The organism is Pedobacter foliorum (assembly GCF_013266735.1).
Lineage (GTDB): Bacteria > Bacteroidota > Bacteroidia > Sphingobacteriales > Sphingobacteriaceae > Pedobacter > Pedobacter foliorum.
On sequence record NZ_JABSNU010000004.1, the window covers coordinates 345,858 to 461,200 of the forward strand.

The 115,343-nt window shown below is 38.2% G+C and carries 73 protein-coding genes and 2 tRNA genes (2 of these 75 cut by a window edge); 45 read left to right on the top strand and 30 right to left on the bottom strand.

Going from position 1 to position 115,343, the window contains the following annotated elements; translation table 11 throughout:
- The 6 genes from HQN83_RS11290 to HQN83_RS11315 all read right to left on the bottom strand — a co-directional run.
- Window positions 1–642 carry the start of a CotH kinase family protein gene (locus HQN83_RS11290; protein ID WP_173090439.1) on the bottom strand. Its footprint begins 906 nt before the window's first position, so the window shows 642 of its 1,548 coding nt (coding positions 1–642); the start codon lies at window positions 640–642; its stop codon lies off the left edge, out of view.
- A gap of 113 nt (window positions 643–755) precedes the next feature.
- The gene (locus tag HQN83_RS11295; protein ID WP_173090440.1) at window positions 756–2,624 is read right to left on the bottom strand and encodes an alkaline phosphatase; all 1,869 of its coding nucleotides are present in this window, start codon (window positions 2,622–2,624) and stop codon (window positions 756–758) included.
- A gap of 197 nt (window positions 2,625–2,821) precedes the next feature.
- Window positions 2,822–4,414 carry a RagB/SusD family nutrient uptake outer membrane protein gene (locus tag HQN83_RS11300; protein WP_173090441.1) on the bottom strand — a complete coding sequence of 531 codons (1,593 nt, stop codon included), beginning with the start codon at window positions 4,412–4,414 and terminating at the stop codon, window positions 2,822–2,824.
- Between the two features lie 16 nt (window positions 4,415–4,430).
- Window positions 4,431–7,775: a SusC/RagA family TonB-linked outer membrane protein gene (locus tag HQN83_RS11305; protein WP_246254456.1), complete on the bottom strand. Its 3,345-nt coding sequence runs from the start codon at window positions 7,773–7,775 to the stop codon at window positions 4,431–4,433.
- Window positions 7,776–8,017: 242 nt separating this feature from the next.
- Window positions 8,018–9,016 carry a FecR family protein gene (locus HQN83_RS11310; RefSeq protein ID WP_173090442.1) on the bottom strand — a complete coding sequence of 333 codons (999 nt, stop codon included), beginning with the start codon at window positions 9,014–9,016 and terminating at the stop codon, window positions 8,018–8,020.
- A gap of 107 nt (window positions 9,017–9,123) precedes the next feature.
- Window positions 9,124–9,708: an RNA polymerase sigma-70 factor gene (locus HQN83_RS11315; protein WP_173090443.1), complete on the bottom strand. Its 585-nt coding sequence runs from the start codon at window positions 9,706–9,708 to the stop codon at window positions 9,124–9,126.
- A gap of 246 nt (window positions 9,709–9,954) precedes the next feature.
- On the opposite strand from HQN83_RS11315, the gene HQN83_RS11320 reads away from it, so the two are divergent.
- Both HQN83_RS11320 and HQN83_RS11325 read left to right on the top strand, forming a co-directional pair.
- Window positions 9,955–10,932 carry a GlxA family transcriptional regulator gene (locus HQN83_RS11320; RefSeq protein ID WP_173090444.1) on the top strand — a complete coding sequence of 326 codons (978 nt, stop codon included), beginning with the start codon at window positions 9,955–9,957 and terminating at the stop codon, window positions 10,930–10,932.
- A 142-nt stretch (window positions 10,933–11,074) separates the two neighbouring features.
- A complete protein-coding gene (locus HQN83_RS11325; protein ID WP_246254458.1) occupies window positions 11,075–13,555 on the top strand; it encodes an ATP-binding protein in 2,481 nt (826 codons plus the stop codon).
- Here the strand turns inward: HQN83_RS11325 and HQN83_RS11330 are convergent.
- Window positions 13,540–14,868, bottom strand: coding sequence for a sigma-54-dependent transcriptional regulator (locus tag HQN83_RS11330; protein WP_173090446.1), 1,329 nt, complete (start codon window positions 14,866–14,868; stop codon window positions 13,540–13,542). The two genes, HQN83_RS11325 and HQN83_RS11330, sit on opposite strands and share 16 nt — an antisense overlap.
- A gap of 212 nt (window positions 14,869–15,080) precedes the next feature.
- Between HQN83_RS11330 and HQN83_RS11335 the strand changes: the two genes are divergently transcribed.
- From HQN83_RS11335 to HQN83_RS11345, 3 genes are all read left to right on the top strand, one after another.
- A complete protein-coding gene (locus HQN83_RS11335) occupies window positions 15,081–15,587 on the top strand; it encodes a GbsR/MarR family transcriptional regulator (protein ID WP_173090447.1) in 507 nt (168 codons plus the stop codon).
- Window positions 15,588–15,889: 302 nt separating this feature from the next.
- Entirely contained in the window at window positions 15,890–16,327 is a 438-nt protein-coding gene (locus HQN83_RS11340; RefSeq protein ID WP_048903680.1) for an RrF2 family transcriptional regulator, read from the top strand.
- A 189-nt stretch (window positions 16,328–16,516) separates the two neighbouring features.
- Window positions 16,517–18,112, top strand: a complete 1,596-nt coding sequence (locus HQN83_RS11345) for a S8 family peptidase (protein ID WP_173090448.1) — start codon at window positions 16,517–16,519, stop codon at window positions 18,110–18,112.
- Window positions 18,113–18,133: 21 nt separating this feature from the next.
- Here the strand turns inward: HQN83_RS11345 and HQN83_RS11350 are convergent, their stop codons facing one another.
- On the bottom strand, window positions 18,134–20,665 hold the full coding sequence (locus tag HQN83_RS11350) for an NACHT domain-containing protein (RefSeq protein WP_173090449.1): 2,532 nt from the start codon (window positions 20,663–20,665) through the stop codon (window positions 18,134–18,136).
- Between the two features lie 298 nt (window positions 20,666–20,963).
- Between HQN83_RS11350 and HQN83_RS11355 the strand changes: the two genes are divergently transcribed.
- The 7 genes from HQN83_RS11355 to HQN83_RS25390 all read left to right on the top strand — a co-directional run bounded on the left by HQN83_RS11355 (window position 20,964) and on the right by HQN83_RS25390 (window position 46,775).
- Window positions 20,964–40,346: an Ig-like domain-containing protein gene (locus HQN83_RS11355; protein ID WP_173090450.1), complete on the top strand. Its 19,383-nt coding sequence runs from the start codon at window positions 20,964–20,966 to the stop codon at window positions 40,344–40,346.
- A gap of 33 nt (window positions 40,347–40,379) precedes the next feature.
- Window positions 40,380–41,375 (top strand): PorP/SprF family type IX secretion system membrane protein, encoded by a 996-nt coding sequence (locus HQN83_RS11360; protein WP_173090451.1) that lies wholly within the window; start codon window positions 40,380–40,382, stop codon window positions 41,373–41,375.
- A 68-nt stretch (window positions 41,376–41,443) separates the two neighbouring features.
- Window positions 41,444–43,438, top strand: a complete 1,995-nt coding sequence (locus tag HQN83_RS11365; RefSeq protein ID WP_173090452.1) for an OmpA family protein — start codon at window positions 41,444–41,446, stop codon at window positions 43,436–43,438.
- 198 nt (window positions 43,439–43,636) lie between these two features.
- The gene (locus HQN83_RS11370; RefSeq protein ID WP_173090453.1) at window positions 43,637–44,422 is read left to right on the top strand and encodes a carbon-nitrogen hydrolase family protein; all 786 of its coding nucleotides are present in this window, start codon (window positions 43,637–43,639) and stop codon (window positions 44,420–44,422) included.
- 17 nt (window positions 44,423–44,439) lie between these two features.
- Window positions 44,440–45,636, top strand: coding sequence for an aminotransferase class V-fold PLP-dependent enzyme (locus HQN83_RS11375; RefSeq protein WP_173090454.1), 1,197 nt, complete (start codon window positions 44,440–44,442; stop codon window positions 45,634–45,636).
- A gap of 321 nt (window positions 45,637–45,957) precedes the next feature.
- On the top strand, window positions 45,958–46,464 hold the full coding sequence (locus tag HQN83_RS11380; RefSeq protein WP_173090455.1) for a GAF domain-containing protein: 507 nt from the start codon (window positions 45,958–45,960) through the stop codon (window positions 46,462–46,464).
- Window positions 46,465–46,646: 182 nt separating this feature from the next.
- Window positions 46,647–46,775: a PID-CTERM protein-sorting domain-containing protein gene (locus tag HQN83_RS25390; RefSeq protein ID WP_262890052.1), complete on the top strand. Its 129-nt coding sequence runs from the start codon at window positions 46,647–46,649 to the stop codon at window positions 46,773–46,775.
- Here HQN83_RS25390 and HQN83_RS11385 read toward each other — a convergent pair.
- Genes HQN83_RS11385 through HQN83_RS11400 form a run of 4 tightly spaced genes read right to left on the bottom strand, consistent with a single transcriptional unit; the run spans window position 46,765 to window position 53,169 of the window.
- On the bottom strand, window positions 46,765–47,619 hold the full coding sequence (locus tag HQN83_RS11385) for an N-acetylglucosamine kinase (protein ID WP_173090456.1): 855 nt from the start codon (window positions 47,617–47,619) through the stop codon (window positions 46,765–46,767). The genes HQN83_RS25390 and HQN83_RS11385 overlap by 11 nt on opposite strands.
- An 18-nt stretch (window positions 47,620–47,637) precedes the next feature.
- Window positions 47,638–48,948: a TolC family protein gene (locus HQN83_RS11390; protein ID WP_173090457.1), complete on the bottom strand. Its 1,311-nt coding sequence runs from the start codon at window positions 48,946–48,948 to the stop codon at window positions 47,638–47,640.
- A gap of 21 nt (window positions 48,949–48,969) precedes the next feature.
- The gene (locus HQN83_RS11395; protein ID WP_173090458.1) at window positions 48,970–52,074 is read right to left on the bottom strand and encodes an efflux RND transporter permease subunit; all 3,105 of its coding nucleotides are present in this window, start codon (window positions 52,072–52,074) and stop codon (window positions 48,970–48,972) included.
- A gap of 9 nt (window positions 52,075–52,083) precedes the next feature.
- On the bottom strand, window positions 52,084–53,169 hold the full coding sequence (locus HQN83_RS11400) for an efflux RND transporter periplasmic adaptor subunit (RefSeq protein WP_173090459.1): 1,086 nt from the start codon (window positions 53,167–53,169) through the stop codon (window positions 52,084–52,086).
- A gap of 251 nt (window positions 53,170–53,420) precedes the next feature.
- On the opposite strand from HQN83_RS11400, the gene HQN83_RS11405 reads away from it, so the two are divergent.
- The 3 genes from HQN83_RS11405 (at window position 53,421) to HQN83_RS11415 (ending at window position 57,549) form a co-directional block, all read left to right on the top strand.
- Window positions 53,421–55,214: a M61 family metallopeptidase gene (locus tag HQN83_RS11405; RefSeq protein WP_246254460.1), complete on the top strand. Its 1,794-nt coding sequence runs from the start codon at window positions 53,421–53,423 to the stop codon at window positions 55,212–55,214.
- A gap of 416 nt (window positions 55,215–55,630) precedes the next feature.
- Window positions 55,631–57,334, top strand: coding sequence for a TlpA family protein disulfide reductase (locus HQN83_RS11410; RefSeq protein ID WP_173090460.1), 1,704 nt, complete (start codon window positions 55,631–55,633; stop codon window positions 57,332–57,334).
- A gap of 26 nt (window positions 57,335–57,360) precedes the next feature.
- On the top strand, window positions 57,361–57,549 hold the full coding sequence (locus tag HQN83_RS11415) for a hypothetical protein (RefSeq protein WP_173090461.1): 189 nt from the start codon (window positions 57,361–57,363) through the stop codon (window positions 57,547–57,549).
- 190 nt (window positions 57,550–57,739) lie between these two features.
- Here HQN83_RS11415 and HQN83_RS11420 read toward each other — a convergent pair whose 3' ends face one another.
- Complete coding sequence (locus HQN83_RS11420; protein WP_173090462.1) at window positions 57,740–58,207, bottom strand: hypothetical protein; 468 nt, start codon at window positions 58,205–58,207, stop codon at window positions 57,740–57,742.
- A gap of 679 nt (window positions 58,208–58,886) precedes the next feature.
- Between HQN83_RS11420 and HQN83_RS11425 the strand changes: the two genes are divergently transcribed.
- The 3 genes from HQN83_RS11425 (at window position 58,887) to HQN83_RS11435 (ending at window position 60,825) form a co-directional block, all read left to right on the top strand.
- Window positions 58,887–59,078, top strand: a complete 192-nt coding sequence (locus tag HQN83_RS11425) for a hypothetical protein (protein WP_173090463.1) — start codon at window positions 58,887–58,889, stop codon at window positions 59,076–59,078.
- 126 nt (window positions 59,079–59,204) lie between these two features.
- Window positions 59,205–59,801 (top strand): DUF6624 domain-containing protein, encoded by a 597-nt coding sequence (locus tag HQN83_RS11430; protein ID WP_173090464.1) that lies wholly within the window; start codon window positions 59,205–59,207, stop codon window positions 59,799–59,801.
- A 385-nt stretch (window positions 59,802–60,186) separates the two neighbouring features.
- A complete protein-coding gene (locus HQN83_RS11435; protein ID WP_173090465.1) occupies window positions 60,187–60,825 on the top strand; it encodes a DUF6266 family protein in 639 nt (212 codons plus the stop codon).
- Window positions 60,826–60,919: 94 nt separating this feature from the next.
- Here HQN83_RS11435 and HQN83_RS11440 read toward each other — a convergent pair whose 3' ends face one another.
- Window positions 60,920–61,699 (bottom strand): hypothetical protein, encoded by a 780-nt coding sequence (locus tag HQN83_RS11440; protein WP_173090466.1) that lies wholly within the window; start codon window positions 61,697–61,699, stop codon window positions 60,920–60,922.
- 310 nt (window positions 61,700–62,009) lie between these two features.
- On the opposite strand from HQN83_RS11440, the gene HQN83_RS11445 reads away from it, so the two are divergent.
- From HQN83_RS11445 to HQN83_RS11510, 14 genes are all read left to right on the top strand, one after another.
- The gene (locus HQN83_RS11445) at window positions 62,010–62,282 is read left to right on the top strand and encodes a hypothetical protein (protein ID WP_173090467.1); all 273 of its coding nucleotides are present in this window, start codon (window positions 62,010–62,012) and stop codon (window positions 62,280–62,282) included.
- A 180-nt stretch (window positions 62,283–62,462) separates the two neighbouring features.
- Window positions 62,463–62,876: a hypothetical protein gene (locus HQN83_RS11450; protein ID WP_173090468.1), complete on the top strand. Its 414-nt coding sequence runs from the start codon at window positions 62,463–62,465 to the stop codon at window positions 62,874–62,876.
- Window positions 62,877–63,358: 482 nt separating this feature from the next.
- Window positions 63,359–64,147, top strand: a complete 789-nt coding sequence (locus tag HQN83_RS11455) for a hypothetical protein (protein ID WP_173090469.1) — start codon at window positions 63,359–63,361, stop codon at window positions 64,145–64,147.
- A 359-nt stretch (window positions 64,148–64,506) separates the two neighbouring features.
- Entirely contained in the window at window positions 64,507–64,704 is a 198-nt protein-coding gene (locus tag HQN83_RS11460) for a hypothetical protein (RefSeq protein WP_173090470.1), read from the top strand.
- A gap of 677 nt (window positions 64,705–65,381) precedes the next feature.
- Window positions 65,382–65,918 (top strand): hypothetical protein, encoded by a 537-nt coding sequence (locus HQN83_RS11465; RefSeq protein WP_173090471.1) that lies wholly within the window; start codon window positions 65,382–65,384, stop codon window positions 65,916–65,918.
- 293 nt (window positions 65,919–66,211) lie between these two features.
- Window positions 66,212–68,011, top strand: coding sequence for an AMP-dependent synthetase/ligase (locus HQN83_RS11470; protein WP_173090472.1), 1,800 nt, complete (start codon window positions 66,212–66,214; stop codon window positions 68,009–68,011).
- Window positions 67,977–69,695: a gamma-glutamyltransferase gene (ggt, locus tag HQN83_RS11475; protein WP_173090473.1), complete on the top strand. Its 1,719-nt coding sequence runs from the start codon at window positions 67,977–67,979 to the stop codon at window positions 69,693–69,695. Before HQN83_RS11470 ends, ggt begins: the two co-directional genes overlap by 35 nt.
- A gap of 131 nt (window positions 69,696–69,826) precedes the next feature.
- Window positions 69,827–71,164, top strand: a complete 1,338-nt coding sequence (locus tag HQN83_RS11480; RefSeq protein WP_173090474.1) for a DUF6089 family protein — start codon at window positions 69,827–69,829, stop codon at window positions 71,162–71,164.
- A 131-nt stretch (window positions 71,165–71,295) separates the two neighbouring features.
- Window positions 71,296–71,751 (top strand): MarR family winged helix-turn-helix transcriptional regulator, encoded by a 456-nt coding sequence (locus HQN83_RS11485; protein WP_173090475.1) that lies wholly within the window; start codon window positions 71,296–71,298, stop codon window positions 71,749–71,751.
- A gap of 44 nt (window positions 71,752–71,795) precedes the next feature.
- Window positions 71,796–74,159, top strand: a complete 2,364-nt coding sequence (locus HQN83_RS11490; RefSeq protein ID WP_173090553.1) for a 3-hydroxyacyl-CoA dehydrogenase/enoyl-CoA hydratase family protein — start codon at window positions 71,796–71,798, stop codon at window positions 74,157–74,159.
- A gap of 20 nt (window positions 74,160–74,179) precedes the next feature.
- Window positions 74,180–75,358 (top strand): acetyl-CoA C-acyltransferase, encoded by a 1,179-nt coding sequence (locus tag HQN83_RS11495; RefSeq protein WP_173090476.1) that lies wholly within the window; start codon window positions 74,180–74,182, stop codon window positions 75,356–75,358.
- Window positions 75,359–75,370: 12 nt separating this feature from the next.
- Window positions 75,371–77,161 carry an acyl-CoA dehydrogenase family protein gene (locus HQN83_RS11500; protein ID WP_173090477.1) on the top strand — a complete coding sequence of 597 codons (1,791 nt, stop codon included), beginning with the start codon at window positions 75,371–75,373 and terminating at the stop codon, window positions 77,159–77,161.
- 422 nt (window positions 77,162–77,583) lie between these two features.
- Window positions 77,584–78,081: an FKBP-type peptidyl-prolyl cis-trans isomerase gene (locus HQN83_RS11505; protein WP_173090478.1), complete on the top strand. Its 498-nt coding sequence runs from the start codon at window positions 77,584–77,586 to the stop codon at window positions 78,079–78,081.
- Window position 78,082: 1 nt separating this feature from the next.
- Window positions 78,083–79,027: an FKBP-type peptidyl-prolyl cis-trans isomerase gene (locus tag HQN83_RS11510; RefSeq protein ID WP_173090479.1), complete on the top strand. Its 945-nt coding sequence runs from the start codon at window positions 78,083–78,085 to the stop codon at window positions 79,025–79,027.
- 24 nt (window positions 79,028–79,051) lie between these two features.
- Here the strand turns inward: HQN83_RS11510 and HQN83_RS11515 are convergent, their stop codons facing one another.
- Both HQN83_RS11515 and HQN83_RS11520 read right to left on the bottom strand, forming a co-directional pair.
- Window positions 79,052–80,356 carry a cryptochrome/photolyase family protein gene (locus tag HQN83_RS11515; protein WP_173090480.1) on the bottom strand — a complete coding sequence of 435 codons (1,305 nt, stop codon included), beginning with the start codon at window positions 80,354–80,356 and terminating at the stop codon, window positions 79,052–79,054.
- The gene (locus tag HQN83_RS11520) at window positions 80,356–81,261 is read right to left on the bottom strand and encodes a TIGR01777 family oxidoreductase (RefSeq protein ID WP_173090481.1); all 906 of its coding nucleotides are present in this window, start codon (window positions 81,259–81,261) and stop codon (window positions 80,356–80,358) included. The genes HQN83_RS11515 and HQN83_RS11520 overlap by 1 nt, the downstream gene beginning before the upstream one ends.
- Window positions 81,262–81,416: 155 nt before the next feature.
- Between HQN83_RS11520 and HQN83_RS11525 the strand changes: the two genes are divergently transcribed.
- From HQN83_RS11525 to odhB, 4 genes are all read left to right on the top strand, one after another.
- Window positions 81,417–82,709 (top strand): DASH family cryptochrome, encoded by a 1,293-nt coding sequence (locus HQN83_RS11525; protein ID WP_173090482.1) that lies wholly within the window; start codon window positions 81,417–81,419, stop codon window positions 82,707–82,709.
- Window positions 82,710–82,814: 105 nt separating this feature from the next.
- A complete protein-coding gene (locus HQN83_RS11530; RefSeq protein ID WP_317172503.1) occupies window positions 82,815–83,693 on the top strand; it encodes a MerR family transcriptional regulator in 879 nt (292 codons plus the stop codon).
- 66 nt (window positions 83,694–83,759) lie between these two features.
- On the top strand, window positions 83,760–86,555 hold the full coding sequence (locus HQN83_RS11535; RefSeq protein WP_173090483.1) for a 2-oxoglutarate dehydrogenase E1 component: 2,796 nt from the start codon (window positions 83,760–83,762) through the stop codon (window positions 86,553–86,555).
- Window positions 86,556–86,573: 18 nt separating this feature from the next.
- Window positions 86,574–87,800, top strand: a complete 1,227-nt coding sequence (gene odhB / locus HQN83_RS11540; RefSeq protein ID WP_173090484.1) for a 2-oxoglutarate dehydrogenase complex dihydrolipoyllysine-residue succinyltransferase — start codon at window positions 86,574–86,576, stop codon at window positions 87,798–87,800.
- 183 nt (window positions 87,801–87,983) lie between these two features.
- On the opposite strand, the gene HQN83_RS11545 is transcribed toward odhB, so the two are convergent.
- From HQN83_RS11545 to HQN83_RS11555, 3 genes are all read right to left on the bottom strand, one after another.
- Window positions 87,984–88,673 carry a head GIN domain-containing protein gene (locus HQN83_RS11545; RefSeq protein ID WP_173090485.1) on the bottom strand — a complete coding sequence of 230 codons (690 nt, stop codon included), beginning with the start codon at window positions 88,671–88,673 and terminating at the stop codon, window positions 87,984–87,986.
- 63 nt (window positions 88,674–88,736) lie between these two features.
- Window positions 88,737–90,392, bottom strand: coding sequence for a M1 family metallopeptidase (locus HQN83_RS11550; RefSeq protein ID WP_173090486.1), 1,656 nt, complete (start codon window positions 90,390–90,392; stop codon window positions 88,737–88,739).
- 4 nt (window positions 90,393–90,396) lie between these two features.
- On the bottom strand, window positions 90,397–92,274 hold the full coding sequence (locus HQN83_RS11555) for a CocE/NonD family hydrolase (RefSeq protein ID WP_173090487.1): 1,878 nt from the start codon (window positions 92,272–92,274) through the stop codon (window positions 90,397–90,399).
- Between the two features lie 113 nt (window positions 92,275–92,387).
- Between HQN83_RS11555 and lpdA the strand changes: the two genes are divergently transcribed.
- On the top strand, window positions 92,388–93,794 hold the full coding sequence (gene lpdA / locus HQN83_RS11560; protein WP_173090488.1) for a dihydrolipoyl dehydrogenase: 1,407 nt from the start codon (window positions 92,388–92,390) through the stop codon (window positions 93,792–93,794).
- Window positions 93,795–93,828: 34 nt separating this feature from the next.
- On the opposite strand, the gene HQN83_RS11565 is transcribed toward lpdA, so the two are convergent.
- From HQN83_RS11565 to HQN83_RS11590, 6 genes are all read right to left on the bottom strand, one after another.
- A complete protein-coding gene (locus HQN83_RS11565; RefSeq protein ID WP_173090489.1) occupies window positions 93,829–94,650 on the bottom strand; it encodes a hypothetical protein in 822 nt (273 codons plus the stop codon).
- Window positions 94,651–94,881: 231 nt separating this feature from the next.
- Window positions 94,882–98,070: an efflux RND transporter permease subunit gene (locus tag HQN83_RS11570; protein WP_173090490.1), complete on the bottom strand. Its 3,189-nt coding sequence runs from the start codon at window positions 98,068–98,070 to the stop codon at window positions 94,882–94,884.
- Between the two features lie 61 nt (window positions 98,071–98,131).
- The gene (locus HQN83_RS11575) at window positions 98,132–99,199 is read right to left on the bottom strand and encodes an efflux RND transporter periplasmic adaptor subunit (RefSeq protein ID WP_173090491.1); all 1,068 of its coding nucleotides are present in this window, start codon (window positions 99,197–99,199) and stop codon (window positions 98,132–98,134) included.
- Between the two features lie 2 nt (window positions 99,200–99,201).
- On the bottom strand, window positions 99,202–100,545 hold the full coding sequence (locus HQN83_RS11580; RefSeq protein WP_173090492.1) for a TolC family protein: 1,344 nt from the start codon (window positions 100,543–100,545) through the stop codon (window positions 99,202–99,204).
- A 21-nt stretch (window positions 100,546–100,566) separates the two neighbouring features.
- A complete protein-coding gene (locus HQN83_RS11585; protein WP_173090493.1) occupies window positions 100,567–101,172 on the bottom strand; it encodes a TetR/AcrR family transcriptional regulator in 606 nt (201 codons plus the stop codon).
- 195 nt (window positions 101,173–101,367) lie between these two features.
- Entirely contained in the window at window positions 101,368–102,027 is a 660-nt protein-coding gene (locus HQN83_RS11590; protein WP_317172504.1) for a TetR/AcrR family transcriptional regulator, read from the bottom strand.
- A 130-nt stretch (window positions 102,028–102,157) separates the two neighbouring features.
- On the opposite strand from HQN83_RS11590, the gene murB reads away from it, so the two are divergent.
- Together murB and HQN83_RS11600 are read left to right on the top strand one after the other, a co-directional pair.
- The gene (gene murB / locus HQN83_RS11595; RefSeq protein ID WP_173090494.1) at window positions 102,158–103,174 is read left to right on the top strand and encodes a UDP-N-acetylmuramate dehydrogenase; all 1,017 of its coding nucleotides are present in this window, start codon (window positions 102,158–102,160) and stop codon (window positions 103,172–103,174) included.
- Window positions 103,175–103,343: 169 nt separating this feature from the next.
- A complete protein-coding gene (locus tag HQN83_RS11600) occupies window positions 103,344–103,874 on the top strand; it encodes an RNA polymerase sigma factor (protein WP_173090495.1) in 531 nt (176 codons plus the stop codon).
- Between the two features lie 57 nt (window positions 103,875–103,931).
- Here the strand turns inward: HQN83_RS11600 and HQN83_RS11605 are convergent, their stop codons facing one another.
- Window positions 103,932–104,462 carry an SRPBCC family protein gene (locus HQN83_RS11605; protein ID WP_173090496.1) on the bottom strand — a complete coding sequence of 177 codons (531 nt, stop codon included), beginning with the start codon at window positions 104,460–104,462 and terminating at the stop codon, window positions 103,932–103,934.
- Between the two features lie 128 nt (window positions 104,463–104,590).
- On the opposite strand from HQN83_RS11605, the gene HQN83_RS11610 reads away from it, so the two are divergent.
- Both HQN83_RS11610 and HQN83_RS11615 read left to right on the top strand, forming a co-directional pair.
- Window positions 104,591–105,268 (top strand): lycopene cyclase domain-containing protein, encoded by a 678-nt coding sequence (locus tag HQN83_RS11610; protein ID WP_173090497.1) that lies wholly within the window; start codon window positions 104,591–104,593, stop codon window positions 105,266–105,268.
- Window positions 105,268–105,516: a cytochrome b5 domain-containing protein gene (locus HQN83_RS11615; RefSeq protein ID WP_173090498.1), complete on the top strand. Its 249-nt coding sequence runs from the start codon at window positions 105,268–105,270 to the stop codon at window positions 105,514–105,516. Before HQN83_RS11610 ends, HQN83_RS11615 begins: the two co-directional genes overlap by 1 nt.
- A 142-nt stretch (window positions 105,517–105,658) precedes the next feature.
- On the opposite strand, the gene HQN83_RS11620 is transcribed toward HQN83_RS11615, so the two are convergent.
- Complete coding sequence (locus tag HQN83_RS11620; RefSeq protein WP_173090499.1) at window positions 105,659–106,579, bottom strand: PfkB family carbohydrate kinase; 921 nt, start codon at window positions 106,577–106,579, stop codon at window positions 105,659–105,661.
- Window positions 106,580–106,719: 140 nt separating this feature from the next.
- Here HQN83_RS11620 and HQN83_RS11625 point away from each other — a divergent pair.
- A tRNA-Asn gene (locus HQN83_RS11625) sits at window positions 106,720–106,793 on the top strand.
- Window positions 106,794–106,875: 82 nt separating this feature from the next.
- Here the strand turns inward: HQN83_RS11625 and HQN83_RS11630 are convergent.
- Window positions 106,876–107,106 carry a hypothetical protein gene (locus HQN83_RS11630; RefSeq protein WP_173090500.1) on the bottom strand — a complete coding sequence of 77 codons (231 nt, stop codon included), beginning with the start codon at window positions 107,104–107,106 and terminating at the stop codon, window positions 106,876–106,878.
- Between the two features lie 147 nt (window positions 107,107–107,253).
- On the opposite strand from HQN83_RS11630, the gene HQN83_RS11635 reads away from it, so the two are divergent.
- Complete coding sequence (locus HQN83_RS11635; protein ID WP_173090501.1) at window positions 107,254–107,685, top strand: hypothetical protein; 432 nt, start codon at window positions 107,254–107,256, stop codon at window positions 107,683–107,685.
- Window positions 107,686–107,815: 130 nt separating this feature from the next.
- Window positions 107,816–107,889: transfer RNA gene (locus HQN83_RS11640), tRNA-Asn, on the top strand.
- A gap of 277 nt (window positions 107,890–108,166) precedes the next feature.
- Here the strand turns inward: HQN83_RS11640 and HQN83_RS11645 are convergent.
- Entirely contained in the window at window positions 108,167–110,530 is a 2,364-nt protein-coding gene (locus HQN83_RS11645; protein WP_173090502.1) for an outer membrane beta-barrel family protein, read from the bottom strand.
- A gap of 369 nt (window positions 110,531–110,899) precedes the next feature.
- Here HQN83_RS11645 and HQN83_RS11650 point away from each other — a divergent pair, with 369 nt between their 5' ends.
- Window positions 110,900–113,170 carry a M60 family metallopeptidase gene (locus HQN83_RS11650; RefSeq protein ID WP_173090503.1) on the top strand — a complete coding sequence of 757 codons (2,271 nt, stop codon included), beginning with the start codon at window positions 110,900–110,902 and terminating at the stop codon, window positions 113,168–113,170.
- A gap of 1 nt (window position 113,171) precedes the next feature.
- Here HQN83_RS11650 and HQN83_RS11655 read toward each other — a convergent pair whose 3' ends face one another.
- Window positions 113,172–115,343 carry the 3' portion of a hypothetical protein gene (locus HQN83_RS11655; protein WP_173090504.1) on the bottom strand. 654 nt of this gene lie beyond the right edge of the window, so only the last 2,172 of its 2,826 coding nucleotides appear in the window; its start codon lies off the right edge, out of view; the stop codon is at window positions 113,172–113,174.

Below are 115,343 nucleotides of genomic sequence, written 5' to 3' on the forward strand. Positions count from 1 at the left end.
ATTTGCCAATAGTACCCAGTTTTTAGCTGTCTCCATACCTAAAATGGGGGATTTAGTATTGAGTTTTAAGCGGTATGGTTTTTTAGGCTTATCCCAGGTACTATTTCCACGCCCTTTTACTTGTAATGGGATGTTTAGTTTTTCGGGATTATCAAGATTATTAGGATCTACAATCAAATTTCCGGTAACATAAACATCTTTTGATGTAACAGAGTCAACGGTATTCAGATATAGGATTGGAATACCCGTAAAGTACTTGATGTTAAATTTATATATTTTTGTAGTACCCTTAGGAGAGGTTAATTTGTATTTAACAGATTTGCTGAAATCCGTTAAAGTTACTCCACTGACTTGTACTGTGTCATTAACAGTAATACTTGCATTTTTTGTCGCAAATGTCGTGATGAACTTCTTATTTTTAAGTAGTTCGGGAACAAGTAGGTTTATCTCATCTCCGGAAATCACACCATAAATGTCGCCGTTAACTTTCCCCAGGTTTTTACTCTTTTCTATTTTAACAAAAGAAAGTGCAACGGTGTCTTTTTCGACGACAACTTCCTTTACATCGGTAACTACTTTATCTTTTTTGCAACCATAAGCTGCCACTGTTAAAAGCAAATAAATAAAAAACTTTCTGTTCATGCTAACCCCTTATTTTATCTAAAATAGCTAAAATAAGTTATGCTTTGTTTTTAATTGTTAGCATGTCAGTGGTTTATGTGTTTTTTATTTATTTGCTGTGTTAATTGAAGAGATTATTTCTGAATATATTTTAACAGTCTTTTAAATATTTCTGTGTTTGAGTAGACGCCTTTGAAATCATCTGAGTGAGGGCCATAGGCAAAAACAGGGACAGGAACAGCAGTATGGTCATTTGTAGAAAATTCGCCCAATACATAGCCCGATTGAATATCGCCATCAAGTAAGGTAAGTCCCCCTGTTTCATGATCAGCAGTAACTACTATTAGCGTTTCTCCATTACTATCTGCAAATTCAAGTGCTTTGCCAATAACTTTATCAAAATCAAGGTTTTCGGTGATTACCTGTGAAAGGTTATTTCTGTGGCCACCATGATCGATTTGTGCGCCTTCTAACATCATAAATAGACCTTTAGGGGCTTTAGAAAATTGTTGAGTTGCCTTTAAAAAAGCCTCAGTCAAAAATTCTCCTCTACCTTCAATTTTAGGTCTTGTTTCATTATCAGTAACAATTCCAACAAGTTTATCGGCATTGCTTTTTTTGAAATCTTCAAAAGAGTAAGCAACTGTATAGCCTTTCTTTTCTAACAATTCAACTGCAGTTGTGCCATTTAAATTCTTCTTGAAGTTGGAAATACCAGAGCCCAAGAGCATGTTGATCCCTGAAGTATGCATGTCTTGTGCAATCTGAGGTTCCATTGAACGGTCTGGCTGATGTGCATAAAATGCTGCCGGGGTAGCATCAGCAAGATCTCCAACAGATATAATAGCAGTCTTTTTACCTTCTTCTGCTGCGTAAACGGCTAGTGATTTCAGGGGTTTTTCTGTTGAATCCACTCCAATGGCACGGTTATTCGTTTTCTTGCCACCTGCCATTGCTGTTCCGCCAGCTGCTGAGTCTGTGATGTAAGTGTCAGCAGCATTAGTAACAGAAAGACCAACATTGCGCATCTGAAATAGATTAAGCTGGCCCTGATTTGCTGTAAATGCAGAATATATTTGAGTAAGCCCCATTCCATCACCAATCAGCAGGATGACATTTTTTATTTTACCATTTTTGCCATCTGATTGATAAGTGGGATGGTAAGCTTTGTGAATTTCTTTATTAGTATAGATGTTTTTAGGGAGGTCTTTTATGAAGTTTCCGAATGATTCGATAACATCTGTTCCGATTAAATCTACGTGAAGATTCATTAAGGCTAACCAGGTGCTTTTTGTATCAGGAGTTGCCCAAAAACGGATCTTTTTACCTTCTGCATGAACACTATCAATAAGGTTTTTGACTCTTGTGTAATCCGCATGATCTAATCTTCCTTTCCCGTTCCATTTGCTATAATTAGTGAATGGAAAGCTGACTAAGTCTACATGTTTAGACTCTTCAGGGGTATGCTGTAGGGGCCATTCTCCATCGAAGTAAATGTAATCAGGGTAGTTTTTGTAGTCAGCAGGTTTTGGTCTGGATCCACTTATTGTAATGGTTAGCTGACCGGCATGAGTACTTGTTTTAAGTATCTCTTTGTGCGGCTCTAACTGCTTAACTAATGTTGCTAAAGCGACAGGATAGTTCTCTTTAATGTCGATTAGTAGGTGTAGTTTGCGATTTGGATCTTTCTGTAAAGCCGCTATAGCCGGTTTTAGGTAAGTGCCATATAAGGTAATGGAAGGATTGAGCTGATCTTTGCTGTGTGCAACCAGTAATTCGTTATTTACAGGAAAGATATCTGCTTCAATAGAACCAAATCCTTTTTGGAAAGCTCTTTGAAAGGGAATGTCATTTTCATAGTCGTTGTGAGAATGAGCGTTCGATAAGGAATACTTTGATTCTTTAGTGTTTTCCTGAGCTTGTGAATAGGTAGCGTTTACGGTGAATAATAGCGCAAAGAGGCTTGTTGTAATGATTTTTTGGATCGGTTTTTCTGTTTTCATTCTAATCTGTTGTTGTTTGCAATATGGTTGGTATTGCATTTATATACGCTTAGGATTGCTGTGATCTATTGTATTGGATCTTACCGCAGATCAGTGATGTAAATCTAGCAAATGGTTTGATTAGGTGGTTGATGGTTTTAATAAAAGCAAAAGGGTGCCCGTTTAATTTTCGGACACCCTTTTTTTATACTGATTTATTACCAGCCCGGTGTTTGTTTGTAAGCACCGTTACTTCTTGTAACTTCATCTGGGCTCATTGGCCATGCAAGTTTTTTAGCGGTGAAAGTTCGCGCAGGCCATACTTCCTTAACTACAAAAGGAGAGTTAGGGTTTGTTTTGTCTGTATGATCACGACCATGAAGTGGGGCGTTGATTTTAGCGAAATCTCCCCATCTTTTTAAATCCTGTAGCCTATCTGTCCACTCACAAGCAAGTTCTACACGACGTTCATGCTTCAAATCATCCATAGTAGGGGAACTTATAGAAGGTAAACCTACTCTTGTTCTTAGTTCATTTAATGGTGCAGCAGCCTCTCCATTTTTACCTTGCTCAATTAGTGCTTCAGCTTTAAATAAAAGAATCTCTGCATAGCGCATTAATGATAGGTTAAGCATTGTGGTAGGATAATCTCCACTCGGATTAATTTTATCGTTTGTGGATGCATTGCCATTAGAACCATAACCAAAAGGTTCCATGTATTTGTTGATTTGGAAGCCTGAAAGACTATTAGTTGAATAGTACGATCTTTCCTGCCCAAAAAATTTGAATTTATCTCCGAACTTTAAAATTGTAACTTCGCGTCTAGGATCGGTTGCTTCATACTCGTTATAAAGTTCCAGTGTTGGCTGGAAGTATCCCCAACCATTGAAGATTCCCCATCCTTTATTTTCAAGGCTTACACCTGGGAATTCAGAACCCCCTTCTACTCCTGATGTTACAGACCAAATGTATTCAGAACTCCAGTTGTTAGCAATCGTAAATACGCTTTGGTAGTTTTCTTTGCCATTCGTTTTACCTGTAATCAGCGCACGGTGCCCTTCATTCTTTATTTTATCACAAAGTGCAGGAACCTGTTGCCATTTGCTCTTGTCGTACTGAGCCCAATAAGCATAGGTTTTTACCATATATCCCCAGGCTGCTGCTTTATGAGCTCTTCCGCGATCAGAACCGCCATAGCTTTCAAATAAGGGAAGTAAGTCTGCTGCCTTTTCTAGATCGGATATAATTTGCGCATAGTTATCAGTTACTGATTTTAGTTGCGGCGGTATTCTTTTACCATATTCCGGGTTTTCAACGGCATCAAATGGTACACCTTGATCCTTATGACCCCAGATATATGCAATCCAGAAATGAGCGAAGCCACGTACGAAATAAGCTTCTCCTAAAGATCGGTTACGAATGGCTTCACTAGCTTTGCTCGCATTGGGTATTTCTTTAATGGCATCATTTGCTTTGCTTAGCATCCAGTATAAGTCATTCCATCCACCAGTTAAATAACCTTCTCTACCACTTGGAATAAAGTTTTTGATATTCTCACCATCTGCTTTTGTTCTCCCCACGATAAGGTCATCACTTGCATTTTGTACCCAGAATAAATCTCTTCCCCAGGTTGATTCATAACGCATTGGAACATATAAGGCGGCTACACCTTTTGTTAGTTCTGCGTCAGTACGCCAGAAAAATGCTGTTGATGGTGTTCCGAATGGCTTGTTATCTACCCAGCTTTTTTTACAGGCACTTACCGATAAAAGGAGTAAGGCCGCTAATATATAGTTAAGTTTATTTTTCATGATTGAATTACTTTGATCAAAGTTTAAGTTTTAGTCCAAATGAATAGATACGAGATAGTGGGAACTGGCCACCATCAAGTCCAATGCCGCCTACCTCTGGATCCATTCCAGTGTATTTGGTAAAGGTTACAAGATTGTCTGCACCTACGAATATTCTTAAGTTTGACTTAAAAGGCATGTTTTTGAATGTGTAACCTATAATAATGCTCTTGATACGTAAGTAATCGCCACTTTCAAGGTACCAATCTGATACAGTTTGGAAATTCTTATTCTTGTCGCTTGCTGAAATTCGTGGAATGTCAGTGTTAGTGTTTTCTGGTGTCCAGGCGTCAAGGATTTTATTCCATCTGTTGTATCCTTGTTCTGATCCATTTAGCGTAGATTGTTTGAATGCATGGAAAAGTTTTGCACCACTTACTCCTTGTAAAAACATACTGAAGTCAAAGTTATTCCAAGCCAGATTGGTTGTAAAGCCATAGGTTAATTTTGGAGCCGCACTTCCCATATAAGAACGGTCGCCATCATCAATTTTTCCATCATTATTTAGGTCTCTGAATTTAAAATCGCCGGCTTTTGCGTCTGGTTGGATTTTCTTTCCATCCTTTACATAAGCATTTGCTTCAGCATCTGATTGGAAAATACCTTCCTGTTTAACAAGCCAATAAGAATAGTAAGGTTGGCCTACGACTGAACGGAAGGGGTTTAATACGGATCTCCAGTTGTCTGTGTGTAAAAAGAAGGAATTAGGGTTTTGGTCTATATAATCAACTCTATTTTTTAAAGTCGCAATATTGGCGCCGAAATCATAGCTTAGTGATCCTGCATTATCTTTCCAGGATGCTGCAAGCTCATACCCTGTGTTGCGAATTTTTCCTTGATTAATTAGAGGTGCACCTAGACCGTAAGTGTTTGTCCATTCTGTATCTTGGGTTTTGATTAGATCATAGGTTAGCTTATTAAAATAATCACCGGTGATTGATAATCTTTGTTTTAATAATGATAAGTCAAACCCTATGTCACTTTGCTGAGAGGTTTCCCATGATAATAACGGATTAAATAAACTTCCTAAAGAAAGCGAATTGCTTCTTGGAGCACCATCGCCTACCTGATAAGTATAATCGGCATTTAATCTTGGATATCCGTATGCTTTGTCCTCTATAGAGGCAATATTTCCAATTCTACCCCAACTAGCACGAATTTTAAAAAGATCTATACCTTCAATATTGAAAAAAGGCTCAGAACTTAATTTCCAGGCAGCAGTAACCCCAGGGAAGGTTTTGCCGCGATGCCCTATTGTTAAGCGGCCTGCTACATCATAACGGTAACTACCGGTTACAAAATAGCGATCTGCCCAACTATAGGAAATTCTTCCTACGTAAGATAAGTTCCTATCATACTCTTGTAGATCTTCAGGGATATTCTGGTCAAATATTGTGGCATTGTTGAAGAATTGTGCCCAGTTTTCTTCAAGCTCAAATCCCTTAGCTCCTGTTTTAAAAAAGCGTCTACCACTCTCTTGAGCAGTGGTTGAAATCATAGCGCCAATACTGTGTCTATTGAACGTACGATTGTAATTCGCAGTACTTTCCCAAATCCAGTGATACCCATTGTTTGATTCATAAGTTAGCTGATTCTGAGTATTTGGTTTTCCAGGTTCAGTTCTGATTGGTTCGAAATTTTTAAATAGAGAGTTAGTTTTGCGGTATGAGAAACGCGAGAAAACTGTTAATCCGTTAATAATATCAGAAACAGAGAGCTCTGTCGTAGATTGTAAGTCGTTGCCTTTATTGAAAGGTTTATACCTTAATAGCGTAGCTACCGGATTAATAGCGTCACCATGAATACCTAAATATTTAGAGTCCCTTGGTCCAACACCTCCGAAAGTTCCATCTTCATAATAGGGGGTAGCTGAACTTGGCATATAAATAGCAGAAAGAATTGTGCCGCTATAACCGCTTTCGGTTGAAGTCCCTCTCTTGTCATTATTGTTCCAAAACAATTCCTGACGTAGTTTTATTTTTTTGTTAAACTGATAATTAGAGTTAAAACGCAGAGATAGGTTTTGGTTATAGGTATTAAGCAGTGTTCCTTCTTCTTTTTCATAACGTCCTTGTATCAGGTTAGAGAACTTCTCAGTCCCTGCATTGATACTTACATTATGTCTTTGTACTAAGCCGGTTCTAAAAATTTCGTCAACCCAATCAGTACGTGTTACTTGAGCATATGGGTTTTTTGTTGCGTCCCAGCCATCAAGAGGGCTTTGCCCTGCATTTGTATTAGCAAGGTTTGATACTTTAGCTTCTTCTTCTGCAGTAAGCGCATGTGGTAATCGCCAGGCACTTTTTAGTCCTGCAAAGCTATTGTATTCTACACTTGGAGCGCCTTGTTTAGCTTGACGAGTGGTGATTAAGATTACCCCAGCAGAACCAGAGAAAGCACCATAGATTGCTGCAGATGCTGCATCTTTCAATATAGTAATTGATTCTACATCGGAAGGATTATAAGGGGCATTAGGAACACCATCTACAACATATAATGCACTTTCGTCTTTTCTGGAGCCTATACCGCGGATAGTTATTTTTGGGGTCTGGTCAGGATGGCCGCCGTTGTTTACTACCGTTACGCCAGCTACTTTACCTTGAATCATAGCTTCAACATTCAAAACCGGACGATCTTTAATTTTGTCCATATCTGGAACCGTTGCCACAGCAGCAGAAAGATCTTGTTTTCTAGCAGTTCCATAGCCAATTACTACAATTTCATTTAGAGATTGTCTATCGGTTTTAAGGGTTACATTTAAGCTAGCAGAGCTTCCTACGGTGATTTCTTGGGCAACATAACCCAGATAACTAAATACAAGAACAGACTGGTCATTGTCAACAGCAATACTGTACTTGCCATCTAATGTTGTAGCCGTTCTTTTGTTTGTTCCCTTTAGCTGAACGGTAACACCCGGTAAAGGGCCGTCAATGTCATCGGCGGTTACGGTACCTGTTACAATTCGCTCAACAGCTGGTGTTGTGGGCTTAGGTGGAGCAGGCTTTTCATCAATGATGAGGTTATTACCAATTTGTATGCAACGTAGATTGGTTTCATCTAGAATCAGTTTTAAAGCTGTTTCCATTGAAATCTGACGTGCAGTGATGCTGGTCTTTTTCTCATTTCTTTTAACTAACGCTTCTCCAAAAGAGAACTTTATGCCAGTTTGTTTCTGTAAGGTTTGGAAACATTCTTTTAAACCTGCATTTTTCAATTTTAGGTTTAACTGTATCTTGTTCAAATCCTGACTATTGGCGCTGTTTGCAAACAACATCCCTGTTAAGGTAAGTTGTACAATTAATGTGATTGCAGATATCTTCATAATAAATCTGATACATGGGTGGAGGTACAATCCTTTTTGCATATTTTTGTTTGTTTAGTAGGTTTTTTCCCAAAGAAAATGGGGTAATAAATCTGTTAGCCTTCTGAGTTCTTTAACTCGGAAGTGAATCCTTGAAGTCTTGAGGCCTCGTAAACCAATGACTAAATGGATTTCTAGTGAATTCGCCCTGTTTAACAGGGCGTTTTTTTTAGGTAGCTTTTCTCTTTACATAGTTTAATTTTTTAGTTTGAAATTATGATTTGATTGCGCTCTAGTTTGTACTTAAAACGACCTGCTTTGCCCATTACAGACATAATTTTATCTATCGATTCGTTTAAAGAACAGGTAGTATTGATTCGGTAATTGGATAGATCGTTTGATAATATTTTGATGTTTACATTATAGCATCGTTCTAATACTGCTACAACATCTCCTAACCGTTGATTGTTAAAGGTTAGGTTCCCATCTTTCCATAGTTCCAATTCTCGAGTTGAGACTTCATTTAAAGTTGCTTTTTCTGACTTCTCATCCCAATTCACAAGATGACCAGGTGTGAGGACTGCAACAGATGTTAAATGTTTATTAGAATTATTAGCTTGCCTGTCTACCCTAACCTTTCCAGTTGCCACACTTACCTCGATCGGACTTCCTTTAAATGCTTCAATCTTGAAAGATGTACCAAGTACCTTAGTTTGAATTTTATTGGTGTGGATAATAAATGGACGAGAAGTATCTCTTTTTACCTGAAAAAATGCTTCACCAACTAGTTCCATTTCCCGAATGTTTGCGAATGTTTTAGGATATCGTATTTTACTGTTTGAGCCAAGATAGACTATCGTGCCGTCTGATAAGGTGACTTTTGAACGTTGACCTTTTGGATTGTATGCTTCTAAGAGGGCAACTTTAACAGAGTCTTCTTTGCTGCTTTTTGAGAATTGATATATACCAAACATCAGTGGAAGAAGTAGAATTGCAGCATATTTAAACCATCTTTTTGGCCATAGTCTGGTTGTTTCCTGACTGCTTTCAGTTTCGTTTTGAAAGCTCTGCATTAATTGCTGGCGATAACTAGCCATTGCTTGAAGATCGAGCTCCGGATCTTCCATTTCCTGCCAGGCCTCATCGAGAACTTCACGAAATAGACCTGCCGATTCCGGCTGCTGCAGAAATTGCTTTACCTGCTCCAGTTCTTGATCACTGCAGGTATTGTTTAAATACTTTTTTAGTAATACTTTGTTCAATTTGGTTTGGCATTTGGGCCTTCATAATAGAATACGTAAAAAAGGAAGAATACCCTGAATGCTAAATGCTATAAAAATTGAATTTTATTTAATTAGTTGATTTTCAGTTATAAAAAGTGGATGGTGATCATGAAAATGATAAGATTAATATGGCTTCTCATTTTTTTTCTGAGGAAGAGAAGAGCTGCTGAAACGTGGCTTTCAACTGTTTTTACAGATAGGTTTAGATTGTCTGCAATCTGTCTGTAGCTGAGGTTCTCGTGTCTGCTCATTTCAAATACAAGCTTTCTCTGAGGACTTAACTGGTTGAGGTTGGCAAGATAAATTTTTTGAAGCTCATTGTAAGAAACAGCCTCGTTGGTGGTATCTTGAGTGAAAGTATCCGCCATTAACTCACAAATCGGAGTTGTTGAAAGCTCTTTTTTGCGGAAATGATCAATCATTGAATTTTTGAGCGCTTTAAAAAGATATGGGCCTAAAGAGCCCTCTTCCTGAAAATTGTCCTTTTTCTCCCAAACCTTTAACATTAAATCCATTATCAGTTCTTCTGTTATGGATTGTTGTCGGATGTATTTTAATGCGAAAAGATTTAATCTATTGAAGTATCTTTCAAATAGCAGATCAAATGCGCGAGTGTTCCCTTCCCGGCACCTTTGTAACAATTCATGATCTGGTAATTTTCTATTCGCCATTACGCAACAAAATTAGCTACTTCCTTGATTTGCTTTTATTATATTTTGGTTAATTCAAGTTAACATTTATTTAACATAGCCTATCCTTGAGGTAATTTTATTACTCAAGCAATAAACGTTAGTGCAGAAACCCCTATTTCTCTGCTGCTAAACTGTTTTTGGTGTTTATAAATGGTTTTGTTAAGGTACATATTTGTCTGATTTTCACGAATTTTTTTAAATGATTTTTATGGTTAATTTTAATTTATGAAACATATATCTATCCTGGTTCCTAAAGGGGCTATTTTAGGGAGTCTTGAAGGTTCCCGACAATTATTTAGTCAGGTGAATGAGTTTTTTAAGGCAAAAGGTCAGCCACCTCTATTTTCAGTTCAATTGGTAGGTTTAACAAAGGAGACGCCGATAAGTGGTGGGCTGTTTACCGCAAATACAGACTTGTTGATTGGGGATGTAGAAAAAACAGACCTTATCATTATACCAGCTATTGATGGAGAGATAAGTGGAGCGATAGAACAGAATAAGGATTTTGTTCCTTGGATTGTAAAACAGTATAATGGGGGAGCTGAGATAGCAAGTTTATGTCTTGGTGCTTTTTTATTGGCTTCAACAGGTCTGCTAAAAGGAAAAAAATGTGCCACTCATTGGTTGGCTGAAAATGACTTTAGGAGAATGTTTCCTGATGTAAGCTTGGTTACAGAGAAAATTATTACTGATGAGAACGGAATATATTCGAGTGGAGGTGCTTTTTCTTATCTGAATCTAATCTTATATCTGATAGAAAAATATGCAGGTAGGGAAATAGCTGTTCTATCAGCAAAAGTATTTGCTATTGAACTTGACCGGGAAAATCAATTGTCATTCACAATATTTCAGGGACAAAAGGAGCATGAAGATGAATCAGTAAAGAAAATTCAGGAGTTTATTGAGAATAATTTTCAGGAGAAAATAACTATCGATCAGTTGGCTTCTATGCAGGCGATAGGAAGAAGAAATCTTGAACGTAGGTTTAAAAAAGCAACATCTAATACCATAGTAGAGTACATTCAAAGAGTAAAAATGGAGGCTGCTAAAATTAGTTTAGAGTCTTCTCGCGAAAACATTAATGAAGTAATGTATAAGGTAGGGTATACTGATAATAAAGCTTTTCGTACAACTTTTAAAAGGATTACAGGTTTGTCACCTATTCAATATCGTAGCAAGTATAATCGCGAATTGGCCGTGTAACCTAGATCTTTAATGACCATAGTGAAGTCTCAATGTTATTAATCTTGCTGATTTAGGTTAAGTGGAACAATACTTGTTGATTATTCGTTGAGTAAAGAGCTACTCTTGTATTAAAATGAGTAATATTTCCAAGAAAGGTTTCATGAAATCAATAAAAGGTAAGGTTATTATAGCCTTGCTATTGGCGTGTTTTGCTCTTTTTTTGGCATGGGGAGTTAGTAGAGTAGCATTTAAAGAAATGCTAAATACTGTCGAAAATATTTCAGCTCCTAGTGAACGATTGAGGATTGTTAATGTTATTTCAAGAAAGATTGGAAGCTTGGATCAGTCGCAGAAGAAGCAGGCTTTTAATGACCCTGGAAATTATCAACAACTTTTTAAGGAGTCGCGACAACTAAGATCTGTTTTGGATAGCTTGGGCTTTTTGTATGCAAATGACTCTCTTCAGCTAGCCAGAATTGCAACTATAAAAAGGCTACTAGGGGAGCGAGATAAGCAATTTGTTGATTATTTAAAGGTAAGAGAGCGTCTGGTAAATAATAAGTCATTTTCCGAACAGGTTAAGAATATTAATGATATTGTTTCTAAGAGTGCGGAGCAAGCAGATAGTACTATTCTTGCTACTGAAGAGAAGACATCAACAACAACGATTTACCCTAATGAAGATAAGCGCCGGAGTTTTTTTGGGAAGATTTTTGGGAAAAAGAAAAGTGAAAATGATAATCCAATACGAATTGTAAGTGAAGAAAAGGTAAAAAGGGATACTATTGCACTGTCGGCTGAGGAGAAAATGGCTAGTGATTTAAAGAAATCTCTAAAAATTATCGAGAACGATCAGAGGCAAAAAAATGCTAGTTTTCTAAATAGAGAAGCAGTTCTGGCCAACGCTAATAGCTTGTTGGTTAGTCAAATGTTAGATGTTTTAAGGAAAGTAGAAAGTGAGGTTGTAAGTCAGATAGAAGTAAATGGGATTCAAGCAAAAAAGGTTGTAAATACAGGAATCAATACGATTTCATTAATTATGCTTGTCTTTTTGGTATTGACGGGCGTATTGCTATATCTTATTTTAACAGATATTACCAGAAGTGGGAGATATAGAAATGAACTTGAGCTGGCAAAAGATGAGGCCGAGTATCATGGTACGGCAAAGCAGCGCTTTCTTTCAAACATGAGTCACGAGATTAGGACACCTCTACAATCTATAATTGGTTATGCAGAACTGATTAAGCAACAAGAATATCCACAGGCTAAAGATATTGATGCTATTTATCACTCATCTGAGCATCTGCTACAAATTGTTAATGAAGTACTGGATTATAATAGGATCATATCTGGCAAGTTTACCTTCTCTTATAAAATATTTGATGTAAAGCAGCTTTTAGATGAAGTTATCTCCGTAATGAGACCACAGGCTGAGGCCAAATCATTGAAAATGATTGTTGATTTTGATCTGAAAGGGCTTAAATATATTTATGGTGATCCGTTTAGATTGAAGCAGATTCTCTATAATTTATTGGGCAATGCAGTGAAATTTACTCAGGTAGGAGACATCATACTTTCTGCATTTTATAAGAGGCAAGGTGAAAACATACATTTTACTTTTATTGTAAAAGACACAGGTATTGGCCTTTCTGAAGAAGAGAGCAAATTAATTTTTAACGAATTTGAACAAGTTAATGCTATCGAGCATGATGCGGTTAATAGCACAGGGACTGGGTTGGGCCTGACAATTGTAAAGTCGCTTATTGAGAATCAGGGTGGAAGAATTTATGTAAAAAGTAAGGTAAATGAGGGGAGTGCTTTTACGGTTTACTTAACCTTTGCATTTGCAAAAGAACTAGAGGCTGTTGATGCCCAGGTATCAAATTATAAACAATTGTCGAGTTATAAAGTATGGATAGTAGACGATGATCAACTAATACTGGATTTATGTGAGATCATTTTTGAAAAGAATGGGATTAGTTATAAAAGCTTTAACTCTCCATCTAAGTTACTAAATGCTGATTGGGATAGTTCCGTGAATTATGTGCTGATGGATATGAGGATGCCTGAAATGGATGGGGTAAAACTTTGCAGACTATTGAGAGAGAAGGTAGTTAATAATGTACGAATTTATGCGATTACTGCTCAGGTTTTGCCTGACGAGCGTACTTTTTTCTTAGAAAATGGTTTCGACGGAATAATAATGAAACCATTTAGAGAAGCAGAACTTTTGGCTGCTTTTTTTGAAATTTCTAATAATGATAGTCTAGTTTTTCAAGATGTTGAATTAGATCTTTCCTCTTTAAGGAAGATGACATATGATGATAAAGAACAGTTGAATAAAATTCTACTGAGATTTAAGGAAGACTGTTTGAATGACAGTCATGAAATTGAATTGGCAATTGCTGATAATGATTTAATAGTTTTAAGATTGTTGACACATAGGTTGGCAGGTAGGATAGCCCAAATTGGCGCTAAAGGTCTGGCTGCGGCTTACAGGGAATGTGAATTAAAATTAAACGACACAGGACTTTTGAATGACCATTTAAAGGCTGAAATAGGCTCATTACTTGACCGATTAAAAGAACTTTTGGTAAAAGTAGAAGAAGAAATGAAAAAAACGGACTATTCTATCTCATAGCGTTCCATTTTGCTATACAAAGTTTTTCTATCTATGTTGAGTAATTTAGCGGCTTTTGATTTATTATATTTCACTTTTACCAATGTTTCCAGAATAAGTGCTTTTTCATTCACCTCATTAATTGCTTTAAGATCTGATCCGCTAGGTTTGGGTGCTTGATTAATAGCTACAATCATTTCTTCAGGTAAAGAATCTACTTCGGCCGTTTCGTTAGGTGTTAGCAACACCATACGCTTAATTACATTTTTTAATTCTCTTAGATTTCCAGGCCAGTCGTATTGAAGTAGAAGTTCTTTGGCGGGGCTAGATATATTCAATACATTCCGCTGCAGTTCGGTATTTGATAGCTTGATGAAGTGATTAATGAAAAGTTCGAGATCCTTTCCGCGATCTCTTAATGCTGGGAGATGTATTTTAAATTCGTTAAGACGATGGTACAAATCTTCTCTAAATGTTCCATTGCTAACGCTCGCTTTTAGGTCATCATTTGTTGCGGTAATTATACGGACATCAACTTTGATCGTTTTAGTGCTTCCAACAGGCTGTATTGTCCTCTCCTGAAGAGCTCTTAGCAGCTTTACCTGAACCTCATAACTAAGATTTCCTACTTCATCTAGAAAGAGGGTTCCGCCATTAGCTATTTCAAATTGTCCCTTTTTATCATTTAGTGCTCCAGTAAATGCCCCTTTAGCATGACCAAAGAGCTCACTGGCTGCCAGATCTTTGGAAAGTGCGCCACAATCTATTGCTATAAATGATTTGTCTTTGCGTTTACTTTGCATATGCAAAGCCCTTGCTGCATACTCTTTACCAGTTCCACTTTCTCCCTGAATAATTACGGACATATCAGTTGGCGCAACAAGATTTATATGCTCATATAGCTTGTCGGCAATTGCACTTTTCCCCTTTATTGCATCCGCATGTTCCACAGAGTCGATTGTGTTTTCGGATTCCTTTTTACCTAAAGCATTATTGATAATCATTAACAACTCGTCAGGATTAACAGGCTTTGTAATGTAATCGAATGCACTTAACTGAATAGACTTTACTGCCGTTCTTACATCATTAAAACTTGTCATGATGATGATTGGTTGTAAAGACCCCTTTTCACGAAGATGTGTCAAAATATCGAGACCATTTCCATCGGGTAAACGATAGTCCACCAAAAGCAAATCGAAAGTTTGTTTTTCAAGTATCTGAAAGCTTTTTTTTACTTCATTTATAGCGAGTGGCTCATGCCCATGCTTTTTTAAAAAGCCCTCTAATATCTGAGAGAAAGTTAAATCGTCTTCAATAATTAGTATTTTCGCCATAGGGATTAAGCAGGTAAATATTAGCAAAAATACAAAAGACTAGCGGAATTTGGCTTTTATTCGATGCAAATTCTTAAACACGGCTTTTTATAATGTCTAATTCAAGTTAAATTTATTTGTTGATACTCTTTAAATGTAAACGGCTATTTTTAATTATTGTTTTAACTTTCAGTAATTTTTGAACTTTTGATAATTAATTTTATTTTTGTTTTATGGAATTATCTGAAGGAAGATTGAAATTTATTGAAGCTTGGGGAAAGCTTGGCTCTGAATGGGGTATTAATAGGACGATGGCTCAGATCCATGCCTTGCTTCTTATTTCACCTGAGGCGTTGACTACTGAAGAGATAATGGAAGAGTTAACCATCTCAAGGGGCAATGCGAATATGAATTTAAGAGATTTAATAGGGTGGGGGCTTGTTGAGAAACAACATAGATCGGGTGAACGCAAGGAGTATTTTTATGCAGATAAGGATACATGGAATATTGCTAGACAAGTTGCTAAGGAAAGAAAGAAGCGTGAGCTTGATCCGATAATAAAGCTTTTGAACGAATTGTCGGAGGTGAGGGGGGATGATAAGGATAGAAACTATAAAACATTTAGAAGTTCTGTAAAGGATATAAATAAACTGGCTAAAAATGTAAATAAGACTTTGGAGACTATGTTGAAAGCTGAAGAGAGTTGGTTTTGGAGTTCAATTTTTAAAATATTTAAATAATGTTTCTTTATTTTCAATTTGTATTGGAAGTTTAATTGTTTATTTATATTGTAGGTTTTTAGCTTTTTGATGATGAAATTTTTGATTTATTATAGGAAATGAATTTGAGTGGTCTGATTGTCTTCTATTCTTTTAAAGAGGGTGCTAAATTTTACTTGTAAAGGGTAGTCAGTAGGATGAACTTGAAATAATGTTTGGCGAAAAGCTGAGATAATATAGAAAAAACACAATTTGTTAACTATTTAGGTAAATTATCTTTGACGAAGCTTTACTATACTTATATCTTTTCTTAGCTTTGTTATATGCTGTCTAAGAAAACGAAATATGCAATAAAAGCACTGGTTGCTCTTGGTAAGAACACGGGTAATCCCCCAATGCAAATAGTGAGATTAGCTGAACAGGAAATGATCCCCAGAAAGTTTTTGGAACAAATCCTGTTAGATATGCGTAATGCAGGATACCTTTACAGTAAAAAAGGTGCCGGGGGTGGTTACAGTTTAAATAAGGATCCACAAGATATATTTCTTGCTGATATCCTGCGTATTACCGATGGGCCAATTGCAATGGTACCCTGTGCTAGCTTAAAGTTTTATCGTAAATGTGATGAATGCCATGATGAAGTAACCTGTGGCATTAGAAAGACTTTTATAGATGTGAGAAATGCGACTTTAAACGTATTGGCGCAGACATCAATAGCCGACGTAATAGCTCGAGAGACTGACGAAAACATAGTTTCTTAATCGGATAAGCCAGTTCTACGAGAGAGTTCTTCAAGTACAGTCTTATTTGAAGATTGGAATACATTTTGCTGTTATTATGAAAACCAGATATTTTATATCTGGTTTTCTCGTTGTATAGGGTGATAATCACACATTTGTTATTAACATCTTGAACTTTTATTTAATTAACTTTGATTTAAAACTTTATATATGACAGAAAAGAACATGAGTAAATTTTCTAGTAGAATACTTGGGATCTCTTTATTGATGGTTATTCCATTTATGACGTTCGCTCAAAAACCCAATTGGCAAAATCTAGATTTAAAAGCAGATTCTACATTTGGAATCAGTACCGAAAGAGCTTATAATGAGCTACTAAAAGGTAAGAAATCCACGAAGGTAATTGTCGCTGTTTTAGATGGAGGGGTTGATGTTAATCATGAAGATCTAAAATCTGTAATCTGGATAAACAAAAAAGAAAAACCAGGTAATGGTAAGGATGATGATAAGAACGGCTATATCGACGATATAAATGGATGGAACTTCTTGGGATCGAGCAAAGGATCAATTAATTATGAGACATTAGAGCTAACCAGGTTAGTACGCCGTGATAATGCAAAATTTGATAAATTGGACGCATCCTCTGTGTCGGCAAATGATCTTGTGGCCTTCGAGGTTTATCAAAAAAATAAAACTGAATTTGAGAAGGAACTTGCAGAAGCAAAAGCAGGGCTAGATAATTATTCTGCAATCAAATCAGCAATTGATGATGTTGTAAAAAAAATCGGGAAAGACAATCCTTCATCAGATGATATTCAAGCATTCCAGCCGTCTTCTGATATTGAAACAAATATTCAGAGAATACTACTGCAACAAGTAAAAAACACAACTTTTGAGGACTTCTATAAAACTCAAATATTGGATGGTTATGAGCACTTTAAATCCCAGGTTGATTATAATCTAAATCTTGACTATGATCCTCGTTCTATTGTGGGAGACGATCCGAATAATAGCAAAGAGAGGTTTTATGGGAACAATGATGTTACTGGTCCAGATGCTAGGCATGGCTCACATGTCGCAGGGATAATTGGGGCAGTAAGAAACAATGGATTGGGGATTAATGGTGTTGCTAACAATGTAGAAATTATGGCTGTTCGCAGTACGCCAAATGGAGATGAAAGGGATAAAGATGTTGCTAACTCAATCCGGTATGCTGCAGATAACGGTGCAAAAGTTATTAATATGAGTTTTGGCAAATCTTATTCATGGGATAAAGCTATTGTTGATGATGCTGTAAAATATGCGGTTTCAAAAGACGTTTTAATTGTACATGCCGCAGGGAATGATAATGAAAACCTGGAAGTCGCTAAAAATTTTCCAAGTCCTAACTATGACGATGGGGGAGTTGCCGCTTCATGGATCACAGTAGGAGCCTCAGGGCCGGCAAATGATGAAACTGTAAAAGCTAGCTTTTCTAATTATGGAAAAACCACTGTGGATGTTTTTGCTCCCGGCGTAAATATAAACTCTACAATTCCCGGATCTAAATATGAAAAACTAGATGGAACTAGCATGGCTTCACCTGTCGTGGCAGGTTTGGCCGGATTAATCCGTTCATATTATCCTAAATTAACTGCGATTGAAGTAAAGGATATCATTTTGAAATCTGTTGTTAAAGTAGATCAAAATGTGATGATCAAAGATGATGAGTCTACTAAGACAGTTCCCTTTTCAGATCTTTGTGTTACAGGAGGCATAGTTAATGCTTATAATGCATTAAAGCTTGCATCTGAATATAAAAAATAGCTTTAAGGGGCTCTTTGCCCCTTAAAATTTCTTTGTTTCGTTTGGTAATGAAAATAGACGATTGGATATATTATTATCTTCCATAAAACAAAGGCGTTCGTATTTAAACTCGTTTACTTTTATGGGATCTTTCATAGCAGTAAAAACTTCTATAATTAAATTATAAACGCTAAGACAATCTAGGTTTAGATGATTTCTCTTAAATAAATCAAGACACTCATTACTATAGTTATAAGCCATAGTGTACTCTTTTTTATTTTTTGATTGATAGGCTTGAATTAATTTAATAATTGATTCAGTATATTTTGTGATTTTAAATCTTGATTTGTTGTCCGCTAAGGAAACAAGAATCTTTTCTAGTCTTTCTGTTTTATTATCTGGATCTGTCTTAGAACTGATAAGTGTAAAAATACTCATTAAAAAAACTGATAGCGGAGCTCGTTTTGAAAGAGCTTTTGCATGATGAGCGGAAATTGAATTAATAAGATTTAATGCGCTTCTTTTGTCCTCTGAGAATTGATTTAATATAATGATAAGAAAATAAGAGATAGCCTGCTGAGGAGTAATATCACTAGGGTCTTGCGTTAATATTAGTGCCTCAATATCATTAAATATCAATTCCTCGTCTGAATGTATATTCAAGATTTTAGAATGAATCAATGAGATGATTTGATCTGGTGCTACTAGCCATTTTGTACTTTTAAATTGTGCTAGTATTTCAATTCTCTCCTTAATTAGTGCTGTATCTAGACTTAAAATATCGAAAAAGGCTAAGAGTGAATGATAAATCAATAGATTTTCATTCGTATCAGTTACTTTAATAAGTACTGTTATGGCTTCTTTATAGCAAGAATCTATGAAGTCGAAATTAATTAATTCTTTAATTATGGCATCATGGAGTTTATGCTCCCTTAATAATTTAATTGTTTCAGGACTGTATTTATTACGGTATTCTAAATTCTCTGCGATAAAAAGAATCAAGTAATTTTTTTCGTAATTATTTAATTCAAGATTGAATATGTTATTTAAAGATTTAAAATCACCAATTCTTATAATAAATCTAATTGTCCACTGTAAGAGTTGGAATTTAGCATTAGTGTTCTTGTATTCTTCTTTGATGTAATCAAAGAAAGAGCTATCTACTTTTAGATGGAATTTTTCTAAAAGTTCAATGAACAAGAAATATTCAAAAATATGGGGGTGAATGAAACGAACAAACTCACGAGGGTGAAATTCCTGCTGGCTTTTCTCCTCCATAAGTATTCCTTCAGATAGAAGCTCCATATATGCATTTTTAAATGCCGATAATTCACTAATAAGGTCGTCTTTTGGTACTGAATTGCCCTTTTTTCCATAATTAGTTAGCTGAATTATCTTCTTTAGGAATAGGATTTTTTCAGTGTAATAATTGGATCTATATATCTTGTCCTGAATGAAACGAGATATTAGCTCATAGAAGGTAATGTTAGTAGAATAATTAAAATGAGGGTCTTCTTCTTTTAGCTGATAATACAGCTGTATATGAAATGGGAATTTTAATTGAGCTTTAAGTTTTGCGTTTATTGCATTCGATTCAATTTTATTGATTTTTGCTAGAATTAAATCGACTTCTTTTTCTGTAAGTGGAGGAACATTGGATACGTCATTGGCATTAAAGTAATTTCCTGGAAACCACTTAGTTTTCAAAAACGCAGAATGTCTTATTCGGTCATAAAATTTGATCCAGGTTGTGGATCTCATACTCATTACCAATTTAATCGATTCACTATCTTCAATATTACATATGAAGTTTATAATGCTTTCGAACAGTTGTTTTTTAAGATCACCTTTTACAATTAATTCCGAAAAACCATCAAGAAAGATAATGAATTTACCTCCTGATGTATTATAATTTTGCTTTATATAGTTAATTAAACTATCCTTAGGGTGGATACCTAATTGAAGCTTCAATTGATCCTCAAAATTTAGTATTGAATTGTCTTTATTGAAGAAACTATAAGCTGTAATGAATAGGAGCGTAGAGTCTTTGTATTCTGGTGTATTACTATTAAGAAATTTTTCTGCCAAATGGCTAAGTAGAATAGTTCTGCCGTAGCCAGGTTGAGAAATAAAACAGGTGAAGCTATAATTATTCTTGAAGAAATCCTCAAAATCATGTTCGGCAAATTTTCTGCCTATAGTCAGTTCATATGGCATTCCCGAACGATTCCTCACACTTTTTAGTGTGAAGTCAGTTACTTTAGATGCTTTATCATGAATCTCCTTCCAGCTACGAAGAGAAGTTTGCTTGCTTAGGTTTACTTGAATACTTCCGTTTTCAGGATATTCTTCATTAACATATTCTGATAATGTGGTTAACGTAAACTTAGAAAAGTTATGCTTAACCATAGCGAAGCCAAATAATCTCTTGATCGTTGTTTCACTAACATTCTTGTTCAATGTCTTACTGATCTCAATCGAAATTCTTTTGCAATCTGCAGGTGTGATGGTTCGAATTCCTGTTTTGGATAGAATTAAGCTTTTGAGTTCGTTTAAGATAAATGTTTCATCCATACATTGTAATTGAGCGTCAAATTCTTGAACGTAACGAATATAATGCTTTATGTAGGAACAATGAATATTTCGTGTGTGGATAAAAAATGAACGTTAATGAATTAATTTCTTAATGTGTTGTTTTTCAGTTAATTGCGATTCATGTTGATTGTTGAGCCGTTTTTTTTATTCAAAAATGAACAAAATGAACGATTAATGAGGGTTTTTATGTTCTAAATGAACAATTCGAACGCGGCTTACGATCTAATCTATGATTAAAATTGTACCACGTTAATTAGATAATCTCAATCCCTCTCCTATGAAATGGACATCTACCCTACCAGGAAATCTTAAAAAGTCTATTCTTGTTCTTATAAGTATTATAACTATAACGTTATTAAATACTAAATCGTATGCTCAAACGAAAAGCTATGCAACTACAGCTCCATCAAGTGGCCTAGTATCTTATGGTACATTACTTGGTGGCGGGTTTGGAGCTGGTAATACAAATCCAGGTTCCGGAGCCGGGTCAGTAACTGACCCAGGTAATGCTGCAATTGGAGATAATAGTTTCGCAACACTTTCTGCAAAGTATTTCAATTTACTATTAGTAGGTAGTGAAGGAGAGGCTTGGTTGCAGTTGAAGAATCCAACACCAATAGCTGCAGGTAAAACTACATATATACGCTTTGATCAACCCACGGTTACAGGCATAAGTTTAGATCTTCTTAATTTAGTTGGAGATTTAACAGGATTGTTTAAAAATGAATTAGTTCAGCTTGATGTTTATTCTGGTGCATCAAGTGGTAATAATGGTAATTTAGTTAACGCTTCAAATGTAAAAAGTACAGTAGTACGCGATGTCTCTGGTAATAATTATTTTGCTGTTACATCAACTGAGGCTTATAATTCAGTTAGGATTAGATTAAGGTTCAAAGGGAAACTGTTAGGCCTCGCTCTTGGTGCTGCTATTAACATGAAAGTGTATAATGGTTTTACTGTCGCTTCAGAAAATTGTGCTCCATCAATATTTACCAATATCGGAGAATCTACAGGATTAAATGTTTCTTTAACACAATTGGTGATTAGTCCGGAAAAAGCAATAGATGGAAGTACATCTACTTTTTCTACATTGCAATCAGGCTTAGTAGGTTTAGGCTCTTCTGTTTCTCAAACTATATATTTAAATGGTTTATCAGGGGCTAATGATTACGCGAAAGTTCTGTTATCAACACCGGGGAGTGTACTAACTGTAAACTTAGCAAAGACAATCACAGTACAAGCTTATAATGGTAATGTTGCAATTGGAACACCTACTTCAATAAGTAATTTATTATCTCTTGATCTTCTTGGCTTATTATCAAATACTACTCCAACTCCAGTATTCTTTAAACCTGGTGCTTCTTTTGACCGTGTAAAAATAAGTATAGATAATGCACTTGCTGTAGGGGGGAATATTCTTTCAGGTGGATTGAATATTCATGAAGCATATCAAACTGTAGAGAAACCACTATTCGCAGGACTTACCAATGGCGCTGCCAGCGTATGTGGTAATCAAGTCGCTCTTTCAGTAACAAGTCCTAATGGAGGTTATACCTATAATTGGTATAGATCTAACCCTGGATCTAATAATAAGGTTCTGTTAGCCGGAGCAAGTGGGGCAACTTATTCTGAGTCTAATTTAGCCGCTGGAACTTATACTTACTATCTATCGGCACAAAAAGCTGGATGTGCTGGTGAGTCCGATTTAGATAGTGCAAAAATAACAGTTACAGCTATTCCTGCTTTACCAACAGTTGCAACAGTTGCGCCTATTTGTTCAGGTTTAACTGCAACACTTAATGTAAGTAATCCTGTAACTGGAGTTATTTATAAATGGTATTCAACGGAAACAGGAGGAACTGCACTTGCTACTGGTAACAGTTACACAACTGTAGCTTTAGCAGCAAATGCAACCTATTATGTAGAGGCCGTTTCTGGTACTTGTGTTAGTACAACAAGAACTCAAATAGCGGTTACTATTGTTCCGCCACCTTCACTTGCTACTGTAACAACAAATAATGAAATTATTAGTGCAGGTCAATCAACCATACTTCGTGCTACAGCTGATGCTGGTAATATCATTAAATGGTATGCAGCTTCCTCAGGTGGTGTGGCATTGGCAACGGGAGCAAACTATACTACCCCTGTATTAACAGCTACCACTATATATTATGTAGAAACAGTAAATGCATCAGGATGTCTAAGTTCATCAAGGGTTCCTGTTACTGTTACAGTAGTACCAGTATCTACGGGACTTGCTTGTAATGCAGCAATAGCACAGCAAAGTGGAATAGATGGACTTTGTTTATTGTGCGGAATTTCCGATCCTGAAGCTTCCACTGATGCAAATCTTACCAATTCAACAGGTATTAACCTGGCTGTTGGCGTAGGTGCAACAGGATATCAGCGTTTAATTTTCGCGAACAAAGGAGTTGCTACAGATAGCATCCGGTTAGATCTTGGTATTCCAGGTGGTTTGGCAGATGTAGGGTTGCTTAGTTCAGCTACTGTTACTGTTTTTGATGGTACTGATGTAGTGAGCACTTATCCATTAAACTCATCATTGTTAAACTTGGTGTTATTAAGTGGAAACAGAGTTAACGTAACGGTTCCTGCCGGTGGTGTTTACGACCGTGTCGAGATTCGTTTCGGTGGTGTGCTGACTGCGTTAACTACTTATAATGTTTACGGTGCAACCATCATTTATCCAAATCCAACTGTAGCCGCAACAGGTCAGGCAATTTGTTCAGGTAGTACCACTACTTTAACTGCTACTGCCAATGGAGGTACTACTTTGAAATGGTATGCTTCTGCAGCTAGTGGTACAGCTTTAGCTACAGGAAATACTTTTACAACTCCGGCATTAACAGCCAATGCTACTTATTATATAGAGGTAGCAAAAGGAACTTGTGCAAATGCACAACGTGTTCCTGTATTGGTTACTGTAAATCCTGCCATCACTTTTGCAACAACTACATTAGCTAATGCAGCTGTAAATTCGGTTTATTCGAAACAGATCACTGCAGCAACAGGAGGTACTCCGGCATTTACTTATGCAGTTGCTTCTGGCAGTACCCTTCCGGCAGGTCTGAGTTTATCGGCAACAGGAGCAATCAGCGGAACACCAACAGCTACCGGTGATTTCACTTTCTCTATTATTGCTACTGATAGCAAAGGCTGTAATGCAACTGCTGCTTATACTTTAAAAGTAACTGCTGCTTTAGCGTTGGCAGATGCAACACTTCCAAACGGAACGGTTGGTACAACTTACCCTCCGCAAACTATTCCGGCTGCAACAGGTGGTACTGGTCCTTATGTTTATACGGCTACTAATCTGCCTCCGGGATTAACCTTTAATCCTGCAACACATGTTATTTCAGGCACACCTACTCAAGCAGGAACTTTCACTGTTCCTGTTGTCGTAACCGATGCAACCGGAAATACCGTAACAAAAGATTATACTATTATTGTAAGAGACCCACTGGTATTACCGACAGCTGTTTTGGCTGATGGTACAGTAGGTACATTATATCCAACACAAATTATTCCATCTGCTACCGGTGGTCAGGGTCCTTATACCTATGCGGCAACAGGTTTGCCAGCAGGATTAACCTTTGATCCGGCTACCCGTCAGATCACAGGTACGCCTACAACTTCAGGAACTTCTACTGTTCCAGTAACTGTAACCGATGCAGACGGTAAAACCACAACAACTAACTATACGATTAAAGTAGTTGATCCATTGGCATTGGCACCAAAAGTACTTGCTGATGGTACAGCAGGTGTAGTGTATGCTACTCAAACTATTCCTGCCGCAACAGGCGGAACAGGACCTTATACTTACACTGCAACTAATCTACCTGCAGGATTGACTTTTGATATCGCTACCCGTGAAATCAAAGGCACTCCGACAGCTTCAGGAACAAGTAGTGTAAATGTAACCGCTAAAGATGCCGCCGGTAAAACAGTAACCCAGACTTATTCAATTAAAGTAAACGGGATATTGGTACTTCCAGGTGCAACTTTACCAAACGGATTGGTGGGTACAGTTTATACAGAACAGACCTTGCCAGCAGTAAGCGGTGGTACATCACCATACACTTATGCAGCAACAGGTGTTCCTGCAGGATTGAGCTTTGATCCAATAACCCGTAAAATAAGTGGTACTCCAACCTTAGGAGGAAGCTTTACTATAAGATTAACAGCTACAGACAATGCCGGTATTTCAACCAGTACCGATTATGCCTTATTGGTAAATGTAGGACAGCCAGTAGTTGCAGGTGTTACTACTTGTAATGGAACAACTGCAACTTTAACCGTAAGCAACACCTTACCAGGTGTTACTTATAACTGGTATGCAGCAACTGGAAATACTTCAATTGCTTCGGGTTCAAGCTTCACTACTCCGGCATTAACCGCCACTACTACTTATTATGTAGAAGCCGTTTCGGGAACAGCAGTAAGCAACCGGACAGCAGTTACAGTAACTATTAACCCTGCTCCAGCTTTAGCTTCGATCTTGACTGCTAATGAAAATATCAGTTCGGGACAAACAGCAACACTTCGTGCAAGCACAACTGAAGCTGGCAGTACCATTAAATGGTATGCAGCTGCAACAGGTGGTGCGGCACTTGCAACTGGAGCAAACTATACTACTCCTGTATTAACAGCTACCACTACTTATTATGTAGGAACAGAAAGCGCGCAAGGATGTGCAAGCACAAGTAGAGTTCCGGTTACTGTTACAGTAACTCCAATATCTACAGGGATTTCTTGTAATGCTGCAACTAGTCAGCAAAGTGGAATAGATGGACTTTGTTTACTATGTGGAGTTTCTGACGCAGCAGCTTCTACAGATACAAATCCAAATAACTTTACTGGGATTAACCTTGCTGTTGGCGTAGGTGCAACAGGATATCAGCGTTTAATTTTCGCAAACAAGGGAGTTGCTACAGATAGTATTCGTTTAGATCTTGGCATTCCAACTGGTCTGGCAGATGTAGGGGTGTTAAGTTCAACTACAGTTACAGTATTTAACGGTACCACTGTAGTGAGCACTTATCCATTAAACTCATCGTTGTTAAACCTTGTATTGTTAAGTGGAAGCAGGGTTAATGTAACGGTTCCGGCAGGTGGTGTTTATGACCGTGTCGAGATCCGTTTTGGAGCTTTAATTTCAGCCTTAACTACTTATAATGTTTATGGTGCAACAATCATTTATCCAAACCCAACTGTAGCTGCAACTGGCCAGGCAATTTGTTCAGGTAGTACTACTACTTTAACTGCAACTGCTAATGGAGGTACTACTTTGAAATGGTATGCTTCGGCAACTAGTGGTACAGCTTTAGCTACAGGAAATACTTTTACAACTCCGGCATTAACAGCCAATACTACTTATTATATAGAGGTAGCTAAAGGAACTTGTGCAAATGCACAACGTGTTCCTGTATTGGTTACCGTAAATCCAGCCATTACTTTTGCAACAACTACATTAGCTAATGCAGCTGTAAATTCAGTTTATTCGAAACAGATCACTGCAGCAACTGGAGGTACTCCAGCATTTACTTATGCAGTTGCTTCTGGCAGTACACTTCCGGCAGGTCTGAGTTTATCGGCAACAGGAGCAATCAGCGGAACCCCAACAGCTTTGGGTGATTTCACTTTCTCTATTATTGCTACTGATAGCAAAGGCTGTAATGCAACTGCTGCTTATACTTTAAAAGTAACGGCTGCTTTAGCATTGGCGGATGCAATACTTCCAAACGGAACGGTTGGTACAGTTTATCCTCCGCAAACTATTCCGGCTGCAACAGGTGGTACCGGTCCTTATGTTTATGTGGCTACTAACTTGCCTCCGGGATTAACCTTTAATCCTGGAACGCGTGTTATTTCAGGCACACCTACTCAAGCAGGAACTTTCACTGTTCCAGTTAAAGTAACCGATGCAATCGGAAATACCGTAACAAAAGATTATACCATTATTGTAAGAGACCCATTGGTATTACCGACAGCTGTTTTGGCTGATGGTACAGTAGGTACATTATATCCAACACAAATTATTCCATCTGCTACCGGTGGTCAGGGACCTTATACCTATGCGGCAACAGGTTTGCCAGCGGGATTAACCTTTGACCCAGCTACAAACAAGATTGATGGAACCCCAACTACTTCAGGAACTTTCACTATTCCAGTGACAGTAACTGATGCAGATGGCAAAAAAGTAACAACTAACTATACGATTAAGGTCGTTGATCCATTGGCATTGGCACCAAAAGTACTTGCTGATGGTAACGTAGGTGTTGTTTATGCAACACAGACTATTCCTGCTGCAACAGGCGGAACAGGACCTTATACTTATACTGCAACTAACCTGCCTGCAGGATTAACTTTTGATGCAGCTACCCGCGAAATCAAAGGCACTCCGACAGCTTCAGGAATGAAAAATGTAAGTGTAACCGCTAAAGATGCTGCGGGAAAAACAGTAACCCAGACTTATTCAATTAAAGTAAACGGGATATTGGTACTTCCAGGTGCAACTTTACCAAACGGATTGGTGGGTACAGCTTATCCGGAACAGACCTTGCCAGCAGTAAGCGGTGGTACATCACCATACACTTATGCAGCAACAGGTGTTCCTGCAGGATTGACCTTTGATCCAATAACCCGTAAAATCAGTGGTACTCCAACCTTAGGAGGAAGCTTTACTATAAAATTAACAGCTACAGACAATGCCGGTATTTCAACCAGCACTGATTATGCCTTATTGGTAAATGTGGGTCAGCCAGTAGTTGCAGGTGTTACTACTTGTAATGGAACGACTGGAACCTTAACAGTTAGCAATACCCTTCCAGGTGTTACTTATAACTGGTATGCCGCAACCGGAAACACTTCAATTGCTTCAGGTTCAAGCTTCACTACTCCGGCATTAACCGCCACTACTACTTATTATGTAGAAGCAGTTTCAGGAACAGCAGTAAGCAGCCGTACAGCAGTTACAGTAACTATTAATCCTGCTCCGGCTCTAGCTTCGATCTTGACTGCCAATGAAAATATCAGTTCAGGACAAACAGCAACTCTTCGTGCAAGCACAACTGAAGCGGGCAGTACCATTAAATGGTATGCAGCTGCAACAGGTGGTGCGGCACTTGCAACAGGAGCAAACTATACTACTCCTGTATTAACAGCTACCACTACTTATTATGTAGGAACAGAAAGCGCACAAGGATGTGCAAGCACAAGCAGAGTTCTGGTTACTGTTACAGTAACAAGCGGACCAGTGAATCCAAACTGTAATGCTGCAACAACTCAGCAAAGTGGAATTGATGGAATTTGTTTATTGTGCGGAATCTCGGACGCAGGAGCTTCTACAGATGCAAACGCAAATAACTTTACAGGCATTAATCTGGCTGTTGGAGTAGGTGCATCAGGATATCAACGCTTAATTTTTGCTAATCAAGGATCAGCAGCAGATAGCATCCGTTTAGACCTTGGTATTCCAACTGGTCTGGCAGATGTAGGGGTATTAAGTTCAACTACAGTTACTGTATTTAACGGTACTAATGTTGTGAGCACTTATCCATTAAATTCATCGTTGTTAAACCTGGTATTATTAAGTGGAAGCAGAGTTAATGTAACGGTTCCTGCAGGTGGTGTTTATGATCGTGTCGAGATTCGTTTCGGTGGAGTCGTGACGGCATTAACTACCTATAACGTTTATGGAGCAACCGTTATTTATCCAAATCCAACTGTAGCTACAACAGGCCAGGCAGTTTGTTCAGGTAGTACCACTACTTTAACTGCTACTGCTAATGGAGGCACTACCTTGAGATGGTATGCTTCTGCGACTAGTAGTACAGCTTTGGCTACAGGAAATACTTTTACAACTCCGGCATTAACAGCCAACACTACTTATTATATAGAAGTAGCCAAAGGAACTTGTGCAAATGCACAACGTGTTCCTGTATTGGTTACCGTAAATCCTGCTATCACTTTCGCAACAACTACATTAGCTAATGCAGCTGTAAATTCAGCTTATTCAAAACAGATCACTGCAGCAACAGGAGGTACTCCGGCATTTACTTATGCAGTTGCTTCTGGCAGTACCCTTCCGGCAGGTCTGAGTTTATCAGCAACAGGAGCAATCAGCGGAACACCAACAGCTTTGGGTGATTTCACTTTCTCTATTATTGCTACTGATAGCAAAGGCTGTAATGCAACTGCTGCGTATACTTTAAAAGTAACTGCTGCTTTAGCGTTGGCAGATGCAATACTTCCAAACGGAACGGTTGGTACAGTTTATCCTCCGCAAACTATTCCGGCTGCAACAGGTGGTACCGGCCCTTATGTTTATGTGGCTACTAACCTTCCTCCGGGATTAACCTTTACTCCTGGAACGCGTGTTATTTCAGGTACGCCGACTAAATCGGGTACTTTCACTGTTCCAGTTACAGTAACTGATGCAAACGGAAATACTGTAACAAATGATTACACCATTATTGTAAGAGATCCACTGGTATTACCGACAGCTGTTTTGGCTGATGGTACAGTAGGTACATTATATCCAACACAAATTATTCCATCTGCTACAGGTGGGCAAGGTCCTTATACCTATGCGGCAACTGGTGTTCCTGCAGGGTTAAACTTTGATCCGGCTACCCGTCAGATTACAGGTACACCTACAGCTTCAGGAACTTTCACTATTCCAGTGACAGTAACTGATGCAGATGGCAAAAAAGTAACAACTAACTATACGATTAAAGTAGTTGATCCATTGGCATTGGCACCAAAAGTACTTGCTGATGGTAACGTAGGTGTTGTTTATGCAACACAGACTATTCCTGCTGCAACAGGTGGAACAGGACCTTATACTTATACTGCAACTAACCTGCCTGCAGGATTAACTTTTGATGCAGCTACCCGCGAAATCAAAGGCACTCCGACAGCTTCAGGAACAAGTAGTGTAAGTGTAACTGCTAAAGATGCTGCGGGAAGAACAGTAACCCAGACTTATTCAATTAAAGTAAACGGGATATTGGTACTTCCAGGTGCAACTTTACCAAACGGATTGGTGGGTACAGCTTATCCGGAACAGACCTTGCCAGCAGTAAGCGGTGGTACATCACCATACACTTATGCAGCAACAGGTGTTCCTGCAGGATTGACCTTTGATCCAATAACCCGTAAAATCAGTGGTACTCCAACATTAGGAGGAAGCTTTACTATAAAATTAACTGCTACAGACAATGCCGGTATTTCAACCAGCACTGATTATGCCTTATTGGTAAATGTAGGTCAGCCAGTAGTTGCAGGTGTTACTACTTGTAATGGAACAACTGCAACCTTAACAGTAAGCAACACCCTTCCAGGTGTAACTTATAATTGGTATGCCGCAACCGGAAACACTTCAATTGCTTCAGGTTCAAGCTTCACTACTCCGGCATTAACCGCCACTACTACTTATTATGTAGAAGCAGTTTCAGGAACAGCAGTAAGCAGCCGTACAGCAGTTACAGTAACTATTAATCCTGCTCCGGCTCTAGCTTCGATCTTGACTGCCAATGAAAATATCAGTTCAGGACAAACATCAACTCTTCGTGCAAGCACAACTGAAGCGGGCAGTACCATTAAATGGTATGCCGCTGCAACAGGTGGTGCGGCATTGGCAACAGGAGCAAACTTTACTACTCCTGTATTAACGGCTACCACTACTTATTATGTAGAAACAGAAAGTGCACAGGGATGTGCAAGTACAAGCAGAGTTCCGGTTACTGTTACCGTAACAAGCGGACCAGTGAATCCAAACTGTAATGCTGCAACAACTCAGCAAAGTGGAATTGATGGACTTTGTTTATTGTGCGGAATCTCTGACGCAGGAGCTTCTACAGATGCAAACGCAAATAACTTTACAGGTATTCATTTAGCTGTTGGAGTAGGTGCTCAAGGTTACCAGAAATTGATCTTTGGTAAAACTGGATCTGCAACAGATAGTATCCGTTTAGATCTTGGTATTCCAACAGGCTTGGCAGATGTAGGCGTATTGGCAGGTACTACTGTAACCGTACTTAACGGAAGCAGTGTAGTAAGCACATATCCATTAAACTCATCGTTGTTAAACCTGGTATTGTTAACTGGAAGTAGAGTTAACGTAACCGTTCCGGCCGGTGGTGTTTACGACCGTGTCGAGATCCGTTTTGGAGCTTTAATCACAGCATTAACTACTTATAATGTTTATGGTGCAACTATCATTTATCCAAATCCAACTGTAGCTGCAACGGGTCAAACAATCTGTTCAGGTAGTACTACTACTTTAACTGCTACTGCTAATGGAGGCACTACCTTGAAATGGTATGCTTCTGCAACTAGCGGAACAGTATTAGCTACAGGAAATACTTTCACAACTACGGCATTAACAGCTACCACTACTTATTATATTGAAGTGAGTAAAGATGGTTGTGCAAATGTTGAACGCATCCCGGTAACTGTAACAGTGACCACTACTCCATCAAATCCTACAGTAGCTACGGTTGCTCCGATTTGTTCAGGATCAGCGGCTGTACTTGCAGTTACTGCACCAGTAAACGGTATAACTTATAAATGGTATGCTGCCGCAAATGGTGGAGCATCATTATTTACAGGCTCAAGCTTTACTACCCCTGTATTGACTGCTTCAACTACTTATTATGTAGAGGCATCAGCAGGTAATTGTACAAGTGTAACACGTACTGCAGTTGCAGCAACGGTAAATACTTTGCCAGCTCTTGCGACAGTTACAACTAATAATTCAACAATTAGCGCAGGACAAACTGCAACATTGGCGGCAACTGCTCCAGCAGGTATAACTATCAAATGGTATAGTGCGCCTACAGGTGGAGTGGCATTGGCTCAGGGTACATCATATACAACTGCACCGTTATCTGCTACCACTACTTACTATGTGGAAACATCTAATGCTTCAGGTTGTGTAAGTGCAACTAGAGTTCCTGTTACTGTAACGGTATTGGGCGGACCAGTTAACCCTAATTGTAATGCTGCAAATAGTCAGCAAAGTGGAATTGAAGGCATTTGCGTATTATGTACAATTCAGAATGCTGGTAATTCAATTGATAACAACTTTACAAACTTCACCACAATCTCTCTACCTGTAGGAGTTGGTGGTTCAGGATATCAACGTCTAATTTTTGGTAGCCCGGGTGTGGCTACTGATAGCATCCGTCTGGATCTTGAAACCCCAGGTGGTCTTGCTGATGTAACGCTATTGGGTGGCATCAAAGTAACAGTAATGAACGGAGCGTCTGTGGTTAAAACTTATAACCTTCAGTCAGCATTACTTAATTTAACATTATTGAGTGGTAAACGCTTTACTGCAACTTTACCTGCAGGAGGTGTTTATGATAGGGTAGAAGTTAGAGCCGAAGGTCTTGCTAATGTTTTAGTAAACCTTAATATCTACGGTGCTACAATTGTTTACCCTAATCCAACAGTTTCAGCCGCAGGTCAAACGATCTGTTCTGGAAGCGCAACTGTACTTTCTGCTGCTGCAAACGGTGGTACAACTTTAAGATGGTACAGCGCAGCTACCAATGGAACATTATTACATACAGGTGAGAACTTTACTACACCAGTATTAACAGCAACAACAACTTATTATATAGAAGTAAGTAAAGGAAGTTGTGCTAATGTTATCCGCATTCCGGTTACTGTTAAAGTAACTACCGCACCAGGTCTTCCAACTGTTGCTGCTGTAGCTCCTATTTGTTCAGGTTCTACTGCTGTGATTTCAGTAACTGCTCCAGTAGCGGGTACTGATTACAATTGGTACACAACGGCAACCGGTGGTACTGCAATATTTACCGGATCAACATTTACTACTCCTGTATTAACTTCAGGTACTACTTATTATGTAGAAGCAGCAAATGGAGCTTGTGTAAGTGCAACGCGTGTAGCGGTGCAAGTTACAGTGAGTCCACTTCCTGTATTGCCACAAATCTCGGCATCTGCAACAGCAGTGAATGTGGGTCAAACAGTTGTATTAACAGGAACATCAACAGATGCAAATGTTACTTTCAACTGGTATACTTCAGCTAATTCGACCACGCCAGTATATACTGGGCCAACTTATGTTACTTCTCCACTTACGGTAACAACTACCTATTTCCTTGAAGCGAAAAATGCTTCTGGATGTACTTCTTCGGCTCGTGCACAGGTAACTATTACAGTAAATGGTGGTGGACCAAATCCAATTGCTTGTGAAGCTCCAACAACTCAAGAAAATGGTGTTGATGGCGTTGCTATTCTTGCAGGAGTATTCAACCCACTTTTAGCAATTGATAATGACGCTAAAACTGGATCATCATTGGTAATGCCAGTTGGCTTACTTGGTGCATCTGTATATCAAAGAGTAGGTTTTACCACGCTTTCAAACGTTGGTGATACCGTTCGCGTATCTATCAGTGCTCCAGGAAAACTACTTTCAGTAGGTTTACTATCAAACATTATGATAGGTACTTATAATGGTAACGCAAGTAATGGCGATGGTGTTCCATTAAACGATCAACTTGTACGTATTGAATTGTTAAGTGGTAACACTGAGGCCTTAGTTACTTTTGTGCCAACAAAACGATTCAATAAAATTGAAGTTCGCTTAAACTCAGGTCTTGCAGGTGTGTTATCTACTGTAGACTTCAACTATGCACAACGTGTAGTGGTGGCTCCGGTTGTAACAGCACAAAATGTAACGATCTGTGCAAACCAAACAGCTACATTAGCAGTTCAAACTCCTCTACCAGGTATTACATATAAATGGTACAATGAGGCCGGTGCATATCAGACTGGAAAAGACGGTGCTACCTTTACAACACCTGCTTTATCAGCTAACACTAAATTCTATGTAGAAGCAGTTACCGCTTCTGGATGTACTAGCTACAGAACATCAGTTAATGTAATTGTTACCCCTGCTCCAACAACACCAGTATTGGTTAATGCAACAATTAACAGTTGCGTTGGAAATCAGGTTACCATTGAGGTAAGTAACCCACTTGTTGGCGTAACTTATAAATGGTACGACGCTAATAATGTTTACCAAACAGGAAAAGATGGTGTGAACTTTACTGCAACAGTAGGAGCGGCCCAAACTACTTATTCTGTAGAGGCAGTAACTTCATGCGGTACTTCAGGAAGAGCAACAGCAACCATCAAGGTAGGTACATTAAATCCACCGGTAATTACTCCAGCCGCTGTAACCATTAGTTCAGGTTCTCCTGCTGTGCTTGTCGCTACTTCAAGTACTGCCGGGGCAGTATTTAAATGGTATAGTGATGCAGCCTTAACAACATTAGTTCATACTGGTGCACAATATACAACAGGTGCTTTAGATAACACAACAGCTGCACCAATTGTAAAAACGTTCTACGTAACTGTAGAGATAACTGGAGCGGGAGCATGTCCTGCCTCTGCCGCTGCAAGTGTTGATGTAACTATTCTTCCAAAACCGAATCCGGTTGCAGTTCCATGTCAGGCAGCAACAATAGCTATCAAAGATGGTGTTGATGGTGTAGCTGTATTATCAGCGGTATTCAACCCTGGATTTGCAGTAGACAACAACACACAAAGTGGATCTTCATTTGTTATGCCGGTAGGTGCCTTAGGTGCTTCGGTTTATCAACAAGTAGGCTTCACGGGTGGCCTTAGCAGTGTAGGTGATACCCTTAGATTACGTATTACTTCACCAGGTAAATTGCTTTCATTAGGTGTTTTATCATCTATTGAGGTAACTACTTTAAATAATGGTGCAAGCAATAACGATATGCTGGTTATTAGCAATCCAATTGTAGATGTACAAATCCTTAGTGGTAATAGCGAAGCAATCATTACTTATGTTCCACAAAAACAATTTGATGGAGTAGAGTTAAGATTAAGATCTGGTTTAGCAGCTGTGTTAACCACACTTGACTTTAACTATGCTCAACGTATCCTGGTAGCACCATCAGTACAGAGTGCTACAGCTACTGCTTGTACAGGTACTTCAGCAAACCTGTTTGTTAAGAACCCGGTAACTGGTCTTACTTACAAATGGTTCATGCGCAACGGACAAACCATTACTTACTTAGCTGGAAAAGATGGTGTAAGTCTTGCAACTGACCCAACTCTTGCTGCTGGAACTTATGATTTCTATGTAGCAGCTGTTAATGATGCTATAGATTGTTTAAGTGCTAAAACAAAAATAACAGTAACAATTCTTGCAGCTCCGGATGCTCCGGTAGCGGCTGCCGGAAACCCAGCTACTACTTGTCCTAATACTTCGGCAACATTGGCTGTGAATCCTGTAGCAAGTGTTACTTTCAACTGGTACGATGCTGCTACAGGTGGAAATCTGTTGGCAAGCAATACCAATACTTATATCACACCTGCAAATCTTGCAGTAGGTGCTCATGATTTCTACGTAGAGGCAGTTAATGCAAACTCTTGTGTGAATACAACTCCACGCACAAAAATTACATTAACAATAAATCCTTCTGCGGTAGCTGCTGATATAAATGTTGCTGGAGCGAATGCGCCATTCTGCGCAGGAACTTCTGCTAAGTTAACAGCAACTAGTACAACAGTAACTAATCCGGTATTCACATGGTACAGTGATGCGGCATTAACAGATGTTGTATTTACAGGACCGATATTTAATACTCCACTTCTTACAGCCACAACAACTTATTATGTGTCAGTAACCGGATCTAATAAATGTGCAAATACACCTGCAGATGCTAAAGTGGTTACGCTTACAGTAAACCCTCCGGCAACAGCAGCGGATCTTGACATAACAGGAGGAAGTGCTCCATTCTGTGCTGGCGCTAAAGTTGAACTTACGGCTACCACTACTACGGTGACTAATCCAATATTTAACTGGTACAGCGATGCTGCATTAACTAAACTTGTATTTACAGGAGATAAATTTGTTATCGCCTCACTTGCAGCAACAACTACATATTATGTGACTGTTAGTGGATCTAACAAATGTGAGAACCTGGCTTCAAATGCAGAAATAGTAACCTTAATTGTAAACCCACCAGCAATTGCATCTGATATCAATGTAACTGGTAATCAAGCGCCATTCTGTGCAGGGGCAAAAGCAACGCTATCCGCTACAAGCGCAACAGTACTATCACCTGTGTTTACATGGTATAATGATGCGGCCTTAACTAATGTTGTATTCACCGGTGCAACTTTCGTTACACCAGTACTTACTGCAACTACTACATACTATGTAACAGTAAGAGGAAGCAATAAATGTGAGAATACAGCAGCTACAGCTAAAACTGTAACTGTAACAGTTAATCCACCAGCAACAGCTGCTGATATTAACGTAGCAGGTGCTGATGCGCCATACTGTGCTGGTACAAAAGCGAAGTTGATTGCAACTACTACAACAGTAACAGCTCCAATATTCAATTGGTATAGTGATGCTGCTTTAACTAAGCTTGTGTTTACAGGAGTAACATTCGAAACTCCGGTACTTACCGCAACTACTACATACTATGTAACAGTTAAAGGATCTAACAGATGTGAAAATACAGCAGCTACTGCTAAAACAGTAACTGTAACAGTTAATCCACCAGCATTGGCTACTGATATTAATGTAGCGGGTGCCGATGCGCCATTCTGTTCTGGAAACATAGCCAGGTTAGTGGCTAGCAGTACTACTGTTACCAACCCAGTATTTACCTGGTACAGTGACGCAGCTTTAACGACGGCTGTCTTCACAGGACCAGTATTTAATACACCTGCACTTACTGCAACCACTACTTATTATGTAACTGTTCGCGGTGCTAATAAGTGTGAAAATGCAACAGGAGATGCGAAAATTATCACCCTAACAGTTAATCCACCAGCAACTGCTGCAGATATCATTGTTAAAGGTGCCGATTCACCATTGTGTGCAGGAACAACAGCTACTTTAGATGCTTCAAGCACTACAGTAACTAATCCAGTGTTTACCTGGTACAGTGATGCAGCATTAACAAACGCTGTATTTACAGGAGCTAAATTTGTTACACCAGCACTTACTGTAACAACTAAATACTATGTAACAGTAAGAGGAAGCAATAAATGCGAAAATCTGGCTGCTAGTGCGAAAGTGGTTACGGTAACAGTTAATCCACCGGCATCAGCTGCTGATCTAAGTGTAACAGGTAACTCTGCTCCATTATGTGCAGGTGCTACAGCAACCTTAACTGCAACTAGTACTACGGTAACCAATCCTAAATTTACCTGGTACAGTGATGCTGCTTTAACAACTGTTGCATTCTCAGGTCCAATTTTCAAAACTCCAGTACTTACCGCAACTACTACTTATTATGTAACAGTAAGGGGAGATAATAGATGTGAAACGCTTGCTGCTGATGCAAAAGTGGTTACTGTAACAGTTAATCCACCGGCAATAGCTGCAGATATAAATGTAGCAGGTAACGATGCACCATTCTGTGCAGGCACAAAAGCTACATTAAAAGCAACTACTACTACAGTAACAAACCCAGTGTTTACTTGGTACAGTGATGCTGCTTTAACAACCGTAGCCTTTACAGGTGATACGTTTGTGACTCCAGTATTAACTGCAACTAAAACATACTATGTAACTGTTAGAGGAGATAATAAGTGTGAAAACACAGCTGCTACTGCTAAGACAGTAACAGTAGTTGTTAATCCACCAGCGACAGCTGCTGACATTAATGTTGACGGTGCTGCTGATCCATTATGTTCTGGAACTTCAGCTAAGTTAACAGCAACAAGTACCACAGTAACAAATCCAGTATTTACCTGGTACAGTGATGCAGCTTTAACAACAGTTGCCTTCACAGGACCAGTGTTTAATACCCCTGTTCTTACTGCAACTACTACTTATTATGTAACTGTTCGTGGTGCTAATAAGTGTGAAAATGCAACAGGAGATGCGAAAATCATCACGCTAAAAGTTAATCCGCCAGCAACTGCTGCAGATATTATTGTTAAAGGTGCAGATTTACCATTGTGTGCAGGAACAACAGCTACTTTAGATGCTTCAAGCACTACAGTAACTAACCCAGTGTTCACATGGTACAGTGATGCAGCATTAACAAACGCTGTATTTACAGGAGCTAAATTTGTTACACCAGTACTTACTGCAACAACTACTTACTATGTAACAGTTAGAGGAGATAACAAATGTGAGAACCTTGCTGCTAGTGCGAAAGTGGTTACTGTAACAATTAATCCACCGGCAACAGCTGCAGATCTAAGTGTAACAGGCAACTCTGCTCCGTTATGTGCAGGTGCAACAGCAACCTTAACTGCGACTAGTACTACGGTAACCAATCCTAAGTTTACATGGTACAGTGACGCTGCATTAACTGATGTTGTATTTACAGGTTCAATTTTCAAAACTCCAGTACTTACCGCTACTACTACTTATTATGTAACAGTAAGAGGAGACAATAGATGTGAAACTCTTGCTGCTGATGCAAAAGTGGTTACTGTTACAGTTAATCCACCGGCAACAGCTGCAGATATAAATGTAGCAGGTAACAATGCACCATTCTGTGCAGGTACAAAAGCTACATTAGTTGCATCAAGCACCACAATAACAAACCCAGTGTTTACCTGGTATAGTGACGCTGCTTTAACTACCGTTGTTTTCACAGGTTCATCATTTGAAACTCCGGCATTAACTGCAACCACAACATACTATGTAACTGTTAGAGGAGATAATAAGTGCGAAAACACAGCAGCTACTGCTAAGTCAATAACAGTAGTTGTTATTCCACCAGCGACAGCCGCTGACATTAATGTTGACGGTGCTGCTGATCCATTATGTTCTGGAACTTCAGCTAAATTAACAGCAACAAGCACTACGGTTACTAATCCAATATTCACTTGGTACAGTGATGCAGCGTTAACCAGTGCTGTATTTACCGGATCGGTATTTAATACCCCTCTGCTTACCGTAACAACTAATTACTATGTAACTGTAAGAGGTGATAACAAATGTGACAATCTTGCCGCAAGTGCTAAAGTTGTAACAGTGGTGGTTAATCCTCCGGCAAGTGCAGCAGACATTACTGTAGCAGGAGCAGGAACACCTATCTGTGCAGGTACTTCAGCAGCATTAACAGCTAGTACGACAACAGTAACTAATCCAGTATTTACCTGGTACAGTGATGCAGCATTAACTAATGCTGTGTTTACAGGACCAGCCTTTACAACACCTTTACTAACTGTAACAACTAGTTACTATGTAACGGTAAGAGGAGATAACAGATGTGAGAATCTTGCCGCAAGTGCAAAAGTGGTTACCATAACTGTTAATCCATTACCAAATACACCAGAAGTAGCTAGCGCTGGAACAAACATATGCAGTGGAGAATCTACCGTATTAAGTGTGAGTAATGCTGAGGCAGGAATTCTGTATCAATGGTATAGTGACGCTACGGGAGGTACATTGCTATTTACCGGTGAGCAATTCACAACGCCAACTTTAACTACTAATACAGATTACTACGTATTGGCAGTAAGTGCAGCAGGCTGTGGAAATGCAACTGGTAGAGTTAAGGTAACGGTAACTGTTTCACCTAAACCATTAACACCGGTAGTAGTGTCAGCAGTGGTAGATGCTTGTATAGGAAGTTCAGCTACATTAAGCGTATCAAATCCTCAAACTAACGGAGTAACCTACAAATGGTATACAACTGCAATTGGAGGAACAGCTGTTGGAACAGGAACAACCTTTACTACTCCTGCAGTAACTGCAACGGTAACTTATTATGTAGAAGCTTCAACAGCATCTTGTGTAAGTACCGGCCGTACAGCAGTTAAAGTAAATGCCTCACCGATTCCTACAGCACCAACTGCAATAGATGGAGTTAATGGTCCATTGTGTTCAGGTACAACTGCTACACTTTCTGTAACTAATCCAGATGCAGCACTTACTTATAGCTGGTATACAGTTGCAACCGGAGGTACTTCAATTGCTCAGGGAGTTACATTTACTACTCCAGCATTAACAACTACCACAACATATTATGTGGAAAGTAGTAATGCTACCGGATGTACAAGTACAACCCGTACATCAGTTGTAGTAACAGTACTATCTAAACTTGATGCACCAGTTGTTATAGTTAAAGAAAACAAAGCAACAGAAATAACATTCCAGTGGAATCCAATCCCAGGAGCAACTGCTTACGAAGTATCATTAGATAACGGAGTAACATGGGTTTCACCTACATCTGGATCTGCAGGAACTACACATCTGGTTGCTGGTTTGAAACCGGATCAAAGTGTAACTATAAGAGTTAGAGCAAAAGGTCAACTTGATTGTCAACTAAGTGATGCGACCAGCTTAACCGCTAAGAGCGATAATCCTTTAGGTAATACAATCTTTGTTCCTAACACATTTACACCAAATAATGATGGTAAGAATGATGTACTGTATGTGTACGGAAATACAATTGCAAAAATGAAGTTGCGTATATATAATCAATGGGGACAATTCATTTACGAATCATTAAACATTCAAAACGGATGGGATGGAACGTATAAAGGTGATTTACAACCGAACGGTGTATATGTGTATTTCCTGGAAGCGGATTTCAATGACGGGACGAAAACCACTAAAAAAGGCACTATAACCCTATTAAGATAACATTTACCAAAAAACTCGAAAAACAAATTTGTTATGAAGAAACTAATAAAAATAATAGCAGTAGGAGCGTTTTTAAGTTTGGGAGCTGTAAGGGTGGTAGCACAGATTGATCCTCACTTCTCTCAATATTACGCCCACCCGCTATGGCTGAACCCAGCACTGACCGGGGTTACGGACGGTGAATACAGGGTCTCTTTGAATGCCAAACAGCAGTGGGGAACTATTTCAAATTCATTTTTAACCGGAGGAGCGTCATTTGACATGGCCCCGGTTAAAAACTTAGCATTTGGTGCGATGGTTTTGAATCAGAATGCAGGTGATATTAGTTATAATCACCTTAGTGCATTGGTTTCAGGAGCTTACCGTATCCACTTCGGGAAGGCTGGTTTAAATATGGTAAACTTTGGTTTACAGGCCGGTATTCTTAATAAAAGCTTTGATCCATCAAAGATTACCTTAGGAGCACAGTTTAATCCAATAACCGGATACGATCCAAATTTTGGAATAAATGAATCATTCGCTTCCTCTAATACATTAGTGCCAGATGTGAATGCTGGATTTATGTACTTTGATGGTAATCCCGGACAAAGAGTTAACGTATTCGGAGGAGCGATGGCAGGCCATATTACCAGACCGGTTGATAAATTTTTAGGCAACAGCGTGCGCATGCCAATTAGATATGCAGCTCATGGTGGTGCAAGAATTAAGATGTCTGAAGTTCTTGATATTACACCAAATGGATTATACATGAAGCAAGGTAATGCACGTGAAATAGCAATAGGTGCCTATGCGCAGTTCATGCTTAATCAGGAATCAGATTTGCTTTTTGGATCGAATTATCGAGTTGATGATTCAGCAATAGCTTTTTTTGGATTACACTTAAAAAATATGGTCTTTGGTGTAAGTTATGATTTTAACACATCAAGTTTAAGTAGAGCTACACGTAATCAGGGAGGTTTAGAACTATCCATTTCATTTACCAGTAGAAAGGGAATTACAGGCCCTAACTTCTTTTGTCCAAGATTATAAATTAACGCGATACGAGCCTAACATGATTCAAAATGTTTTGGCTCTGAACATAAATAAATCATTTACAGATGAAACTGCTTAAAACATTACTGATCCTGTGCTTATTCACAACTGCTGCAAATGCGCAATTTGTAACCAATAGTAAGAGAGTAGCGGATGTCTATTTTCAAAATAAAGAGTATTACGCAGCTGCAGAATATTATAAAAGATCCCTGCAACTAGCATCAGCAGATAGCGCTGGTTTTGTAGTACCCTACGGTTTTGCAAATAAGATAAAACAAGAAAATCCCAAAAAGGAGGATTACGAATACAGCGTATTTCAATTGGCTGAGTCATTAAGACTCTATAAAAACTTTACTGACGCAGAGAAGTGGTATGCTTTAGCTAAAGAATTTAAGAATCCGAAGTATGTACTTGCCACATTCTGGTATGCTGAGGCTTTAAGGGCTAATCAAAAATTTGATGAAGCAATTAATGCTTTCAATGAATTTACAACTAAATATAAAGTTAACGATGCATACGCTACAAAAGCAAAGTCTGAAATTGCATCATGTCAGTTCGCATTATTCGAGTTACGCTATCCAAGATTATTTAAGTTAACCAAAGTTAAAAATGATATTAACCAAAAAGGATCTAACTATACACCGGTTATAAAAGACAGTAAATTTTACTTTACATCATCAAGACCAGTAGGTGATGCTGGAAAGAAAGAAGTATTAACAGATCAAACTAATGCAAAGGTGTCAAAAAAGGAGAGCCCTTATTTAAATGCTGTTTATGAAACCCCAGGAAATCCTTTAACCGGTAATGTTACAATTAAAAAAGTAGCATTAAATAGTTTAGAAAAAGAATCGGCTGCACCAGCTTTTCATCCTAATGGAAAGGCGATTTATATTACTAGCTGGACCGCTCAGGGAGATAAAAAGATATATCAGTTAACGTCATCTGATAAAGGTTGGGGCGATCCTGTTGAACTAGGGGCTCAGGTAAACGTAAAAGGCTTTAATGCTATGCAACCATTCGTTACTAAAGATGGCAAGTATTTAATTTTTTCTTCTAACAGACCAGGTGGACAAGGCAAGTATGATTTATGGTATTGCCCTTTAAGGACTGATGGATCATTGGGCCAAGCGATAAATTTAGGCAGTAAAATAAACTCTACTGAAGATGATCAGGCTCCATACTATAATACCCAAACTAATAAATTACTTTTTAGTAGTAACGGAAGAATAGGAATGGGCGGATTTGACTTTTATGAAAGTGAAGGTGATTTCACCAATTGGACAGAGCCTCGTAATGTGGGCTATCCATTCAATTCATCAAAAGATGATATGTACTATACACCTGCTGACAATTCAGATACTGAAGGTTATATTAGTTCAGATCGTGAATCTCTTTGCTGCCTTGAGGTTTTTAATGTAAAACGTGAGTATCTTACAGTGAAAGGGATTGTATACGACTGCGATACAAAACTGCCTTTACAAGATGCAATCATTACACTTGTTGATTCAGCACAAACACTTAAAACAACTACAAATCAAGCCGGAGAGTATACTTTTAAAGTGAACTCTAACCGTAAGCTAAAGCTTACAGCTGAAAAGGATAAATATTTCACTAAGATCTTAAATTTTGGATATGATGATCTAGCTAAAAAAGATACTTTATTTAGCCCGGACATTTGCCTAACACCATACGAAATTGATAAGCCTATAGTACTTAAAGATGTATTGTACGAATTCGACAAAGCGACTCTAACTGAAGATTCAAAAGGTAAACTAGATCACCTATTCTCAATAATGGAAGATAATCCTAAGATTGAAATTGAACTAAGCGCCCATACCGATAGTAAAGGTTCTGATGCCTACAATATGGATTTGTCAATTAGAAGAGCAAAATCTTGTGTTGATTATTTAGTGTCAAAAGGGATACCTATTGCAAGAATGACAAGCAGAGGTTACGGAGAAACTAGACCAGTTGCTCCTAACGAACTTCCTAATGGTAAAGATAACCCTGAAGGTCGTGCCCTTAACAGAAGAACTGAGTTTAAGGTAACAAAGAAATAGACTACAAGTAATACCGCTCTTAACAATAGGCCTTCAGGATACAATATTCTGAAGGCCTATTTTTTTATAACCATTTTTTTATTAATACTGAGATCTGCATGTTTTAAGTTACCACTTTGTGTAACTATTTATATAATTTAGTTACCAGCAATTGGAAGCGAAGAATCTAATTTTATCGATCATTTTTTAAACATTATTATGAGAGTTGCACTGGCATCGCCCCCTATTCCTGATTCCCTGAAGTCAGGGTTAATTTCCCTTGAAAAAATGGTAAAAGATGCTAGTGAAATGAACGCCGATATCATTTGTTTCCCAGAATCATATTTGCCGGGTTATCCTGGGATGGGGTATTCCACTAATGATCGCACATCCGAATCATTGGAAACTGCTTTAAAGCGTGTTAGTGAAGTGGCTCAGCTGTATTCTATTGCTATTATCGTCCCAATGGATTGGTATAGTTCGGTAGGTTTGCAAAATGTAGCTTTTGTAATATCTAAAGAGGGTGAGATTCTTGGAAAGCAAACAAAAAATCAGTTAGACCCAACCGAAGATGAAATTTGGATTGCCGGAACGGATAGGCAGTTATTTGAAGTAAAAGGAGTGAAGTTTGGTATAACAATATGTCATGAAGGCTTTAGATACCCTGAGTCGGTGCGATGGGCGGCACAAAATGGTGCTAAAATTGTATTTCATCCACAATTTACAGCTAATACGGAGCGTGGTAAACAACTCACGGAGTGGGGACATAAGGACAATCCATATTATGAAAAGGCCATGATGATGCGTGCAATGGAAAATACCATATATTTTGCCAGCGTTAATTACGCCTCAAATTATTCTGAATCTGCCAGTTCAATTATCCACCCAAACGGCAATTGCATAGCTCATCAAAATTATGGGGAGGCAGGAATAATAGTTGCCGATATTGATCCGGAACAAGCGACTGGATTATTAGCTAAAAGATTTAAGAATCAGCTGTATTAGTTAAATAAATAAAACAAATGGACACTAGAACAATAAACAACGAAGAGTTAGAATTTATGAGAAATCTAACGAAGGGTACATCCCAGCTGATTCATTTCAATAATGCAGGGTCTTCACTACCTCCCGATTTTGTTATCGAAACCATTGTAGATTATTTGATAGAAGAAGCACTGGGTGGTGGGTATGAAACTGAGGCGAATCATATGGATCAAATCAATGGTGTCTATGACAACATAGCTAAGTTGATCAACGCAAATAGAGAAGAGATCGCCATTTTTGAAAATGCCAGTGCAGCTTGGGGGACAGCATTTAAGGGACTAACCTTTAATGACGGAGATGAAATCATTACTAGCGAAATGGAATATGTCACAAATATTATTGGTTTGGTTGATGTGCAAAAACAAAGTGGTATAAAAGTAAAGGTAATTCCCAACGATGATTTAGGGAATTTTTCTATCCCTGAATTGGAAAAAGCAATTACTCCTAACACGAAACTAATAGCTGTAACTCATGTTTCGTCCTCGGGAGGGAGTATTCTACCTATCGAAGAAATAGGCAATATTGCAAAAACGAATAAGATATTGTATATGGTGGATGCTTGTCAGAGTGCGGGTCAAATGCCTTTGGATGTAAAAAAGATAAAGTGTGATATACTATCAGCTACCGGGCGTAAATATCTAAGAGCCCCAAGAGGAACGGGCTTCTTATTTGTAAAAAAGGGTGCTCAAAAAAAAATGAAGCCTATATTGTTAGACTTCTTTGCTGCCTCCAATGTTTCTTTGTCAGGCTACACGTTAAGACAAGATGCCCGTCGGTTTGAACTTTACGAAAAAAGTCGTGCTCTTACGCTTGGGCTTGGAAGAGCAGTGGACTATGCAATAAATATTGGGTTAGATCGCATATGGTATCGAATTCGGCACCTGTCAGAGTTGATGAGAAAAGAGTTGGCTAAAATTCCAGGCATAGTTATTCGCGACTCTGGTGAAAATCTTAGTGGTATTGTTACTTTCTCTGTGAAGGACCTAGAGAGTGTGGATGTCAAGACAAAGTTGGCTGAGCGTAACATCAATGTATCAGTTGGTGGCGCACAAGCAACCCCAATTTATATGGATAAGAACGGGTTTTCTACTGTGGTTCGTGCCTCAGTTCACTATTACAACACTGAAGAAGAAATAAGCAAATTATGCCAAGAGCTTAAATCTATCATTAATTGAAATCCAAATATTGTGGAATAGATTCCGATTTGAGCAAAGTTTACCCCTTGATTTAGTGAGGTTGTAGTTTTTGTAATACACAATTCCGATGTGATTTATCTCCTAAATGAGCATAGCACATTCATTGATATGCCGTTTAATTAGCAATAAACTGCAGATTTTCTCCATGTTTTTTAGAAACAGAAATGCCTTTTCGTAAATGTAAAGAAATCGGGTATGGTAATTGTTTTACTGCTACTATAGTTGAGCGCCATGCAATCTCTCGGTTGTATGTGTTATGGGAATAATAGTCAGTTGTAAACTGTTTTAGGAATTGTAAGTATGATTGGAATCAATGTAATTTCACCAAATGACCACCAGTGTTTAGAAAATTTAGAACAATATAAAATTTTACATACCAGGTCTGAACCAATATTTGACAGGCTGGCCGCTACAGCGGCGAAGATGTTGAATGTTCCTTTGGCCATGGTCAATTTTGTAGATAACCAAAAAGTATGGGGGCTGGCTGGGCAAGAAAGAAGTACTAGTTCTGATACAGTAGTAAATATCTCTTCAATTGCGTTGCAGAAAGAATGCATTGCTAAATTTGAAAGAATAACTGAAAACCCGGGGTTAATTCTAAACCCCATGGTACTTGGAGAACTTGGATTACAGTTCTTTGCTTCAGCTGCTATTACAACAAATGAAGGTCTTAGTGTAGGAACAGTTTGTATTATTGATGATAAATCAAGATGCTTTAGTTCTATTGATCAGAAAAAACTGGATTGGATTGCATCAATGATTACTGTAGAGATGAATAAACGACTTGCAGTTCATGCAGTTGCTTAAGCATCATTGTGCCAATAAAAATAAAATCCACTGAAAGGTTTGGGTGATTTCATGTAGAATATATAGATTTCCAAAATTGTATTTGCTAGAATTAGCCTTAGATGAGAAAATATGTATTGAAGAAACACGTCTGTAGATAACACGCATTAATAATCCTGCTAATTCCTTTAAATAGCACTGCTATGGCTCAGGGGGATGATCCCGGCCTTCCGGGAAATGACCCTGATGTAGCGATTGATGGGGGTATTAGTTTACTGCTTGCTGCAGGAGCTGTCTATGGTATCAAAAAGATACGACAGCTTAAACCATAATGCCTTCTTTTCTTAAGATATAATTGTAAATACCCTCAATAGGTTTTTGATAAATCTTACCAACTTTTACATGATTTTCAAGACAAACCTCTCTTAAAATATCCTGGTAATAAAAAGCAATAGAACCTACAAAGTGAGTATCAAGACTTTTATAATTAGGGTAATCCTTAATGTTCGAATCAACAAATTCCTGGAAACCCTCACGCAAAATATTGATGATAAAAGGATGATCCTGATGAGTAGCCATAAAACGACTTATCGAAGCCAAATAGATATTTGGTGCAGGTTTTTGATAAACATTAGTGATTACTGATTCCTTGTCAACCTGATAAGTTTCTGCAAATTCAGCTGCAAGATCAGCCGGCATTTTATGATACAAGTAGTTTGTAATCAGCTTACGACCAAAATAGGTGCCCGAGCCTTCATCACCAAGAGCATAGCCCAAACCATGCGCTCCATTATGAACCTCTTTACCGTCGTAATAAGAAATGTTAGATCCTGTACCCAAAATACAAGTCAGGCCTTTTTTATCCCCACAAGTTGCATAGGCAGAACCGATCAAATCATGCTCAACAGAAACATAAGCCTTGGTAAAGAAAGAAGAAATCCCATTAGAAATCACTTCTATTTTATCAGGCGACGAACATCCTGCGCCAAAGAAATAAATTTCTTTAACCTTATCCGCATAGGCAGCAATCTCCTTCTTCTTCGAAAACAACTTAAAGATGTCATGCGCATTAAGGAAATAAGGGTTTATTCCTTGCGTACTAAAGTTGATTTTTTCATCGGGGCTGTACCCCATCCAATCGGTTTTAGACGAACCGCTGTCTGCCACTAGAATCATGCGATAAAAATACTAATCTTATTGGATATTTAAAGTACCACTGATCTCTTTTAAGCTGATTTCTGTAAGTTTTGCCTGATACTGAGCATCCAGAAACCTTGTTATTGCATTTATTGAATTTCTCTGTGCTTCTCTAAGCTCCAAAGGTGCAATACTACCAAGCCTATACTTAGCCAAAGTAATGTCCAGATTTTGCCTGGCGATGTCAACATTTTTAGTCTCCACCTTTAACAAATCCAGGCTGGTTTTATAATTCTCAAAGGCAGTTAACAACTGAGCACTAATTGTTTGCTTAGTTTTTTCCAATTCCAACTCCGACGAATTAATTTGAACCTTGGCATTTCTTTCATTCTGACGCTGCAAGAAACCATTAAAAATATTCATACTAGCCGTTAAGCCATAGGAGAGGCCCTGACCCCTAAATTTCTGGTTAAATCCTGTCGGATTAGCACTTCTTGAAAATGCATAACCTCCATTTACGCCTACTACCGGATACCGCTGACCCTTAACCTCCTTTAAACTAAGCTCAGCTACCTTTTTATTGATAAAAGCATTCTGCAAATCAGGATTAAGCTGCAAAGTTTGCTCCTGAAGCAAAGTATAACTCAACTTATAATCAATGTCCATATTCTCCTCTGCCGTAAATTTGGTGTCAACAGATCTGGCCATCACCTGATTCAAAGTAATCATAGCAGTTTGCAACAAGTTCTTTTGCTGTAAATAAGCCGAAGTATCCGTGTTGTAATCAACCTGAGCGGCTAAAACATCAAGCTTAGAACCCTTCCCAAGCTTCAGTTTATTATCCGCAATAGTTACTCTAAACCGAGAAATATCCAGTGCACTATCATTGGCAACCACCAATTGTTGCTGCTTTACTACCGAATAATAAGCATTAATTACCTCCGCAATTGTAGTCAATATAGTGGCTTTAGCATTTACCTCACCCTGTTTTTGTAACTCCTTTAACTTGTCGTAAGCAGCGAACATCTTAAAACCATCAAAAATAGTCCAGTCTAAAGCCGCACCGTAATTGGTACTTGTGTTTCTTACCCCATCGGCAACTCTTTCAACCCCTGTAGAACTAGTTTGTACAGTGTTTTGTCTGCTTCCATTAGTAGCAAAATTACCAGTAACACCCGGCAGAAAGCCTGCATTACCAATATTGTTATTGTTTTTTGCAATCTGCAAATTGTTGTTAACCAATTTTATATCGTAATTATTTTGCAGTGCGATGGTAATTGCCTGTTGAAGCGTAAGTTTCTCCTGAGCCGATGCATTTTGTACAAAGGCTGCAAGAAGTATGATCAAAATTAAATTAAGCTTTTTCATTTTTCTCTTTGTAAATGGCCCTTATGTATTTTCGGTTTTCAGCGCAGCAATTAACGACTCTTGCAGTTCCGAGTTTTCCTTATGCTCTTTAGACCAGAACGAATAAATAGCAGGGATAACAAACAACGTCAAAATCAGTGCGAATATAGTACCACCAACAATTACAATGCCCATACCCATTCTACTTTTTGCCGCCGCGCCCAAAGCCATTGCAATAGGAAGCGCACCAATAGCAATAGCCAAACTGGTCATCAAAATAGGCCTTAACCTCGATACAGACGCCTCTCTAATTGCATCATGCACACTTTTGCCCTTTTCCTTTAGCTGATTAGCAAATTCAACAATCAAAATACCATTCTTAGTAACCAGGCCGATAAGCATAATCGTACCAATCTGACTAAATATATTCCAGCTTTGACCAAATAACCAGAGGGATAAAAACGCCCCTGCAACAGCCATCGGTACGGTTAAAATAATAATGATAGGATCTTTAAAACTCTCAAACTGAGCCGCAAGAATTAGATAAACCAATAACAATGCAAGGCCAAAGGCGAAAGAAGTATTAGAAGCACTCTCTTTAAAATCTCGAGATTCACCGCCTAAATCAGTAGAAAATGTTTCATCCAATACTTTAGCCGAAATCCTGTCCATCGCATCCAAACCATCACCTATACTTTTACCAGGAGCCAAACCTGCCGAAACAGTTGCTGCGGTAAAACGGTTATTACGATACAACTGCGGCGGACTACTTTCCTCCTTAGTAGAAACCAGGTTGTCAATCTGAATCAATTCACCCTTATCGTTTCTAACATATACAGAACTCAAGTCAAGTGGGTCTTTTCTGTCCCCAAGCTCAAACTGACCAATAACCTGATACTGTTTTCCATTCATAAAGAAGTAAGAAAAACGCTGACCACTTAAGCCCAACTGCAAAGCAGAACCAATATCTGCCACAGACACCCCCAGGTTTTTAGCCTTAGCCCTGTCAATAGTTAAATCAATTTCAGGCTTATTAAACTTCAAATTCACATCCGAAGTAGTAAAAGTAGGATCCTTAGCAACCTCATCCATAAACTGAGGCACCTTTTCTCTAAGCTTCTCAAAGTTTTGAGCCTGAATAATATAATTGATAGGTAAACCACCTCTACGACCAACCGAAATGGTCGGCTGTTGCGTTACAACCACTTTTCCTTCCGTATATTTCTTGGTGATCTTTGTTAAAGAAGCAGCAATATCAGCCTGCGAGCGGGAACGCTCATGAGGATCAGTTAAACCCATCCTTACAAAAGCACTATTGGTAGATGCCGCACCACCAAAACCCGGAGAAGTAACCGTAATGGCCACTTTTTTCTCAGGCACAGAGTCCTGAATCATTTGAGCAACTTTACCAACAAAAGCATCCGTATACGTAAACGAAGCACCCTCAGGTAAAGTCAGGTTCATATTAATTGCACTCCTGTCATCATAAGGCGCAGTTTCTTTAGGCAATATCTTCCAAAACAAAACAATAAGCCCTAAACACACCAAAATAATAGGAATCGCAAGCCACCTTCTGTCTAAAAACTTATTCAGTTTCTCCTCGTACCAATCATTCATGGCCACAAAATAAGGCTCCGTCATGTCGTAGAACTTAGATTTCTTGTGTCCGCTCTTTTTCATCAGGTAAGCATTAAGCATCGGTGTTAAAGTAAGCGATACAAATGCCGATATGAGCACTGCCGCCCCAATTACCACCCCAAACTCCCTAAACAGCCGGCCTACAAAGCCCTGCAAAAATATAACCGGTAAAAACACTGCGGCCAGCGTAACCGAAATTGAAATAACCGCAAAGAAAATCTCATTAGAACCTTTAATGGCAGCCTCAAAAGGAGAGTAGCCTTCCTCCACCTTTTTAAAGATGTTTTCCGTAACCACAATACCATCATCCACCACCAAACCCGTTGCCAGTACAATTGCCAACAGCGACAATACATTAATAGAAAACCCAAAAATGTACATGATAAAAAACGTAAACACCAACGATACCGGAATATCAATCAGCGGCCTTATTGCGATAGCCCAATCCCTAAAGAACAAATAGATAATCAGGATAACCAATACCAACGACAAGATAATCGTTTCAGCAACCTCGGTAACAGAACTCTGGATAAACCTGGTGTTATCCAAGGAAATATTCAATTTTATATCCTGCGGGATATCCTTTTTAAGCTGCTCAAACCTCTTGTAAAACTCCTTAGAAATATCAAGATAATTGGCGCCTGGCTGTGGAACCAATCCAACGGCAACCATCGGTTTACCAGATTCCCTTAAAATAGTCTCCTCATTTTCAGAACCTAAAACCGCATAGCCAACATCTTTTAATTGCACTACATTGTCCGAATCATTTTTAAGAATCAGGTTGTTAAACTCATCCTCATCCGTCAATTTACCCAGCGTTTTAATAATCAACTCGGTACTCGCGCCCGTTATTTTACCTGATGGCAACTCAACGTTTTCCTTATCTAAAGCACTAACAATATCTTGGGTAGTTAACCCGTAAGCAGCCAGTTTATTAGGGTCTATACGAATACGCATGGCATATTTCCTTTGCCCCTGTATTTGTACGCTACTCACGCCGGTTATGGTCTGCAACCTATCGGCAATCACGTTTTCGGCGTAATCACTAAGCTGCATCACGTTGCGCTTATCGCTTTGGATGGTCATGGTAATAACCGCATCCGAGTTGGCGTCCGCTTTACTTACAACCGGATTACCGTCAATATCTTTAGGCAAACTCCTTGCCGCCTGCGACACCTTATCGCGCACATCATTAGCCGCATCATCTATGTTTTTATCGAGATTAAACTCGATGGTGATGTTACTGCTTCCCTGATTACTCGACGAAGAAATATTCCTGATCCCATCAATCCCGTTAATAGATTTCTCCAACGGCTCAGTAATCTGCGATTCAATAATATCAGAGTTGGCTCCCGGATAAGAAGTCCTTACAGAAACAACCGTAGGATCAATATTCGGAAACTCCCTAACCCCCAAAAAGTTATAACCTATAACCCCAAACAACAGGATCAAGAGGTTCATTACAATGGCCAAAACCGGCCTCTTTATACTCGTGGTCGAAATACTCATCCTGCGCGCTTAGTTTTTAGTAACGGTTACATGCACCGGCGTCCCTGTTTTAAGAGCCATGGCACCTGAGGTTAAAACTGTATCACCAACTTTTATTCCCGAAGTAATTAAAATAGTTTTTGCTGTACGAGTTCCGGCTTCAACAGGAACCTGTTGTGCCTGTCCGTCCTTAGTTACAAACACCGTTTTTCCTTCAAGTACCGGAATAATGGCCTCATTAGGAATCAAAATGGCATCGTTTAAAGTAGTAAGGGCCAGTTTTATCTTAGCAAAAGCACCCGGTAATAATTCATTATTCGGGTTAGCTGCCAAAGCTTTAATCTGCAAAGTTCTTGTTTGCGAATTAATACCCGGCTCAATAGCAAACACTTTACCAGTGTATGTTTTTGCAGAACCATCAGTTCTGAAAGAGATTTCCGAATCTATTTTGATCTGACCCGCGTACTTTTCAGGCACGGCAAAGTTTATTTTAACAGGATCAATGCTAAGCAAATTTGCAATAACATTTGTAGGGGTAATGTACTCGCCAACCGAAATAGAGCGCAATCCAATCTTTCCACTAAAAGGAGCGTATACTGATGTTTTAGCCAATTGCGCACGAATCAATTGCGTTTGTGATTTCAAAGATTGCAAATCTGCAAGCGAAGTATCGTACTCTTCCTGACTAATCGCACCCTTTTGTAAAAGCTGTTTTGCGCGAGCTTCGTTAGTAGCCGATAACCGTTCTTTAGTTAACGCATCCTGCAATTGCGCCTGTATATCTCTGTCGTTAATTTTTACCAGAAGCGCACCTTTATTCACATTTGTGCCCTCTTTAAAATGGATTCCGGTAACTAAACCAGATACCTCACTTTTAAGTGTAACTGCTTCGTTGGCATCAATAGCGCCGGTTATATCCAAATCATTTTTAAAAGAAGATGTAATTACAACCACCCCGTTTACGTTCATTGCCGGTGCACCAGCTTTAGCACCCTTGCCTCCGCCTTTACCGCCTCCGCCCGAATTTTCGATAGCCTTATTGGCCGAAATTCTGTAATAAATTAAATAAAGAAACCCTAAAACAATTAGGGTATAAACGATATACTTAAGCTTCATAATGGCGGTATTGACTTTGTTAACGTGCAAAAATATTCAATTATGGTGCCTCATAGCCCTTGTATTAAGGATGTTACAGCCCTACTAACGTAATATTTTACTTACGGGGAGCGCTAAAATGCACATAAAATCTACATTTTGTAACTAACACCAGTGTAATTTTTTTAGGTGGCTTACCCAAAGCTAAACTAGTTTTATATAAGTTTGGCATTATAAAAAACAACTAACTTAATATTAATAAAGATTTTTTAATGAGAACATCATTAGCAGGATTAATAGTATTACTATCAATAAGTATGACAGCTAAGTCGCAGATGAAGGTAGGGTTCGAGGTAAATTTCATTGAACCGCAAGCACATTACGTAGAAATGGAAATGAACATTTCGGGATTAACAAAGGATTTTGTAGACGTTAAAATGCCTGTTTGGGCACCGGGATCGTACCTGGTTCGCGAATTCGCGAAAAACGTAGAAGGCTTCTCGGCCACCGCAAACGATAAACCTGTTAAGTTCGAGAAAGTAAGAAAAAACACCTGGAGAATATATTCTGCCAAAGCAAAAAGTGTAAAAATTAAGTACCGTGTGTATGCCTTCGAAGTATCTGTACGTACATCATTTGTTGATGCAAGTCATGCTTTTTTATCTAGCACAGGTATATTTATGTATCCTGATGGCATGTTAAACCTGCCAAACACAGTTAAAGTGAACCCTTTTAAAGGTTGGGAAAAGGTATCTACAGGCTTAGAGCCGGTAAGTGGAAAGCCATTTACTTATACCGCTGCAAACTTTGATATCTTGTTCGATAGCCCGATTGAAGTAGGTAATCAGGATGTTTTCGAATTTACCGCATCTGGCGTGAAACACGAGGTGGCTATGTATGGTGGTGGTAACTACGACAAGGAAAAGCTAAAGATTGATATGGCTAAAATTGTTGATGAAGGAACTGCTATTTATGGGGAGAACCCGAACAAACACTACACTTTCATAGTACATAACTTTGCAACCGGTGGTGGTGGTTTAGAGCACTTAAACTCTACTGTACTTGGTGCATCCAGAGATAAATATGCTGATCAAAAGGGTTACAAGGATTTCTTAAATCTTGTAGCTCACGAATATTATCACTTATGGAATGTAAAACGTTTACGCCCTGTAGCTTTAGGCCCGTTTGATTACGATAACGAAAACTACACTACAAACCTTTGGGTTGCTGAGGGGTTTACATCGTATTACGAGAATAAACTAACGTACCGCTCTGGCTTTTTCACTATCGAAGAAACAGCGCAGGCACTTGCAACAGCAATTTCTAACGTAGTAAATACACCGGGTTCTCGAGTTCAGTCGGCCTCAGAATCTAGCTATGATGCATGGATTAAAGGGTATCGTCCTAATGAAAACTCAAACAACTCAACCATATCTTATTACAGCAAAGGTGAGGTTGTGGGGATGCTAATGGACATCGAAATTGCTCATGCTACAAAAGGAGCTAAGAGTTTGGATGATGTGATGAAAGCTATGTACCAGGAGTACTATAAAAAATTAGGCAGGGGTTATACTGACGCCGAATTTAAAGCTATGGTTGAGGAAATCAGTGGCATCAGCTTTACTGATTTCTGGGCTAAATATGTAAACGGAACTGATGTTGTTGAATACAAAAAATACTTCGGTTATGCCGGTATTAATGTTGTCGACGAAAATGAAGGCAAGAGCATACCGTATTTAGGTGTGGCTTCTAAAAAGGTAGAAGGCAATATGATTGTAACTGCCGTTTCTCGTAATTCTGCTGCCTGGGTTGGTGGTTTAAATGTTAACGATCAGGTGATTACTGTCGATGGTGTTCCTGTTGAGGTTGCTATCGAGAAAATGCCGGTAGTTACCACCAAAAATGTTGGTGATGTAATTACCGTAACGATTAGAAGAGACGGTTTGGTGAGGGATATCTCACTTACTTTAAAGGCTAATCCCAATGTTAAATTGGTAACTACGGTTAATGAAAACGCTACTGACGCTGAAAAGGCAGTTAGGGCTGTTTGGCTTTCGGGTAAATAAGCTAGTATGAAATGATGAATGTTGGTCGCAATGCTGTGCGCCCCCTTCATGCTGCACCTCGCCATGCTACGCCTCGCGATGCTGCGCGCTCCCCGTCATCCTGAATTTATTTCAGGACCTCGCAAGAGAAAGCCAAACCTAGCTATTGCGAGATGCTGAAATAAATTCAGCACAACAGTCGCTTCAATACAGCGTTCGGTTTAACACAACGGTCGCTTTAGCTAAGCATATACAAACAAAGGCTGCGAATACAATTCGCAGCCTTTGCTGTTTACCAGCCGCTTATACTAGATTAAAGCACTCTTGCTTATGAGCAATCGCCTCAGTACGTATTAGTTAAAAAAAGTTAAATAACTTTTGTCATTTAAGCAAATGTTTATCTTGTAGGTAATACTAACCAATTACAACTTAAAATTATGCGCTCTCTTTATTCCTTCTTTACAATTATCTTTTGTTTATTAGCTACCTGTCTAACTGTATTTGGCCAGAACAAAGACAGATCAGCACCTTCCACTAAGCTGGCTATTTCAGAGCAAAAAAACATCACCATTACAGGTAATATTAAACAATATGCTCCAAACCAAGGTTTATTGGACGTATATGCATTTCATTATACAGACCTAATTACAGGCAAGGATGTCATTATACCAATTAGTAAAGATAGCATAGGCGATTTTAGCGTTACTTTCCCCGTTAACGGTTATCAGGAAATACAGCTCACTCAAGGAGTTAAGTTCGGAGATGATATCCGCTTCGGTATGTATTTTATGGGGCGTTTTTTTGCAAAACCAGGGGATGTGATGGACTTTGATTATAAATGGCTAAAGGATTATACAACCATAAATAGGTTTAAAGGTAATATGGCGAATTCAAATAACCGACTTGAAAATTATTATAGCTCGTTAAATGAAGCCCTTGTTTCAAGTGATCTCGTTCCTTTTGAATCTCTGGATTCTTTAAAATCAGGCGATTATGTTCCGTTTAAACAACTGTTAGCCGTGCAATTGAAAAAGGCGCTCGATTTTAATACTAAATATTTCAGTGCTACTAATGCCGATCCGTTTCTAAAAACACAAATGGATCTTGATTCGAAATATCTTGCAGGGAGCCATTTATTAATGGCACTCTATAAAACAAAAGAAAAGGATCCGAATCTACTCCAATTTTTAGACTCAATTGGGGCCCCTTTAAACAATCAGAAAGCCTACGGAAACTTCAGGTATAAGAGGTTTTTAAATGGTTATTATCAATTTTTGCTGAGGGAAACATTTGCAACTGAGAGGAAGGTCACTATCCTGATTACTGACATGGCTAAGTACCTACTAAAAGAACATATTGAGTTTTCGGAAGATGAAAAGGCACTTTGCCGGAAGATGCTTGATACAGTTAATAAGGCCTCTAAGGAAGATACGCAGTATTTTAACGAAACATATTTTATGAAATTTGATAGTGAATACCTGACAACGTTTAAGATGAAAGCGACTTTTGACCTGATAGCATCTAATAAAGATCGTTTTATAAAGGATGTATTCCTGACTAGACTTCTGAGGGAAAAACTGGAGAACAATCAGCTAGTAAATATCAATTCATTAATTCCTGATTATAAAGCATTAGTTAGAGATAATCCTGTTAAGAAACTCTTTTTAAAGGATTACCAACTGGCGTATGACAGGCTTTATAAAAGCAAACTTTCTCCGAAATCTATTTTAAACGATGCCAAAAAGCTGCCTCCTAATGCGTTGGTTAAAACCATTCTTGAGAAATATAAGGGCAAAGTAGTTTACCTGGATGTTTGGGCAACCTGGTGTGTTCCTTGTCTTTCGGGAATGGCCAATTCTAAAAAACTTCGCGATCAGTTCATCGGTAAAGACGTTGTTTTCTTGTACTTATGCATCAGTTCGCCAACTGAAAGCACCTGGCAGAATTTGATTGCGGGTCACCATATAGAGGGCGAGCATTATTTCCTGAACAATGCCCAAAGTGCTGAAGTGGGCAGAGAGTTCAATATTAGCTATATTCCCAGGTATTTGATTGTCGATAAGGAAGGAAAGGTAGCTAATGCTGAAGGCCCTTCTAGTGCTAAAGCGGTAGCGGAAATCGAGAAGTTGTTACTTAAATAAAATGACGATCGCTATTACACAAGGTTATGTCCAACAAAAGCTATGCACTGGTTCGAATTTCCGAGGTTAACTACAAACTCTTCCTAAGGTCTAAGAACCCAGAAGTAAAAATGCTTGGTATACTGGCCAACCTTGGAGATGATGATCCTGCGAAAGTTATTCAGTCCATTGTAAATGAGATTAATAATGCCATAGTACACCCATTTTCGAAGTAAGAGGAAGGAGCGTGCATTAGTCCTGTGAAGAGATATAGCAAAACGGCAATATATTGATTAGGCTAATTTGCTTCGGAACTCTTTTAGGGCGAGAGACCGTTCTTAAAACCTTGACATAAAACAAAGGCTGCGAATACAATTCGCAGCCTTTGCTGTTTTTCAGTAGAAAGATGTTTAAATTCTTGTGTTATTAGAATGCGTAACGCAATGAAATACCGAAACGTGCTGCGGTAAATTCTGTTCCCTGATTAAGTGTAAACATTGGGCGCCAGTCGAATGCGAAATCAATTGGTGCATTAGGGATTTTAAAATCTAAACCAGCAGTAGGTCTAAGTTGAACTGCAGTATCATGTTTTCCAAACAAGAAGTTAGGACCAACACCCAAATACCAGTCTAATCCTCTTGCACCTTGAATAGGAGCTTGGTATTGAAACTCTGCACCTAAACCAACAACGTTTCCATCAAAAAAGATAAGGTTCGCATCAACTGCACCGTTTCTAGAGAAGAAATGTTTAACGTTAAAACCAACTCCAGTTGAACCGTCGCCAGCATCAATGCGCATACCTAGCGCGGTTTTATAACTTTGAGCATTAGCTACATTAGATGTTAATGCTAGCAATGCTGTGCAACAAAATAGAGTAAAGATTAATTTTTTCATAATGTCTGTTTTTAACTTTGTATTAGATGAAAGCTAACATTACAACTATTGTGCCACGCCATGACATTCAGATTATAAACGCTGGTTTTCAGAGGAGTAGTTTTATTGAAGAAGAAAATAACTAGTTGTAATTACATCTGTTAGCGTGGCATGTCCAAGATTTTGAACTATCATTCATAGGTTTTTCGGTATAGTCAAAATATTAATTACCAGGAAATTAACGGTAGTTTAAATGATCTCATTATATTTGATTTGATAGGGGAGTTGTAGGTGATGAAGTTAATTTATTGCCCAACAAAAGAAGGAAACGCGCTATCCAAAAAGTAAAACACATCAATCAAAAAGTAGAAACAGGCTGGCATGTAAAAACCAATCAATAAAAAAATAAAAGATATAATATAATTTACTTCTTAAACGAGGTATTAATACAAGAGTCTCTACAATCAAATTCTCACAAATAGGCCTAGAGACAGTAGGTTAATGCCCATGACAATATTTGTTGTACTTTTGAGAGTGCACTATGGCGTTATGGGCTCTATTGTAAATCCGTGGGCCAGGCCGTGAGAAGCCCGATTGTGCGGTATTTAGAGCCCGCCATAGTGCATTCGTAGTTTACAGCATTGTGGCTTCCTTAAATCCCACCCGAGACTCAATTTTTAACAAAACTTAAAAATGAGCCATGAGCCAAAATCAACAAATTTCTGATTCGCTGGATACATGTCAGCAATATATAAATCAATTTTTAAAGAAAGCCTACGCGTTAGATCTAGATCAACTAAGTGCAAATGATCAATTAAAGGTCCTTGCTTTTTACGAAGAAATGTTGGCTTTACTGCATACCAACTACGATCTTTTCAATGGTGATCGGTAACCATTCCGAAGTTAAAATGTGTTAAATAACCCAAGGCAATTCAAATAATTCGTAGTCTTACTAAAGGTTATTCAATTGCATGTTAGTAACATAACTTAATCGCAGTTCACTTAAAACAATTTGACAATGAAGCTTAAAACTTTAATGCTCGTCTTTATATTTTTTATTGTCGCAAAAGGCTACAGTCAGGACGCCGTGCTTTATCCGGAAGTAAAGAAACAATTGGATAGTTTAGCTAATCTGGATGTAAAAGCAGGACGGGATATGAGGACCACAAAAATTGAAAACAGAGATTCGCTGAGGAAAATTTTTAGAGAAACTACTGTTCGAAATACTGAGGTGCTAAAACAAATATTTTATAAATATGGTTTCCCAAACTACGATAAAGTGGGTAAGGAGGCATCCAAGAATTTTTGGTTATGTGTACAACATAGTGATCACGACCTGAAATTTCAACAACAGGTATTAAAGAAAATGAAAGTAGAGGTGAAGCGGAAAAAGGCTGATCCTTCAAATTACGCCTGGTTAACCGATCGTGTGAATGTAAACTCGGGTAAGTCTCAAATTTACGGTACTCAGCTTGACTATAAAGCAGATGGAACGCCAATACCTAAAAAACTCAAAGATCCGGAAACTGTTAATGACAGAAGAAAGGAAATAGGGTTAGAACCAATTGAAGACTATTTGGAATTCGTTAAAGAAGCCCAAAAACAAAATCTGTAGTAAATACGACTTACAATTTTCTCCTTTAAAATCCTGGATCTGGATGCTGATTTGGCGTTGTATACTGAAGCCTCATGAGGGCTATTTGTGTGCAATTAGTTTGTTATTAGAAATTATTGGGAAATCACTGAGAAATCACTAGGAAATCACTGGATTTCGCACCGTTTGCCAGGGGGTTTCTAGGGGGTTGATTTCCCTCTAGCATAAAGCAACCCTAACGCAACCCCTATTCAACCCCCTAGAAACCTAATTATTTTGTGATTGTTTCCTGGTGATTTTCTAATTGTTTTTATAGTCTATTGTTTGGTTATCAGGTAGATGTGGTTTATATTTGATTAGCGCCATGAGATGTGCTAGTAAATTAAACCAAATAGTAAACAGAATTATGGGTATAATACAAAACGGCCCCCATGGTACCTTTACCGGAAGGATTGGCAATATGGTCTATTATGTACTTAATGGTAAAAATGTGTGCCGAGAAATTGGCGTAAACACTAACCCTCCAACAGTAAAACAGCTAAAAAACAGATTGGAAGTTAAATTGGTTGGTGAATTTTTTCGAGATCTAAAAGCTTTTATTGATGTTGGATTTAGTACAGAACCTATTAAGGCAGGGGATAGTCCGTACAACTTTGCGGTGGAGTATAATAGAAATAAGATCATAAAAGGTAGCTATCCGGATCTCGAAATTGCTTACGATAAAGTGTTGGTGAGCAGAGGGTTTTTAAAGCCTGTAAAGAATTTAGTAACGGAGCAAACAGCTGGGGCTATTAAGTTTAGCTGGGATACCAATCCGCAAATGGCCTGGCCTGAAGCAACCGATCAGGTAATGATGCTGGCTTATTTCGTAGAATCAAAAAAGATAATTTATCAGCCCTTTGGCAATAGCCGATTGTCGGGCTCCGATGAATTGCAAATTCCAGAAAGTTTGGCGGGAGAACAGATGGAAACCTACGTTTCTTTTGTTGCTGCGGATAGGAAGGGTGTAGCCGATAGCACTTACGCGGGTAGCTTTATCGCATAATTTCATTATCCCTATAGGAAATTAACCTACAAAAAAAAAGATTGGCGCTAGTGCCAATCTTTTTCTATTTTCCAAGCAATAGTGCTTCTTCTTCTTATAAGTATAAATAAAGGAGAGTAAAAGAGTCAAGTCTTTCTCCATGCTTTGGTGTAGTAATCCTAAAAAATCCATCAGTAACTTTAACACCATTCTCATTTTTATCAAACAAAGTAGCTTCAAATGCAGCCTCAAGAATAATAAAATCAGTTCCCTTAATCTCTTCTATTTTTAGAATTTTGAATTTTGAGTTACTGTGGCTCTTTGCCGTCAGCTGTGATGGCGTGGATATTGATAACTGGCTATATGAAGTTAACGTATGGCTATTTAAAAATAAATTTATTGCTACACCTTCATCTTTACCCGTTCGCTCGTAATCTACGGCATAAGGGTAGTCGCCCAAAGTAAAAAAATTATCTCCAACTTTGGGATAGTACATAGAACCTAACTTCGATATATTTACCTTTTTATATTTTTTTATAAACGAAACTGTAATAGCCCCTTCATCATGTTCTAGTTTAGTTTTAGATATTGATGAATATTGTACTGAATCAACTTCGCCAACCCAGTAACCATCTCCCGAACCAATACTCCATTCTCCATTAGTATTACCAAATTGCAAATTAACACCGCTATTTCCATAACCTCTAGAGGTGCCAGGAGTTATTAATGCATTGGTGTAACGTTTTCCATTGATAGTAAACGAAGTGCTGTCGGGAAGGAAAGGAGATTTCTTAATTTCTTCAGGGGGTTCAGGAGCGGCAACAGTGTCCTTTTTTTTACAAGAGCTGACCAGTAGCACTGCTACAAGCGGCATAAGAAAGCGTAAGTTTTTCATTTGTTAGCGTTTTGTGTGTACGCAAATTTAATTTTTTTGTTAAGATTAACTAACCTGGAATTGCAACAATACGGAGAGGGAGGCTTTGATACGATTATATCTTTAGTGATTCTACTTTTCTGTAGAAATGTGGTAACCGCAAAGCTTATTTTAAGGCAAACGTATAAATACGTTCCGTCAACTTAAGGGCATTACAAGGGGAAAGGATATTGAAGATAAGCTACATGTGTTTTTTGTTAAGCCCAAAGAAGATATGAAAACCGAGGTAAATGAGGCTTTTTCTTTTTAACTTCGAGCAAACCTTATTGCAATGAAAAAGTATTTACTTTATTCTATTTTGTTAGTTTTTTGTTGTTATTGGTCTTTATCTTTTTATTATTTATATAAAGCCTTAAACTTTGAATTTAAGGGTGTAGTTCAAAATGTTGTGCGTTCTTCTTATCATAAAACAATTACTGTTAATAATAATAATTTTGATTTAGAATGGGTTAGATGGTATGATGACTTGTATGAAATAGAAGTTGGCGATACCGTAGTAAAACATAGAGGTACTCAATGGATGTCCCTAATTAAGCAAAAGTGAATTTGTTAAGATCATTGAAATGACTGCTATAAAAATTCAATTGTAAAGATTAGTGATAATATGATCTGGTTAAAGGAATTCAAAGAAAAGTGGCTCGCTGAAAATGCAATTAATGCAGTGGCAGTTGATGATAAATATTTAACATCGTTTCAGAATGAAAATGATATACTCAAGTAATGTATGAAGTTCAAAGAAGTTGTAATTTATAATTGGTACGATAACATTGTTTCTGCCTTTTGTAGAAACGATAACAGTAAAATTTATTATTGTAATCTGTTGGCTATGGATGATGACGAAGTTGAGAAGATTTACATGTGTATTGAACTGAAATATTTTGTGGAGGCAGATATTATATTAAATATAATTGAGAATAATACATATCTTGAAAATGAAGAAGTGCTTCAACGTGCATTAAATTTAGTAAGACCAAATAGTGAAAGCTTTTTAATAAAAACGGATAACTTACAAACAAGCAATCTGAAGGTTGTGAAGTATAAGAGTGATTTTAATTGGAATCATAATTTTTTCTCCATTGATTATCCAAGTGGTTTAAAGATATCTGAAGGTCTTGATGATTGGTGGAGATATTTTTAGAGTTTGCTCTGCTCCAATTAGGTGGAATTAACTATGAGCTATGAAAAAATATTTCTTAACTGCTATTGTTTTAGCTGTTGGATGTGGTAGGGCTGATAACTAAATTAATTCGTTTTTTAATCCCTCTCAAGCATTTTACTTCGACGAGATCCAGAATTGAGGTTTTGATAGAGCCAGCTGCGGAGTATTTTGACTTAGATATTTGTGAATCAATTTCAATTGAATTTGAACAAGTTTCTGAATCGTTTAATGACGCGTTGTCAATGCATTTGAAAGATGGAATGTTGGTTATTTAAGAATTGAGGCAATGTACGATGAAGATTTATAAAGCAAATGAATTAGTTTATTATACGAGTTATCGGTAATAAAGCAGGTTAGATGAGGCTATGTTTAATAAATACAATGCAAAAATTCGGGCTCAATAGATGTCTCTAATTAAGAAAAAGTAAACTTGTTATGGTTAATAATGCTCTTGAATCATTGTGAAAATTTATAGAAGAATTTTTGGCAAGATTTCCGATGAATCGATGAAATCTGTCTTGGAAAGCATATTGAAAGAAGATCTGGGATTAATTTATTTTTCAAAAGACTTGGATGAAAGTTCTGTTGAATATAATTTAATTAAGGAATATGTTAATATTTTCAATTTGGAAGACGGGGTGATAGGAGCTGAATTTACGGACAATGAGATTCTTGATGCAGAAGTATTGTGTTTTACTGGGGGACGGCCATTCGCATATCCACAACCAGAGGAGCCTAAATATTTGGAAAACACATATCTAGATAGTTGTTATAGTTGTGGTGCATTTGGTGAACAAAAAGCAGATTTTGTCATAAAAAAGGAACCAAATATAAAGCCCAATTCGTTAGTTTCATTGCATTGGGTGTTTGGTGAGCTGCTTTCTGAAAGAACCTTATATAAGGAGTTCTTTCAGAAACTTGGCTTGGATATGAGAACAGTTAGGCTTAATAAAAAAACTGAACAAGCAGAATCTGTGGTGCAAATTATACTTCCAAGATTGGATACGCCACTTAAAATTGAAAATTTGGATTATACCACTTGCCAAAAATGTACTAGGAAAAAATATATCCCTACAACAATAGGTTTTTTTCCAATGCCCGAACAAAGAAACTTTTCAATTATTAGCACAAGCGAGTTTTTTGGTAGCGGACATTCTGCTGGTCATAGAGTTTTGGTGAGTAACAGTACAATGAAGGAAATGTTAGTATTAAAAATAGCAAAGCAGCATCAGTTTGTGCCTTGCAAATAATTTGTGTAATGGGGAATTCTATTAATAAAATAATTTTATGGATGATTTATGTAATAGCTATATTTTTAGTTACTACGGTAGTTTGTTCGCTTTTTATTGTACAAGATGTTTTTCGGTATCAAGGATATGTTCAAGTCTTTTTTAGTGGTCCGGTAATGTTAGTACTTGGCTTGCTCCTTGTTTTTTACTATAAAAAAAGAATATTGGGGTTGAGTTTTATAGTTTTTAGTATTAGTTTGTTGACTGCCATTGCTTATGAGTTACTAACAAAATAGAACAATAAATGAGTTTGTTGTTAGCATTAGGCGCATCGATAGATGGAAAGTAAAATCGTAGCTGATATTCGTTAAAAATATGATATGGATATTAGAATAATTATAAGTGGAATACTGGTGTTAGTAGCCGTTTTTATGTACAAAGGATTGAGAATAAAGCAAGATAAAGAAAATTCGAGTCCTTACGCTTACGCTAACACATTGATAGGTCTTTGGGGCGTATTCGCGATTGTGTTAATAGCTGCCATTATTTTATTTTTACAAGGATTCTTTAATTTATAATATGGATACCAATAATATCAACTCAGTTGATCAATTTGTATTAGGAAATTAGTAAGTCGATTATCGAAAAGCAGAAGAATGGTTGGGGAAAACTACTGTGCCAAAATTGTCTTTCGAGTTACAAAAAGAGTTTCAAGTAATGTCAGGTGTTACAAATCTCTTGCCATTGGTAAGAGAAATTAGCTGGACTAATATTGACTTACTGTTATTCCATAGAAAAATTCAGGCTGTGATTGCATATTGATAATTATTTTTAGTTAAGTTGCAGGGAGTAAGAGGTATGTATTGATATAAGCATAATTAGAAACTTAATTTAAACATATGAAGTATTTTGCAATATTTATTTTGTCTTTCATATTGGTATCTGCACTGCCATTTCTTTGGAATCAATTTTCATTTGTTGAAGCAGGCTTTCCTTTCCCTTACTTAGAGAAAAAGAATTATGATTCGGAGATGGGAAGCTCTTTTATGGTCTCTTTTTTATCATCATATTTAGTATATGATTTGGTTATAGTGGCGATTTTTGTTTGGGTGTTAACTTATTTAAGAAGATATTTTAAATATAATGCCTAGCATAAAATTTAGTTCTTTGCTATGAAGGTATTAAAGCTTATAAGGTTTGGAGTGGCTACGGAACTTATTACTTTGAAGAAGACCATATCCATAGATTATTTACGATGAAATTCAAATTGACAATTGTCATTATTGGTATATTAACACTATCCGTGTTATTTTATATGTATGTTGTAAAATGCTATAGGAAATTACCCGAACTGTCAAACTATAGCATTGTTAGCAACACAGGGGCTTTAATACCAGCAAAGTTGTATTCGAGAGTTGTTAAAAGAACGACTGATGGTAAGGAGGAGATTATTGACGAATTAATTTTATGTTTTAATGATACGCTTATTTCAGATAAACAAAATGTATCAGGAGATGAAAAGTTGTATAAATACCTTGTTCTCATACCGGATTTAAAAATTATTGGATTAGTTAATCATATCAATTCACTAAAAGAAAAAGATAAATACATTTGGCAGACAGATGATGAAGCTGATAGCTTTACTTCTATGATAAATAACCGCACTTTTTATAGTAACCCACCTATAAAAGCAGCAAGTTTTAGTAATAAAAAAATCATCTTCAATACTTATGGGATACTGAAACGGTTTGGAAATAGTCTTGTTATTGAAACTGATAATGTGTCAGATTAGATGCTTCGCAGCTTCTTCGAGGTCAGCATCTCATACTAGCAAGGCTTCCTTTCTCTTGAGGGGGTCCTGAAATAAATTCAGGATGACGGTAGGATCTCTGTCAGCTTCTAAAAATGACGAAAATCACCATGCAATTGTAAAACATAATTAATTATTTTTAGTTAAGTTTGGGAAACAAGGGTTGTACGAAAAGAATATATTGGGGGATAACAGTTTTGCCAAATCCCTAAAATACTGGAATACTTAAAAATCTTTAATTAACTAGATCCTTAAACAAATATAAGCGAAGTACCATGGCTGCAACGATAACAAGAGTATTCGACTTGCTTCAATACAATTTAGAGAAATTTCCGCAAGAAGAATTTGTTAGTGGTAAAATAAACGGACAATGGGTAAAATACAGTACCCAAAAGTTTTGTGATACAGTTGATGCTTTAAGTAGAGGATTGATTGGTATTGGTATTGGGAAAGGATCGAGGGTAGCAGTAATTTCACATAACAGGCCCGAGTGGAACATTGCCGATTTTGCAATTATGCAAATTGGTGCGTATCAAATACCGCTTTATCCAACCCTTGCAGAGCACGACATCAAGTTCATTCTCCAAAATGCTGAAGTTAGTGTAGTGTTTGCAGCCGATGAAGCACTTTATAAAAAGCTAAAGAATGTATGTGCAGAAATGGGTTCTGACATTAAAGTGTATACGTTTAATGAGGTTTCGGGTGCCGATAATTGGTCTGCGCTTTTGGCCGATGGAACAAAGCAATCAGAAGCAAAGCAGTCTCAGATAAATTTAGATGAGTATAGAGACCAGATCAAACCCGAGGATATTTTAACACTTATTTATACTTCGGGAACAACCGGAACACCTAAAGGAGTTATGCTTACGCATGATAACCTGGTTAAAAACTTCGAAAACTCTGCGGTTCTATTACCTGATGGTATCAGAACAGGATTGAGCTTCTTACCATTGTCGCACATTTTTGAGCGGATGGTTATTTACCTATATATGTTCACCAATACGTCGGTTTATTATGCCGAGAGTATGGATACTATTGTGGCCGATATTCAGTTTGTGAAGCCTACAGTTTTTTCTACAGTTCCTCGGTTATTGGAAAAGGTTTACGAGAAGATCATGGAAAAAGGAAAGGCGCTTACTGGTATCAAAAGGGGAATCTTCTTTTGGTCCGTAGCCTTAGCAGAGAAATATGAAATTGAAAGTGGTTGGTTCTATAATTTCAAACTAAACATCGCCAGAAAACTGGTATTTAAGAAATGGCAAGAGGCGCTTGGGGGCAATATTATTGTTATTGTTTCTGGCGGCGCAGCATTAAATCCGCGATTGGCCAGGATCTTCTGGGCAGCTGGTATGCCGGTATTTGAGGGTTATGGATTAACGGAAACTTCTCCGGTAATTACGGTAAATCACTTCGGTAATACCATGTTTGGCACTGTTGGGCCTGCAATTGAGGGAGTAGAAGTAAAGATTGCCGAAGACGGAGAGGTATTGGCACGTGGTCATGCCATCATGAAAGGCTACTACATGCGCGATGATCTGACTGCCGAAACCATTGATAAGGATGGTTGGTTCCATACCGGAGATATTGGTGAGTTGGTAAAAGGTAAGTTCCTGAAAATTACCGATCGTAAGAAAGAGATATTTAAAACTGCGGGGGGCAAGTATGTGGCTCCTCAAATTATAGAGAATAAGTTTAAGGAAACTCCTTTGGTAGAGCAGGTTATGGTGCTTGGCGAGAATCGTAAGTTCCCATCTGCACTAATCGTTCCTAATTTTGTTGCGCTAAAAGCGTGGGCAGAAAAAAAGGGAATTGGCTATTCTACCGATGCGGAAATGGCAAAGGATGTAAATGTATTAGAGAAATTTCAACAGATCGTTCTGTTATCGGGCAAGGATTTTGGTAAATGGGAGCAGGTTAAACGCTTCGCCCTGTTGTCTAAACAATGGAGTATTGACGGCGGAGAGCTTACGCCTAAGCTGAGTCTGAAACGGAAAGTTATCCTCGAAAAGAATAAGGATATTATAGAAAAGATTTATGTTGATGCAGAGAGTTACAAGGAAGAGAAACACGAATAAACATATTGTATTCGCTTTTTTTGTTGGGTTAGCGCTTTCAGGATGTGTTGGAGGACAACTCGGAAAGCAGAACAGTGCAGAATATAGAAATGGAATGGTGGTTTCGGCCAGTCCGCTAGCTTCTAATGTTGGGCTCAGTATTTTAAAAAAAGGCGGTAACGCAGTTGATGCTGCGGTTGCCGTACAATTTGCTTTGGCCGTTGTTTATCCGAATGCCGGTAATTTAGGTGGCGGCGGCTTTATGGTTTTTCGCTCTGCTTCGGGAGAGGCCAATAGTTTAGATTTTAGAGAAAAAGCAGGTGCATTGTCCTCTCGCGACATGTATTTGGATTCTGCAGGCAACGCCATTACTGATAAAAGTTTATATGGGGCTCTTGCTTCCGGTGTTCCGGGTTCGGTAGCCGGTATGGTTGAGGCACATGCTAAGTATGGTAAGCTGAAATGGGCAGATTTAATTGAGCCTGCTGTAGAATTAGCAAGAAATGGTTTTAAAGTAAGTACCAGGCAAGCCGCGGAGCTTAACTCCTTAAAAGAAACTTTTACTAAGTTCAATCCTCAAGGTACTGCATTATTAAAAGCAAGTGCTTGGGCAGAAGGGGATGTTTTAGTGCAAGGAGAATTGGCTGGTACTTTGGAGCAGATTAGAGACAAAGGCCGTGCAGGATTTTATGAAGGTGCTGTTGCCGATAGTTTGATCGCTGAGATGCAACGAGGAAAGGGCATTATCACTAAAACAGACCTTAAAAACTATCAGGCGGTTTGGCGTAAACCTATCATAGGTAACTATAAAGAATATAAAATTATTACAATGCCTCCGCCTTCAAGTGGTGGTATTGCGTTATTGCAATTGCTTAAGTCGGTTGAGGCTTTTCCTTTAAAAAGATGGGGCTTAAATGCTGATTCGACAGTTCAATTGGTAGTTGAAGCCGAGCGTAGGGTGTATGCTGATAGGGCTGCCTATCTCGGTGATCCTGATTTTTACAAGGTGCCAGAGCAGCAGCTTTTAAATAATGCTTACATAAAAAGCAGGATGAGCAATTTTAGCTGGGATAAGGCTACGCCAAGTTCTTCTATTAAGGAAGGCGATTTAAATGTACGTGAGCATGAGGAAACTACGCACTTTTCTATTGTAGATAGGGAGGGTAATTCTGTGGCGATAACTACAACATTAAATGGGTCGTACGGTTCAGCGGTAGTGGTAAAGGGAGCTGGTTTCTTGTTAAATAACGAAATGGACGATTTCTCGGTAAAGCCCGGGACACCTAATATGTACGGTTTAGTGGGTGACGAGGCCAATGCCATTGTTCCCGGCAAACGGATGTTAAGTTCTATGACGCCTACTATTATTGAAAAGGATGGTAAGCTGTTTATGGTTGTGGGTACTCCAGGTGGTTCTACCATTATTACTTCGGTTTTTCAGACAATATTAAGTGTGATAGAGTTTGATAAAAGTATGCAACAGGCCGTGGCAGCTAAAAAGTTTCATCATCAATGGTTGCCCGATGAGGTGTATACTGAAGAGAATGCATTGGATAGTTTAGCTGTTCAGAAGCTTAAGGCAAAGGGGTACAGTATTGCTCCTCGAGGGCCAATCGGTAGGGTGGATGCGATTTTGAGAACCAAATGGGGCTATTATCAGGGTGGTGCCGACCCGCGTGGCGACGATAGTATCTCTGCATGGTAGTTTTGTATAGTATACAGCACAGTCTATTTTCGGTTTAAACATAGTTAAAGGTGGTTTGGGTTGTTTGGCCTGAGTATTGAATAATCGTAGAGGAATTAAAGAATTCTGAAAAATTATTTAAAACTCTATCTATGAAACAAAGACTATTTAAGTGTTTACCCTTAGCTGTTGCAGCTCTGCTTGTTGGTGGTGCAGCTCAGGCTCAGGAAAAAACAGAAGGAACAAGTTCTGATGCAACTAAATTAAATACATGGTCTATTGGTATTAATGCCGGTGCATTGGCCCCTATCTCTCCATTGGGAGGAAAGAATGATTTCTCTAACTGGAAAACTAATTTAGGTTACGGCTTATACATTAAAAAGCAAATTACGCCTTATTTCTCGTTGCGTTTAGATGGGGTAAGAGGTAAATTGAAAGGTGATAATTCGGAGCCATATAAAAGCGGAGCGGTAAATGATAGCCCTCTTAGTGCTTTTGAAACGAATCTTGATTATTCGGCAAGCTTAAATGCAGTAGTGAATTTGTTTAATATTGACATGTTCCATAAAAATAATGCATTGCAATTGTATGCTTCGGCCGGTGCTGGTGTGGCTGGTTACAAGGTTAAAACTTCGACAGGTAGTGGTGCCTTAACTGATTATGCTGATGGCAAAACTTTTAATGAACTGATAGTGCCTGTTGGTGTTGGTGCTAAATTTAAATTATCTGATAGGGTAAATCTTGATTTAGGTTGGACCATGAACTATGTTGATAATGACAATCTTGATGGTTACTATCGCGGAAGCAACGATAAATACTCTTATGCTTATGGTGGTTTAGAGTTTGCTTTGGGTAGCGGGAAGAAACAATTGGCATGGCACAATCCTGTAGCTTTAACGTATGATGAGGCTTTACAGGCTAAACAAACTGCTGATGGATTGAAAAGCGATCTTGATGCTCAAAAAGCAGAAAATGCAAAGTTAAGAGCTGATATGGATGGTCTGTTGAAAGATACAGATGGTGATGGTGTTGCTGATAAATTGGACAAATGCCCAGGTACGCCTGCCGGTGTTGTGGTTGATGGTTCAGGATGCCCGTTAGCAGTACCTGTACCAGTGGTTGAAAAAGTAATTATTACTGAAGCAGATCGTAAGATTGTTGCTGATGCGATTAAAAACTTAGAGTTTGATTTGGGTAAAGCTACCATCAGATCAAAATCTTATGCTACTTTGAATCGCGTTGCGGCTCTTTTAGTAGAGAAAAACTTTAGCTTGAAATTAGCCGGTCATACTGATAATACAGGTTCGGCTGCGTTAAATATGAGATTATCTAAAGATAGAGCAGAATCGGTTAAAGCTTATTTAGTATCTCAAGGAGCTAATGCTTCGCGTATTGAGGCAACCGGATATGGCATGGGTCAGCCGATTGCAAGTAACAAAACTGCAGCAGGCCGTCAGAAAAATAGAAGGGTAGAGTTTACGCTTTACTAGTCTAGAACGGTATTAAGTTTAAAAAGCCACCCTATTATTTAGGGTGGCTTTTTTATGTGATAATATTTTGAGAATTATACTTGCAAACTAATTATTTATTCAATAGCTTTGTTATGCAAGCATAGTATTTGATGAAACAGCAGGAGACAATAGATTATTTTTTAAAGGTAGTGTGGCAAAACATGGCCAATACCTATAACCAGATCGCGTCTGGATTCGGGATAACCCAGGCAATTGGTTATGTTCTGATTAATATAGACAAGGAGGGGACGGCAGTATCTCAGCTTGCCGGATTACTTGGGGTTAAAGCTACAAGTTTATCCAGAATGTTAAACAATATGGAAGAATCTGGGTTAATATACAGGGAAACTTCGGCTGGAGATAAGCGTTCGGTTAAAGTTTACCTTACAGATTTTGGACGCGAGAAAAGGCAGTTGGCAAAAGGAGTTGTTATTTCATTTAATGAGTACTTAAATGCAAACTTAAATTCTCATGAAAAGAACAATTTGATACTGTCCTTGCAGAAATTAAATAAACTGACTTTAGCTTATAAAACCCCTATAGAAAATGGGGTAGATAAAGGCTAGTAGTAGCTTGATAATCATTAAAAGCATAAAATATACTGATGGAAATGATAAACAAAAAGATAAATAAGGTAGCGGTATTGGGATCCGGAATTATGGGATCGCGTATTGCCTGTCACTTTGCAAATATAGGTGTTGAGGTCTTGTTGTTAGATATCGTGCCAAAGGAGGGGCCCAGAAATGGAATAGTGGATACGGCATTACAAACAGCTGTAAAAACCAATCCCTCGCCAGTTTATTCTAAGAAAGTGCTTGGCAAAATTACTACCGGTAATTTTGATGATGATATGTCGAAAATTTCAGGTTGCGATTGGATTATAGAGGTTGTTGTAGAGAATCTGGATATCAAGAAAAAAGTATTTGAGCAGGTAGAGCAACATCGCAAGCCGGGTACTTTGGTTACTTCGAATACTTCGGGGATTCCGATTCATATGATGGCTGAGGGTAGAAGCGATGACTTTAAAGCGAATTTCTGCGGAACGCATTTCTTTAATCCCCCTCGTTATTTAAGGTTACTTGAAATTATACCTACTCCGCATACCAAGCCTGAGCTGGTAGATTTTCTGATGCATTATGGCGACAAGTTTTTAGGTAAAACCACGGTTTTATGTAAAGATACGCCTGCATTTATTGCTAACAGGGTTGGTGTGTATTCTATTATGTCGCTGTTGCATCTGGTTGAAAAGATGGAGCTGACGGTAGAGGAGGTAGATAAATATACTGGTCCGGCATTGGGCAGACCGAAATCGGCAACTTTCCGTACTACTGATGTTGTAGGGTTAGATACCATGATTAAGGTGGCTAAAGGACTTTATGATAATTGTCCGGATGATAAAGCTCACGATCTTTTTAAGCTTCCGGCTTATGTAGAAAAGATGGAGGCCAATAAATGGCTTGGTGATAAAACCAATCAGGGCTTTTATAAGAAAACAAAAACAGCAGAGGGCAAAACAGAGATTCTTGCGCTTGATTTGAAAACGCTGGAATACAGACCTCAGGTAAAAGTTAAGTCGGCTACGCTTGATTTGACTAAACCAATTGAAAATGTGAAAGATAGGATGAAGGTGTTTGCTGCGGGTAAAGACAAAGCAGGCGAGCTTTTTAGGGCTTCGTTTTTTGGTTTGTTCGAGTATGTGTCGGACAGGATTCCTGAGATTTCTGATGAACTATATAGAATTGATGATGCTATGCGTGCCGGTTTCGGATGGGACTTAGGTCCGTTTGAAGTTTGGGATGCAGTAGGTATTGCAGCGTCTATTGAAGGCATGAAAAAGTATGGACACGAGGCTGCAACCTGGGTTCATGAAATGCTTGCTGCCGGAAATGCATCGTTTTACAAGGTAGAGGATGGGGTTCGTAAGTATTACGATATTCCTACTAAGAGCTATAAAGCGGTTCCGGGTGCTGAGGCATTTATCATTCTTGATAATTTAAGAGCCAACAAGGTGATCTGGAAAAATTCCGGTGCTTCTATCATTGATTTGGGTGATGGAATTATCAACGTAGAGTTTCATTCGAAAATGAATACCATTGGAGGCGATACATTGCAAGCCATTAATAAAGCAATTGATATGGCGGAAAAGGATTACAGAGGGGTAGTGATTGGTAATGATGGTGCAAACTTCTCGGCCGGTGCCAATGTAGGGATGATCTTTATGATGGCGGTTGAGCAGGAGTGGGAAGAGTTGAATATGGCAATTAGGATGTTCCAGAATACTTCTATGCGTATTAGATATTCTTCTATTCCGGTAGTTGTTGCTCCGCATAATCTTACGCTTGGTGGTGGTTGTGAGTTTAGTTTACATGCAGATCACGTGCAGCTTAACGCTGAGACTTACATGGGGTTGGTTGAGTTTGGTGTTGGTGTTATTCCTGGTGGTGGCGGTACTAAGGAGTTTGCTTTAAGGGCTTCTGACGAGTATAATGATGATCAGATTGTTCAAAATGTGCTTAAGGATAGGTTTTTAACTATCGGTATGGCTAAGGTTTCGACCTCGGCTGTTGAGGCTTTTGAGTTGGGTTATCTTCAAAAAGGTAAGTATTCTATTTCTATGAATAGAAGCAGGCTTATTGCTGATGCGAAAGCTAAGGCAATTGAACTTGCTGAGGCGGGTTATACGCAACCGCTTAGACGTAAGGACATTAAAGTGTTGGGTAAACAAGGCTTAGGTATTGTGTACGCTGGTGCGAATACCATGTATTCTGGTCATTATATTTCTGAACATGATAAAAAGATCTCTGAGAAATTGGGTTGGGTGATGTGTGGTGGTGATCTTTCGTCGCCAACAGAAGTGACCGAGCAGTATTTGCTTGACCTAGAAAGGGAAGTGTTTTTATCGCTATGCGGTGAAAGGAAGACTTTAGAGCGTATTCAGAGTATAGTTACAAAAGGTAAACCGCTTAGAAACTAAGCTATTTAATAGATATAGACATGCAAGAAGCATATATAATAGCAGGATATCGTACGGCAGTGGGCAAGGCCCCGCGTGGTGTATTTCGTTTTACTAGGGCCGATGATTTGGCTGCTGAAGTAATCAGACATTTGGTGGCATCGGTGCCGAACCTTGAAAAGGAACAGATTGATGATGTAATTGTGGGTAATGCAACTCCAGAGGCAGAGCAAGGACTAAATATTGGCCGTATGATCTCTTTGATGGGGTTGGATACTGATAAGGTGCCGGGGGTTACGATCAATAGGTATTGTGCATCGGGTTTAGAAACTATTGCTACGGCGGTTGCCAAAATTAAAAGTGGCATGGCTGATTGCATTATTGCCGGTGGGGTTGAAGTGATGTCGGGTATGCCGTTTGGTGGTTGGAAAGTTGTTCCGAATGCGGATGTTGCTCGGGTTAATCCAGATTGGTATTGGGGTATGGGGCTAACTGCTGAGGCGGTAGCTAAAGAGTATAATGTGAGTAGGGAAGATCAGGATGAGTTTTCTTATTTGTCACACCAGAAAGCTGTTGAAGCGATTAAAAATGGTCACTTGAAAGATGGTATTTTACCTATTACGGTAAATGAAAACTATCTGGATGCCGATATGAAAAAGAAAACCAGAAGCTATGTGGTAGATACTGATGAAGGGCCAAGGGCTGATACTTCGGTAGAAAAGCTGGCTAAATTGAAGCCTGTGTTTGCTGCGGATGGTTGTATTACTGCGGGGAATTCTTCGCAGACATCTGATGGTGCGGCGTTCGTATTGGTTGTTTCTGAAAAGAAAATGAAGGAATTGGGTGTTGAACCTATCGCGCGTTTGGTGAGTTACGGTATTGCCGGTGTGCCCCCACGTATTATGGGAATCGGACCTATCTACGCAATTCCTAAAGCTTTGAAACAGGCAGGCATGACGCTTGATCAGATTGAATTGATTGAATTGAATGAGGCCTTTGCTTCTCAGTCGCTTGCGGTTGTTAGAGAATTGGGCATCAATAGAGATATTTTAAATGTTAACGGAGGTGCTATTGCACTTGGTCACCCGCTTGGGTGTACCGGTGCCAAGCTTTCTGTGCAATTGTTTAGTGAATTAAAAAGAAGAAAACAGAAATACGGTATGGTAACCATGTGCGTGGGTAGCGGACAGGGTGCAGCCGGTATTTTTGAAATGCTTTAATCTTATAGGTATATGGAAACTACTGACAAAAAGACTATTAAGGGTGGAGAGTTTTTGATAACGGAAACCACTTATCAGGATGTATTTATTCCTGAAGAATTTGATGAAGAGCAGAAAATGATTGCGCAGACCTGTCGTGATTTCCTTGTGGCAGAGGTGTACCCAAATCTTGATCGTATTGATACGCAGGAAGAAGGTTTAATGCCTTCGTTGATGGATAAAGCAGGTGAACTGGGTATTCTGGGGGTATCTATACCTGAAGAATATGGGGGTTTTGGAAAGAATTTTAATACCTCGATGCTGGTAGCTGATGTTATTGGTGCGGGTCATTCTTTTGCTGTTGCGCTTTCTGCACATACCGGGATTGGTACTTTGCCTATTTTGTATTATGGAAATATTGCCCAAAAAGATAAATATATTCCTAAGCTGGCTACCGGCGAATGGAAAGCTGCATATTGTTTAACGGAACCAAACTCTGGTTCTGATGCGAACTCTGGTAAAACAAAAGCTAAGTTGAGTGCTGATGGTAAACATTATGTGATCAATGGTCAGAAAATGTGGATCACCAATGGTGGGTTTGCTGATGTGTTTATTGTGTTTGCTAAGATTGATGATGATAAAAACTTAACCGCCTTTATTGTTGAGCGTGATTTTGGTGGTATTACCATGAATCCTGAAGAGCATAAGATGGGTATCAAAGGGTCTTCGACCAGACAGGTATTTTTTAATGATTGCCCTGTACCTGTTGAGAACATGTTATCTGAGCGTGAAAACGGATTTAAGATCGCTGTAAATATTTTAAATATTGGAAGGATTAAGCTGGCAGCTGCGGCTATCGGTGCTTCTAAATCTGTTATTGATACGGCTATTAATTATTCGAATGAGCGTATTCAGTTTGAAAGACCTATCTCTAAGTATGGTGCTATTCGTCATAAACTTGCCGAGATGGCTTCTAAGGTTTATGCGGTGGAATCGGCAAATTACCGTGCAGGTCAGAATATTGATGATGCTTATGATGCATTGGTTTCAGGTGGTATGGATGCTGGTAAAGCTAAATTGAAATCTACTGAGCAGTTTGCTGTTGAGTGTGCGATATTGAAGGTGTGGGGATCGGAAGCGCTGGATTTCGTTGTTGATGAGGGGGTGCAGATTTATGGTGGTATGGGATTCTCGGCAGAAGCGCCAATGGATAGGGCTTATCGCGATGCGAGGATTAACAGGATATTTGAGGGTACCAATGAGATAAACAGGTTGCTTACCGTTGATATGATGTTGAAGCGCGCAATGAAGGGTGAGTTGGATTTGATGACGCCTGCAACTGCAGTTGCAGCTGAGTTGATGTCTATTCCTGATTTTGGTGAGGAGGATGATACATTGTTCGCGGCAGAAAAGAAGATCATTAAGAACTTAAAAAAGGCGACTTTAATGGTGGCTGGGGCTGCGGTTCAGAAGTTGATGATGAGCTTGTCTAAAGAACAGGAGATTTTGATGAACATTGCAGACATGGCTAGTTATGTTTATGTGGCTGAATCGGCAATGTTGAGAACTGAAAAACTGGTAAGTATTAAGGGCGAGAAGGAGTGTGAAGGGCAGTTGAGTTTGATGAGAATCTACTTTGTAGAGGCTGTTGATGCGGTTCAAAAAGCTGGTAAAGAGGCGCTTTGGGCTTTTGCTGAGGGTGATGAGTTGAGGATGATGATGGTGGGCTTACGCAGGTTTACTAAAGCAGAGCCGTTTAATGTTAAGAATGTACGCCAAAATGTGGCACAGCAGTTGATAGCTGCTAATAGATATTGTTACTAACTTACTATACACTAGAGGTAACATTTCATAAATAAACTGGACGCTCCTAAATATTTTAGGAGCGTTTTTTTGTTAGTCGTCAAGCTGAATTTATTTTCAGCATCTGGGACTTGCAGGTTTGCCTTTCTCTTGAGTGATGCTGAAATAAATTACCAATGACAGATTGTTTTTTAAACACTCTGCTAATGTGTTCGTCATGCCGCCGAAGGGCGGTATCTCGCACTAGCTAGGTTTTCTTTCTCTTGAGGGGTCCTGAAATAAATTCAGGATGACGACCGATTATACAAAATTGTCACTACCACTTTTTTGTATTTTTTTCTAATGCTAGGCTCTCAGCATGACGGCTACGTCGCTCTAGCCCCTAATTGTTAAAATTGGTTAAAAATTGTTCTATCACTAATAAAAGACTATTTTTGTGCATTATGTTAAAAAATAGGCTTTTATTAGGGTTAGCTGTCATTGTTGGCGTATTAGCTGCATGTACGAAACCTGAGGTCTATGATGCAAATGCTCAGCTTGCAATTGATGAAGCGATAATTAAAGATTGGGCGGCAAAGCATGGGGCTACCTTTACTAGGGATGATAGTGGATTATATTATCGAATTTTAACTCCGGGTACTGGTGCTAATGATATTGCAGCAACTGATACTTTAACTGTAGAGTATGAAGGTAGGTTGATGACTGACTCAATTTTTAGTAAGGCTACTGCGGATAATCAGTTTAAGTTTATTCGAAATAGTGTAATGCCTGGATGGGAGATTGGCTTGAATCTTATTAAACCTGGAGGCAAGATTGAGTTGCTGGTGCCTTCATTGCTGGCCTATAGGAATTATGTTACGCCGGGAGTGCCAGCTAATTCTGTGTTGTATTTTAATATTAGTTATAAAAAAGTTGCTAAAAAAGTAGATAAAACAAAATAGTATGTTAAAAAAAATAACCTCATATACCTTTATTCTAGCGGGTTTGATTCTCCTAAATTCTTGTAAGAAGGAATATGAGTCCATTCAAAGTATAGATGATACTAAAATAAAAGACTACATCTCTAAGAATAATATTACAGATGCAATTGAGGATCCTGATAAAACAGGATTTTATTATCAAATTATAACTCCAGGTACAGGTGAGTTTTTTAAGGCTGATGGTACTGCTGATTCAGTGTTGTATAGCCTTTCTATAAAATCATTACTTAACGGAACTACTTATTACACTACTTCTGCTATCTCTAACTTTGGAACTTATGTTGGGTACGCAAGTGTTTTTTCTTATTCAAGTAATGTGAGGTTGAGTATTCCATGTTTAAGAACAGTATTGCAAAAACTTAAACCAGGTGGTGTAGCAAGAATTTTATTGCCATCGTATTTAGCTTTTGGTAAGAATGGATCTACTGCATTGAATGTTCCTTCAAATGAGAATATTGAATTGACAGTTACCACTTATCCTCAGAAATCTCAGAGGTTATTGGACGATAAGAGAATTACAGATTTTTTAGCTTCAAAGGGTTTAACGGCTACAAAAGATCAACCAACTGGAGTTTATTATTCGGTTATACTTCCAGGTACTGGTGATGCACCAATTGATGTTTCTTCGAGTTTGAAAATTAATTATACTGGACGTGATTTGGGAGGAACTGTATTTGATTCTAGTACAGACGGGACATTTACAACTACCTTATTGCAAGTTATTTCTGGATGGGAAGTGTTGAAAGACATTCCTGGAGCAAGAAAAGGTGCGAAAATAAGACTTTTTATTCCATCTTCAGAAGCTTATGGGACTGCAGGTTCAACAAATGCATCAACTGGTGTGGTGACGATTCCTCCGAATGCTTGTTTAGATTTTGATATCGAAATAGTTGACGTTACCAATTAATTCGTTAAGGTAACTTGGATGAGCTTATTCGTTTAGGGCATCTTTAAAAACTTTTAATACTCTTTCCCTTGCAAAAGCATGTTCAACTATAGGTTGGGCATGCTTTTTTGTTTTATACTCGGGTAGCCAATGGTTGATGTAGACTTGATCAGGGTCGAACTTTTTGGCTTGAAGCTCTGGATTGAACACGCGGAAATATGGTGCGGCATCGTTTCCACATCCGCATGACCATTGCCAGCCTCCAATATTGCTTGCCATTTCATAGTCTAATAGTTTTTCTGCAAAATAGGTTTCGCCCCAGCGCCAGTCTATTAGCAAGTGTTTGGTTAAAAAGGAGGCTACTACCATGCGGACACGATTATGCATATATCCGGTTTGATTGAGCTGTCGCATTCCTGCATCTACTAATGGGTAGCCTGTTTTTCCTTGGCACCATGCTTCGAAGTCTGATTCATTGTTGAGCCATTTAATATTGTCGTAAGCAGGTTTAAAGGATTGATTGACGATTCGGGGGAAGTGCCAAAGAATCATCATATAGAAATCTCTCCATGCAAGTTCAGATAGCCATTTATCGGCACCTTGTTTTAAAGCTTGTTGTGCAGCTTCTCTGATGCTTATTGTGCCAAAGCGTAGGTGCATACCGATATGTGTGGTGGCATCTGTACCTGGGAAATCTCTTTTGTCTTCGTAGTCGGCAAGTTTACTCTTGAAACTTGTTGATGGGAATTTTTGGTTTGATTGTTTAAATCCAATTTCTGTTAATGTAGGAATTGGGAGCGGGATTGTTTTAAGCAGATTGTTGAAATATTTAGTTGATGGATATGACTTAATGTAAAATTCATTAAGCTTAGCTCGCCATTGATTGAAGTAGGGGGTAAAAACAGTATAGGGTTTACCATCAGCTTTTAGTATCTCGTTTTTTTCGAAGATGACCTGATCTTTAAGTGTCTTAAACTCAATTTGTTCAGAGGCGAGGTATTCTGCTAATGCATCATCTCTTTCAATTGTATTGGGTTCGTAGTCGTGATTGGTGTAAACAGCTTTTACATTGTAGGTTTTTAAGATTTCAGTCCATACCTTTTCTGGGGTGCCATGTTTAACAACTATGGTAGATCCATGTGTAGAAAGTTCTTTTTGGATTTCCTGAAGTGTCTGATGTATAAAGGTTACTCTTGGGTCTTCCTCGTTAGAAAGCTTACTGAGGATCTTGGTGTCAAATATAAAAAGGATGAGCACGGGGTATGGGCTCTTAAGCGCCTGGTAAAGTGCTGCATTGTCGTTTAACCTTAAATCTCTTCGGAGCCAGCAAATGCTTATTTCTTTTTCCACTATTTGTAAATGTCGTTCAATGCATCTTCCAGATGCGTGTATTTAAATTGAAAACCTGCATCTAGCAGTTTCTGTGCAGATGTGTTTGTACTAATGAGGGGCAATATGCTCATTTTTCCGAGAATCATTTCCAATACTTTTTCGGGTACATGAATTGGCCATACAGGGCGGTTTATTGTTTTTGCGATGGCCTTAGTTAGCGTTTCGTTGGTTACGGGAAAAGGTGCGCAAGCGTTGTAAGTTCCTTGATAGGAAGGGTTTTCTACTGCTGAAATAAACATGTTTACAATGTCGTCAACATGTACCCATGGTGTCCATTGCTTTCCGCTGCCAAGAGGTGCGCCAACAAAGTAACGGATGGGTTTTTCTAAAGCGGCTAATCCACCTTCTGATTTACCAAGAACAAAACCTATTCTGAATTTGACTATCCTTAAGTCGGGTGAGGCACCTTCATCGACTGCATCCTCCCATAACTTGCAGCATCTGGCAAGAAAGCCTGTGCTGGTTCCTGATTCTTCAGTCAGTATCTCGTCGCCCCGATTACCATAGTAACCGATCGCAGAGGCAGAGATAAAGGTTTTTACGGGAGATTGTGTTTCTTTAATGGCTTTATGAAGTAGTTGGGCAGACATTACCCTGCTATCAATAATCTGTTGTTTGCGTTCTTTTGTCCATTTTTTATCTGCAATGTTTTCTCCAGCCAAATGGATTATGGTATCTATTCCCTGGAGGCAATTGGGGTCTATTTGTTGCTTGTAAACGTCCCATAAATAAACGGTTGCATTTTTTATATTGGTAGCTTTCCTGGTAAGTACAGAAACTTTATGTCCGTTATTGTGGAGGGCATTTATTAACTTTTTGCCTACCATTCCGGTCGCTCCTGTAATCAAGATTTGATTTTTCATACTTCAATAACCTATTGTTTGAACTTTAGTTTTGCAAAAAAGGCTTTTTATACCATTCATTTGTTTCGCTAGTGTAAATATTGGCGTTATGATTCTTATTCGGATAAAAAATCGTATATTTTTGTAATTAGTACACAAAACTCAGTTGCAAGTTAATGAAGTCTAAGAAAATATTGGTGTGGTTCAGGAATGACCTTCGCTTACATGATAATGAAATGTTAGTTGAAGCAATTGCTAAATCAGATTGTATTTTGCCAATTTATTTCTTTGATCCGCGACATTTTGAGGGTACTTCATTTGAAACAGAGAAGACGGGAGTGCGCAGAGCACAGTTCTTGTTGGAAAGTGTTTCGTCGTTAAGAGCAGCATTTCAAAAATTAGGTGGTGATATATTGGTTATTCAGGGTAAACCTGAGGAGCATATACCGGCTATTGTTGAGCAGTTAGAGATTTCGGAGGTTTATCATCATAGAGAGGTTGGGCCAGAGGAGACTTTAATCTCTACTTATGTAGAGGACATCCTGTGGAAACAAACTATTAATTTACGACATTTTATAGGGCATACGCTTTATAATAAAGAGGATTTGCCTTTCCCTATTAAAGATATTCCTGATGTGTTTACTCAGTTTAAAAAGAAAACCGAGCGCGATGCGATTGTAAAATCTTGTTTTGAATCGCCGTTAGAGGTTGCTTTTGTTGAAAATGAAAATTGGGGTGCATTGCCTTCGTTGCTAGAGTTAGGTTTTGCTGAAGCTAGTTTTGTGAATTTCGACAATGAGTTGAGAGGGGGAGAGCTGGCGGGGTTAGCGCACCTGACAAAATTACTTGAACCGGGTTCAGAGATTTACATTAAATATAGCCCAAAAGCTGCTTTGGATAGACCTGGATTCTTTTCTAAAATATCTGCTTGGCTTTCGTTTGGTTGTCTTTCACCTAGAAAGGTTTACTGGATGGTTAAAGAGGCCGAAGCAAGTTTTGGTGCAAATCCTAATTTTAATCAGATCCTACTTGGATTGCTTTGGCGAGATTATTTTAGATTCATGTTTAAAAAACATGGAGTAAAGTTTTTCCAGGAAACTGATTTTGAAGAACTGATTTTATCGCCGGTTGAAGTTGATGAGACTGCGGTTAGGAATTGGAAAAATGGTGAAACAGGACATTTGCTTGTTGATAGACATATGAAGGAGTTGAATGACTCTGGATTTATTTCTCATGCTGCACGTTTAATTGTTGCCACTTATTTGATTCATGTTTTAAAGGTTCACTGGACAATAGGTGCTGCATATTTTGAAGAAAAGCTGATTGATTATGCTCCTGCAAGTAACTGGGGGAACTGGGCAAATGTAGCTGGTGCAGGTTTAGATCTTAAATCGAAGAATGCTTTTGATCTTGATAAACAAATGAAAATTCTAGATGTAGTATCGCCCGATGCAGCATCTCTTGTGTGATATTATTACCTGCACACTTTTACTTTATTAAAACAGCTATTGTAGGAATGTTGAACAAAAATTGTTTTTTAAACAAACTTGTTTAACATTTGTTGTTCATAATAGGTGAAAAAATACTCAATTAGCGATATAGAAGGCCTCATAGGCATAAAAGCACATACCATTAGGGTGTGGGAAATCCGCTATAATCTTGTGCCACCTAAACGGACATTAACTAACATCAGGTATTATGATGAGGATGATTTAAAAGCCCTTTTAAATATTGTTACGCTTAATGAAAATGGTTACAAGATTAGCAAAATAGCTAAAATGAGTCGGACGCAGATTTCGGATTTGGTTGTTCAACTTAAAACTAATTGGAATAATGATTCGGTACAGATACTAAGTCTTTCTAACGCTACCGTTGATTATGATGAAGTCGCTTTTTCCGAGATTTTGGCAGGTTGTATTACCGAAATGGGCTTGATTAAAACAATGGATCTTGTGTTGTTTCCTTTTATGAAGAAGGTTGGGATGCTTTGGCAAACCGGAGCCATTGATCCTTCTCATGAGCATTTTGCTTCTAACCTAATAAGAGACCGTATAATTGTTGAGATTGATAGGGTTGAAAAACCACATAAAGATAGACCTAAACGATTTTTGCTTTTTTTACCGGAGGCCGAGATGCATGAGGTAGGTTTACTGTTTACCAGATATTTATTGAAAAGCTGCGGACAGGATACATTGTATCTTGGTTCTGGAATTCCTTATGCTGACCTGAAAAAAATAGTCGCTTCTTATCAGCCGGACTATTCGTTTATTGTGTTGACTTCATTAAATTTGGGTAAGGATATCAATAAAATTGTGGGAAAGGTGATGGATAATCTGAACGTGCCATTGTTAGTGGCAGGGAGTTTGATATCAGAATTTGATATTCTTGTGAAGGATCAGCTAACGCCATTGAAAAATGTTTGTGATATGGTTGATTTTCTTGAAGATTTATAAGGAAGTTTACCTGTTTATTAAGGTAAAAAATCCTAATTTTGCAACACTTATAGCAATTCACACATAATGGATAATTTATCTTATCTCAACGGCGCAAATGCCGAATACATAGAATCCTTATATCAGTCTTATAAACAAGATCCTAATTCTGTTGAGTTTGGTTGGCAAAAGTTTTTTGAAGGCTTTGATTTTGGAAGAGGGTCTTCAGGAACATCGGTTAGTTCGGAGACTCCTGAGCATTTTTTAAAGGAAATTAATGTCCTTAATTTAATCAACGGATATCGCCAGCGTGGTCACTTGTTCACCCAAACCAATCCGGTAAGGGAAAGACGTCACCATTTGCCTACTTTGGACATGGAAAACTTTGGATTGGCAAAGTCGGATCTGGACACTGTATTTAATTCTGGGATTGAGATTGGTATCGGAGCAGCTAAGCTTAGTGATATCATTGCTTTTTTAAAGCAAACTTACTGCGGCTCTATTGGTGCAGAATATAAGTATGTACGTACTCCTGAAATCCTTTCGTGGATTGAACACAAAATGGAGAGTGTACGCAATACTCCAAATTTCTCTATCGAAGAGAAAAGAAGGATATTGAAGAAATTGAATGAGGCGGTTAGCTTTGAGAATTTCCTTGGGACTAAGTTTCTTGGTCAGAAGCGTTTTTCTCTTGAAGGAGCTGAAGCTTTAATTCCTGCATTGGATTCAGTAATTGAAAAAGGTGCAGAACTTGGAATTGAAGAGTTTGTAATTGGTATGGCTCACAGAGGACGCTTAAACGTTCTTGCCAATATCATGCAGAAAACCTATAAGGATATCTTTGCTGAATTTGAAGGTAAAGGTTACAGTGCTGAATCTCCTTTTGGAGGTGACGTTAAATATCACCTTGGTTACTCAACTGATGTTACTACAAACGACGGTAGCAGCGTGCATTTGAGTTTATGCCCTAACCCTTCTCACCTGGAAACAGTGAATGGGGTAGTAGAAGGTATGACCAGGTCTAAAATTGACTTTAAATATGGTGGCGACAATGCTCGTATTGCACCAATTTTAATACATGGTGATGCTTCTGTTGCAGGACAGGGTATTGTTTATGAGGTAATTCAGATGGCTGGTTTGGATGGTTATAAAACAGGTGGTACAATTCATTTGATTATTAACAACCAGATCGGTTTTACTACCAACTATAAAGATGGTCGTACCAGTACTTATTGTACTGATATTGCTAAAGTAACTTTATCGCCGGTATTCCATGTGAATGGGGATGATCCTGAGGCTTTAGTTTATGCGATTAATTTAGCAATGGAATATCGTCAGAAATATAAAAATGACGTATTCATTGATATTTTATGTTACCGTAGATTTGGCCATAATGAGGCTGATGAGCCTAAGTTCACTCAGCCACTTTTATACAAAAGTATAGAGAAGCATGCTAATCCGCGTGATATTTATATTCAGCAGTTGATTGGTGAGGGTAAACTTGAAGCAAGTTTAGCTAAGGAAATGGAGAAGGAGTTCCGTGGTATATTACAGGAACGTTTAAATGAGGCTAAAGCGGTAACTTCTACTTATAGTGAAGTGAAATTTGGCGGTGCATGGTCAGACATGCGTTTAGCTACGCCTAAGGATTTTGAAACTTCGCCAAATACTGCTGTTAAGAAATCAACGCTGCTTGAAGTAGCAAAAAGAATAAGTACGCTTCCATCAAACAAGAAGTTCTTTAAGAAAATAGAGAAACTTTTTGAGGAGCGTAGCAAAATGGCAAATACCACTCATGTGTTCGACTGGGCAATGGGTGAGCAATTGGCTTATGGTACTTTGCTTGCCGAAGGAAAAAGAGTGCGTTTAAGCGGCCAAGATGTAGAGCGTGGAACATTCTCTCACAGACATGCCGTTATAACCCTTGAAGATTCGGAAGAAGAATATATCCCATTGGCGAACATTTCTGACCAACAGGCTCCGTTTGATATTTACAATTCGCATTTATCTGAATATGGTGTACTAGGTTTTGAATATGGTTACGCAATGGCTAACCCTAATGCGCTTACCATTTGGGAAGCTCAGTTTGGTGACTTCTTTAATGGAGCGCAAATTGTTGTAGATCAGTATATTGCAAGTGCGGAGACTAAATGGCAACGTGAAAATGGCTTGGTAATGTTATTGCCTCATGGTTATGAAGGACAAGGTCCTGAGCACTCATCTGCAAGGATTGAGCGTTTTATGGAACTTTGTGCTGATTACAACATGCAGGTAACTAACTGTACTACTCCGGCTAACTTCTTCCACGCATTACGCAGACAGTTTAAACGTGATTTCAGAAAGCCATTGGTAGTGTTTACGCCTAAGAGTTTATTGCGTAATCCTCAGTGTGTGTCGAAACTTGCTGAATTTACTGATGGTAAATTCCAAGAGGTTATTAATGATGAAAACGTTAAAGCAGCTGATGTTAGAAGAGTGTTATTCTGTTCTGGTAAAATCTATTATGAGTTGTTAGAAAAACAACAAAAAGAAGGGATTAAAGATGTTGCTATTGTTCGTGTTGAACAGCTTTACCCTACTCCGGTAGATCAAATGGAAGCAGTATACACGAAATACAAAAATGCTAAAGAAGCAGTTTGGGTTCAGGAAGAACCAGAGAACATGGGAGCTTGGCCATATTTGTTGCGTAAATTAAGAAGAACTATCTTTAGTGATATTGAACTGATTTCAAGAAAAGAAAGTAGCAGTACTGCTACTGGATTTGCAAGACAACATGCAGATCAACAATCTTATATTTTAGCTAAAGCTTTTGAAGCTCCTGTTTCTGAAGCGGATAAAAAGATTGCTAAAAAATCAGTGAGTAAAGTTTATAATGTAGATTAGAAAAATAATACATCAGTTATGAGTATAGAAATAAAAGTTCCGCCAGTAGGTGAGTCGATAACCGAAGTTGTTTTATCACGTTGGGTAAAAAATGATGGGGATGTAGTTGAAATGGATGAAGTAATTGCTGAATTGGAATCTGATAAAGCAACTTTTGAATTAACTGCAGAACAAGCCGGAACTTTAAAAACAGTAGCAGCCGAAGGTGATACCCTTGCAATTGGTGCTGTAGTTTGTAAAATTGAAGATGGTGGCGCTGCACCTAAAGCTAAAGAAGAACCAGCTAAGGAAGAAAAACCTGCTGCGGCTGCAGATAAGGTTGCTGCTCCGGTTGCTGAAAAAGGTGGCGAGAATTATGCTACCGGAACTCCCTCTCCTGCTGCAGGAAAGATTCTTGCTGAGAAAGGTGTTGATCCTGCTTCTGTAAAAGGAACAGGTGTTGATGGTAGAATTACTAAGGAAGATGCGGTGGCTGCAGAGAAATCTCAACCAAAAGCTGCAGCTCCTGCTCCTAGTGCTGCTCCGGTAACTGCTGTTGCAGGTGCTAGAAATGAGCGCAGAGTGAAAATGTCGCCGTTGCGTAAAACAGTTGCTAAGCGATTGGTTACTGTTAAAAATGAGACTGCAATGTTAACTACGTTTAACGAGGTTAACATGAAACCAATCATGGATTTGAGAGGTAAATATAAAGATCAGTTTAAAGAGAAATTTGGTGTAGGCTTAGGCTTCATGAGCTTCTTTACTAAGGCTGTTTGCGAGGCATTAAAAGATTTCCCAGCTGTAAATGCTAAAATTGATGGCGAAGAGATCGTTTATAATGACTTTGCTGATATCTCTATCGCGGTTTCTGCTCCTAAAGGATTGGTTGTTCCAATTATTAGAAATGCAGAAAGCATGAGCCTTGCTCAGATCGAGAAAACTGTTATTGAGCTTGCTACTAAAGCACGTGACAGCAAATTAACTATTGATGAAATGACAGGTGGTACATTCACTATCACTAATGGTGGTGTGTTTGGATCGATGATGTCTACTCCAATCATTAATGCTCCTCAGTCTGCAATTTTAGGTATGCACAATATTATTGAGCGCCCGATTGCTGAAAAAGGAGAGGTTGTAATTCGTCCGATGATGTATGTGGCTTTATCTTATGACCACAGAATTATTGATGGAAGAGAGTCGGTAGGTTTCCTTGTAAGGGTTAAACAATTGTTAGAAGATCCTGCTAGATTATTGTTAGGCGTTTAGGCGCTTGTGTTAACTTATATTAAAAAGGGCCTGATCGATTGATCAGGCCCTTTTTAATGTGTTCATCTTTCATTTGATCGTCATCCTGAATTTATTTCAGGATCTCGGACTAGTAAGTCCGCCCGACAGGTGTGAGGTTCTGAAATAAATTCAGGATGACAAGTGTGTTCAGGATGATGGCACTTATATCTTTCTTACACCACCTGATCCCGATACTGATTTTTGAATTGTAGGATTACCCGAATAGCTTATGTTTCCTGATCCGCTGATTGCTGCTTCAATGCTTTTTTGTGCATCAATGTAAATGTTTCCAGAACCGCTTACATGAGCTGAAATCGTCTCTACCGAGAAATTCTTTCCGGAGAATGTACCTGATCCACTAACGGCAACTTCTGAATCTTTGGCTTTCCCGTTAATTGACAGGCCGCCTGAGCCGCTGATTGCACCTTCGAACTTAGTTACAGTTGCTGAGGCTTTGATGTTGCCAGAGCCACTTACAGCAACGCTTAATGAGGAAGAATTAATTGTTCCATCAACGTCTATACTTCCGGAGCCGCTCAATCCTAATGAGGTGATCTTTTTGGCAGTAATATAGGCTGTGATTTTTGCATTTTTGAATTTTTTAAACCAGTCGTTCCACTTTGTTTTTGGCTTAATGGTAAGAACGCCATTTTTTACTTCGGTAATAAGGTTGTCTATAGCTTCCTGATCTCCTTCTAATTTAAGGCTTTCTGTGTTGCCAAGCTTAACTATGGCATTAATAGAACCACCTATTTCGATTCCTGTAAAATTACTTACTTGTCTCTGTTGAGCTTTGCTGGTTATTCCAATTGCTAAGAATGCCAGGATTAGTATTGAACTTAATTTTTTCATTTTGTTTAGGTTTTTCTATATGACGCAGAGAAAAGCAATTAGTTGCACCTTATTTATAAATTTCTATGATTTTTTAAGTTTAATATAAAAGTTCCTGTCAGCTTTGAAAGTATCCGCTGTTATGCCTTTGCCTAATTCTGCTGTTTTCCACTGTGTAGAGGGATGTAGGAGTGAAAAGGAGTTCTCTTTTAGAGTTACCCTAACCGGCATATCAAAATTCTTTACATCAGCTAGCCATCGGTAAGATAGTTTTGAGCCGTCAACCTTATATTCCAAAGTAGGGATGTTTGCATAACGAAGGTACTGGTCAAATATTTTATCCAGCTTTAAGCCACTTTGTTTTGCGATGTAATTTTCTACCTCTTGTGTGGTAACGGTTTTATGATAGAATGTTTTATTTAATCCTCTTAATATGTTTTTGAACTTCTCATCATCATTAATCAACTGACGGATGGCGTGGATCATGTTTGCACCTTTGTAGTACATATCGCCTGATCCTTCATTGTTGACGTTATATTGCCCGATGATTGGAATGTCGTTACGGACGTTGTGTCTGATGCCTACAACATAATCTGAACCGGCTTGTTTGCCATGCTCTGATTCTGTGAATAGGGTTTCAGAATAGTTTGTGAAAGCTTCATGAATCCACATGTCGGCGATATCTTTTGAGGTGATGTTGTTTCCAAACCATTCATGTCCACTTTCGTGGATAGTGATGAAGTCGAATTTTAAACCCCAACCTGAATCTGACAGGTCTCTTCCAGAGTATCCCATTTTAAATTGATTGCCATAGGCAACAGCACTTTGGTGCTCCATGCCTAAATGGGGAGCCTGTACCAGTTTATATCCATCTTCATAAAAAGGATAAGGACCGAACCAATACTCAAAAGATTTTAGCATTGGTTTTACATCTGCATCCCAATGGGGGCGAGCTTTTACGCTGTCTTCTTTTAGCGACCAGTAATCAAGTGATAAATTGCCTTTTTCTCCCTGATATTGATCAGACCAGTGTGCGTATTTACCAACGTAAAAAGTTACGTTGTAGTTGTTGATTGGATTGGCTACAAACCAATTGTATTGTGTATAGCCATCTGGTTTTTGAACAGTACTTCTTAAACGACCATTTGAAATATCCTGAAGGTCTTTAGGTACACTTATGCTGATTAGCATACTGTCAACCTCGTCACTTTGATGATCTTTGTTTGGCCACCAGCAGCTAGCGCCGAAGCCCTGACAAGCAACAGAAACCCATGGATCGCCCGATTTATCTTTGGTAAAGATAAATCCCCCATCCCAAGGCGGGTTCTTTGCTATGACCGGATTGCCTGAATAGAATACGGTAAAGCTTTCTTTTGCACCTTTTTTAATCTCGGCAGGAAATGTTACAAAGACTGCATTGAACTCCCTTTTGAAAGGTAGTTCTGCACCATTAAATATAACCTTGTCAACTTTAAGGTTGTCGAACAGGTCAAATTGTAGCTTGTTGAAGTTTTGAGTTGCAGTAAACTTAAACTCATTGCTTCCACTTATGGCTTTGTTATCGATGTCTATTTTGACATCAAGGTGGTAGTAATTGATGTCGTAACAGGTTCTTAATGGAGTAAGTGCACCTCTAAGGCTATCAGCTCTGGAAGATTTTACTGCTCCGCTAAGTAATTGTGCATTGGCGGAGTTTATGGTACACAGTAACGCGGCAATACCGAATAATAGCTTCTTCATTAAATTATTGTTTTAATACAGTTACGGTTAGTGAAGAAGAATTGTGCACATCATGAAAAATGCGATGAGTAGCTTTTTGGAAATCACTTGGTTCAGCCTGATAGATGTCCATAAATTTTTGCGGGTTTCTATCAGCAAGTGGAAACCATGAATTTTGTATTTGGATCATGATTCTGTGGCCTTTTTTGAATGTATGCGCAACATCAGGTAGGGCATAGTTGACCTTGGTGATTTCTCCTGGATTAATGGCTTCCGGTTTTTCAAAGCTATTGCGGTATTTTCCACGCATAATTTCTCCACGTACCAACATTTGATATCCTCCCATAATCAGGTTTTTGGGATTTGTTGCCGGATTGGGTGTGTTTTCTGGATACACATCAATTAATTTTACTACATAATCGGCATCAGAACCTGTTGTAGATACTACAAGGTTGGCTAATAGTGAGCCTGTTAATGTGATGTCTTCTGTTAAGGTGTCAGTTTGGTATACTTTAACATCAGGTCTACGTGCAGCGAAACGTTGATCATCAATCATGTATTCGCGTGTTCTTCTGGCCTGAACTCCATCCTGATAAGGAATCGGACTATTCGGGTCACTTACATACTCATCCCAACTATCTGTTCTTTGGACTTTTTCGAAACTTAACTTACCATTGGGTTGTAAATACAGGTTTTTGGTCTCCGTATCTTTAGGTGGCCATGTGCTGAACTTTTTCCATTGGTTACTGCCGGTTACAAAGATGTTGGCTTCTGCAGGATTAAAATCGCCTTCGCCTTTAAGGTAATGTTTGAAGAAGGGAAGCTCAAAGTTTTCCTGATAATAGGTACTGGTCGGTTGTCCGAATTCTATGTCGCCAAAGCTACTCCCGGTACTGCGTACCCAACCTCCATGATACCATGGACCCATAACCAAGATATTGCTGGCTTTAGGGTTTTGTTTCTCGATAGTTTTATAGGTGGCAAAAGTACCGTATGCATCTTCTGCATCGAAGAAACCACCCACTACCATAACTGCAGGTTTTACATTAACTAAATGTGGTTGGATGTTACGTGCTTGCCAAAAAGTATCCAGGTTAGGGTGGGCAAATAGATCATTCCAAAACTTAATGCTGTCGGCAAAGTATTTATCTTTTAGGTTTTTAACTGAGCCTGACTCAAGATAGAAACGGTAGTTGTCTTGTATTGGGAATTCGAAACCTTTTGGCCCTTTATCTGGAGTAATTGGCATTGGTCTGGGAACACCAAAGATACTCATGAAACTAAATGCATCGGCTAAGAATAAAGTTCCATTGTGGTGGAAATCATCGCCACGATACCAGTCGGTAACAGGTGCCTGCGGAGAAACGGCCTTTAAAGCAGGGTGTGAACCAGGTAAAGATGTAGTAGAATAAAACCCTGGATAAGAAATCCCGTAGATACCGGCTTTACCATTGTTGTTTTCAATGTTCTTTACCAACCAGTCGATTGTATCATAGGTATCCGTACTTTCATCTATGTCCTTTTTGCTTTTTTTATTGACTACCTGTGGTCTGATATCTTCGAATGTGCCTTCGCTCATCCACTTACCTCTCACATCCTGATATACAAATATGAATCCTTCTCTCATCATTGCCGGGAAGTTACCCAAACTGGTTTTGTATTTATCGGCTCCGTAAGGGGCAACGGTATACGGGGTTCTATTAATTAGAAAGGGGTACTTTTTTGTTTTATCTTTTGGGATATAGATTGACGTAAATAATTTAACACCATCTCTCATGGTAATACTACGTTCAATTTTAGTATAATTTTCTTTTACATATGCCGAATCAGACTGCTGGGCAAAAAGAGATGAGAATGTAAAAATGTTGATAGCAACAAGCCAAAGGAATTTAATACGGGCCATTATAGGTTAATAAGTTATGAAATAGTAAATATAGTGAATGGAAATGTTTTAGGCTAATATGTATCAGATTTAACCTAGGTTTACTAACTTTGGGAAATAAAAAAACCTTTGATATGCAATACGATGTAGTTGTAATTGGCTCGGGCCCGGGCGGTTATGTTGGAGCAATAAGATGTGCCCAATTAGGCCTAAAAACGGCAGTTATAGAAAAATATAAAACTTTTGGTGGTACCTGCTTAAATGTTGGTTGTATTCCATCTAAAGCATTGTTAGATTCTTCAGAGCATTTCCACAATGCTGCTCATACTTTTAAAACCCATGGTATTGATCTTAAAGATTTAAAGGTTGATATGCCACAGATGATTGCCCGCAAAAATGATGTTGTGGCTCAAAACACTGCCGGTATCCAGTATCTTTTTAAGAAAAACAAAATTGATGCATTTGAAGGAGTAGGTTCATTTGTTGATAAGAATACTATAAAAATTACCAATGCTGAAGGTAAATCAGAAACGATCACTGCTAAAAATGTAATTATCGCTTCGGGATCTAAACCTACTGCGCTTCCGTTTTTACCGGTAGATAAAAAACGTATCATTACTTCAACTGAAGCTTTGAACATTACCGAAGTACCTAAACAAATGATTGTTATTGGTGGTGGCGTAATTGGTTTGGAGTTAGGTTCTGTTTATGCTCGTTTAGGTACAAAAGTATCTGTTGTTGAGTTTATGCCTTCTATTATCGGTACAATGGATGCTGGTTTAGGTAAAGAATTGCAACGTGTTTTAAAGAAATCTTTAGGCATGGAGTTTTATATGGGCCATAAGGTTACCGGTGCAACTACAAAAGGCAAAAAGGTAACTGTAACGGCTGATAATGCTAAAGGTGAGCAAATACAACTTGAAGCTGATTATTGTATCGTTGCTGTTGGTCGTACTGCTTATACTGCTGGTTTAGGCTTAGAAAATATTGGCATCCAAACTGAAGAAAGAGGAAACAAAATTCCTGTTAACGAGCATCTTGAAACTTCAGTTCCTGGAGTTTATGCTATTGGTGATGTTATTAAAGGTGCTATGCTTGCGCATAAAGCTGAAGATGAAGGTATTTATGTAGCTGAGAGATTGGCGGGACAAAAACCACATATCAACTATAACCTTATTCCCGGTGTTGTTTATACCTGGCCTGAGGTTGCATCTGTAGGTTATACTGAAGAGCAATTAAAAGAAAAAGGTGTTCAATATAAAGCAGGTTCATTCCCATTCAAAGCAAGTGGAAGAGCTAAAGCTAGTATGGATACTGATGGTTTCGTGAAAGTATTGGCTGATGCTAAAACTGATGAAATTCTTGGAGTTCATATGATTGGCCCTCGTGCTGCTGATATGATTGCAGAAGCGGTAGTAGCTATGGAATTCCGTGCTTCTGCTGAAGACATTGCAAGAATTTGTCATGCACACCCAACCTATACTGAAGCACTTAAAGAGGCGGCTATGGCAGCCACTGAAAATAGAGCTATTCATATTTAATAGGACTAACATGTATAAAAGTAAAGGCTTTAGATTATTCTAAGGCCTTTACTTTTAAAGCAGGGTACGTTTCGTATAAGGCCTTTACGGCGATTTCTATAAGTCTTAAATTCTCATCTTGATGTCCATGCTGAACTTCCACGTTAATGTAAGGGATGTTTCTACTCATTGCATAAACAGATAGAGAGCCGTCATCCGGAGCTTCGGCTGATTGTAGTATCACGTTTACGTTTGCTTTCTTTAGATGATTAAATAGCTTTAGATCTGTTACAAGAATAAGATCATCGTTATCCATGTCAAAGTTAATGTAGACGGAGTCTGCGGCGCTTTTAAGCGGATATCCTTCCAGGTATGATGAAATACCAAATCCACCATCTGCATTGTTATGTAGGGTGAAAATGTATCCTAGTTTTTTAGGGTTGTAATAATTGAGGATCAATTTGCCGGTTCGTTCTAACTGCATAAGAACTTCGTCATTATCTACATTGCCATATTTTGCAAGTCCCATAATAATTCCTTCCTGGGTATAAATGCTATTCGGATCTGTTTGGAAATTGAAGCCGTCGTTTGAGAATTTGAAATTTCTTGTGCCTCCGTATTGGCAGTCTATGATGCAACCACCATTAAATTGTATGTATTCAAAGGCGGCTTTTACGCCAGTATCTTCATCGTCATGAATAGCAAGGAAACTAACTTTTGGTTTTCCAAAACTGTATTTTACAAGGTTGATGTCCAGGTCATTTAATGCAATAGCATTTGTATCTGTTAGCATTCCTTCAAAAACGGGAGGGTGTTGTGCTTTTATTTTAAATGAAATGGTACACAACAGCAAGAATAATATAATGTGCTTCGGCATATTCTATGTAAATACAACAAAACAATTATAATTGTTTTTAACTGTTATAACAAAACGAGGGTGATCATAATTTATGATCACCCTCGTTTTGTTATTTTCGTTATCCTGAATTTATTTCAGGACCTCACAAGAGAAAGGAAGTCTTGCTAATGCGAGGTCCTGAAATAAATTCAGGATGGCAGGCGCGACTTATTTTGTACACGCTCTTTTTGTTATTAGCGACTATGATTATTATTCAGCAATGTCATATTCCAGAACATCTTTGTGATCATATGGCTCCTCTAACATTTCATCTATTGTTTTTCCTTTTTTGTTAAAGCCTAATTTATCTAATATGATATCGAAAATCAGGTAAACAACCGGTACAACAATCAATGTTAAAAACAGTGAACTTGTTAGACCACCAACAATAACCCATGCTAATCCATTTTTCCATTCAGCACCGGCACCACTTGCCAAGGCAATTGGTAACATACCAAAAATCATGGCGATGGTTGTCATTAGGATTGGACGTAAACGAGCATGGTTAGCTAGTACTAACGCCTCTATTGTAGATTTACCCTCCGCTTTCATGTGGTTGGTAAAGTCGACAAGTATAATCGCATTCTTGGCCACCAAACCCATTAGCATGATTAAACCTAATATGGTGAAAATACCGATAGAGTTGTTCGTTAAAGCAAGCGCTAGGAAGGCTCCGATTAATGCAAGAGGCAGAGAGAACATTACCACCAATGGGTAAACGAAACTATCATATAGGGCCACCATAATTAAGTAAACTAAAATAACTGAAGCTAGTAAAGCAATACCTAAAGTACCAAAACCTTCTGATTGATTTTCCTGATCTCCAGCCCATGAGTAGCTTACACCTATAGGCGCTTTTAGTTTTCCATCTTTTTGTAGTTGCTCCAGTTTTGTCTGAAATTCAGCGACAACAGTTCCCGTTGGTCTACCGATAGATTGCGCTTTAACAGATACAGAGGTTGATTTATTTAAACGCTCTAGCTGACTTGGTCCGGAACCTTCGGTAATTGCAGCAAACTGTGATAGTTTAATTTGCTGCCCATCCTTGTTTATAAAAATAAGGTTACGAACATCGTCAACATTTTTTCTGTTGAAATCCTGGAACTGGATGTTGATGTCATATTCATACTCACCTTTTCTGTATTTGCCATCCGTGTTACCGGCAAAAGCTGTTTGCATGGTTGAACCTACAGTTTGTAATGTTAACCCAAGAGCCGACATTTTATCACGGTCAACCTGAACATTGATTTCAGGAGTTCCTTTTTCTACGGATAATTTAATCTCCGTTGCACCCGGAATAGAGGCAAGTACTTTTTGTGCACCTTCAGCATATTTTAATGCACTATCCAAGTCAGAACCCATTACCACTAACTGTATTGGCGCATTTTCTGCAATACCCAAAATACTAATTGGAACAGTTTTAACTTTTGCACCTACTAATTCTTTAGCTAGAGCACGACTCATTTTAGTTGCGAAAACATCTGAGGAGACTCCTTTTCGCTTATCACGGTCAACTAGTTTTACGTTGATCTCCGACTTATAAGCTGTTGCTTGAGTTCCACCAAAATCTCCACTGGCTTGACCAACAGTAGTAATTAACTGTGTAATTTCTGGTTGTTTATCTAAAAATGCTTCAGCACGTTGTGTGTAAAAGTTGGTTTGTTCTAAAGGTGCATCTTTCGGTAATTCAATTTGAACTAAGAACTCACCTTTATCTGATTTGGGGAAAAACTCCGATCCGATAAAACCGGCGCCAGCTAACCACATTGCGCCAACAAACAATATCACTACAGCTAAAATTGTGCGTCTTTTGTGGTTTAAAGACCACGTTAAGATATTTGTAACCCAGTGGGTGAATTTTTTTAATTGTTTTTCAAACCAAAGGATAAAGCGGCCGAAGACGTTTTTACCTTCGATGTGCTCTAATTTACCATATCTAGAGAAAAGTAGTGGTACAATGGTAAATGAAGCAAGCAATGAAAGCAATGTTGCAATAATTACCACAACACAGAACTGACGTAGGATGTTGGATACCAGACCTGTACTTACCGCAATAGGGAAGAACACAACCACAATTACTAAGGTGATGGATACAACTGTAAAACCAATCTCTCTTGTAGCGTCAGAAGCGGCTCTTACTTTGTTTTTACCCATCTCCATGTGTCGCTGGATATTTTCCAGAACCACAATTGCATCATCCACAAGAATACCTACCACGAGTGATAAGCCTAGCAGGGACATCAGGTTTAAGGTAAAACCAAATAAACTGATACCAATAAACGTTGCAATTAGTGATGCAGGTATCGATACCATTACGATTAATGCATTACGTAAACTGTGTAAGAAGAATAGCATTACAAATGCTACCAGCACAACTGCCAGAATTAAATCGTGAATAACGGCATCAGCAGATTCTAATGTAAAAATAGAGCTATCATTAACAATTTTAATGTCTAGTTTGCTTGCTGCATATTCTACTTTAAGTTTCTCTATAACCTTGTGTACACCTTTACTTACTTCAACCGCATTTGCATCACTTTGTTTAATGATTTGAATAGCAATGGCACCTTTTCTGTCAATACGAGCTAATTTTTCAGTCTCTTTCTTAGAATCCTGTACATCGGCAACATCTCCTAAACGGATTTGAGCACCATCTTTGGATGTTTTTAGAACCAGGTTTCTTAATTCTTCCAGATTTCTGTATTTACCGGATAAACGAATTAAAACATCTTGATTTTCTGTTTTAACACTTCCAGTAGGGAAATCTAAATTTGAGCTTAAAATCATTTGTTGTACCTCAGGTACTGAAAGATTGTAGCCTTGTAATTTATTCGGGTCTAAAGAAACTTGAATCTCTCTTTCTGAACCACCAATTAGGTTAACCTGAGCGATCCCGCTTACCCTTGAAATAACCGGGGCAATTCTTTGGTCAATTAGATCGTAAAAACTCACATCATCCATGTTTGCAGAAGCAGACATAGTGATAACCGGTAAATCATCTAAAGAGAATTTACTTAATGATGGTGTTTTTACATCTTCAGGTAGTTCTGAAAGGATGGCGTTTACCTTACGTTGAGCATCATTTAATGAAATATCAATGTTGGCTGCGTCAGTTAAAGTAATCGTAACGGTTGATAAACTCTCAAATGAAACGGCGTTTATTTTTTTGATATTCTCCATTGATGATACCGCATCTTCAATTTTCTTAGTTACGGTATTTTCAACCTCAGCCGGCGAAGCGCCAGGGTAAATTGTTGATATAGATACAACGTTGTTTGAGAATTTTGGTAATAACTCATAACCCAACGAAAAGTAACTTAATAGCCCTAATAGCGTAAGTGCAGTAAATACTACAATTACCAGGGAGGGCCTTTTTATCGATATGTCTGTTATTTTCATTTTCTTTTTTTATTGCGTGTTGCGATTGGCATATCGCGATCATTCACTGCCAGAAACTAACTTATTTTACGATACTAACAGGAGTGCCATCTGTTAAGTTAATCTGTCCGCTTGTAATTACAGTTTCTCCTTCGTTTAATCCTTCAAGAATTTCAACAGAATCACCTAAAATACGGCCAGCAACTACTTTACGAATTTTAGACGTGTTATTTGCTTTATCTAATATAAATATCTGGTTGCTGCTTACACTTCCAACAAAAGCGGTACGTGGAATCAAGATACTAGGTGCTTGCTTAGGGAAGTTAAATACTGCAGTTCCGTACATGCCAGCTTTTAAGCTTTTTGCGGTATTGTTATCAACTTCAATGTCAACCGGGAAGTTTAACGTTGGATCTGCCTTTGCTGCAATGAAGGTAACTTTACCATTGAATTTTTCTGTTGGAAAAACAGAAGACTTGATATCAATTTTATCACCTAATTTTAGGTTTGCAACTTGCGATTCATTAACGTTTACTCTTAGTTTTAATTTCGAAACATCAACAATTTCAAATAAATCAGTTCCCTGTGTGTTTACAAATGCACCAACTTCAATTAGTTTTTTATTGATGATACCATTAATTGGAGATTTAATATTTGCATCACTTACTTTACGTTGTGAAGCCTGAAGACGTAATTTTGCATTTTGAGTTGTTAATTTAGCCTGATCCAATTGCTGTTGGGTTACACCACCAGTTTGAAAAGAACTTTGGTATCTGGCCTCATCACGTAATGCATTTTGATAGTTTGCTTCTGCAGTCTCTTTGTCAGTATTGATGATTTCAGCATCAACGCGAGCTAAAACTTGTCCAGTACTTACGCGATCACCTTCATCTACAAAAATTTTGCTTATCCTTCCAGCGTTTTCTGATTTAAGGATCAATTCCTGTTTAGGAACAAAGTTTCCATTGGCAACAAAATCCAAATCAACAACTTTCTTTTCTACAGTTGCAATTCGAACAGCGACAGCACCGCCGCCTTCAGCAATGAAAGCAGTTTTTGCCTCGTTTTTCTTTTTATTGTTGCTTAAAACATAAGCGATTGCGCCTAGGGCAACAACGATTGCGACAATTATAATAATTACTCTTTTCATTTCTATTTTGCTAGCGATTTAATATTTCCGTTCGATTTGATTAATTGTATTTCGGCTATTTTGTAATTTAATAAAGCCTGTATATAGCTGTTTTGAGCTTCTGTAAGTGAGTTTTCTGTATCCAGTAAATCAGTTAAGTTAGCTAAGCCATTGTTGTAATTGTTTTGCGTGCTTTTGTAAATCTCATTTGCCAGTTCTGCATTTTTCTTTTGTGCATTAATGGTGCTTATATTATCGCGCAACTGAAGTTTAGCATTCTCGTAAGCAAGGTTTAATGAATTGGTTGATTCTTTTCTGTCCTCTTTTGCTTTTTTAATATCTACATCAGCCTGACGCACTTTGGAACGAGTTGAGAAACCATTAAAAATTGGTATTTTTAAGGTTAAGCCAATAGCAGATGCATCAAAACCAATTGCTTTTCTATTTGTGGTCAGGAAATCGAAGTTATTAGCCTGACTAGAATAGGTATAGTTTCCTGTTAAAGATAAGTTGGGATAATATTCTGCTACATAAGCTTTACGTTGTAGCGATAAAAGTTTGTCCTTAATGTCCAAAAGTTTAATTTCTGTTCTATTGTCAAAATTAAGTGAATCTGAAAGTGCAGGTAACTGCGTTACTTCTGTAAGTTCAGTTCTAGGTAAGGTAATGTTGGTGCTTACCGGCATACCCATTGAATATTTTAACATATTTTCCAATTGGGTAATGGCATTTAAAATTTGGGAGCGTTGTGTTTCCAAATTGGTAAGGTTAACTTTAATACGATCAACATCAATCTTTTTAGCCAACCCATTTTTGTACTGATTAGAAATGATTGTTTCAATAACCTTTACATTTTTAATGTTAGTATCGATTACATTCATCTGTTGTCTGTTTACCAACACCTGATAATAATTGCCGGCAACAACCTCTATTAGTTGCTCTTCCGTATATTGTGCGGTAAGGCTATAATACTCTTCACTAGATCTTGCAGCTTGTAAGCCTGTAAAAACTTGCTGGTTGAATAGTTGTTGAGAAAGTTGAACTCCAGCAGATGAGTTCCATTTTTGGCCAAATTTAAGGGTCTGTAGTTGTCCTCCAAAATCAACAACCTGTTGCCCGATAATAGGGTTGTAAGTTAAACCGGCAGTACCTGTAATTTGTGGTAAAGCCTGAGCCCTGATTTCCTCGGTTTTAAATTTACCTCCGTCTATATCAAGCTTTGCTCTGCGCATATTTGCGCTATTTTCAATGGCGTAATTTAGCGCGTCTTTTAAGCTTAGCGTTTGCTGTGCGCTAACCGTATTTGATAATATCAAGCCCAGCAATAAGAGCGGTATTGTTTTTATCTGTTTAATAATTGTGTTCATATGATATAATTAGTAGTCTGTTTATTTTAATCCTTTAAGGAATATGTTAGAGAGGCTTAATTGTTTCTCTAGCATAATCTTCAGTTCTTTTTTACTTGGAAATAGCTCTTTGTTGCCATGTAAAATACAGAGAGAGGTTATTCCTGCTAAGCTCTCAAGGTATAATTCTGCTATTTTATTCGCATCAGCCTGTGCCAGTTCGCCTTTCTCCATCGCTGTCCTAAAAATGTCTGCATGGAAATTTTCATTCTTCAATTTCATTTTCATGAAATGTTCCCTTAGTTCATCAGAATTTAATGAAGAATCAGGACTGCCTCCTGATAAATGAAGCATGTAGTATTTTTGAAAGAAACGATGTTTAATCTCTGTAAATCCAGTTAGACGCTCTTGAATAGGCATATCGATTGACATATCTTTTCCGATAGCTTCAAAATAATCTGAGAATATCTTGTCGATAACTCCGAATACCAGGCTGTTCTTGTCCGGGAAATAATAGTATAAGGAAGGTTTTGACACTGACAGATCATCAGCAATCTCATTCATCGTGGTCTTATTAATCCCATAGTGAATAAAACGTTTAATAGCTCCCTCAATTATAGCGTCCCTTTTTTTATCAATCTCTACCATTTTACTTTTTTACTTTTTGACTTTTTTGTTTCAACAGTCAAAAATACTGCCATATTTTTACTTGAAGAATTTTAGTGTTAAAATCCTTTTAAACTGACAAATTGATGACAAAAAGCGATGTAGGAGAGAAGAATGTTGTGTCTGACAGACTCTTACGTGTCTGCTATTTGTGACGCAAGGACATGCTCTTAAGGGTTACTTAGCCCTTAAACCTGACAGGAATATCTCCGCAAGAGTTTTCTCTTTTATGAAAATTTGTTTGAATTGCTCTTTTCCAGGAAACATAATTTTGTCTCTGCTGAGAATATTGAAGTGGATGCCTGACAGTGCATCAATGAATATATCTGTAGCTAATTTGGGGTCTTCGATAACCAGTTCGCCGCTTGCAATTCCTCTATTGAAAAGGGAGCCGATGATAATTGCTTCGAAGGTTCTTGCTCTTTGGAACTTTTCATAAAGTCCTTCTGGTAATTCAGTACTGATTACCTGATTCGATTCGAATAAATTGTAGTATTTCTGAATATAGCCCTGGCGCTTTTGAAGTAATTTGAGTACTCCTTCAGTTGCAGTTGTGGTTTTGTCAATTGACTTAACCAGATCTCTGCTCATTATTTGCATCAGATGCTCGATGGCGCTTACATACAGGCTTAGTTTATCAGGAAAATAGTAATAAAGAAGTGCTTTTGAAAAGGAAATATCTTTGGCGATTTCTGTCATTGTGGTCTTTGATAATCCATAATGAGCAAACCGTTTTAATGCAGCTTCAATGATTAAAACTCTTTTCTTGTCCTGATTTTCCATACAAATATTACTGTTCTCCCTTACTGTTCTTGAAGTTACCCTAATTCCCTGCACATGTATTATGTTAGTGCAGAGGCAAAATTTCATGAAAAATAGTCAAAATTTTTAAATATTGATTTTAACATGTTTATTACAGGGCTTATCAATTACATTTGTAGCGCTTAATTAATTTGTTGAAACCTCTATGTTGGACGTGCAAAAGAATAAATCATTAAAACCTTACAATACATTTAGTATCGATGTAGATGCAGACTATTTTGTTGAAATTCTGTCGGAACAAGATCTTAAAGACGTGCTAGGCTCTGATCTTATTAAACAGCAGAATTTATTGGTTTTAGGGGGAGGAAGTAATGTTTTATTTACAAAGGACTTCGTCGGGTTGGTAGTTAAAGTTAGTATCCCCGGGATTTCTAATGTTGTAGAAGGAGATGAGGTTATAGTAACAGCAGGGGCGGGGGTAATTTGGAATGACCTTGTAAAGTATTGTGTTCAAAATGGTTTTGCGGGTATTGAGAATCTTAGTCTTATTCCTGGAACGGTTGGTGCATCGCCGATACAAAACATAGGAGCTTATGGAGTAGAGCTAAAAGATGTTTTTAAATCTTGTACTGCATACGAAATAGCTACATCCGAAAAAAGGGTATTCAATTTTGAGGATTGCCATTTTGGATATAGGGATAGTGTTTTTAAGAATGAACTTAAGGGGCAATACATCATTACCTCGGTGAGTTTTAAGTTAAGTACGTCAGCTAAAATTAATACCCAGTATGGTGCGATACAAGATGAGCTAAAGAATAAGGGTATTGATGCGCCGACTATTGAAGATGTTTCTAATGTTGTTTCTGAAATCAGGGTTGCTAAACTGCCGGATCCTTCAACAATTGGGAATGCCGGGAGCTTTTTTAAGAATCCAGTTATCACAAAAGATGAGTTCGAAACGGTAAAATTAGCGCATCCAAATGTGGTTAATTATCCAGCCCCGGATAATAAAATTAAACTTGCAGCAGGTTGGTTAATAGAACAATGCGGATTTAAAGGGGTGGTTGCGGGGCATACCGGAACATGGAAGAATCAGGCCTTGGTTTTGGTGAATCATGGAGGTGCAACTGGTGCCGAAGTGTATAGTTTTTCAGAACAGATTATAAATGATGTGGATGCCAAGTTTGGCGTTAAATTAGAAAGAGAAGTAAATATTCTGTGACATCGATCTCTTCGATACCGTAGGCATCGAAAAATAACTTCATAACATTGGAGTCCATTTTTTGGTACACAAGTTGTATATGTTTTTGAGTGTAATATTAAACAAACTAGTGAGCGCCACTCATAAAACTGTGTTTGTTTGCTTTTTTAACCTCAAAACTTAAAACATTATGACAAAAAATGAATTCAACCTCAAATTAAACGACCACTCGGTTTCTTTACAGTCATTCGCTTTAAATTTTACAAAAGACATTGAAGATGCAAACGACTTAGTACAGGATACTATGTTGAAGGCTGTAACCTATTACAGTAAGTTTAAAGAAGGAACAAATCTTAAAGGATGGTTGTTTACCATAATGAAAAATACCTTCATTAATAATTACCGCCGCTTAGTAAAAACAAATGCATTAATTACTAAATCGGATGATATATCTTCTGCAAATCTTCATTATAGTGCATCAAAAAATACAAGCGATAGTAAGTTTGTTATAGGTGATATTAATAAGGCTTTGGCTACTTTGCAACCAGAGTATCATGTTCCGTTTGTTAAGTATTTTGAGGGTTATAAATACCATGAAATTGCTGAAATGCTTGATATTCCAATTGGAACAGTTAAAACAAGGATACACGTTGCGCGTCAGATACTAAAGAAATATTTAAAAACATACTCTAAGGATGTTCTGGGAGCGGAGATCGTTTAAAAGAACTACCTCATAAAAAGGCGCCTATATATGGCGCCTTTTTTATGGAGTTTTAATTTACTTTTCTATAAAAGCTTTTAAGTTTGCTAATCCCTTTTCATAATCTTTTCCAATCATGGAATCATAAGCTAACGACATCCATCTCGAGAAAATGGAAGTATTTTCACCTCTAAAGTCCCATGTTACTTTAGTGCCCCCATTAGCTGTTGACTCAAAATAAAATGATGTAGTTGCAATACTTTCAAAAGGCTCAATGAATTCCAGTTTTTCATCGATTTGTTTATTTGGGTTAAGCTTTTCAATGGTGATACTTCCTGTTCCAACTTCTTTTCCTATCCAGCTAAATTTAGAACCAACAGAAACGCCATCTCCGGTTACGGTGTGTTTGGCTGCTTTGTCCATTTGCATCCACGGATTCCATAAGCCGAAATCATTAAAGTTTAATGTTTTTTGGTAGGTAATGCTGTCAGGTTTGTTAATTTCAATAGATCGGCTTACGCTATAGGTTTTAGGTAAAAAGAATCCAATGATAAAGAAGAGGGCGATTATTACTACGATAATACCCGCTAATACTTTAAGTACTTTCATTTTTATTTGTTTTGGTTACTTAAAATTAACTTAAAAAGTTTTACCTCACAAGCAAAATATATAGATGGGAGATAAGGTTGTTTAACTCGGTCAAAATCATATTTTTGAGGCTGAATTTATACCTGTACATGAATTACTATTATTTATTGATCAATTTGGCGCTACTTGTTTTATCATTTACCTTGGCGTTGGATAAAAAAGCTCACCCAATTAGGAGCTGGAAACTAATGGTTCGGGCTGTATTGGTTTCGGGAGTGCTTTTTTCGATCATGGCATTTATTCTTAATCAATTTAAGGCTTCGGTATTCAATCGTGAGTACACTATAAGGGTCAACATTCTTCAACTACCAGTTGAAGAAATTCTGTTTCATTTTTTGTTAGCCTTTGCTGGATTAAATGTTTATGTGGTTTTGAATGAGCGGTTCCCGAAAAATAGCCTGGAGAAATTTAGCCTCTCTGTAAGTAACTTGCTATTAGGCGTGCTTGTTGCAATGTTGTTTTTTACGCATACCAAAGTATATAGCATTGTTGTTTTTTCTGTTCTGTTTTTAATGCTCTTTTATGTTGAGTATGTGAATAAGCTGAGGTTCACGTATAAGTTTTATAGAGCTTATGCAGTAATGCTTATCCCTTTTTGTTTGTTGTATGCGTTGATTTGTGGCCTGCCAATTCTAACCTATCCGGTAGGGGAGACTATTAATTTGAAATTAGGTGTAATTCCGTTTGAGGGTTTCTTTTACCTTATGGGTATTCTGCTTTTAAGCGTTTACTTGTTTGAATTAGCTAAAAGTAAAAGCAAGTCATAATGGAACTGCCAATTTATACAAAACAACAGCTTGCATTACGCAATGGCCAGGATAAGCCACAAATATGGGTTGCTTTTAAAGGCGTTATCTATGATGTGACAGATAGTCGATTATGGAGGAATGGAAAGCATTATGAGCACTGGGCTGGTCAGGATTTGACGGATGAGTTGCCCGATGCGCCTCATACAGAAACTGTATTTGAGAAATTTACAGCAATAGGGAAATTAATAGGGGATCCAAAAAGGTAAGGTCGTCATTCTGAATTTATTTCAGAATCGCGCAACTGTTATTCAAAGTCTGCTTAAACGAGATTCTGAAATAAATTCAGAATGACGAAGAGCATAATCAAATAATAATTAACCTTTTTGGATACCCCATTAAGCTAGATTTTTATGCCTCTATGGAGAATGAACTTAAGTCCACAAATTCCTGAACACGTGCAGAAACTTCTTCTGCTGTTAGATTAATGATTTTTTCTGTTCCAAATTTCTCAACGCAGAAAGATGCCAGGGCAGAACCAAAGATGATCGCATTTTTCATGTTATTGAAATTTACTGTTCCTACTTTAGCCATGTAACCAATAAATCCACCGGCAAATGTATCTCCCGCTCCGGTTGGATCAAATACTTCAGCTAATGGCAATGCCGGAGCTGAGAAAATCTTATCCTCATGAAACAATAGCGCACCATGTTCGCCTTTTTTAATGATCAGATACTTAGGTCCCATTGCTAAAATTTTCTTAGAAGCTTTAACCAACGAGTATTCACCTGAAAGTTGACGAGCTTCTTCGTCATTGATGGTAAGTACATCAACCATTTTAAGTGTTTCCAAAAGATCTGGCATCATAATGTCCATCCAGAAGTTCATTGTATCTAAAACAATTAGCTTAGGTCTGTTTTTAAGGCGCTTGATGACAGTTTGCTGAACGATTGGAGTAAGGTTGCCTAACATTAGGTATTCGCAGTCCTGATAGCTCTCAGGGATAATAGGATCGAAATTCTCTAGTACATTAAGCTCAGTAACCAAAGTATCGCGACTGTTCATGTCGTTATGATATTTTCCAGACCAAAAGAAAGACTTTTCGCCCTCTTTTATTTGTAGCCCTTCCGTATCAATCCCGTGTTCGGTAAACGTATTTATGTCCTCTTTATGGAAGTCGTCGCCCACAACACCAACAATTTTTACCTTATTGTAGAAGTAAGAAGCTGCTAAACTTGCATAAGTTGCGGCACCACCTACTATTTTATCTGTCTTTCCGAAGGGAGTTTCGATCGCGTCAAAAGCTACAGTACCTATGATTATCAGGCTCATATGAAATAATTGATTTTTTTTAAAATTTTTTCTCTGCAAATATTGCATAAATAAATTAAAACCCCTAATATTGCATTCCCAAAACGAACAAGATATTATGTTCCTAGGAACACATCAGAAGCGTTTTTGGAAGACCAGACTCCTTCTTAGCTCAGCTGGTTAGAGCATCTGACTGTTAATCAGAGGGTCGCTGGTTCGAGCCCAGCAGAGGGAGCAGATTACAAAAAGCCTTTCAGTGAAAACTGGAAGGCTTTTTGATTTTCAGGAAAATTGGAATTTTAGGGCTGACGGAATTCCTAAATGTTGTTCACTTCAAATCCACCATAAGTTAGCATTTCGGCGTTGTGAGATACGATAAGGCTCAGTTCAAGTCTTTCAATGATGTCCTTAGCTTGTCTGATGTTGCGATGCATATCGTTAATGCCTCTTATTTCGATGCCTTTGGTCATTACTTTAAATTTGTTGGGTTCGAATTTGTCGATGAACACTTGCAGATCGGGTGTGATTTTGATTGCTTTGTTTTCCATATAAGATGTCTTGTTCTTGTTGATGCAAAGCAAAGCAACTGATTTTAAGTCTCTGGTGTAACTGTGTTATCTTTTGGTTATCCTTAATGCAAGCGGCAGGAGCCGGAAGTTTAGTATATTCACAGCTGACTATCTAATTTTACAATATTGAAAAACACCATATTTATACTTGCTTTTATCGCCTTATTTTTTGGAGTATCTAACCCCGCTTCTGGTCAAATAGATTCGGGTGTCCGGGTTGTTTCCGGAAAAGTAGCAAGTTTTGTACTTTTCGAATCCCAAATCTCATTTGGTTTATCTCTTGATGGGGAACTGATGGGTTTTGATGCTGCTTGCTCAGGAGAGATATTTTACGATTTGAGTGATCGGATTACAAAAATAGGGGACAACAGTGTTTTGTATGATTTGGACGGTCGAATTGTAAAAATCGGGTCGGTATCGGTTGATTATGATTTAGAGGGGCGGGTTCGAAGAATAGGAGTGAGGAATATTAGCTATAATTTGAACAATAAAGTGAGGTCTATTGGGTCGATTAATATCTCTTATGATCTGAATGACAGGATTAACAGGTTCTCCTGAAAAAAAATATCTCAAATTATACCTTGTAATATTGTATGATATAATTAAAATCCCTAATATTGCAGTCCCAAAACGAATAAGGCATTGTGTTCTTAGGAATACAACCAAGTGCGTTTTGGAAAGACCAGACTCCTTCTTAGCTCAGCTGGTTAGAGCATCTGACTGTTAATCAGAGGGTCGCTGGTTCGAGCCCAGCAGAGGGAGCAAGTTTAAAAGCCCATTTTCTATACGGAAATGGGCTTTTTTATGTATGTGGAAGCATTCCTGCCCAAATTCAGCTGTTTATCAACTTATCGCTTTAAACCAACTCAACAGCAATTTCTGCTGAGTTCGATATAAAAAGCGTCACAAATACTTCACAGACATTTTCGCTTCGTAGGTCTTCCGGTTAATCCATTAACCCAATTTAACCCACATCAACATGGCGACAGTTGAGGCAAAATGTACAAATTGATATTTGCCCTATTTTTAAATCAAGTTACTATTGAGCTCTTCTCTTCTCATCAAAAGATATGTCCTTGTTGTTTCCGGAAACCTTTGATCTTCCGAATAAGTAGGTAACACCAAGACCGAAGGTTTTATAATGATAGTCCGTTTTTTCCGTCCGCACAAATTCGCTAAAACGTGTCTCATACTTGTTTATCGTACCCAGAAAGTAAGATGGGTTGATAATCAGATTATTGTTAAGCAACTTTAATCTGGCTCCCACCCTGAAATCACGTACACTGTATGTGTATGTATTTCCACTTGTTGAAGGAAGACTTTGGCTGTAGTTCAGATATAAATTTAACAGTTTAGTTGCCTTGAAATTATTATTAAAACTAAACGATGCAGAGGTGCCATTTTCGATGCTAATAGCTTCTATTTTGGATTTTGAGGATGAATAAAAAAAAGAGGCTGAGCTGCTATTTTCCCACCAATTAAAAAATGCCCTGTTAATGGAAACATAGGCTCCTACGTTATCCCGTGTTAAAAAGTTTCCTACACTTGAAACCACTAATGGGCCCTCAATTGTTGTAAGTAATGAATTTGCATCACTTGCATGTTGTGTAAATACAGTAAAAGAAAACATGCTTTTATATAGGTAATTAAGCTCGAAATTGTTACTGTATGAAGGTAAGAGCAGTGGGTTTCCTGTAAAATAAGTATAAATGTTTGTATAGTAAGCAAAAGGATTTAAGGAACTGAGGCCCGGTCGGTTGATCCGCCTCGAATAATTTAAAGAAAAAACATTGCTTTCGTTGGCTTTGTAAACGATATAGGCAGTAGGGAATAGGGCACCATAATTACGCTTATTACGCTGGTTTAAAGTAGGCGAATAGCCATCCGTCATCGTGTACTCATAACGCAATCCTGCCTTGGCCGTCCATTTTTTTGAAAGTTCAGATGCCATACTGAAATAGGAGGCCAGGTTTTTTTCGGTATAGTTGAATTCGTTGCTACGCATTTTGTCCAACAAGAAATTTTCGTTGACATAATTATAGTATTCTACATCGGCATTGTTATTAAAATTGGCGAACTTAACACCTGTTTCTATTTTTGCCCATTTATAAGGTAATGTTAAATCTGATTGAATAGACCAGATGTTGTATTTTGAGGAGTTATTATTGCGAACTGCAGCATGGGTACTTTCAGATTCAGAAACAAAATTATTTCTTACTTCAGGCCTGTTCGTGAAAAAATTAACAGAACTACTTAACTTCTTTCCGGCCGAATCAATCTTTAAATCGTGGTATATATTTAATGTCTGTGCAAATAATGGCCTAAATATTTCACCTTTAGTATTCAAAACCGAGTCGACAGTATTGCTCGCACCATAGCTATAACTATTAACAAAGGCATTCTTCTCTTTGCTCTGTGAAATATTATAAATAAACCCGATGTTATTGAGCTTGTTTAACTCATAATCTATACTTAAACCGGCCTGTAAACCCGGTGTAATTGATGTACGCTCTTCGTTACTAAGGATTTGACTAGAGTTTCCAATCATATTGAGAAAATTGTTCAGTATATTGTGATAACGTGATTGGCCAAATGTAAAAGAGCTGTTAATTTTTTTTGAGCGAAAAAAAAGAGCCAGATTGTTGTTGTAAGAGGCGTAGATGGCCTGCCGATATGCCGAACTTAATGACCCGCGCCAGCCCAAAGATTCGTTTTTCTTTAAAACAATGTTAATCAGGCCGGCATTTCCCTGTGCCTCATATTTTGCTGGCGGATTGGTAATGATCTCGATTTTTTCCACACTTTCCGATCTGAGTGTTTTCAGATAATTAGTCAGGTCTGTTCCACTTAAATAGACTATTTTCTCATTTACCATAACCCCCATGCCGCCTTTGCCCTCCATAGAAACGCCATTGTCGGATACCTTTAAAAATGGCGCCACCTGCAAAGCCTCAAATAGGGAAGAACCATTTGCCATTATAGTATTGTTCAAGTTGAATATCCATCGATCAACCTTTCGTTCAAGAACAGGACGTTTACTTTCAATGGCCACTTCCTTGAGCTCTTTTAATTGCTTGTTGAGAATGACATCAGTTAATTTAACAGAAGAGCCATTAAATCTAATATTGTTTAACAACTGACTGCTGTAGCCCATGCATGAAACTTTAACGGTAAATAGGCCATTATTTAAATTAGTGATCTCGAAATAGCCTTCTCTGTTACTTGCCTCATATCTTACCACGGTTGAGTCTGCAGCATTTAAAACCGTTATAGTAGCACTTTCAATTCCCTTGCCCCCGGTTTCTATTACCCTGCCAGAAACAGCCTGTGCAGAACTTTGATAAATTAAACTTAAAAGCAAAAGAAAACTTAATGTGCTGACTTTGTAAAAGAATAAATTCATATAAATTTTTTATTGGTTTCTATAGAAGACACAACCAATAAAAAAAAGTTGCACCAAATTCATTCATATTAGCTTTAGAAGCCGGTTCCGAATACGGAGGTGATAAGCACTGCGGAGACAGAAAAGCATTAAGTGCATTTCTTACTGTAGCAAAACCGGATGATGATCCACAGCATCCAAGTATCAATCTTATTTTCAATCAGCAGGATGAAACAACTAATGCCGTTAAAGGCTTTAGGAGGAAATTTGATGAATGGAAGAAAAAAGGAGCACACTTATAGTGAATAGTTAAAAAGTGTTAATAGGAGGCTGTGTTTTAGTCTTTCTAGTTTATTTTGGTTTCCTTTAGAGGATTAACCTCTATCTCAAATGACCAAAAGAAAGCTAATACTCTCACATTTATTTTTATTTGCTTTGTTGACTTCAGCTTTTGGCCAGTCGCAATCCATCAGATCTGAACTTTTTAAAAATACCGAAATTATCTCACTACCTAAAGATGAACAGACCTCAACTTTCTTTACAATAGGTTTGCAACCAGAGATTATAGGTGCAATAAAGGTTCCTGTAGAGGTTGATATGAGGGGAATTGGAATGATCTACTCTGTTTTAGATCAAGGTAAATTGATACTGATTGGATCTGACGCCTATTTCAAAACAAATCTTTTAGAGGATGCAAGCGTTCAACAGCTGTTTAAAAATGCAATAAACATAGCTGGTGGGAATAAATCAAAACCTGTAATTGCAGTTACAAAGAATGCAGATAAGGCACTTCTCGATTTCTTAAACAAACAACGTGCTTCTGTTTACACGATAAAGGATTTTAACTTCAAAAAGAAAACAAACCTTCTTTTTTTGACTGAAGATGTTACCGATTCTCTCCAGTTGAAGAATATTGAACAGTTCATAAAAAAGGGCGGTACGCTGGTTTTTGGTTCGCCTTATCAACAGATAAATAAGAACAAAGTAGAAGGAGCCCCGGCCGCTTTCTTAAATATTAATAAGCTGTTCGCAAGAGCGGGTGTCATCAATGCTAACTTTATGGTGACTAGTACTCCTGAAAATAAGGTAATCATTACCGATAGTATTCCTGATTATCTGCATATAAATACAATGCTTCCCCGATTACTAGGTGTAAAGACGAGGCTTGATCAGTATGTCGATTATTTTTTAACGACACCAAATATTGAACTGATTTTCAAGTATAATGAAGATGGTTCTCCCGTGTTAAACAAAATCAAGCAGTTCTTCAAAATTCCTGATACACTTCCTGTTGCTACCCTTGAAAGTCCGGTAATAACAGATACGGAAGAAAAGAAGTATGCGATGAAAATGGCTTACTGGTTTTATAATAAACGACAGGATTTTGCAAAACACCCTGATGCAAAGTTTCTCGGGTTCGAGTCTTTTCCAGGCAAAGTTGCTGATGGTGCGGTAAGAGTAAGTCAAGAAGTTTCAATTCCGGTAATGGTAGGTACCCAAGGTCTTTCAGACGTAGCTTCAGTATATTATCGTCCGCACAGCACCGGATTATATGTTGCTGCCGGTGAAAAGGTCAAAATAACCATTCCAAAAAGCTATTTATCTGAACATTTGGAAGCACAAATAGGCTTGCATGATGATGATGTAACTGGGCTCGATGAGCTTACACGTATAGGTGTCGACCTTACTAAAAAGTTTGTCTTAGATAAAGAAACTACAGAAATTTACTCACCTTTTGGTGGTTTGTTGTTGATTAATGTTGGTGATACAACTAAGCTGAGACTGATTAAAGTTCAGGTTGAAGGAGCGGTAAAAGCGCCATACTTTAAACTGGGCGAAACTACTGAAGAGGAATGGAATGCTACAACTAAAAACAACCCTGCACCATGGGCGGAATTAGCCACAAATAACATTGTATTAACTGTCCCATCTTATCGCATCAGGAATTTAAATAACCCGGTTAAGCTAATGAAATTTTGGGACGAGGTAATGGATGCCGATGCTGATCTTGCCATCATCTCAAAGAAAAGGGTGCATCAGGAAAGGATAATCGTAGATCGGCAGGTTGCTTATGGGTATATGTTTACTATGTATAACAAGATTGTAGTGCCTGATGACCAAAGCACAGAATGGATGCTTGATGCCGATTTTATTCGGAGTCACGGATCATGGGGTGCATTTCATGAATTGGGGCATCGTCACCAGTTTTGGGGGCTCGACTATCCCGGTACCGGTGAAGTAACTGTAAATCTTTTTACAATGTATGTTTACGATAAAGTACTAAAAAAAGGCTTGTACAATCATGATGATCTTCCGGATTTAGCTGCGGTAACGAAAAGAGTAAAGAAGTATCTGGCAAATGATCCAAGCTATGCGAAGTGGTCTGAAGACCCCTTTTTAGCACTATGTATGTATATTCAAATTATAGATCACTTCGGTTGGGATGCAATTATTGGAGCCAATACAATTTATCGGAATTTGCCAAAGGATCAGTACCCAAAAACAGATCAGGATAAGATAGATTTGTGGTTTGAAACGATTTGTAAAACGACTAATAGTGACTTAACGCGTTTCTTCGATGTCTGGAAATTACCAGTATCTGAGAAAGCTAAAGAGCAAGCCAAAAAGTATAAATCATGGTTTCCAAAAGAACTAGAGTAACCTAAGGAGCGATAGTAGATTGTGGAGAATCATTACGTTTTTTAACTATAATCTGCTTCCTATTAGTGCCCAAGTGCCCTTGCAAATCGGTTCCTTCTATAACCACCGTGTAAGTCCCAGGATTATCAGCAGCATAAAATTTAATCGTCGCTTTGCCATCCTTATCGGTGATGATATTTGGTGCCCAATATATTGTTGAGCGGATGTCGGACATATCAGCCACGCTACCAGCAGTGTATTTTGGACTATAAAATTCATTTGGAAGAATAAACGGCATTGGCTTGTACAGATAAGTGCCAATACTTTTTCTCATGAAAGGTCCTTTTCCTCCACGTGTAGTTACTTCAACAAATGCATGATCCCATGGTACATCAACTATCGGATTGAGGTAGGTACTTGTATAACTCATTTGATATTTACCAGTCACCATCACTTCAATTCCCTTAATCTCTTCAGCATCATAATACGCAAAAATATCTTTGAGGTATTGGTAGCGCGGTGTTTCAGGTGAAATGAAAAATTCAGTATTTACACCATCTATAACCAGATGAAGTAACATGGTATATACTCTGTAATGCATTTTTCCCATTTTGTCTATCTTTACACCAAATCCCTTTACGTTTTTTTCCAGAAGTTCGCCGAGTGTAGTTCTGCCTGCTTTTTTTAGTTGTTCTTCATCAATAATGACATCTGCGCCACCCGGGCCATTTAAATTTTTAGAGTCTTTAATGACCTTTTTGGCGTTTATGATTACCTCTTTAAGCATATTACCTCCAGTAACCCGCAATTGTTCTTTTTTTAAAGCCACCTGATTATTTACAGTTTGATAAGTGCCAGTATCAATATTTACAAACCACGGTATGATACGATCAGTGACTGGTGAGAAAACAGGGGGCTTAAACTCTTCTACCTCAATACCCACATTAAAGCTTTTCCCTTTCTTGTTTTTAGCACTAATAAAGAAAGAAGGGGTGTCAATAGGAGTAATTCCTCTGAAAATAAAATTCCCTTTATTATCGGTAAGCGTATCTAACACCAATAAAGGTTTTTTTGAGAATAGCGTAATTGCTGACTTTGCAACCGGTTTGTTGAAGGCGTTGAGAACTTTTCCTTTTATTAAAAACTCTTCCTCATTGGGGTAAACAAAAGGTTTAGCAGGCTTAAAGGCCTGAGTCCAGTCGTAACCTGCCCAACCCTGCGCCAATAGCAAGTTGTTAAGGTGTTGCCATTTTTCGGGATGAGTTACGGCATCATTATAATATCCCGGACTTTCTACTTTTCCTTTTAAGTCTGAGGTTAGTAGCATATAGCTTACAATTGAACGGTCAGCAATGCTATCTATTGTAACTTGTCCATTATCTGTTACTGCGAGTGAAAATGTACCTTGCAATGGCTTCCCGGCGCTATCACTCACTTTAACATTTAAAGAAATACTATCTCTTTGTTGGTACAGGCTTTTATCTGAATCTAATTTAATATTCAGATTATCACCACGATCGTTATAAAACAAACGTTCATTTAATCCCATTTTGCTCTCATTCATTAAAATGAGGCGAACTATGCCACTCGGGAAAATCTGTTTGTCTAAAATAAACTTAAGGGGAGCTTTATTAAACTTAACTAATCCACCCCAGCAAACCGTATTCCTAGCCATGCCAATTAGGTAATAGGTGTTGTTGCTTGCAAGTATATCTGCAGTAGGGGTAAGCGTTACCTCACATGTATCATTTTTAAAACGATTGATAACATTTAATGTGATGCCCGTGCTTTCAACAGATGGGAGGGAGTAGGTTTGATATTTCCCATCGGCCAATTGTATTTTGGCAGTATAAGTTTCTAAGTCTTCAGGTTCGAAACTAAATGCACCTATCCCTACATGACTAGTTGTAAAAGTGGTGATTTCCTGTTGCTTACTATTGTAGATTTTACCAGATACCGTTGCTCCATAGCCATCTTCTTTTAATGCCTTAAAAACGACATTAGCTCGCTGACCTGCTACTAGCTTTCCGCCTTCGGGCATAAACTGTAAATCAATTTTTTCAGGTCGGTTAAGGATAATCGGAATCATTAATTTCCGACTACCTTGACTTTTACGCAGATCCTGTATGCCTAGCGTAATGTTTTTTGCATCCGCCTTCTCCGGTAGGTCAAAAGTTAGCTTTAAAACACCATC

What these genes read in the sequence shown, in the direction of transcription:
- HQN83_RS11415 (WP_173090461.1), top strand. Translation starts at nt 57,361, where the DNA reads ATGTCCAACAAAAGCTATGCACTGGTTCGAATTTCCGAGGTTAACTAC.
- HQN83_RS11555 (WP_173090487.1), bottom strand. Translation starts at nt 92,274, where the DNA reads ATGGCCCGTATTAAATTCCTTTGGCTTGTTGCTATCAACATTTTTACA.
- HQN83_RS11580 (WP_173090492.1), bottom strand. Translation starts at nt 100,545, where the DNA reads ATGAACACAATTATTAAACAGATAAAAACAATACCGCTCTTATTGCTG.
- HQN83_RS11620 (WP_173090499.1), bottom strand. Translation starts at nt 106,579, where the DNA reads ATGAGCCTGATAATCATAGGTACTGTAGCTTTTGACGCGATCGAAACT.
- HQN83_RS11650 (WP_173090503.1), top strand. Translation starts at nt 110,900, where the DNA reads ATGACCAAAAGAAAGCTAATACTCTCACATTTATTTTTATTTGCTTTG.
- HQN83_RS11570 (WP_173090490.1), bottom strand. Translation starts at nt 98,070, where the DNA reads ATGAAAATAACAGACATATCGATAAAAAGGCCCTCCCTGGTAATTGTA.
- HQN83_RS11485 (WP_173090475.1), top strand. Translation starts at nt 71,296, where the DNA reads ATGAAACAGCAGGAGACAATAGATTATTTTTTAAAGGTAGTGTGGCAA.
- HQN83_RS11460 (WP_173090470.1), top strand. Translation starts at nt 64,507, where the DNA reads ATGGATATTAGAATAATTATAAGTGGAATACTGGTGTTAGTAGCCGTT.
- HQN83_RS11385 (WP_173090456.1), bottom strand. Translation starts at nt 47,619, where the DNA reads ATGATTCTAGTGGCAGACAGCGGTTCGTCTAAAACCGATTGGATGGGG.
- HQN83_RS11380 (WP_173090455.1), top strand. Translation starts at nt 45,958, where the DNA reads ATGATTGGAATCAATGTAATTTCACCAAATGACCACCAGTGTTTAGAA.
- HQN83_RS11600 (WP_173090495.1), top strand. Translation starts at nt 103,344, where the DNA reads ATGACAAAAAATGAATTCAACCTCAAATTAAACGACCACTCGGTTTCT.
- HQN83_RS11610 (WP_173090497.1), top strand. Translation starts at nt 104,591, where the DNA reads ATGAATTACTATTATTTATTGATCAATTTGGCGCTACTTGTTTTATCA.
- HQN83_RS11295 (WP_173090440.1), bottom strand. Translation starts at nt 2,624, where the DNA reads ATGAAAACAGAAAAACCGATCCAAAAAATCATTACAACAAGCCTCTTT.
- HQN83_RS11330 (WP_173090446.1), bottom strand. Translation starts at nt 14,868, where the DNA reads ATGGCGAAAATACTAATTATTGAAGACGATTTAACTTTCTCTCAGATA.
- HQN83_RS11480 (WP_173090474.1), top strand. Translation starts at nt 69,827, where the DNA reads ATGAAACAAAGACTATTTAAGTGTTTACCCTTAGCTGTTGCAGCTCTG.
- HQN83_RS11575 (WP_173090491.1), bottom strand. Translation starts at nt 99,199, where the DNA reads ATGAAAAGAGTAATTATTATAATTGTCGCAATCGTTGTTGCCCTAGGC.
- HQN83_RS11410 (WP_173090460.1), top strand. Translation starts at nt 55,631, where the DNA reads ATGCGCTCTCTTTATTCCTTCTTTACAATTATCTTTTGTTTATTAGCT.
- HQN83_RS11440 (WP_173090466.1), bottom strand. Translation starts at nt 61,699, where the DNA reads ATGAAAAACTTACGCTTTCTTATGCCGCTTGTAGCAGTGCTACTGGTC.
- HQN83_RS11345 (WP_173090448.1), top strand. Translation starts at nt 16,517, where the DNA reads ATGACAGAAAAGAACATGAGTAAATTTTCTAGTAGAATACTTGGGATC.
- HQN83_RS11445 (WP_173090467.1), top strand. Translation starts at nt 62,010, where the DNA reads ATGAAAAAGTATTTACTTTATTCTATTTTGTTAGTTTTTTGTTGTTAT.
- HQN83_RS11520 (WP_173090481.1), bottom strand. Translation starts at nt 81,261, where the DNA reads ATGAAAAATCAAATCTTGATTACAGGAGCGACCGGAATGGTAGGCAAA.
- HQN83_RS11470 (WP_173090472.1), top strand. Translation starts at nt 66,212, where the DNA reads ATGGCTGCAACGATAACAAGAGTATTCGACTTGCTTCAATACAATTTA.
- HQN83_RS11645 (WP_173090502.1), bottom strand. Translation starts at nt 110,530, where the DNA reads ATGAATTTATTCTTTTACAAAGTCAGCACATTAAGTTTTCTTTTGCTT.
- murB (WP_173090494.1), top strand. Translation starts at nt 102,158, where the DNA reads ATGTTGGACGTGCAAAAGAATAAATCATTAAAACCTTACAATACATTT.
- HQN83_RS11605 (WP_173090496.1), bottom strand. Translation starts at nt 104,462, where the DNA reads ATGAAAGTACTTAAAGTATTAGCGGGTATTATCGTAGTAATAATCGCC.
- HQN83_RS11370 (WP_173090453.1), top strand. Translation starts at nt 43,637, where the DNA reads ATGAGAGTTGCACTGGCATCGCCCCCTATTCCTGATTCCCTGAAGTCA.
- HQN83_RS11505 (WP_173090478.1), top strand. Translation starts at nt 77,584, where the DNA reads ATGTTAAAAAATAGGCTTTTATTAGGGTTAGCTGTCATTGTTGGCGTA.
- HQN83_RS11585 (WP_173090493.1), bottom strand. Translation starts at nt 101,172, where the DNA reads ATGGTAGAGATTGATAAAAAAAGGGACGCTATAATTGAGGGAGCTATT.
- HQN83_RS11430 (WP_173090464.1), top strand. Translation starts at nt 59,205, where the DNA reads ATGAAGCTTAAAACTTTAATGCTCGTCTTTATATTTTTTATTGTCGCA.
- ggt (WP_173090473.1), top strand. Translation starts at nt 67,977, where the DNA reads ATGCAGAGAGTTACAAGGAAGAGAAACACGAATAAACATATTGTATTC.
- HQN83_RS11630 (WP_173090500.1), bottom strand. Translation starts at nt 107,106, where the DNA reads ATGGAAAACAAAGCAATCAAAATCACACCCGATCTGCAAGTGTTCATC.
- HQN83_RS11550 (WP_173090486.1), bottom strand. Translation starts at nt 90,392, where the DNA reads ATGAAGAAGCTATTATTCGGTATTGCCGCGTTACTGTGTACCATAAAC.
- HQN83_RS11335 (WP_173090447.1), top strand. Translation starts at nt 15,081, where the DNA reads ATGGAATTATCTGAAGGAAGATTGAAATTTATTGAAGCTTGGGGAAAG.
- HQN83_RS11495 (WP_173090476.1), top strand. Translation starts at nt 74,180, where the DNA reads ATGCAAGAAGCATATATAATAGCAGGATATCGTACGGCAGTGGGCAAG.
- HQN83_RS11350 (WP_173090449.1), bottom strand. Translation starts at nt 20,665, where the DNA reads ATGGATGAAACATTTATCTTAAACGAACTCAAAAGCTTAATTCTATCC.
- HQN83_RS11375 (WP_173090454.1), top strand. Translation starts at nt 44,440, where the DNA reads ATGGACACTAGAACAATAAACAACGAAGAGTTAGAATTTATGAGAAAT.
- HQN83_RS11340 (WP_048903680.1), top strand. Translation starts at nt 15,890, where the DNA reads ATGCTGTCTAAGAAAACGAAATATGCAATAAAAGCACTGGTTGCTCTT.
- odhB (WP_173090484.1), top strand. Translation starts at nt 86,574, where the DNA reads ATGAGTATAGAAATAAAAGTTCCGCCAGTAGGTGAGTCGATAACCGAA.
- HQN83_RS11365 (WP_173090452.1), top strand. Translation starts at nt 41,444, where the DNA reads ATGAAACTGCTTAAAACATTACTGATCCTGTGCTTATTCACAACTGCT.
- HQN83_RS11315 (WP_173090443.1), bottom strand. Translation starts at nt 9,708, where the DNA reads ATGGCGAATAGAAAATTACCAGATCATGAATTGTTACAAAGGTGCCGG.
- HQN83_RS11510 (WP_173090479.1), top strand. Translation starts at nt 78,083, where the DNA reads ATGTTAAAAAAAATAACCTCATATACCTTTATTCTAGCGGGTTTGATT.
- HQN83_RS11615 (WP_173090498.1), top strand. Translation starts at nt 105,268, where the DNA reads ATGGAACTGCCAATTTATACAAAACAACAGCTTGCATTACGCAATGGC.
- HQN83_RS11425 (WP_173090463.1), top strand. Translation starts at nt 58,887, where the DNA reads ATGAGCCAAAATCAACAAATTTCTGATTCGCTGGATACATGTCAGCAA.
- HQN83_RS11390 (WP_173090457.1), bottom strand. Translation starts at nt 48,948, where the DNA reads ATGAAAAAGCTTAATTTAATTTTGATCATACTTCTTGCAGCCTTTGTA.
- HQN83_RS11405 (WP_246254460.1), top strand. Translation starts at nt 53,421, where the DNA reads ATGAGAACATCATTAGCAGGATTAATAGTATTACTATCAATAAGTATG.
- HQN83_RS11395 (WP_173090458.1), bottom strand. Translation starts at nt 52,074, where the DNA reads ATGAGTATTTCGACCACGAGTATAAAGAGGCCGGTTTTGGCCATTGTA.
- HQN83_RS11450 (WP_173090468.1), top strand. Translation starts at nt 62,463, where the DNA reads ATGAAGTTCAAAGAAGTTGTAATTTATAATTGGTACGATAACATTGTT.
- HQN83_RS11320 (WP_173090444.1), top strand. Translation starts at nt 9,955, where the DNA reads ATGAAACATATATCTATCCTGGTTCCTAAAGGGGCTATTTTAGGGAGT.
- HQN83_RS11535 (WP_173090483.1), top strand. Translation starts at nt 83,760, where the DNA reads ATGGATAATTTATCTTATCTCAACGGCGCAAATGCCGAATACATAGAA.
- lpdA (WP_173090488.1), top strand. Translation starts at nt 92,388, where the DNA reads ATGCAATACGATGTAGTTGTAATTGGCTCGGGCCCGGGCGGTTATGTT.
- HQN83_RS11545 (WP_173090485.1), bottom strand. Translation starts at nt 88,673, where the DNA reads ATGAAAAAATTAAGTTCAATACTAATCCTGGCATTCTTAGCAATTGGA.
- HQN83_RS11420 (WP_173090462.1), bottom strand. Translation starts at nt 58,207, where the DNA reads ATGAAAAAATTAATCTTTACTCTATTTTGTTGCACAGCATTGCTAGCA.
- HQN83_RS11305 (WP_246254456.1), bottom strand. Translation starts at nt 7,775, where the DNA reads ATGAAGATATCTGCAATCACATTAATTGTACAACTTACCTTAACAGGG.
- HQN83_RS11565 (WP_173090489.1), bottom strand. Translation starts at nt 94,650, where the DNA reads ATGCCGAAGCACATTATATTATTCTTGCTGTTGTGTACCATTTCATTT.
- HQN83_RS11525 (WP_173090482.1), top strand. Translation starts at nt 81,417, where the DNA reads ATGAAGTCTAAGAAAATATTGGTGTGGTTCAGGAATGACCTTCGCTTA.
- HQN83_RS11465 (WP_173090471.1), top strand. Translation starts at nt 65,382, where the DNA reads ATGAAATTCAAATTGACAATTGTCATTATTGGTATATTAACACTATCC.
- HQN83_RS11355 (WP_173090450.1), top strand. Translation starts at nt 20,964, where the DNA reads ATGAAATGGACATCTACCCTACCAGGAAATCTTAAAAAGTCTATTCTT.
- HQN83_RS11500 (WP_173090477.1), top strand. Translation starts at nt 75,371, where the DNA reads ATGGAAACTACTGACAAAAAGACTATTAAGGGTGGAGAGTTTTTGATA.
- HQN83_RS11435 (WP_173090465.1), top strand. Translation starts at nt 60,187, where the DNA reads ATGGGTATAATACAAAACGGCCCCCATGGTACCTTTACCGGAAGGATT.
- HQN83_RS11300 (WP_173090441.1), bottom strand. Translation starts at nt 4,414, where the DNA reads ATGAAAAATAAACTTAACTATATATTAGCGGCCTTACTCCTTTTATCG.
- HQN83_RS25390 (WP_262890052.1), top strand. Translation starts at nt 46,647, where the DNA reads ATGGCTCAGGGGGATGATCCCGGCCTTCCGGGAAATGACCCTGATGTA.
- HQN83_RS11360 (WP_173090451.1), top strand. Translation starts at nt 40,380, where the DNA reads ATGAAGAAACTAATAAAAATAATAGCAGTAGGAGCGTTTTTAAGTTTG.
- HQN83_RS11325 (WP_246254458.1), top strand. Translation starts at nt 11,075, where the DNA reads ATGAAATCAATAAAAGGTAAGGTTATTATAGCCTTGCTATTGGCGTGT.
- HQN83_RS11490 (WP_173090553.1), top strand. Translation starts at nt 71,796, where the DNA reads ATGATAAACAAAAAGATAAATAAGGTAGCGGTATTGGGATCCGGAATT.
- HQN83_RS11400 (WP_173090459.1), bottom strand. Translation starts at nt 53,169, where the DNA reads ATGAAGCTTAAGTATATCGTTTATACCCTAATTGTTTTAGGGTTTCTT.